Consider the following 92965-nt stretch of genomic DNA (forward strand, 5'->3'; position numbering starts at 1 on the left):
TGTGAAACTGGGCGATCGACGGCATCGGGTAGCGCCGTCCTCACCGCCCTGGTCGCCCGGGCTCACCGCCCTGGTCGCCCGGGCCGATGCCGCAGGGCGACCTGGGCTGGGCGCTAACGCCGATGCCTCGACCGCCTCCCACCCGGAACAATCCGCGGCGTGTTGTACCCGCGCGCTGGGTGGAGAATCCCCTCATGGACCCGATCGACGCCGCGCACGCCGTTGTCGAAGAACACCACCCCGACGCACGAGCCGCCTTCCTCGGCGGCAGCGTCGTCACGGACCGCCGTACGGTGACCTCCGACTTGGACGTCGTGATACTGCTGCACGGCACCCCGGCGCCCTACCGGCTGAACGTCCACGCGCATGGCTGGCCGGCGGAACTGCTGGTGCACACTGAGGAGTCCTGGCACGCCTTCGTCGAGCGCGAGGTACCCAACCGCAGCTCACCGCTCATGTGGATGTGCGCCAACGGCGTCCTGCTCGTCGATCGGGACGGCGTCGGCGCACGCATCAGCGCCCACGCGAAGTCGCTGGCCGCAGCGGGGCCTCCCCCAACCCCTGCCGAGGAGATCGACGACCGCCGCTACGCCCTCACCGACCTCCTCGACGACCTCACAGGCAGCACCGACCCGGGCGAACGCCTCTTCATCTGCACCGAACTCGCCCGCCGCACCGCCGAACTCGCCCTGGCCCTCAACACCGCCTGGAACGGCGGCGGCAAGTGGCTGGCCCGCCGCCTCGACGCCACAGCCCCAGGCCTGAGCGGGCGCCTGCACAACGGCGTCCAACAGGCCCTCGCAGGCCAGACGTCGCCCCTGGTCGCTGTCGTCGACGAGGTCCTGGACCAGGCCGGAGGCCGGCTCTGGGTCGGGTACCGGCGCAGCGGCACACCGTAAACGGCCGAACGCCCCCTCGCAGCGCGTGGTGCGAGGGGGCGTTCGGTCTCAGGCGGTGAGCAGCGTCAGTACGGCGGAGATCCTTCCGCCGCCGACGGTGATGACGTCGACGCCCCGCGCCCGGGGATCGCCTCCGGGGCCGAACGCCCAGGCGGGCGCCCCGCGGTCGGGGCCGGCGTAGGGCGGGCCGTCCTCGGTGAAGGGCGAGCCGGGCGGGGCCTTGTCGAGCAGCGCGCGCCCTGGCCTGGATCGCGTCCCAGCCTGTGGTGACGCCTTCCGGGTCGGTGAACGCCCGCGTGGCGCTGGCCGAGCCGACCGCCTACGCGGCCGCCGAGGGCGGCCTGCCCGCGGGCACCGACCCGGTCGCCCTGGCCCGGTACGTCATGGTCGTCGTCGGCCCGGGCTTCACAGGTAAGCACCTGGACGGGGCACCGGCGGGCTCGCGCACCAGCGGATCACGGGTGCGGCAGGCTGCCTGCCGTGGGGCGGCCTCGGCTCGGCAAGCCGAGTGGGCAACGCTCAGACCGGCAGCGGGGAGCTGAAACCGCCGCGCCGCCAGCAGAGTGCCGGTTCGGCCTGTGGCGGCGTTGCGTTGCGGACGTACGACCTGGCCCACCGGCACGCCACTGCTCGAGTGACGACGTGGTCAGGCAGGCTGCCACAGCTCGACCCGATTGCCCTCGGGATCGGTGACCCAGCCGAACCGACCGACACCCTCCATGTCTTGCGCTTCTTCGGCCACGTCCGCTCCCTTGGCGCGCAGTTGCGCGAGCATCGCGTCGAGGTCGCGGACCCGGAAGTTGAGCATGCTCTGCTGTGCGCGGGACCCGAAGTAGTCGGTCCCGGACTCGAACGTCGCCAACACCGTCGGCCCGGCTTCCTGATGCCACAGCCCGTTCGCATCGGCGTCCAGGCCCAGGCAATCGCGATACCACGCGCTCAGGGCCGCCGGGTCCGCAGCCCGCATGAAGTAACCACCGATTCCCAGCACGCGTTCCATGCCGACATCCTGCCAGGACGGCTATCGGGTCGGCCGGCACCGCACCATCGCCCGCTCCGCCCCGTCTCGATCGCGGTGGACCTCGTTGGTTTCCCGCGCGGCGAACGTCACGGCTGCGCGTCTTGGCGGAGTCCGCCACTACGGCAGGTTCCGTCTCATCGAACCGCAGCTCCTCGGGGGCCGTTCCAATCGCCCCGCGGCAACCGGGGTTTCCAGGCCTGCTCGCCGAGGAGATGCCTTCGCGTCTCGGCGCGGCGGAACCTTACGGTTTGTGGGTTACCCAGAGCAGTTCCGCGGGCCAGCGGTGCGCCCAGTCGGGTGGGTCGGTTTCGTTGTAGCCGTTGGGTGTTCGGGGATCGGGCCGCGGCTCGATGAGGTCGTCGATGACGAGACCCGCGCCGCGCAGGACCTTGACCCAGTCGCCGTAGGTGAGTTGATAGCTGGTCGCGCCGTCGTCCTCGGCGATGGTGTTCAGCCCGAAGTAGTCCTTCTGCAGCGTCGTGGTCACGCGGCCGGCGGCTTCGTCGTAGCAGGCTTCGAACCATGGGCTGGCGACGTTGAACACCAGGCGCCCGCCTCGACCCAAGACGCGTGCGGCCTGCGGGACGGCCAGGTGCGGGGGCGCCCAGCTGAGCCCACCGAAGTCGCAGAACACCAGGTCGAAGCTGTCGGCGGCGAAGGGGAGCTGTTCGGCGGCGCCTTGCACCAGCGGGTAGCGGGCCGCTCCCATCGCGCGGCGCGCTGCGGTGAGTTGGGCCTCGGACAGGTCGAGCCCGACCACGATGGCGCCCTCGGCGGCGAGCGCCCTGGACCACTGGCCGGCGCCGCAGCCGAGTTCGAGGACGCGCTTGCCGGTGACGTCGCCCAGGGCGTGCAGGTGGGCGTCGGGGATGGAGTACATGCCCCACAGCCGGGGTGTGGCGCCGATCTGCGGGTCGTGCTCGTGCTGGTAGGCGCTGCTGATCTGGTTCCAGAGCCGCCGGTTGGCGGGGATGCTGTCCACGTGCCGACTCCAGCACTGCCTGCCGGGGGCGGTCAACACGAATAGGGCACTGACCGGCCCTCGCCTCGGTCCGGCCCTGGCTCGGCCCATGATCCGCCGGACGAGCCCTGGCCGGGCGGCAAGCGGAACGATCCCGCTCCGGGCGGGCGTCGTTCCACCATGGTGACCATGTTGAAGCGAGTAGCCGTCCTTTCTGACATCCACGGAGTCCTGCCCGCCCTGGAGGCTGTGCTCGACGAACCGGAGGTGCGCGCTGCGGACCGCATCGTGCTCACCGGCGACATCACAGCAGGCCCGCAACCGGCGCAGGTACTGGACCTGCTGGCCGCCCTCGGAGACCGTGTCGCCTGGGTCAGTGGGAACGCCGACCGCGAGCTCCTCGAATACCGCCGCGGCATGCGCGACACGATCCCCGACCCGATCGCGCCCTGGGCTGCCGAACAACTGCGCACGGACCACCTCGAACTCCTCGCCCGCCTGCCGCAATCGCTCTCCCTGCTTCTGCAAGGCCTGGGGAGGGTCCTGTTCTGCCACGCCACCCCCCGGGACGACGAGGAAGTCGTCCTGGTCGACTCCCGTCTCGACCGCTGGCAAGAGGTCTTCAGCGAACTCGACCGCGACATCCGCACGGTGGTCCTCGGCCACACCCACATGCCGTTCGTCCGCCTCGCACACGGCCGGCTCGTCATCAACCCCGGCAGCGTCGGCATGCCCTACGGGCGAGTTGGAGCCCACTGGGCGCTCCTGGGTCCCGGCGTCGAACTGCGGACCACGGACTTCGATATCGAAGCCGCGATCACCCAAGTGACCAGGGAATCCTCCTACCCCGAAATCGACCAGTGGGCCGACTACTTCCTCCGAGGCCAGGCGACAGACGCCGATGCTCTCGCAGCCTTCGGCCCGCGAGACGGACGCGGTGCGGCCACGTGACCGACGTCCGCAGAGGACGGTGATCGGCCGGCCTTCCGAGGCCGCCGGTAGGTGGGCGAGGGCCTGGCCGGCTGCCGCCTCCCACTGCGGGCTCCGTGACCACCAGTGGTTCAGCCCCAACCGTGAGCTCCACACGGCGAGGATCGGCGCGTACGTACCGCGTGCCGCCGCCTCGTCCGGATCGATCTCCTACCACGTCCGCCACGGCGGCCCCCAGGGCTCCGGGTCCACGGCGAACGTGCCCGACGGCATGAGCACGGGAAGCCAGGCCCCCCGCCGCAAGGGCGTGAAACTCAGCTCTGCCGGACACACCCCCTGCTCGTGCTCCTGGCGTTCCCCCTGAGTGGCCTCTTCTTTGATGCTCAACTCTCAGCCCGCCGGCCTCCCACCCGGTTAGCGTGTGGACGTGCACATCCTCGATGACCCCTCCGTGTCGAGCCGCGTTCGGGCACTCCTGGCAGGAGCGCGTCGTTACCCGGCGATGTCCGCCGAACAGATACGGGAATCGGCCCGCGCGGAAACCCAGGACGGACGCGAGGTGCCTCTGCCTGCTGGGGCCGTTGACGCCATGATCCGATTCGAGGAGCGCTACGGGGGCCTCTGCTATCAGCTCCTCAGCACCAACGGCATGGAGCACGGGTTGGACGGCGACGCCAGTGTCATCCGGAGCGACGACGGCTGGATCGTTGCGAGCATCATCGACGGTGACCAGACATGGCCGGTGAACGTCCTTCTCGACGGCCGCACCGTCATGACGCTTGCCGGCCGGCCGAGGATCATCAACAGCAGCCTCGACCAACGTCTCGCATCGCACGCCCAATTGGCACGGGTGCGGCGCCGGCCCCATGTGGCCCTGGGTCTCGTGACCCCTCCCGGTCAGGAACCGGCCATCGACGGAACAGGGCTGCCCGCAATCGATGCTGCGGCGACCGGACCGGCCGACAGGTGGTGGGGCGACGACGAGGCGGCTGTGCACCTGGAAGCCTGCAAGTGGTGGGGCAGCGAGGACTTCTGGGTCGTGCGCTGCTTCACTCACCGGGCCGAGGACCTGCCGGCACTCGTCGAAGCTTCGCGTCGTGCCCTCCCCGGAGCAGCATGGCGGGACGAGAAATGGTGCACGCTGTGCTCCCAGGCCAGGCGTCCGGAACAGCCCTGCCTCCCCGAGACGGATTCGACCACGCACATCTGATCGCCGTTGCAGCCGAGGCACATCGATCCCGCGGGCGGAGCCCGGACCCCGACACCAACTCCCGTACGCCTGCCGGCCCTGGGCGCGGCCTGGGACGCCTGACCTCGGACGGCCACCGGACGCGGTCCGTGGACGTCAGCCGCCGGCTGCCGGTGGCGGAAGCGGGACGATCTCGCGCTCGAAGAAGTCGGTGAACGGCTCACCCCGGGCGTAGAGCGCCTCGAAGCCGGCTGTGGTCTCCGCGATCAGCGCGGGGTCGCCGTACCGCTTGGCCCCGTCCGCGTTCCCGTCGTCGTCGTACTGCACTTCGTACATCACCTCGTCGCCGAGGATGACGACCTCCGGCACGGGCTGCTTCCGCTCGATGTCCGCGATCGTCCGCGCGTCGAGGATCCTGATCCGGTCGCCGACGTCCACCCGCAGGCGCAGAACGTGCAGCTCCCACTGGACGTAGGGCGTCACCGGGAATTCCACGACCCTGAGCCGTCGCTGCGTGACGCCGAGGTCTTCCGCTTCTGCGAACTGCTGAGCGTAGGCCGTACGCTTTTCCTCGACGAGTTCGAGCGCCTCTTCCCACCGGCCCGCGGCGAAGGCCTCCCAGCTCGGAAAGCCGCGCTCCTTGAAATGCTGGCCGCGTTCGAGTTTGCGCTGATGCTCGACACCGCTCTTGAGGACGCGATAGAAGTCCTCATGATAGGCGGGACGCGCAAGGCGTTCGAATAATCCGTCGGAGAAAGAGTCAAACACTGGGGATATCCGGCTTCGCCGCGATCAGCATGTTCCTGGGGATGACGACGAGCCGTTCGTCGGAACCGACGGATACGCCGTCCGGCAGCTTCTGCCCGAGAGACGCCGTCAAGTCCCTGCCGATGACGGCGATGTCGCCGTTCTCCAGCTCCCAGATGTCCGGGCAGTCCGGGCTGTCGGTGGTGTTTCCGAGTTCCTGCGGGGACTTTCCGAGGCGCTTGCGAAAAGTGGTCGTCTGATCAGCTTCCCATGGCCTTACCACAGTCGTCCCCCCTGCATCAGTGGCTACGGATGTGCCGCGGCAGAACTTTACCCGAACCCGCGCAATCGCACACGGAACCTATCGGGAACCAGCCTCCTGGCATATGCCGGAGTGGATGCTATGCCCTGCGGCCGCCTGTCGCAATCCGAGCCCTCGCTACCATAATGACCATGCCGAGGCGGCTCGAACAGCATATAAAATTACAGTCATGATGATCGGATTATTACGCGGTAGGGGAGAGCTGTGGATCCGGAACTCGCGTCGCCGACCCAGAACGCCGGCACCACGGTGGTCGCCCTGATGGCGACCGACGCGTGGCAGGCCGGACGCGACCAGCACACCACCGAGCGATGAGCGGCACAGGCAGCGGCCGTACCGGCGGAGACCCGATCAGCGGCAGCGGCAGCGGTTACGGCGGAGGCAGCGGCTACGGCGGAGGCGCGACGAACGCCGGCGGCACCGGCCGCACCGGCGGCAGCGCCATGGAGGGCCGCGCCCAGGACGACGGCCGCGTCTACCAGTCCTCGGGCGACCAGCACATCAGCGAGCACCACCACTACGGCGACGCCCCGGCGGCTCCCGCCGGCCCCGACTCCGTACGCCGGCCGGCTGTCGGCCGCCCGCCCGTGGTCCTGCGCGACCGGACCGACGTCCTCGAACGACTCCACAGGACGGTCGCCGCGGGGCGGGGCGGCGAGATCTACGTGCTGCACGGCATGGGAGGTTGCGGCAAGACCGCGGTCGCCCACGCCTTCTTCCAGACCGCCACCACCGAATGCGGCCGGGTGGGGCTGTGGGTGAACGCCGCCGACCGCGCGAGCCTGCGCTCCGGAATGCTCGCGGTGGCCGCCGACCGGGGCGCGGGCGACGGCGAGTTGCTCGCCGCGCGCAACGGCTACCGCCCCGCCGCGGATCTCGTGTGGCAGTACCTCGACAGCTCGTCCGAGCCCTGGCTGCTGGTGCTCGACAACGCGGACGACCCCGCGATCCTCGGCGACGGCAGCTGGCTGCGCACCAGCCCCCGCGGCACGGTCCTGGTGACCACACGCCGTGCCGCACCCCGGTGGTGGCCCGGCGCGGAACTGCAGCACATGGGCGTCCTGCCGCGCGAGGACGCCGCGCGCGTCCTGCACGACCTCGCCCCGCACACCGGCACGCTCGCCCAGGCCGCTGAGATCGCCGACCGCCTGGGACGGCTGCCGCTCGCGCTCACCCTCGCCGGCGGATTCCTCTCCCACCAGGTCCTGGACCCCTGGACGATGGACGAGTACGGACGCCATCTGGAGGAAGACCACCATGTACATCTGATCGACCGAGGAGCCGATGTCTTGAGCGACCCGGGCCCCCGCCATCTGGTGGGCCGGACATGGCAGTTGACACTCGACGCGTTCGCGGAGCACGGACTGCCTGAAGCGGTCGACCTGTTACGCCTCATCGCCCGCCTGGCCCCCGAGCCGCTGCCGCTCTCCTTCCTGAACGACGACGGCATCAGCGCCGTACTGCCCCGCGCCCGCGCCGAGTCCGCGCTGCGGGGCCTGCTCGACCACTCGCTCACCGAACTGGTCGACGCCGGCGACGACGGGAGCCTGCGCTGCGTCCGCAGTCACGGGGTGCTTCTCGACAGCGTCAGGGCCGCCACCCCCGCGTCACAGACCGCGCTGCTCGACACCACCGCCGGCCGGCTGCTCGACGCCGCGCTGCCGGACGTCCCCGACGCGGGGCCGTACGACCCGCGGCTCCGGCTGCTCGCTCCGCACGTGCTCGCACTGCTCCGGCGGACGACCGACGCCGCCACCGTGGCGCAGGTGGTCGGGATCGCCACCCGGCTGGCCTCCGCCATGCACCGCACCGGCGACTACCCGTCGGCCTGGGAGACCGCAGGCAGGGCAACGGACCTCGCGACGCGGATCCTCGGCGACGAACACCGGGCCGTACTGGCCGCGCGCTCGCGCACGGGGCGGGCACTCTTCCGGCTGGGCCGCTACCCCGAGGCCGAGGAGACGCTGCGGCGCACCCTCGCCGTGCAGCGACTGCGCTCCGGCCCTGACGACCCGGACAGCCTGGACACCGCCCACGGACTCCAGCTCGTCCTGGAGAACACGGGCCGCCACGAGGAGTCGCTCGCCCTCCTGTACGCGACGGCCGCCGGCCGCAAAGCGGCGCTCGGTCCGTGGCATCCGCTGACCCTGCGCTCCCGCTCCAGCCTCCTGGCCTCGCTCGGCGCCGCCGAACTCGCCGCCGAGGACGAGCGCACGCAGCTGCTCTCGCTGCCGCAGCAGTGCGCCGAGCACCTGGGCGCCGGCCACACCGTCTCCCTGGGAGCCCGCCACAACCACGCCTGGGCGTCGTACCAGTTGGGCCGCTTCGAAACCGCCGACGCCGAGATCCGCGAGGTCACGGAGACCTACCTGCAGCGGTTCGGGCCTGACTACCCCATCGCGCTGGCCGCCCGCCAGCTCCAGGCGCGTACCCGCGCCGCTCTCGGCCGCACCGAGGAGGCCGTGGCGCTGATGACCGACGTCGTGACCCGCCGCGCCCGAAGCCTCGGCCAGGAGCACCATTTCACCGCCGTGAGCCGCGACCTCCTCGACGCCCTCCGCTCGGGGCGCTGGGAGCCCCCGCGGCCTCAGCACTGACGGCAACCTCGGGGAGTACGAAGAGCTCTCCCGGCGTGACCGGTGGCTGAGGCCGGCAGGCCGTCCGCAGCGCGGGAGTTCCACGATCGCCGTCAACCAGAGCCGCCTGAAGCGAGCCGCTGTGGGGTCGAACTGGACGGGGTCCCCTTCTCTCCGGTGCGGCGCGCACCCTACTGTGAGGGCCTGGGGCGAGGGGGAACAGCTGTGATCAGTGAGCCGGAGATGTCGGATGAAGCAGGCGGCGGCCTGCCCAGCGATCTGCTGAGCAGCTCAGGCGATCCTGACACCGGGACCGTGGCGGTCCGCAGACCGCGGCCGTGGCTGTGGGCGGTCGGCGGAGTCGTGGCGGCTTCCGCGGTGTGGGCGGCGGTCCTGCACGGGACCGGCAGCACGGCTCCGGACCTGCACGGCTACCACCTGTTCGGCAACCCGTGCAGCGGCGACGCTCTCAACCCTCTCAAGGACGCCGTGGGTACGCGGCAGTTCGCCGCGTCAAGTGCGACAGTGAGCAAGGGTCCCGCACTGGACAAAGTGTCGTGCGACCTGACCACCGCGTCGTCGGCCGACGAAGAATGGGCGACCACCTACAGCATCAGCCTCAGCATCGAACTCCACAAGAAGACCGACCCCCGCGCCGAGTTCGAGAACATCCGCCACGCCCAGGTCTCCGACCTCCCCGGCAGCACGGACGGCAGCGCACTGATCTCCGTTGTCGACAGCGGCTTCACCTCCGCGGCCGACGTCCATCCCGTCACGGGCGTCGGCGACGAGGGATACCTCCTGTCGGCCCACGCCCCCGCCCAGACCCTGGAAGTGCTCCACGGCGGCGCCGTCCTCACCCTCCAGATCACCGGCTCCACCCAGTGGACCAGCTCCAGCGAGTCCGGCGCGGACCCCGGCGACCCGCCGAAAGACCCCGACCTCACCCGCCTCCGCCCGGCCATGACCACGGCGATGCGCCACCTGATGGCGTCCTTGGCCTCCTGACCCGCCCCCGCGCAGCCGTTGGTGACCTGTGCGCGGTGAGAGGTCGGTCGGGGTTCGACGGTCGCCCTCATTCCGGGGGAAGGTCCCAGACCACCACTTCCAGGGTCATGTGCGAGCCGCGCATCGTGCGCATCCTGAAGTACGCGATCCTCATGTCGGCGGTGCCCACGCAGCCCATCGCACCCGGTTCGACCTCCAACTGCCGGGTGCCGACTTCGGTGTTGAGCCGGTCCCGGCACTGCTCGCGGCTGGGCGGCGAAGCGCTGGACCAGCCGGCGAGTGCGTTGCCCCATATCTGGTCGGCCTCGCAGACCAGCTGGCAGCTGAGCCCGATGTCGCCGGTCAGCGCCCGGGACGGCGGCACCGCGTCGAGCGCCCACCCCGTCTGCATGTTCTCGCCGTCCAACGTCAGCGTGCCGTGCCAGCGCACGCCGACGGACACGGGCTCAGGTGCGGCCGACTGAGTGGTGGACCCTGTGGGCGACGGCGGAGTGGGCTCGTCGGAGGGCGGGGTGGTGGACGGGGTGGTGAACGGAGCGGAGGAGAGCGTCGTACTCGGTCCGCCCGGACCAGCGGGACCGGCGTCGTCCCCGGAACCCTCACCGCCCTGGAGGAAGGCCATCATGCCGAGCAGCAGAGCCAGGACCCCGACCACCGCGACCGCAGCGCGGACTTCCTTCTTCTTCAGCGCCGGGAGCTTGAGGCTGCCCGCCTCGACGCTCTCCCCCATGATCGCGGCAAGAAGGCAGACAAGGCCGAACATCCACAGCGACACGACCTCCACGAGCATGTCCGGCCCCTCCCCGCCCGTCCCGGAGCCTCCCCCGAGAACCCGGCACCAACGTAGCGAACCGTCACCACCGGCATCAGGTGTTCACCCCACCCACTGCGGGCGCACGGCACTCTGCCGGATGACCGATGACTTTTGACCGGCCGGGGAGTCGGCACTTCCAGAAGGCACCCGCAAAGGCACCCGCAATCGCGCCCGACCGCTCGGAGGCACCATGTCCACCACCAGCAACGCCCTACCGCCCGTCGTCGACCCCTCCACCTGGGAGGAACAGCTGGCCGCCCTGCGCGTACGGGAGAAGGCCGCCACCCGCGAGCTCGACGCCATCGCGGCCGAGCGCCGACGGCTGCCGATGGTGGAGATGCCCGGCTACGTACTGGAGGGCGAGGACGGCCCCGTCCCCCTCGCGGAGGTCTTCGGCGACCACCCGCAGCTGATCGTCTACAGCCACATGTGGCACGAGGGCGCGCAGTGGCAGTGCCCGGGCTGCACCGGCTTCACCTCACAGTTCACCCGCCTCGCGGGCCTGGAGAAGTTCGACGCCCGTTTCGTGATCGTCACCCAGGGACCGATCGACGAGGCCCTTGCCTACAAGCGCAAGGTCGGCAACGCCATGACCTGGTACTCGACGGCGAACAGCCCCTTCGGCACCGACATCGGCGCCCCGCCGAACGGCGGCTTCGCGGTCAACGTCTTCCTGCGCGACGGCGCCAAGGTCTACCGCACCTGGCACACCGACGGCCGCGGCACCGAGCAGCTGAGCCACCTGTTCGGCCTGGTCGACCTCCTCCCCTACGGCCGCCAGGAGGAGTGGCAGGACTCCCCCGAAGGCTGGCCCCAGTCGCCGACCTACAGCCGCTGGGCGACGTCGAAGGAGATCGCGGCCGCTTACGGCGAAGGCGTCTGAGGCGCCGGGCGGTCCCGCACAGGCCGACACCGCCGCGCCGCAGATTGCGAAGGCCCCCACGGCTCCCGAGACCGCCCGGACCGCCCGAACCAACCGAACCGCCGCGCAGCTTCTACAGTGTCCCGGGGTGAGGGGACCGGGTGGGGTAGGACGATCGGAAGGGGCGGCACACAGACGTGTTGCAGATCGAGCGGTTGGCCGAACTGAGGCCCGTTCACCAGCGTCAAGCTGCCGGTCTGGCCCTGCGGCGATGGCGGGCGCCGGCACTCGCGTTCGCATGGGATGCCGAATGGGGCGTCGACACGAGCGTGCTGGAGTCGCTGTTCCGGCTGGCAGCAGAACCTGCCGGCGAACAGCTGGACACCGCATACGGCCAGGCACTCGCCGAGCTGTGCGCGGCCCCGCTTTTCACGTCCGAGGCCGACCCGGACACGGTCCAGCTCGTCCAACTGGAGGCCGTCGGGGGCTTGCTGGCCTTCGGGCAGGTACTGGAGCAGCCGGACCTGGACGGAGTCGAGCGAATAGTCGGGTTCTCGTCCGGCCTGGCGACCTACCTCGACGCTCTCGTCGACGCTTCGTTCTACTCCCACCCCTCGGAGGAAGCACATCGCGAATTCCTCGCGAACCTGGCGGACCGGACGAGCGGCAGGGGCTATTTCGCCGCACGCAACCTCGTTGTCGAGTCCGCCTGCCACAGCGCCCTCCGCGCGATCCCCGATTCCGAAGGGCTGCTCGCAACGGCCACCCACTGCCAACTGTTGTCGCGGTGCGACGACTTCGGCGAGGAGCTCGTCGCAACGCTGCGGTGGCTGCGCGTGACCGGCCATTGATGAGCTGAACTTCGCCCGACGGCCCGCCGCGTGCAGGCCCGCCCGGCAGGGTCAGGGAGCGGTGGTGAACACCGCGACCGTGCCGGCGCCGGCGGTCAGGGAGTGGCCGCCGGTGAAGTCGGCGGTCAGCTTGCCGACCGGTACCGGGAAGCCGTCGGCGTCGACCGTCGGCGTCGAGCCGTCGGTGTAGGCGTACTTGTTCAGGGTGATCGTCCCGGTCGGCTCGGTCAGCGGCACGCTCTGCGGGGCGGACGTGCGGTTGACCAGGACGAACGTCCAACCGCCCGAGGGCAGTCGGCCGGCCAGGACCCGCACTCCCGGCGGCTCGGCCGGCGCGTGGAGGACGGAGCCGGCGGGCAGGTAGCGGCACAGCAGGCTCCACGTGTAGAACCACGGGCGCAGCGCGGTCGAGTGCGGCGCGACCGTCCCGGGGTCGTCGCTGCCGCGGCCCCACATGCCGCAGTACGTGGTGGAGGCGTACCCGTCGAGGCACCACGCGGCCGCGCCGTCGACGCCGCTGCGGGCCTCCTGCACGGCCAGGTCGGCCATCCGCAGCGGCTGCGTGGTGTCCAGGGCGAACCCGTAGTCCTTGCCGTCGCCGTCCTGCGACGCCTTCATACCGGTCTCACCCAGCAGGACGGGGGCGGCGGGCGCCGCGGCCCGCAGTTGCGGCACCGCCTGGCCCATCACCGGCTCCACGTACTCCGGCGCGGCGCCCCACAGCTCCTGGCTGTAGAAGTGCGCCTCGCTCGCCCCGACCAGGCCGCTGCTCGCGGCGTTCAGCCACCAGTCGGTGCTCTTCCAGGTCCCGGTGTCCAGGGCCGTCTGCGTCCGCGTCAGGTCGTCGAGCGGGTCGAGCAGGGTCGTCGTGGCGTTCGAGACGCTCATCGAGCCGACCGTGTGCTCGTACGGCGACGCGGCCACGGACAGGCGCAGGTACTTCGCGCCGGCCGAGCTGGAAGCGGTGTAGGTGGAGAGCCACTTGCCGCCCTCGTTCTTGCCGGTGACCATGGCGACCGGGGTCGGCGCGGGCACCGCGACGTCCCGCCAGGCCGTGCCGTCGGCCGACCCCTGGAAGGTGACGGCCGTGTCGGTGGCGGTGTCGGAGTACACCTGGGCGGTGAACGAGTTGAGACCGGCAAGCTTCCACACCAGGGCGGCCGGGCACTGGCCGGTGCACGACACGGTCTGGTGCCCGAGGTCGCCCGCGTAGGAGGAGATGCCCGCCTCCGCGGTGTCCGGTCCTGACAGCGTCGTCCTGCCGGTGTCGACGCCCGCCGTGCCGAACGCGGCGGCCAGGTCGCCGGTCGCGGTCACCCAGTCCGCGTAGCGGTTGGCGGGGGTGTCCACGTTGGGCTCGTTGATGCCGATCCAGTAGCGGGGCGCGGCGCCGTCGTCCTGCAGGTGCTTGACGAGCGCGGCCTGGACGGCGGCGGTGTTCGGCGCGGTGTACGTCAGGGTGCCGATGCCGAACAGCCCGCTGACGACGGGCACGCCCTCGTCGACGTAGTGCTTGACCACCTTCTCGGCGTTCAGGTACGCGTCCGTGGTGAAGTCGTAGGCGCCACCGGAGTCCGTGCCCGTCCAGTACCACGGGAGGTTGAACATGACCCGGACGATCCCCGGCTTGATGTAGTCGGTGCGGGAGGTCATCAGGTTCCAGTCCGCGGCGTTCCACGTGGTGCCGTTCGGAGGCTGCGGGTTCTGGTTGTAGCCGAGGCCGAGCCACCGGCTGCTGACGACGTCGTTCGCGGCGGTGGCGGAACTCGGGGCCGGGGTGGACAGGACCGCGGCCAGTAGGGCCGCCGCGGTGGCGAGCGCCGTGTGCAGGAACCGTGGCCGCCGGGGGCGGCGAGCAGTCGGCCGGGGACGCATGCGAACGCTCCAAGGACGGGGGGAGGGTTGAGCGGGGCAACAGCGTGGCGGAGGCCCGATCGTCCGCGTGAGTCCGGATTTGGCCACACCGCCACGGCACTTCCGCAGCTGCCGCGCGGGTGCGCCTCGCCTGCCGCTCTTTTGTCCACAGGGCTGTGGACAACGACACGTCCGCGGCTACGCCCTCGGCGAAGGCACCGCTCGCCGGCACGCTCTCCGTGCTTGGCTGAAGAAATGGATCTCTTGGTACTGGGCGGGACAGCGTGGGTGGGCCGTGAGGTGTCGCGGCAGGCCGTGGAGCGCGGGGACCGGGTGACGTGCCTGGCCCGCGGCGAGAGCGGTGACGTGGCCGAGGGCGCGGAGCTGGTCGTCGGGGACCGGCGCGACCCGGCGGCGTACGAGAGCCTGGCGGGGCGGGAGTGGGACGCCGTGGTCGAGGTGTCGTGGCAGCCGGCGTTCGTCCGCGGGGCGCTGGCGGCCCTCGGGGAGCGGGCGGGGCACTGGTCGTACGTGTCCTCGGTCAGCGCGTACGCCTCGCACGGGCAGCCGGGTGCGGACGAGTCGGCGGAGCTGCTTGCAGCGACCGGGCGGGACGAGGTCGACAGCGCGGAGTACGGGGAGGCCAAGGTGGCCAGCGAGGAGGCCTCGGCGGCCGCGGTGGGCGACCGGCTCCTCATCGCGCGGGCCGGGCTCATCGGCGGTCCCGGTGACCGCACCGGCCGCACCGGGTACTGGGTCGCGCGCGCGGCGCGCGAGCCGCTGGCGCCGATGCTGGTGCCGGCCTCCGACGGCGTCACGACGCAGGCGGTCGACGCGCGGGACCTCGCGGCGTGGCTGCTCGACTGCGCGGATCGGGGGACGACCGGGACGTACAACGCGGTCGGCCCGATCGTGCCGTTCGGCGAGTGGGTCGCCCTGTCGCGGGAGGTCGGCGGTCACACCGGGCCGGTGGTGGAGGCCGGCGCCGACTGGCTGCTCGGGCAGAAGGCGGAGCAGTTCATGGGTCCCGAGTCGCTGTCGATGTGGATGGTCGACCCGGACTGGGCCGGTTTCAGCGCCCGCGACGGCTCCGCTGCGCTCGCTGCCGGCCTGCGGCACCGGCCCCGTGCGGAGCTGCTGGCGGACACCTTGCGCTGGGAGCGGGAGCAGGGTCTCGACCGGCCCCGCCTGGCCGGCCTCAGCCGCGAGCGCGAGCGCGAACTGCTGGACGCGGTGGCGAAGGCCTGAGCGCGGCCGTCCCGTACCGGGCGATCGGCGGGCCACGTCGTGCCGCGGTGCGCGGCCCGTTCCGGGAAGAGCGCCTCGGCGTCGAGCGGGCGCGGCGGTGCCGTCCTCGTCATGGCGGCGACCCCGGACACCCGGCGCAGGCACAGGGCGAAGAGACCCGGGCTGGTTACCCTTGCCGCATGCCCGCCCTCTCCCTCACCCCGCCCCGGTTCACCGCCGAGGAGATCGGCGAGGTCGTCGGGCTCTACGCGGGCAACCCGGCGTACTGCCGGGCCGCCGGCGAGTACGACCCCGAGGACATCCGGGCCGACCGCGTCGAGGCCGATCTGCGGGAGGAGGCCGGGGGCGAGGGCAGCGAGGTCCTGCTCGCCCGGGACGAGCGGGGGCGGCTCGTCGGGCTCCTGTGCCTGCTCGACCGCCACCCCGTGGACGCACTGCCCTGGATCGGGCTGCTGATGGTGCACGGCAGCCTGCACGGCAAGGGTGTCGGCCGCCGGCTGGCGGAACTCGTCGAGGAGCGGTTCCGCCGCGAGGGGCGGACCGGCCTGCGCCTCGCCGTCCTGGAGAACAACCCCGCCGCCCTCGCCTTCTGGGGCGCGCTGGGCTGGCAGGAGATCGACCGCCGCGCCGACACGCGCCTCGGCCGCGGCTGCGTCGTCATGCACAAGCAACTGGCCTGACCCGCTGGGGGGGCGGCCAACGGGTTCGGGGGCAGGCGGCGTTCACCCGGCCGTGAGCTCTCATCCCTGGGCCGGGAGGGTCGGCTCGCGGTCGTTCTGCAGGACCCACAGGTCGTGGAAGAGGCCCGGGGCGTCGCGGAGTTGGGTGAAGGTGCCGTACTGGACGATGCGCCCGCGGTCGAGGACGGCGATCTTGTCGGCGACGGCGACGTTGGTCAGGCGGTGGGTGACCAGGACGACGGCGTGGTCGGCGGCGACGCGGCGCAGGCCGGTGAAGATGCGGTGTTCGGCTCTCGGGTCGAGGGCCGCGGTGGGTTCGTCCAGGACGAGCAGGCCGGCGTCGCGGTGGAAGGCGCGGGCCAGGGCGATGCGCTGCCACTGGCCGCCGGACAGTTCCTGGCCGCCCCACCATTCGCGGGCCAGCAGCGTGTCCAGGCCCGAGCGCAGGGCGGTGACCACCTCGTCGGCGCCGGAGGCGAGCGCCGCCGCCTCGACCGGGACGTCGGCGCCCGGCAGCGGCTGGCCGAGGGTGATGTTGTCGCGGGCGGTCAGCGGCCACTTCGCGTAGTCCTGCGGGACGACTGCGACGCGCGCCCAGGCCGCGTGCGCGTCCAGCGTGCCGATGTCGGCGCCGTCCCAGGTGACGGTGCCGCCGGTGGGGAGGTAGAGGGCGGAAAGGATCTTGCTCAGCGTCGTCTTGCCCGAGCCGTTCTCGCCGACCAGGGCGAGGACTTCACCGCGCCGCACCTCCAACGTAATGTCGGTCAGGGCGGGTTGGTCGGCGTTGGGGTAGGTGTACGACAGCTGCTCGGCGCGTACGGTCTCCGGTCCCGTGGGGACGGCGTCGCCGCGGGTGATGCGGTGGCCGCCGGCCTCGTCGAGGAAGTCCGACCAGTCGTCGAGGTACATGCCCGTACGGAAGATGATCGCGCCGTAGCCGATGATGCCGTGCAGGCCCGTGGCGACCGAGCGCAGGGCGAAGGTGGCGGTGCCCGCCGAGGCGACGGATATCCGGCCGGTGCCGATGAGGAAGAGCAGCGCCGCCCAGACCGTACCGGCGGCAAGTCCCCCGGCGAGGCTGCCCAGCAGGGACATCTTCGCCGCCTGCCAGGCGGCGCGGTCAGTGGCGGCGTCGACCCTGGCGCCGGCGGCTCGGTAGCGGCCGAGCAGGAAGTCGGCCATCGTGCCGGAGCGGATCTGGTCGGCGTGCTGCTTGTCGACCAGGTTCCAGCGCAGGATTCCCAGCAGGCGGCGGTCCTTCATCGTGTCCAGCGACGCCAGATACGTCAGGCGTGCCCCCTTCACCCCGGCCACCGCCTGCGGCAGCGCGGCCAGCACGAGCAGCGGCAGCAGCACCGGGTGGACGCTGGTCAGCACCGCGGCCGCGGCGATGAGCGAGGCGGCCGAAGCCAGGATGTTCTGCGACTGGTTGAGCATGTCCTGCGAGACCTCGACACCCCGGTCGGCCGCGTCCCAGCGGTCGTTGAAGCCCGGGTGGTCGTACGCGGCCAGCTCCGCGTGGGTCGCCGCGTCCAGCAGGCGCATTTCCGCCTCGCGGGAGATCCGCGGGGACAGGCGGGTCGAGAGCCCGCCGACCGCGATGCCGAGCACCGCCCGTACGCCGGCCGCCGAGGCGAGCAGCACCAGGGAGGGGGCGGCCTGGTGGAGGCGCTCGACGATGTGGCCGGACGCGATGACCGCGGTGATCGTGCCGGTCATGGCCAGCAGCCCGAGCGCTTCCAGTACGCCGGACAGCACCTGGCAGACCAGCAGCGCGACCACCGCGTTGCGGTCGACGTGCCAGGCCATGCCCAGTGCGCGGCCCACCAGTTGGGGCAGCCGGCGGGCCATCGCCCGCAACGTGATCGCGTGGCCGGCCTCCAGCCGGCGGTCCCCGGGGAACTCCAGCCGCATCTCCTCCGGCACCGGGGTCCGGGCCTCGCCGGGGTCGCCTTTCGGGCCGGGCTCGCCCTCCGTGCCGCCGGGGGCTCGTTCCGGGCCGGGCTCTCGTTCCGGGCCGGGGTCGCCTTCCTTGCCGCCGGGCTCGCCCTCCTTGCCCTGCTGCCGCTGGGGGCCTAAGTGCGCCTTGTCGGTGTCCGCCATGACGTGTCCGCCTTCCGCCGTTCGCCCGCCGGTCGTCAGCTGGAGCGGCTGTCCCTCGGCCTCGTCGGGTCTGTCCGACGGCCGCTCCGACGGCCGGTACGACAGCTGATCACACCTGTCCGGCCCGGCGAGGCGCACTCACGCACCTGCGGGTGCACTCCGGCGCGAGCCGGTCATCCGAAGCCGCCGCCGCCCGAGTCGCCGAAGCCACCGCCGCCCCCGTCGCCTCCGCCGCCGCCGAAGTCTCCCGGGTCGAAGTCGGAGCCCGAGTAGTCGCCGCCCTCCGGGGCCGCGCCCCCGCTGCCGTCGCCCGGGTAGACGTCGCCGTAGCCGTAGCCGGGGCCGAAGAGCGAGCCGCCCAGCAGGGTGCCGACGAGCAGGCCGGGCAGCAGGCCGCCGCCGAAGTAGCCGCCCGCGTAGGGGGCGTACGCCCCGCCGGCGTTCCAGTACGGCTGCGGGCCTCGGGCGGTGTCGACGGTGCGGGTCAGCGGGTCCTCGCCGTCGTCGACCCGGGTGGCGTCCGCGGCGCAGGCGGGCACGTCGCGCGGGCTTCCGCCGGGCGGCGCCCAGGACACGTCGCGCACCGAGGGGCCGTGCCGGGGGTCGAAGAAGCACGGCGGGCGGCGTTCGGGGAGCGGCTTGCCGCCGCGGCGGGCGTCCAGCGTCGCCAGGGCGAACCGGCCCTCCTCCAGGGCGCGGGTGACGGGCTGCACGTCCTCCGGGGTGCGGGCCGACCCCATCAGCGACTTGGCGCGCTCGTACGCGTCGAGGGCCTGCGTGTAGTCGCCGCGCATGGCGTCGTCCGCCGCGGGGTCGGCGGGCCGGAAGTCCAGCCGGTCCACTTCCTCACCGAAGGCCGTGATGTCCTCGTCGACGACCGTTCGCAGCTGCCGCAGCTGCTCGCGCTGCTGGGCCTCGCGCGCCTTGCGCCGCCGGTGGAACACCAGGAACCCGCCGGCGATCAGGGCGACCACGATCGCGCCCGTCACGATGAAGCCGGTCGCGCCGACGCCCCCGCTGCGGCTCTTCCAGGAGTCGGGTGCCTGGCCGCCGGCCTGGGGCAGGGCGCCGTCCACGAAGCTGTTCAGCTCGGTGGCGGTGCTGCCGCCCGACCGCTGGACCTGGCCGACCAGGTTGTCGACCGCGGCCGGCGACATGACCTGCGGGTCGGCGCCCGCGTTGAAGCGGGCGCCGAGGTGGATGGCGTAGAGGCCGGTGATGCCGACCGCCGAGCGCAGGTCCTGCAGGACGGTGTCCGCGGGGAACTGCGGCACGGCCGGCAGCACCGCCACGAAGACCGGCTTGTTCGCCGACTTGATCCGGTCCGCCAGCGACTTCGCCTGGCTCGGCGTCAGCTGGTCCGACACGCGCGGATCGACGTAGACCGGCCCCTTCTTGAGCTGGTCGGCGACGGTGTCGATGGCGGTCGCCGACCGCGCGGGGGACGCGAGCACGGCGCCCATGGCCGCCAGGACGCCGGTGACCGCCATCGCGACGGCCAGCAGCAGGGCGCACCGTCGGAGTAGCCGTCCAGGACCGTTGCGCATGATGGCATCTCTCCTCGCTGCTGTCCCGCTCGCGCTCGCATCGCCCGATATCAGAACATTACCGGACGAATTGGACAGTAAGCCGCTGGCAGGTACCGCGGCTGACGCGTCATCGCCAGCGCCCCGCCGCCGCCCCCGCCGCTCGCTCACCCGAACGGCGGGTACCCGCCCACCGGCTGCCGCCCGCGGGCCGGCGGGCGCTCACGGCCCGAAATGCGTGAGCTTTTCGCGGCGCCGCCCTGCACGATGTCCGCATGTCCAGGACTTCCGTGCCGCAGCCCTCCGTTCTCCCGGCGTTCGAGGCCGCGCTGACCCGTGAGGCAGCCGACCCCCGCGAGGCCGACGACGACCTCGTCGCCGCGGTGCGCGCCATGGACGACGCCGGGGAGTCCGCCACCGCGCTGGACCTCCTGGCCGCGCGCCCGCACATGGTGCTGCGGCTCGACGGGGCCGTACGGCGGACGGCCCTCCATCGTCACGCGTACGCCGGCCGGAGCGGCCGGACGGCGGCGGAGCAGCCGGTGATCGACGCCGCAGGCCCGCTCGGGCTCGCACTGGCCGCAGCACTGCCCCCTGGACGGCCTGGTGGCGCGGCCTGACCCGGCAGCAGCGCGACACCGAGTTCAGAACGGACGCGGTCGCCGACTGGCGGCTGCTGGACTGGATCGGCCTCTTCGATCCCGACGGGGCGGCCGGCAGCCGCAGCTGGCGCTGGTGGGACGGCGGCGCCGGAGGACGCAGCACCGGCTGGGTCCGTTTCGGCACCGACGGGCACCCCTACGGAGGCCGGGCGCGCTGCTCTGGCTGATCGAGGCCGCGGGCGGCTGCGACGTCGACCTGCCGTGAACCGCGGGCCGGGGGATGTCGGTGGTGGGGGCTAGCGTGGAAGGCATGGGGATGGGGATGGGGACCGGGATCGCGTACGTACGCGGGGATGCGACGACGCCGCTGGGGAAGGGGCCGAAGGTCATCGCGCATGTCTGCAATGACCTGGGGGGCTGGGGGAAGGGGTTCGTGCTGGCGGTCTCCAGGCGGTGGGGCGAACCGGAGGCCGCGTACCGGCGGTGGCACCGGGAGCGGGCGAAGAACGACTTCGGGCTGGGGGCCGTCCAGGTCGTGCAGGTGGACCGGCTGCTGTGGGTCGCCAACATGATCGGGCAGCACGGGATGCGCACCGGCAGCAAGGGCGTCCCCGTGCGGTACGAGGCGATCGACACCGCTCTCGGGACCGTCGCCGCACGGGCCGCGGAGCTGGAGGCGTCGGTTCACATGCCGCGGATCGGCTGCGGGCTCGCGGGCGGGAAGTGGGAGCGGGTCGAGCCGCTGATCGTCGCGCGTCTCGTCGGCGCTGACGTGCCCGTCACCGTCTACGACCACGACTGACGGCGCCGCCGCCGGTATGAGGCGTACCTCACGAAAGTCCGACAAAAGGAACTTGCGGTTCCGCTTACCCGTCTGACCCCAGGAGGTCGATCGGAGAGGCGGGCAGGTCCAGCATGGGCGAGGCACGGGGCGGTGACGGGCACCCGGCGGAGACGGGGCGCACGGAGCACGTGCAGCCGCCGCACGGCGGGTGGACGGCGCCGGAGAAGCAGGCCGCCGCAGGGCGCCGCGAGGGCAGGCTCGACCTGAACGTGCCGCAGGTGGCGGGGAGCGCGGTCGCCGCGGTCGTGGCCGCCAAGCTCGCCTCGAACCTCGGCGTCTACGGCACCATCGTGGGTGCGGGCGTGGTCAGCGTCCTGGGCACCTGCGGCGGCTCGATCCTCCAGCACTTCTTCCGGCGCACCGGCCGGCAGGTCCAGGAGGTCGCGGTGCAGGCCCGCCCCGGCGTCCGCCGGATACGGGAGCAGGCGTGGTCGCGGACGGACGCGGCGCGAGCGGCGGACCGCACCGACCGCACGGACGGCACGGACCGCACGGACCGCACCCGAGTGCTCCCGGAGCCGGAGCCGGAGCCCGCCGGGACGGCTCCGCCCGCCGGCTTCGGTGACGGCTACGGCGAGGCCACCTCCTACCGTGCCCGGCGGCGCAACTGGAAGCGGCCGGCCGTCGCCGTCGCGCTCGCCTTCGGCCTGACCATGGGCGGGATCACCGCCTACGAGGCCGTCGCCGGGGAGAACATCAGCGGGAACGGGCACGGCACGACCATCGGCAACGCCGTCACCGGCCACGACTCGCCGCACTCCGGCGGCACCGAGCCCACCCCCAGCCCCGCCCCGGGCACCGGCGGCCCGCAGGAGCGCGACAGCGGCGGGCGCCCCGACCCGGCCACCACGCCCTCGCACCCCCGCTCCACGCCGACCCCGTCCACCGGCGCCACCCGCCCCACCCCGACTCCGACCCCGACCCGGACCACCCCCGAGCCGACGCCCACCACTCCGACGCCGACTCCCACCCCGAGCGACGGCGGCACCGGCGACGCGACGCCGACGGCACCGGCCGGGTGACCCCGGGAGCCGTCGGTCACGGCCGGAAGTGGATCACCGCGTAGCTGCCGGTGGTCCGCCAGGGCTCGCCGGTGTTCTCCAGGGCCGCGAGCGTCGGGGGTGCCAGGCCCACGGCGACGTCGCACTTCAGAGTGCGCAGGGCCAGCAGCGGGCTGGGGAAGTACGACGTGAGGCCGCCGAAGGGGGTGGTGGGCGGCCGGCGCCTGTCGCCCACCAGGCGGCGGTAGTTGAGGTCGCCCTTGACGACGGCGACGGTCGCGTGGGCGAGGTCGGCGCGCAGGTCGCCGGGCATGTCGGCGTAGGGCAGCGGGGCGCAGGAGAAGGGGTGGGCGCGTACGGCCAGGCGGCCGGCGGTGAGGGCGGACCACAGGCGGTGGGCGATCTCGCGTGCGCGGCCCGGGGCCTGGGCCATGCGGCGCAGGCAGTCGACGACGTCGGCGGTCGTGGCGTCGGAGACGTAGTAGGGGTACGGCTTGACGTGCAGGACGGCCCGGTCGGCGCGGCCGGTGCACAGCAGGTGGTCCAGGAGGACCAGGTCGGGGATCAGCTCGCGGCCCGCGTTGTCGGCGACCAGGTACACCGTCGCGGCGGCGGAGTCCGCCAGGTGCCGCCAGAACGGGGCGCTGTCGTCGGCGATGACGTGGGACTCCGCCGTGCCGGACGTGCCGGACGTACCGGACTCGCCCGACTCGCCGGCGGAGATGCGGAACCCCAGGTCGGCCCGGTTGCCCCACAACGAGCCCGCGAGCAGCGCCTGGTCCTGCGCTTCGCGCGGCAGCCCCGCCACCTCGTCCAGGGCCGCCAACTCGCCCTCCACCTCCGGGCCGTTGAGCTCGGCGCGCTTGAAGGGAGCGAAGGGGTCGACCCCTTGCCAGGGGCCGGGGCCGAAGTAGCCGACCGCTTCGAGGAGTCGGCGGTAGAAGTAGCTCTCCGCCCACAGGAACGGCACCTCGAACCACGACCGGCCGACGTGGCCCCTGCCCCACTCCGCCCACTGGCCGCCGCCGACGGCTCCGGCCGGCAGGGGTTCGACCACGCCGTGCGCGGTCTCCTCCTGGAGCGCGTCCAGGGCGAGTTGCCGCTCGGGCGGATAGGGGAAGGCGTCGCGGACCTGCCGGATCAGGGCGGGGTGCCGCTCGGCCAGTACGGTCCACGCGAACGAGCCGGGCTCGCTGACGATCACAGGTACGCCGGATGCTTCGGCCATCTCCACGGAATCCTTCGTCTTGCCCGACCCGGCCACCGATCGCCCGGCCACCGGTTACCCGGTCACGATTGCCCGGTCACCGATCGTACGGGCGGGGCCGCGCGCTGACCCGCCGAAGCGCCGCCTGCCGGGAGCGCCGTTCCGGCGGCGGGCAGTGCCCGCCGCCGGAACGGACCCGGTCGGCCTCAGTCGGAGAAGGGGACGGCGTCCGCGGCGTCCGTGTGCCAGTCGGTGACGATCGGGTGGTCGACGACGTACGAACCGACCTTCACGGACACCGGGTCGGGGTCGTCGTCGGCGACGGAGAGGATGAGGCTGTCCAGTTCCTTGCCGCCGTTGTCGCTGGTGGTCTTGGGGTTCACGCCCGCGTAGACGGTGACGCCCGCGCGCAGGGTGATGGGCTGCCCGGCGGACTGCTCCGCGGGCTTGGCCTCGGTTCCGTCGGAGCCGAAGGCGACGACCGGCACCCCGATGGGCAGGACGCAGGTGATGCCGGGGTTGGCCTTGGCCTTGATCAGGAAGTAACCGCCCGCCTGGGACTGGGAGCTGACGCTCCAGGTGATGTCGTCGGTGCCGCAGCTCTGGCCCCAGCCGGACTTGTCCGTGCTGCCGCCGGCCGTACCGGACGTGCCCGCGCTCTTGTCGCTGCTGCCCGTATCGCTTCCCGTGGTGCCGCCGCCGGAGGACTTCGGCGCGGTGGTGGCGCTGCCGGGCGTCGCCGGAGTGCTCGCCGGCGTGGATGCCGCAGGGGCGGCCGGCGCGGCAGACGTGGCCGTCGCGGTGGGCGAGGAGCCCGCCGACGCCGCCGGCTTGTCGCTGCTGCCGCACGCCGTCATCAGCAGGCCCGCGCAGGAGGCGGCGGTGACGGCAAGGGCGGTACGCAGCTGACGACGGTTCATGACGGGTTCCCCTCCAGGTGGCGGACGCGGCTGCCGGACTCCTCCGTGCCACCGCGTTGACGATCATCACCACGCTCGCGGCGAACCCGCCGGTTCGTGCCGTCTCACGAACAGGACGGTGCTGTCACGCGCCTGAGACAGAGCCACAACGGCCGCGGAAGGGACCGGGGGAGGTGCCCGCCCTCACCGCTCACACAGCAGGCGGGACGAATACCGCCAGGTCGGTGAAGGGGACGAGCCCCTCCAGGGTGTTCAGGGTGAAGACCTTGCCCCGCGTCACCGTCAGCAGGTCCCGCATGTCCTGCTTGCGGACCCCGAAGCCGCGGCCGTCGATGCAGGCGACCAACTGCCAGGGCCTTCTGCCCTCCTGTGCCGCGCTGTCCCGCATCTGCCCGAGGCGCAGGATCCGGGAGACCTTGTCGCGGGCGGTGCCGTCGTCGCCGGTGATCTTGGCCTCTATGACGACCCGCGGGGATATCTCGTCCGGGACGAAGAAGTCGGGGGCCTGCTCGAACCCGGGGACGCGTTCGGCCCGCCCGGTCTTCCTGAACGGGATGCGGTGCTGCCTCAGGAGGGCCTCGATCGCGCTCTCCATGACGTCCCCGACGCTCTCCGAGACGGCGTCGCGGTGTCCGGCGAAGGGGCGCCCGAGGAACCGCTCGTAGAGGAGCACCGCGTAGGGGACGTGGTTCTCGGCGGCGTAGGAGATGCTCGGGACGCCCTGACGGGTGTCGAACTTGTCGAGGCGGTTGACCGCCCCCTCGGGCACCTCCTCGACACCGCCCAGCAGGACGTCGCAGGCGGCGTCGAGCATGGCGCGGACGCGGGAGGCGACCAGCGGCGTGCAGCGCGCGAAGTAGCCGGGGTCCTTCTTGGCGGCACCGTCGTAGGTGCGGGCCGAGCCGTTGGGGATCGTCGCGCCGGTGCGCTCCCGGGTGAGGTCGCCCCACTCCGGCGGCGTCACCCCGAGGATCGCCCGCAGGGCCAGGAAGGCGCGCGCGTCGTCGACCAGGGCGGCCCAGCAGGTGTCGGCGTCGAAGGCCGCGAAACCGCCGGTGGCCATCCGCAGCGCCTCGTAGCCGGAGCGGAACGCGTCGTACTCCACGAAGGACGAGCCCCGCGGCATGTTCATGAACTGGCTGGTGAGATCGCCGAAGGTGACCGCGACGAGCGCGTCGAGATCAGCGCCCGCGGGCAGCCGGCCGAACTGGAAAGGTCGCGTCGTGTTCAATCCGGCCCCCACGGTCACGGTTCACGGTGGAATCCCTCCACGAGCGAGTCGACGGTCGCCCGGACCGCCGTCATCCGCGTCTCCACGGGTGCGTGGGGATTCCATTCCCCGGCCGCGAGTCTACGGACGGCCTCCCCGGCCACGTGGCCGGCCTCCAGGCACGCGATGTCGCCGGCCGTGCACTCGTACCCGGCCGTCTTCATGCTCGCGACGTCCCGCCGCACCGCGGCGGCGATCGACCCCCGGGGATGCGGAACAGAAGGCGCAGAAGGGGCGGATGTGGCGGAAGCGACGAATTCCCTCTTCCTGCACACGAAGACCGAGTCGAGGATCGAGGAGTTCGTCCCCGCGATGTGCAGGGACGCGGCCATCTCCGCGGGCGCGGGCAGAACGGCCGTGCAGGTGAATCCGGCGTCCAGCATCGCCACCACCAGCGGCACGTACGCTGCGGCGTCGTTGTGGTGGTAGGTGAAGGCGAAGGGGGCGCCGCGCTTCATCGCCCCCGACATCCGGACGAAGACCTCGCTCAGCCCGCGGGTGAAGGTGTCGAGCCCGCGCCCCAGCGTGCGGTTCCCGGTCAGCTCGAACGCGGTCCGCGTCGACTCCCGGCGGAACGGCTCGACCTCGTCGGCCAGTATTCTGCGCAGCCAGACGAAGCAGAAGTCCATCAGCTCCGCGTACTGGACGTTGTCGAAATACGGCGGGTCGGTGAAGACCGCGTCCAGGCTCTCCGCGCGCAGGTCCAGGGCGTGGGAGGGGGAGCAGTTCAGCCAGGCCGCCCGGTCGGCGGGACGCGGTTCCGCCGACACGACGGCCGCCTCGATGGACTCCCCCGGCGTCGGCACGAGCTTCTTGGCCCCGCGGTTGTGCGTCGTCTCGTACGGTGCCTGCGCGTATTTCTTCGCCTTGGCGAACTTCTCCACGAAGTGGATGAAGGAGCCCGACCCGACCCGCGGAATGCCGGGAAGGTTGTTCTCGCACGCGACCAGGCCGACCGGATAGCCGTGCACCGAGAAGATGTCCTGGCACTTCAGCGCGTAGGTGTCGTAGCGGCACAGGAGGTTCTGGTAGCGCAGGAAGTCGCTGAAGACCGTGGCCAGCGCGTGCCGCATGCGCCGGTCCCCGACGTTCCTGATGATGTCGGCCAGGATGCCGAGGCCGAACTGCTGGCGGCTGCTGAACAGCTCCCGGTAGTGCGAGTACCCCCACCGGTGCAGGCGGTTGGTCTCGTCGCCCTCGGGGATGGACTCGTCGGGGATCAGATCGGAGACCGGGGAGGCCGCCCGCAGTTCGTCGGCCTGCCGGAGCCTGCGGTGGTCGTCGCCGTCCGGGCTCTTGAACTGGCGGCCCGGCGTGCTCGCGTAGCAGTGGGAGCACTGGTACTCGATCGCGAAAAGCCGGTGCTGCGGCGGTCCGCCCATTTCCTTCAGGTGGGCGAACTCGGTCCCGCAGTCGAGGCAGACCGTCTTGCCGCGCCGGGTGTTCCCCTGCGACAGGTCGAGCCCGCACGAGGCGCAGGCCTTCTTGTCGCCCTTCGCGAATTCCTGCAGGACGTCGCAGGCGGGGCAGGTGAAGACCTCTTTCGGGTGCCGGACGGACTCGGCCACCCGGTAACCGGGGAAGAGCGACGTCAGGCCGCCGCATCCCGGGCACGCGCACGTCTTGACCCAGAGGAAGTACTTGACGTCCGCTTCCCTGTCACAGGATGTGCAGGCGGTTTTGTAGAGTTCGCCGACCCGGGAATTCAGCTCGTCGAAGACCTGGCGGCCCGCCGCACGGAATGCGTCGAGGTCGATCGGGTCCACGGCCTGCCGCACCAGCCAGTAGGCCATGGGGTTGATGTCGCAGCCCACCGCGCTGGCGCCGACCCGCAGGGACTCGAAAATCGTCGTCCCGCCGCCCATGAACGGATCGGCGACCACCCCGTCGAAGCGGTTTCCCTCCCAGTACGCCTCCTGGAGTTCCTTTTCCGCGAATTCGGAGAGGATCAGGCTGCGGAAAACACTTCCCGGGCGCCGGGCGAACCACTTGTGAATGCTGATGATGGGGCGGTACGACTGCTGGACCTGCTTCTCGCGCATTGCGAGTGCCGCCACGAAAGGGGCGTCGAATCGGCGCTCCAGACGGAAAGCCCCTTCGCCGTCCCCAGGTGCAGGCTCGGGGGTCTGAGCATCGGCGAAGGAGAGTTGCATCCCACCAGCATGTCATGCGGGGCGCTACGGCCAGGTTCCGTGCCCCTGGCCGTACGCCGCGCTTTCCGGGACCGGGCTCAGACGGTGCGCTCCAGGCGGGTGGCCATCAGTTTGACGAAACGCGCCGGGTCGGGGAGTTCGCCGCCCTCGGCCAGCAGCGCCAGGCTGTGCAGGAGCTCCGCGGACTCGGCCAGCTCGGGAGCCGCCGGGTCCGCCGCGTGGCCGCGGTTGAGCGCGGTCACCAGGGGGTGGGCCGGGTTGAGTTCGAGGATGCGCTTGGGGTGCGGGATCTCCTGGCCCATCGCGCGGTAGAGGTTCTCCAGCGCCGGGGTCACGTCGTAGGTGTCGGAGACGATGCAGGCGGGCGAGACGGTCAGCCGGGAGGAGAGGCGCACCTCCTTGACGTGCTCGGTCAGCCGCTCCGCCATCCAGGTCAGCAGGCCCGCGTACTCCTCCTGCTGCTTCTCGCGCTCGGTCCCCGCCTGCTCCTTCTCCTCCTCGCTGCCGAGGTCGACGTCGCCCTTGGCGACCGAGCGGAACTCCCGGCCGTCGAACTGCGGGGCGGTGTCGACCCACACCTCGTCGACGGGGTCGGTGAGCAGCAGCACCTCGATGCCGCGGGCCTGGAAGGCCTCCATGTGCGGGGAGTTCTCGATGGCCTGGCGCGACTCGCCGGTCAGGTAGTAGATGTGCTCCTGGCCCTCCTTCATCCGCTCCACGTACTGCGCCAGCCCCGTCGGCTGATCCTTGTCGTGGGTGGTGGCGAAGGAGGACACCCCGAGGATGGCGTCGCGGTTCTCGGTGTCGCCGAGCAGGCCCTCCTTCAGGACGCGGCCGAACTCCCGCCAGAAGGTGGCGTAGCGCTCGGGGTGCGCGGACCTCATGTCCTTCACCGTCGAGAGCACCTTCTTGGCCAGCCTGCGGTGCATGAGCTGGATCTGCCGGTCCTGCTGCAGGATCTCCCGGGACACGTTCAGCGACAGGTCCTGCGCGTCCACCACGCCCTTGACGAAGCGCAGGTACGACGGCATCAGCGCTTCGCAGTCGTCCATGATGAACACCCGCTTCACGTACAGCTGCACGCCGCGCTTGTAACCCTGGACGAAGAGGTCCTGGGGCGCGTGGGCGGGGATGAACAGCAGCGCCTGGTACTCGAAGGTGCCTTCCGCGTGCAGCCGGATGGTCTCCAGCGGGTCGGTCCAGTCGTGGCTGATGTGCTTGTACAGCTCGTGGTACTCGTCCTCGCCGACCTCGTCGCGGGAGCGCGCCCACAGGGCCTTCATCGAGTTGAGGGTCTCGGGGCCGGCGGGCTCGGCGTCGTCCGCGCCGGCGTCGTCGGCCTCCGCGGTCGGCGCCGCGGCCATCCGGATCGGCCAGGTGATGAAGTCCGAGTAGCGCTTGACGATCTCCCTGAGCTTCCACGGCGAGGTGTAGTCGTGCAGCCGGTCCTCGGTGTCCTCCGGCTTGAGCCGCAGCGTGATCGCGGTGCCCTGCGGGGCGTCGTCCACGGTCTCCACCGTGTACGTGCCCTCGCCGCTCGACGTCCAGCGGGTGCCCTGGCTCTCGCCCGCCCGCCGGGTCAGCAGCGTCACCTCGTCGGCGACCATGAAGCTGGAGTAGAACCCGACGCCGAACTGGCCGATCAGGCCCTGCGCCGGGGCCGCCGCGTCGCCGGACTCCTTCAGCTCCCGCAGGAAGGCCGCCGTACCCGAGTTCGCGATCGTCCCGATCAGCTCGACGACCTCGTCGCGCGACATGCCGACGCCGTTGTCCCGCACGGTCAGCGTGCGGGCCTGCGGGTCGGCGTCCAGGGCGATGTGGAGGTCGGACACGTCCGCGCCGAGCGCGTCGTCGCGGAGCGCTTCGAGCCGCAGCTTGTCCAGCGCGTCGGAGGAGTTGGAGATCAACTCGCGCAGGAACACGTCCTTGTTGGAGTAGATCGAGTGGATCATCATCTGCAGAAGCTGGCGGGCTTCCACCTGGAACTCGAACGTCTCGGTCGCCATGGTCCGTTGGTCCTTCTGGTCCTTCTCCGGGTCACGAGGCCGCCGGGTCACGGGGGGTGACGTGGCGACGGTGTGACGGGTGACAGTTACTGACCGCAGCACTTTAGATCACCCCCGTGCTCAGCGGCGGGGCCTTCGCAGGGTGACCAGCTCGGCGAGCTCCCCGTCGCTCAGGTCGCACAGCGCCGCCTCGCCGTCCCCCGCGCCCAGCACGGCGTCGGCGAGTTCGCGCTTGCCGCGCAGCATCTCCGCGACCCGGTCCTCCACCGTCCCCTCGGCGATCAGCCGGTGCACCTGCACGGGACGGGTCTGGCCGATCCGGTACGCCCGGTCGGTGGCCTGGTCCTCGACCGCCGGATTCCACCAGCGGTCGTAGTGGATGACGTGCCCGGCGCGGGTCAGGTTCAGGCCCGTGCCGGCCGCCTTCAGCGACAGCAGGAACACCCGCGGGCCGCCCGCCTGGAAGTCGTCGACCAGCCGCTCGCGGCGCCCGACCGGGGTGCCGCCGTGCAGGAAGGCGGTGCCGACGCCCCGGGCGGCCAGGTGGCGTTCGATCAGCCGTCCCATCGACACGTACTGGGTGAAGACCAGGGCCGAGTCGTCCTCGGCGAGGACGGTGTCCAGCAGGTCGTCCAGCAGCGCCAGCTTGCCCGAGCGGCCCGGCAGTTTCGCGCCCGCGGGCTCTTTGAGGAACTGCGCCGGGTGGTTGCAGACCTGCTTCAGGCCGGTGAGCAGCCTCATCACCAGGCCGCGCCGGGCCATGCCCTCGCTGCCCTCGATCTCGGCCATCTGCTCGCGGACCAGGGCCTCGTAGAGGGCGACCTGCTCCCTGGTGAGGGAGACCGGCCGGTCGGTCTCGGTCTTGGGCGGCAGCTCCGGCGCGATGCCCGGGTCGGACTTGCGGCGGCGCAGCATGAAGGGGCGTACGAGGGCGGCCAGTTGCGCGGCCGCGCGGGTGTCCCGGTCGCCCTCGACGGCCCGTGCGTAGCGGTCGCGGAAGGACGGGAGGCTGCCGAGCAGGCCCGGGGTGGTCCAGTCGAGGACGGCCCACAGCTCGGTGAGGTTGTTCTCGACCGGGGTGCCGGTCAGCGCGACGCGGCCGCCTGAGGGGATCGCGCGCAGCGCCTGCGCGGTGCGGGAGTGCGGGTTCTTGGCGTGCTGGGCCTCGTCGGCGACCAGCAGGCCCCAGGGGTGGGCCGCGGCCAGGAGGTCGGCGTCGCGGCGCATCGTCCCGTACGTGGTCAGGACGAAGCCGCCGCCGTCCGTCCCTGCCAGGTCGCGGCCCGGGCCGTGGAAGCGGTGCACGGGGGCGGCGGGGGCGAAACGGCGGATCTCGCGCTCCCAGTTGCCCAGCAGCGAGGCCGGGCAGACCACCAGGGCCGGGCCCGCGGTGGCCGCGTGCTCCTGGCGGCGCAGGTGCAGCGCGATGAGGGTGACCGTCTTGCCGAGGCCCATGTCGTCGGCCAGGCAGCCGCCGAGGCCCAGGGAGGTCATCCGGTGCAGCCAGTCCAGGCCGCGGAGCTGGTAGTCCCGCAGGGTTCCGGCGAGTGCCTGCGGCGGGCCTTGGCGGGAGCCGGGCTCGCCACCCGGCTCGGTGATACGTGCCCGCAGCTCGGCCAGCACGCCGCCGGCCGTGACCGGCACCCGCTCGCCGCCGTCCAGCTCGACGCCGCCGGTCAGCGCCGCACGCAGGGCGTCGATCGCGGTCAGCGGCGGCCGGCGGCGGCGCAGGCGGCGTACCAGCTCGTGGTCCACGACCACCCAATGGTCCCGCAGCCGCACCAGCGGCTGGTGCGTGTGCACCAGGCGCTCCAGCTCCCCCGCGGTGAGTTCCTGCTCGCCGAGCGCGACCCGCCAGCGGAAGCCCAGCACGCTGCCGGAGGACAGGAAGGTCTCGGCGGAGGACCGCGGTGCCTCGCGCACCGGCTCGACCACTCCCGTGGCGGTCAGGCCACGCACCAGGTCCCTGGGCCAGTGCACGGCGATCCCGGCGGCGGCCAGGCGCGTCGCCGCCAGGCCCAGCAGGGCGGTCGCCTCGTCGCCGGACAGCTCCAGCTCGGCCGGGTCCTGCGCGCTCAGCAGCCGGCCGGCCGGCGGCCATACGCGGGCGGCGCGGCGCAGCGCGGTCGCGACGTCGGTACGGGCGTGCGGGCCGAACAGTTCCGGCGCCGCGGCGGTGCCCGCCCACAGGCGGGCGGCGTCGGTGAGGGCCGCGGGGTCGGCCACGCTCGCCAGCTGGACGACCGCGCGGAAGGTCTGCTCCTCCGTGGGCTCGACGCGCAGGGAGATCGTCACGCCGGGGGCGGGCGGGGGCGGTGGGGCTTGCGGGGCGGGCGCGGGCCTCGCCGGCACCGCCGACCGCGCCGGCCGCGCCGGTTGCCGGGTGGGCGCCGTACGGGTGAGCGCGTCCGCCACCGCGTCCAGGAAGGCCCGCAGCAGCGGTTCCGGCTCGGCCGGTACCGTCGTTCGCGCCTCGGGCGGCATGGCTGCGGCGAGCGCGTCAAGCCGGTCGCGGTCGGCGCCCTCCAGCGGACCGGCCCGCCAGCCGCCCGCCTCCGCACCCGCGGGTTGCACCTGCCCGCGGGCGAGCAGGCTCAGCCCCATCGTGGCCGCGGCGCCCCAGAAGGCCGTACCGGCCGACGCGCGCCCCGCGGTGCCGAGGGATCGGCAGCGGGTCAGCACTTGGAGCGCGTGCTCGACGGGAAGCAGGACGGCCCGCACGGGCCGTACGGAGCCGGCGACCTCCAGGTCCTCCGGCGCCACCCCGACATCGGGCGGCTCCCCGCCCGGCGTCCAGAACGCGATGCGCCCCTGGCGGGGCGGGTCGGCGGGCAGGAACCCCGCTTCTCCCGCGGCGAGCACGGGCAGCGCGGCGATCACCCGCGCCCGGTCGACCGGGGTGCCGGCCTGGCCGCCTGCCCCCTCCCACGACCGCACCGCCACCTGCCCGCACCCTCTCCCGGCCGTTCGCCCACTCCTCCCCGCAGGCTATCCGCCTGCACGGACACCCTCCTTCCCCGCTCGCGGAAGCCCCGCGCACCCACCACCGGCCGGTGGCCGGAAGACGACAGCGATTGCCCCTCCGGGGCCGGTGACGACGTGCAGCCCGTCGACTGCCGGCCGCGCAGTTCCCCGCGCCCCTCACAGGCACCCCCGCGCCAGGGGAGCCCACCCGACCACCGCCCCCGGCCGAAGGCGCCCAGGAGGGCGACCGCCAGGGGCGCGGGGGACGCCACCGGCGGCTGAGGATCGGCTCGGCCAGTTCTGCCGGAACGCAGACCTCGGCAGCACCACCACGGACCGAGCGGCCGCTCCATCACGTGCAGGATGGTGTCCGGAAGGGCGCACTGGCAGTACTGAGCACGACCGGGCGGCGAGCCGGGCGGCGGCGTACGAGCGTCAGCCCGCCGCGGGGGAGGTGCGCAGCCGCGGGTCGGTGATGCCGCCGGGGCACTCGCGGGTGCGCTCCCAGTGGGTCAGCTCGGCTCCCGCACGGTAGGCGCTGTCGAGGAAGCGGAGCGTGGTGTCCCAGGGGTCGGCGGCGGCGCGGGCGTCGTCGTACATCAGCAGCGCGATGTGGCTGCCGCGGGCCTCGGACCACCGGGCGGCGTCCGGGTACAGCGGGCGGTCGGCCAGGCCGGGCGGTTCGGGGGCGGTGTAGGAGTAGAAGGCGGGCGCGGGCACGGTGTCGTCGCCGAACCAGAAGCCCGCGCTGATCACCTCGCGCGAGTACGCCTCCCGGGTGACCGGGTCGGCGCCGGCGGGCGGGGTGATCTCGCGCTCGGAGAAGCGGGTCACCGCGATGTCGAAGGTGTGCCAGAAGTGGTGGACCGGGCTGGTCTTGCCGGAGAAGCCGGCCGCGTACCGCTCCAGCAGCAGGTCGACCTGGCTGAGGATGTGCCAGTAGCGGGTGACCGCGGCGGTGTCGTAGCTGCGGTGCTCGTGGTCCTCGGCGAAGGGCCGGCGCGCGTCGGGAAGGTCGTACGGGTACGGGTGCTCCGGTTCCGCGTCGATGTCGAGCGCGACCAGGGCGGTGACGGTGTCCCGGTAGAAGTCGGCGACCGACCGGCCGGCCAGCGGGAAGGACACCTGCCGGCCGGCCAGCGTCCGCACCACGAGCCGGTGGGCGACGAAGTCGAAGTCGATGCAGAAGGAGTCCCCGCCGCGGACGGGTCCCATCGGGCGGGTCGTGACGCCCTGCCCGGTGAGATGGAACGGGACGTTCCACCAGTGGTTGCTGCGGGGGCTACCGGCCAGCCGGATCTTGCCGACGATCTGCAGGAAGCGGTGCAGCGTCTCCTTGGTGTCCCGCCAGTCCTCCAGCGGCAGCGGGGGGAAGACGTCCACGTCGCTCTCGCTCTCCAGGGTCGTCCGTCGGCCTGTGCTCTGCGGCCCATCGTGCGTGCCCCGCGGACCGCCCGCCAGCGGTGGCCGCCGTACGGGGTACCCGCCGCCCGCGGGGTGCCTGAAATACCCAGGCGCCGGGGCCTGGGCGCGGGCTATCGTCGGGGCATGGTCCTGCACCTCCCGGTGCGCAGGCCGCGGATACTTCTTTGGCGAATCGCCCTCGGGCGAGCGGGGGTCGATCCCCGCGGGCCGCAGCCGACCTGATCTCGGGAGGCACAGCCGTCGTCCGCCCCGCGCCCGCGGGGCGGACGACCCGGGCTGCGCTCTCCCTTCACGCCATGTGCGGCTTGCCGCGAGGGGGAGATTTCGCATGGCCCGTTTCAACATCCGCCGCGTCCGCGCGGCCGCCGCGTCGCCGGTGCGGACCACCGGGGAGCGGGTGGCGACCGCGGAGGGGGCGGCCGGCTACCGGCGCGACGCCAGGTCGGAGCTGTTCCTGCTGGCCGTCGCCAACCTCGTCGGGACCGACACCTTCTACGAGAAGGGCGGCGACCGCGACGACCGTTTCACCACCCTCGTACGGCAGTTGGCCGTCGAGGACCCGGAGTGGACGGCCGGGCTGCTGGGCTGGCTGCGCGGGGAGGGCAACCTGCGGACCGCGGCGATCGTCGGCGCCGCCGAGTTCGTGCACGCGCGGCTGGCGGCGGACGAGCCGCCGGCGGACGGCGGCCGGGTCGGCAACCGGGCGGTCGTCGCCTCGGTGCTGCTCCGGGCCGACGAGCCGGGCGAGCTGCTGGCGTACTGGATGTCGCGCTACGGGCGGGCTGTGCCCAAGCCGGTCAAGCGCGGTGTCGCCGACGCGGTCCGCGCGCTCTACACGGAGAAGGCACTGCTCAAGTACGACTCCGCCGCGTCGGCCTTCCGCTTCGGCGACGTCCTGGAACTGGTGCACGCGGCGCCGAAGGCGCCCTGGCAGGGCGAGCTGTTCCGGCACGCCATCGACCGCCGGCACGGCCGGGACGGCGAGATCCCCGAGCAGCTCGGCGTGCTCAGGGAGCGGGCCACGCTGCTGGCGGAACCGGTCGAGCGGCGGCGGGAGTTGGTGCGCTCAGGCGCCACCGGGCGGGACCGGCTCGCGGCCGCCGGGATGACCTGGGAGTCGCTGGCCGGCTGGCTCCAGGGGCCGATGGACGCGGCGGCCTGGGAGGCGGCGATCCCCTCGATGGGCGTCTTCGCGCTGGCCCGCAACCTGCGCAACTTCGACCGCGCGGGCGTGGGCGACGACGTCGCCGAGGAGGTGGCGCGGCGGCTGTCCGACCCGCAGGAGATCGCCCGCTCCCGGATGCTGCCCTTCCGCCTCTGGGCCGCGTACAAGCACACCGACTCGCTGCGCTGGGCGCACGCGCTGGACAGGGCGCTGAATCTGACGCTGTCCAACGTGCCTGCGCTGAGCGGCCGTTCGCTGATCCTGGTGGACCGATCGCCGTCGATGTTCCCCGGCTACGCCTTCTCGACGCCGAACGGCTCGGACATCCCGCTGGCCGAGCAGGCGGCGGTGTTCGGCGCGGCACTCGCGGTACGGGCGCAGGCGCCGACGCTGGTCGAGTTCGGCATACGCAACAAGGTCGTCCGGGTGCCCAAGGGCGGCAGCGTGCTCCGGCTGGTCGAGGCGTTCGGGCGGCACGACGGCACGGACATCCCGTCGGCGATCACGGCGCACTTCGACGGCCACGACCGGGTGATCGTGGTCACCGACGAGCAGACCAGGCCGGGTTGGTTCCCGTCCAACGCCGCGGCGCACGGCGGCATGCCGGCGACCGAGGTCGACGCGCTCGTACCGAAGGACGTACCGGTCTACATGTGGAACATGGCCGGCTACGTCGCCGGCGCGGCCCCCTCGGGCCACGACCGCCGGCACACCTTCGGCGGGCTCACCGACCACGCGTTCCGGATGATCCCGCTGCTGGAGTCCGGCCGCAGTGCCGACTGGCCCTGGCTGCAGGCCCGTTCCTGAGGGCTGCCACACTGCGGCCATGGGGTGGAGACGGCCGGTGGAGTACGGGTACGTGGGGACGGTCGCGGTTCTCGCGGCCACGGGCGCGGTGCGCCAGGACGGGCACTACTACCTGGCCGCGATCGTCCTGGCACTGCCGTGCGGCATCGCCGCTGTGGTGGCGGTCTACGGCGGTTACGCGCTGCTGTCCGGCGTCGGCGGGCTGTTCGCCTCCCGCACGGTCGCCGACGGCAGTGACGCCGGGTGGCTGACGGCGGGCAGCGGAACGCTGAACGTGGCGGTGCTGACCGCCGCCGCGATCGGCAACGTCGTCCTTCTCGGGCGGCGTCGCAGGAGCTGAACGTGCGACCGCTCCGGCACGCGGGTGCGTACCGGAGCGGCCGGAACGGCGGGCCTGCGCGGGATCAGGTGCCGTAGACCTGGAACTCCCACAGCGAGTAGCCGTACTGCGTGGTGCGGGCGGTGCCGTTCATCCGGACGTAGCGGCCGGTGCCGGTGACCGGGATGGTCTGGTTGCCGCCGGTGCTGGTCGTGGTGCTGTAGACGGTGGTCCAGTTGGTGCCGTCGGGCGAGGTCTGGATCTGGTAGGACTTGCCCGCCGCGGTCTCCCAGTTGAGGACGACCTGGCTGACGGTGTGGCTCGCGCCGAGGTCGACCTGCAGCCACTGCGGGTCGGTGAAGGCGCTCGACCAGCGGGTGCCGGCGTTGCCGTCCACCGCCATCGGGGCGGTGAAGCTCGCGTTCTCCGAGGACGACGCGGTCGCGGTCCTCCCCTGCGAGAGCAGGGTCGCCGGGCCGCCGCCGGGGTCGCCGCCGGACGACGGGCTGCCGTACAGGGCGAGTTCGTACAGCGAGTCGCCGTACTGCGAGGATCTGGCCGTGGCGTAGACCCTGACGTAGCGGGCCGTCGCCGACAGGTTGGTGTCCTGGATGTCGGCCGGGCTGTTGTTGTTGCTGTAGACGGTGGTCCAGTTGGTGCCGTCGGTGGACGTCTGCAACTGGTAGGCGGACGCCGCCGCCTCCCAGGTCAAGGTGGCGTGGTTGAGGTTGTAGTTCTGGCCGAGGTCGACCTGCAGCCACTGCGGGTCGGAGAAGCCGCTGGACCAGCGGGTGGTGATGTCGCCGTCGGTGGCGTTGGACGCCGGGAAGGTCGCGCTCTCGTTGGACGAGGACGTGGTCGGCTTGCCCTTGGCGATGTCGGCGCCGTGGTCGGGCGACTTGTTGTAGACGGCCACGTAGTCGATGTTCATCTGGCCGCCGGAGACGGTGGCGGCGTTGGGGCCGCCGCCGAAGGCCGCGGGGAAGCCGCCGCCGATCGCCAGGTCGAAGATGATGTAGAAGCTGTGGTCGACCGCGTTGGCCCAGGCCGCCGCGTCCACCTGGTTGGAGCTGAGCGTGAAGTAGTTGGCGCCGTCCAGGTACCAGCGGATCTGCTCGGGCGAGGTCGAGCGGTCGACCTCCACCGCGTAGGTGTGGTAGCCGGTCTGGCAGCCGGAGCAGGCGCGCTCGCCGCTGCCGACGCCGCTGGTCTCGTTGCAGGGGCCGCCGGAGCCGACACCGCAGTGCAGGGTGCCGAAGACGGAGCTGCGGCCGTTGATGTCCTCCAGGATGTCGACCTCGCCGGACCCGGGCCACGGCACCCCGACCCGCAGCGGTGAGCCGAGCATCCAGAACGCCGGCCAGTAGCCGGCGCCGTTGGCGGTGGTCACGTCGGGCTGCTGGATCGACGCCTGCATCCGCACGACGCCGCCCGGCTGGGCGCCGAAGCCGTCGGCCTGCGTCTCGACCCGGCCCGAGGTCCAGTTGGCGGCCGGGTCGGTGCCGGTGTGCAGGGCCTTGAGCACCAGGTGGCCGCTGCCGTCCTGGTAGACGTTGGACGTGCTGTTGGTCATCGTCTCGATCTCGCCGGTCCCGAAGGTCCAGCCGGCGCCGGCGTCGTAGCGCCACGTGTCCGTGTTCAGCCCGGTGTTGGCGGCACCGCTGAAGTCGTCGCTCCAGGTGGTGGTGAAGCCGGCCGGCGCGGCGGGCACCGCCGCGGGCTGGACGGCGGCGGGTTGCGCGGCAGCCGGGGCCGCGCCTGCGGAACCGGCGGACACCGAGGCCGTCGCCTGGCCGGAACCGGCCAGTGTGACGGCCGCCACAGCCGTCGCGGCCAGCAGCCCGACCCCGAACCGCCTGAGCGGCCCGCGGCCCGGCGGCCTCAATCGCTTGCCTCTGATCGACATGCGGTCGTACTCCTTCTCCTGTGGGGGGCGGTACCGCAACTGGCCTTGCCGCGGTACCGGGTTGGGGAGGTGAGAGCGCTCTCAGGAGAGTCTTCCCCTGCCGTCCGCACTGTCAAGGGACCCGGCAACGTTTACGGAACTTAGACGCGGCCCTGGACATCGGGCGGGCGCGAAGGCGCCCGGGAGCGGCGCCGCGGGCGGTCCTGCGGGGGCGCGAGGGGGCTCCCAGGTGGTCGGGGGAGGACCGCCAAAGGCACCCCGGGTGAACGGCGCCGGGGAACGTGACGTATCAGTCATGTAATAGCCGCAACCGCGGACCCCGGATGCGCTCTCCTAGAGTGCGACCTTTGCGGAAATGGGGAGACACGAGTGATGACGGAGCAGACGGCGGCCGACACCGCCACCTGGGCGGGGCGCCGGGGCGTACGGGGGGCACGCGGCAGGAGGGGGCTCATGGCGCTCGCCCTGGGCGCCGTCCTGCTCGGCGCCGCGGCGTGCGGGGGCAACGCGGACGCGCATTCCAGCGCGCAGGACGGTAAGAACGGGGCCTCGTCGAGCGGCGCGGCCACGGCCGACGGCTCGCAGGCGACGGTCAGCGTGCTGCCCAAGGACGGTGCCACCGGCGTGGACACCTCGGGCGCGCTGAAGGTGTCGGCCGCCAAGGGCAAGCTGACCAAGGTCGCCGTGACGGCCAAGGACGGCACCCCGGTCGACGGCGCGATATCCGCCGACGGGTCCAGCTGGACGCCGAAGGGCGCGCTGCGCACCCACACCACCTACGCGGTCACCGCCACCGCCACGGACGCCGACGGCAAGGCGGCGAGCGAGCAGTCGTCGTTCACCACGCTGACGCCGGCGTCGACGGCCACCAACTACGGGATCTTCAACGTCGACCAGGGTGCGACGTACGGCGTGGGCATGGAGGTGTCGATCCGCTTCAACAAGGCGGTCACCAACCAGGCCGACGTCCGCCACGCGATCACCGTCACCGCCGAGCCCAGCGTCCCGGTCGAGGGCCACTGGTTCAGCTCGCAGCGCATCGACTTCCGGCCCGCTAACTACTGGAAGCCCGGGACGAAGGTCACGCTGCACCTCAAGCTCGACGGCGTGAAGACGTCCAAGACGTCCTACGGCGCCCAGTACAAGGACGTGACCTTCACCATCGGCCGCTCGCAGACGTCTGTCGCCGACAACAAGACGAAGATGCTGACGATCTACCGTGACGGCGCGGTCTACAAGACCTTCCCCACCAGCCTCGGTGACGCCCAGCACACCACCTACAACGGCAAGATGGTCATCGAGAGCAAGGAACCGGTCGTGGACATGGACTCCCAGTCCGTGGGACTGGGCAACGCCTACCGCATCAAGGACGTCCCGCACGGCATGCGGCTGTCGGACTCCGGCACCTACACCCACGGCAACTACTGGCGCCCCGTGTCCACCTTCGGCCACGAGAACACCAGCCACGGCTGCGTCGGCCTGCACGACGTCAAGGGCGGCGGCGACCCGAACACCCCAGCCGCCTGGTTCTACAACCACTCGATGATCGGCGACGTCGTCCAGGTCGTGAACTCCCCGGACAAGGTGATCCAGCCCGACAACGGCATCAACGGCTGGAACATGGACTGGTCCCAGTGGGTCGAGCACTGATCCGCACGCTCTGACCTCTCCCACACCGTGCACGCCGCAGGCCCCGACCGCTTCCACCGCGGTCGGGGCCTGCGGCTTCCCGCCGGACCCTCCCGGTGATCGCGGCCGGACTCGCCCTCGGGCAGGCAGTGGGTGGGGGTGAAATGCTGTCGTCGTCCCGGTAGGATTCCTTGTGCGGCCGGGCCAAGCCCGGCGCAATCCACAAGAGGTGCACGTGCCCCCTGAACCCCCGCCGCGGGCCGCCGACCGGCTGGACGACGACGACTACCCGGCGTACACGATGGGCCGCGCCGCGGAGATGATCGGCGCCACCCCGAGCTTCCTGCGTGCCATCGGCGAGGCGCGGCTGATCACCCCGCTGCGGTCCGAGGGCGGTCACCGCCGCTACTCCCGCTACCAGCTGCGGATCGCCGCCCGCGCCCGTGAGCTGGTCGACTCCGGTACCCCGGTCGAGGCCGCGTGCCGGATCGTCATCCTGGAGGACCAGCTGGAGGAGGCCCGGCGGCTCAACGAGGAGATGCGCGGCCGGCTGCCGGCCGGCGACGACTCGGCGGACCCCGACGCCTGAGGATTTCTGTCCCCGCCACGGCAGAAATCATCGGAACCCCCGCAGAGGGTTTATGGAGCGGCGGGCTCAGCGAAATTCGTTCCCGTGCCCGCCCGGTTGCGCCGTGCTACGGTGGAACCAGTTGCAGTCGTGGTTCCCAAAGCTTTGACTCCGGTGCTTTTCTCCGGACGGGGTAATCATCTCGGCGACACCGGGTTTGCGCAGTGCGAGCCCGGCGGCATTGCCCCAAGGAGAATTAAGTAACATGGCTACTGGCACCGTGAAGTGGTTCAACTCGGAAAAGGGCTTCGGCTTCATCGAGCAGGACGGCGGCGGCGCCGACGTCTTCGCCCACTACTCCAACATCGCTGCCTCCGGCTTCCGTGAGCTGCAGGAAGGCCAGAAGGTGACCTTCGACGTCACCCAGGGCCAGAAGGGTCCGCAGGCCGAGAACATCGTTCCCGCCTGACGCACCCCGCATCAGCACAACCGGGTCCGCACCTTCGGGTGCGGACCCGGGTTCGTGTTCCGGCCCGTTCCTGCAATTCCCCGCGCACGGCCAGAACACGGCCGGCGGCACCCGGGAATTCCTCGATACGCGCCGCATCGAGGAAAGGCTTGTATGACTCGCCAGGCTCGCGACAGCGAACGATATTCCAGGACATCGCGCGGCACGCGCGGATCGGCCGGCTCCGGCGGCGGAAGCCGTACGCCGGGCCGCGGCGGCGGTGGCGGTGGCGGCCGCAGCGGTGGGCCGCAGCGGCAGGGCACCCGTCCCGGTGCCGCCCGGCAGGGTGAATTCGCCATGCCGGTCACGATCACTCCGGCACTGCCCGCGGTCGCGGGCTTCGCCGAGCTGCCGATACCCCAGCCGGTACTGAACGCGCTCACCGCCCAGGGCGTGACCGAGCCGTTCCCGATCCAGGCCGCCACGCTCCCCAACACCCTCGTCGGGCGCGACGTGCTCGGCAGGGGACGTACCGGCTCGGGCAAGACGCTGGCCTTCGGGCTCGCGCTGCTGATCCGCACCGCGCAGGTCGGCCGGCGCGCGGAGCCGCGCCGCCCGCTCGGCCTGGTCCTGGTCCCGACCAGGGAACTGGCCCAGCAGGTCACCGACGCCCTCACCCCGTACGCCCGCCCGCTGCAGCTGCGGCTCACCACCGTGGTCGGCGGCATGTCCATCGGCCGGCAGGCGATGGCGCTGCGGCGCGGCGCCGAGATCGTGGTCGCCACGCCCGGGCGGCTGGCCGACCTGATCGAACGCGGCGACTGCCGGCTCGACGAGGTCGGCATCACGGTGCTCGACGAGGCCGACCAGATGGCCGACATGGGCTTCATGCCGCAGGTCACCAAGCTGCTGGACCAGGTGCGCCCGCAGGGGCAGCGGATGCTGTTCTCCGCCACCCTGGACCGCAACGTCGACCTGCTGGTCAGGCGCTATCTGAACGACCCGGTCGTGCACTCGGTCGATCCGGCGGCCGGCGCGGTCACCACCATGACGCACCACGTGCTGCACGTGCACGACGCCGACAAGTACGCCACCACCACCGAGATCGCCGCGCGCGACGGGCGGGTGCTGCTCTTCCTGGACACCAAGCACGCGGTGGACCGGCTCACCACGCACCTGCTCAACAGCGGGGTGCGGGCCGCGGCCCTGCACGGCGGCAAGTCCCAGCCGCAGCGCACCAGGACGCTGGCCCGCTTCAAGACCGGTGACGTCACCGCGCTGGTCGCCACGAACGTCGCGGCCCGCGGTATCCACATCGACGACCTCGACCTGGTCGTCAACATCGATCCGCCCAGCGACCACAAGGACTACCTGCACCGGGGCGGCCGGACCGCCCGCGCGGGCGAGTCGGGCAGCGTGGTCACGCTGGTGCTGCCGCACCAGCGGCGGGAGATGGCGCGGCTCATGGCCGCGGCGGGCATCACCCCCGAGGTCACCCAGGTGCGCTCCGGTGAGGCCGAGCTGTCGCGCATCACCGGTGCGCAGGCGCCGTCCGGCATCCCGGTGCCCGTGACGCCGGCGCCCTCCTCCCCCGGGTCCGCCGGGTCCCCCCGGTCGCGGTACGGGCGCCGGCCCGCACGCCGCAGGTCCTGAACGTCCCCCTTCTCGCACACTGCGGAGGCATCATGCGCTGCGTCATCGCCCACTTCTCCTTCGACCTCGTCAAGGAGGAGGTCGAGAAGTCCATGAGCGGCATCAAGCCCGAGCCGGTCACCGACGCCTCGGTGACCATCGGCCGCAAGCAGTACCCCGTCAAGCAGGTCGGGGCGATCATCACCCGTCAGGACCGGCGCGACTTCACGACCACGGAGATCGTCCGCGCCCTGACCCGGCTGGGCTTCACCTGCCACCCGGCGCCTGCGCCGACGCTCTGACGAGTTCGCGCAGGTCGGTGAAGAAGCGGGTGTGGGCCGCGGCGGCGGACTCGTCCGTGAGGTCCATGCCCTGGATGAAGCCGTGCGGGAGCCCGGCTTCGCGGCGCAGGCGTACGGGGACGCCTGCGGCCGCGAGCCGCTCGGCGTAGGCCTCGCCCTCGTCGCGCAGCGCGTCGTGCTCCGCGGTGACGACCAGCGCGGGCGGCAGGCCCGCCAGGTCGGGGGCGTGCAGCGGGCTCGCGGCGGCGCGGGCGGCGGGGTCGGGGACGTAGGAGGCGGCGAAGAAGGCCAGCGTGTCGGCGTCCAGGCCGTATCCGGTGCCCTTCTCGGTGATCGAGGGCCGGCTGAGGGTGAGGTCGGTGTTGGGGCAGATCAGGGCCTGGAGGCCGGGCAGCGGGCCGCCCGCGTCCCGGAGCGCCAGGCAGGCCGCCGCGGCGAGGAAGCCGCCGGCGCTGTCCCCGGCGACCGCGTCCGGCCGCGCCCAGGCCAGGACGGCGACGGCGTCGTCCAGCGCGGCGGGGTGCGGGTGCTCGGGGGCGAGGCGGTAGTCGACGGCCAGCACGTCGACGTCGCAGGCGCGGGCGATACGGCGGCAGGTGCGGTCGTGGGTGTCCAGGTCGCAGAAGACGAAGCCGCCGCCGTGCAGGAAGACCAGCAGCGGCAGACCCGGGCCGCCGGGCCGGTAGCGCCGCAGCGGCACCCCGCCGGGCCCGGCGAGGTCCTCGACGGACGCCAGCTCCGGCCCCTTGGGACGGGTCAGGCGCCGCTCGCGCGCACCGTCGCGCAACTGGGTCAGCAGGTCGGGCTGCGGCATGTGCGTCAACTCTCCGACGGGGCCGGTCAGGGGGCTGTCAGGGTACGACACCGGGCACCGGCCTCCGCAGGCCCCGGCAACAGCTGGTCCTCGCCCTAGCATCCGTAGCAGCACGGATTCCGCACTTACGAGGAGTGGACGCACGATGAGTGGCGAGCTGCAGGGCAGGACCGCCGTGGTCACCGGGGCGAGCAAGGGGATCGGGCTGGCCGTGGTGGCGGCGCTCGCGGGGGCGGGCGCGCGGGTGCTCGCGGGGTCGCGGGGGACCTCGGCGGAGCTGGACGCGCTGGTCGCGGGCGGCGGCGTCGAGTGGGTACGGGCCGACCTGGCGGATCCGGCGGCGGCCGGGCGGCTGGTGGACGCGGCCGGCGGGCGGGTCGACGTGCTGGTCAACAACGTGGGCACCGCCCCGGTCCGCACCGGCGGCTTCCTGTCGGTCACCGACGAGGAGTGGCAGCGGACGGTCGACCTGAACCTGCTGGCCGCGGTGCGGGTCACCCGGGCCGCGCTGCCGCTGATGCTGGAGGCCGGCAGCGGCTCCGTGGTGACGGTCGCGTCGGTCAACGCGACGCTGCCCGACCCGATGGTCATCGACTACAGCGCGGGCAAGGCGGCGCTGGTCGCCTTCTCCAAGGCGCTGTCGAAGGAGGTCGGGCCGAAGGGCGTGCGGCTCAACACGGTGAGCCCCGGGCCGGTGGAGACCGACCTGTGGCTGGGCAGCGGGGGTGTGGCGGCGACGGTGTCGGCGGCCTCGGGCGGCGCGGCCAAGGACGTCATCGAGCAGACCTCGCAGGGGATGCCGACCGGCCGCTTCTCCCGCCCCGCGGAGGTCGCGGACCTGGTGCTCTTCCTGGCCGGCGACCGCGCCGCCAACATCACCGGCAGCGACTTCACGATCGACGGCGGCTTCATCCCGACCTGGTGAGCTCCTGCCTGGTGATCCCCGGCCTGGTGAGCGGCGTCCCGGTGAGCGGCGTCCCGGCCTGCTGAGATCCGTTCCGGCCCGGTCAGCGGCGGCGACGTGCACAGGGCCGCCGGGTGCCCATGCACCCGGCGGCCCTGGCGTTCAGCGGGCGGCGCGTGTCAGGTGTTCCACACCTGGACCTCGGAGAGCTGGCCCGCGGGCCAGCCGTCGTTGGCGGTGACCGTCACCCGCACGTACCGCTCGGTCGCCGCGGTGAAGGTGATCGTGACGGTGTTGTTCGCGCCCGGGGTGAAGGCGTAGGACGCGGAGGACTTCAGGGTGCTGAAGCTGCTGCCGTCGGTGCTTCCGCCGATCGACAGCGTCTCGTTGCGCGAGCCCCAGCCGGCCGGCAGCTGCAGGACGACCCTGCTGACGCTCTGCGCGGAGCCGAGGTCGACCTGCGCCCACTGCGGGAAGGCGCTGTTGGCGCTCTCCCAGTAGCTGGCCTGGTTGCCGTCGGTGAGGTTGGACGACGGGTAGACGTCGGTGTGGCTGGACTCGCTGGTCGGCCGGCCGGCCGCCAGGTTCGTGCTGACCGTGCCGGTTCCGGTGCCGGTCAGGGCCACGGTGGTGGGGTTGTTGGTCGCGTTGCTGGTGATCGTCAGGGTGCCGGTGCGGGTGCCGGACGCGGTCGGGGCGAACTTCACCGCGACCGTGCAGGCGGCGCCCGCGGCGAGCGAGCTGCCGCAGGTGTTGGTCTGCGTGAAGTCGCCGGAGGCGGAGACCGAGCTGATCGAGGCCGCGGCCGAACCGGTGTTGGTCACCGTCACGTTCTGGGCGCCGCTGGTGGTGCCGGGCGCCTGGGCGGCGAAGGTGAGCGAGGACGGGGTGACCGCCAGGGTCGCGGACGACGGGTTGGTGCCGCCGCCGGGGTAGACCGAGAGCCCGGACAGCTGGGCCGCGCTCCAGCCGGAGTTGGCGGTGACGTTGATCCGTACGTAGCGGGCGGTGGCCGCGGTGAAGGTGACGGTCACCGTGTTGTTGTCGGTGTTGGGGTCGAAGGTCCGCACCGCGGAGGGCGACAGGGTGCTGAAGGAGGTGCCGTCCGTGGAGCCCTGGACGGACAGCGTCTGCGTACGCGTCGCCCACGCGGTGGACGGCGGCAGCCGCAGCGTCACCTTGCCGACGCTGTAGTTCTGGCCGAGGTCGACCTGCACCCACTGCGGGAAGGCGCCGTTGGCGCTCTCCCAGTAGGTGGAGGCGTCCGCGTCGGTGACGTTGCCCGGCGCGAAGGTGCCGTTGGTGGAGCTCGCGGTGGCCGGGCGGCCGGCGGCGACGTCGGTGGCGCTGTCGATGCCGGCGCCGCTCAGCGCGACCGTGGTCGGGCTGTTGTTGGCGTTGCTGGTCAGCGTCAGCGTGCCGTTGCGGGTGCCGCCGGCGGTCGGCTTGAAGGTCACGGTCACCGCGCAGGACGCGCCGACCGCGAGCGAGGAGCAGTTGTTGGTCTGGGTGAAGTCACCGGTGGCGGCGACGGCCGAGACGGTGGCGGCCGTGGTGCCGGAGTTGGTGACGGTCACCGTCTGCGGGGCGGCGGTCGAACCGACGACCGTGCCGCCGAACGACAGGTTCGCCGGGTTGGTGTTGAGCACCGGGCCGGGCGCGGTGCCGGTGCCGCTCAGCGTGACGGTGGAGGTGTTGCCGCCCGCGGTGACGGTCAGCGTGCCGGTACGGGTGCCGGCCGCGGTCGGCTTGAAGGTGACGCTGACGGTGCACGAGCCGTTGGCAGGCACCGAACTGCCGCAGGTGTTGGTCTGCGCGAAGTCGCCGGAGGCGGACAGCGCGGAGACGGCGGCGGCGGAGCCGGTCGGGTTGGACACGGTCACGGTCTGCGCGGCGCTGGTCGAACCGGTCGCGACAGCACCGAAGTCGAGCGCGCCCGGGGTGGCGGTGACGCCGCTGGCCGGGTAGGGCGGGAAGACCGGGGCGGGGAAGCCGCCGCAGAAGGGCGTCCCCGTGATGCCGGAGTTGCCGCCGCCGTCGGTGACGACGAAGTTGCCGCCCTCGCAGCTGTAGACCGGCGAGGAGGCGCCGACGCCGGTCGCGGTGACGTTGGTGAACTTCGCGGCGCCGCCGGTCTGTTCCTGCAGCGCGAAGGTGCCGGTGCCGGCGATGGTCACGTTGTTGAGGTTGACCCCGCTCACCGTGCCCTCGACCCACTGCACGGCCTCGTAGGGGCTCTGCTGGATCAGCGCGTTGGTGACGTTGATCGGGCCGGTGATGGCGCCCTGGCTGCCGTCGAACCACAGCGCGCCGACGCCGAACTGCCAGTTCGGGTCGAGGCTGCCGGCACGGATCATGGTGTTGTCGGTGATGTTGGTGGTGCCGACCGGCGTGGAGGTGAAGCGCTGGCCGACGTGGATGCCGCCGCCCTGCGCGAGGCCGGTGTCCATCACCAGGTTGCCGCTGACGGTGTTGTCGTGGCCGCCGTAGATCGCGATGGCGTTGGCGAGGATCTGCGTCTCGACGGTGTTGTTGGAGATCGTGTCGTTGGCGTCGGCGCCGAGGGCGGAGTCCGCCCAGGTGGCGATGCCGTCGTCACCGGTGTTGCGGATCTCGCTGTTGGTGACCGTCGAGTTGGTCACGCCGCCGTGGAAGTTGATGCCGTCGGCCGTGGTGTCGCGGATGCGCATCCCGGTGAAGGTCAGCTTGTCCATCGGCCCGTCCATCCAGGCGCCGACCTTGAGGTGGTCGATCCACACGCTGGAGACCGTGGAGTTGCTGAGCGCGCCGCCGATGCCGTTGACCTGCGCGCCGTCGTTGCGCTCCTGCACGTCGCCGAAGACGGCGAAGTTCTGCAGGTGCACGTTGCTGCTCGGGTTCGGCTGGTAGTTGCCGTAGAAGCCGGGGGCCGAGCCCTTGACCGTCGAGTACCACATGCCGGCGCCCGCCACCGTCACGTTGTTGACGATGATGTGCCCGGGGATGTTGTACGTGCCCGGCGGTATCCACACGGTGCCGCCGGAACCGGCAGCGGCGATGGCCGCGTTGAAGGCCGCCGTCGCGTCGGCGCCGCCGGTCGCGTCGGCGCCCTTGCTGGTGACCGACACCGAGCCGGACGGCTGCGGGAGGGCCGCGCCGACCTGCTCGAAGTCGGCGAAGTCGATGGTGGTGACGGCGCTGCCGCCGCCGGTCTGCAACGTGAAGGTGGTGCCGGCCGGATAGGTCTGCGGCAGCAGCCGGTGGACCTCGTCGTAGAAGTGGTGCGGGTTGCTGCCCGGCTGGTTGGTGAACGGGTAGCTGCCGTAGTACCAGCTGTAGGCGTTGGTCAGGGTGAAGTCGGGCTGCGCGGTGCCGTTGATGGCGAAGGACAGCGGGGCGGTGTAGACCGAGCCGCCCGAGCCGTCGGGGATGCTGTAGCGGAAGTCGATCGAGTTGGTCGCCACCGGGGTGGTGAAGGTGACGAACTTCCCGCTGCCCGACAGGGTCACCGCCTTGCGGTACGACGCCTCGTCCGCGAGCTGGCCCGCAGCCCAACTCGGGCCGATCTGGCTGCCGTTGGTGGCGGAGCTCTCGGCCTGCACCTCGACGTAGGGCAGGTTCGCGCCGCTGCCGCCGGTGGCGGCGGCGTAGGCGGGGGCGGCGGCGCTCAGCGCGAGCACGCCGCCGGTGGTCAGCAGCGCGGTGCTGCCGACGACGGCGACCGCTCGTCTCAGCCGGCCTCGGGGGTGGGGGGGTTCACGGAACATCACGGGCTCCTTTCGACACAGAATGCCGGGTCTGCACCGGTGGGGGTGGAGCGTCAACGCAAGGGGCACCGTAATGTCGCGGACACCGGTCCGCAATATCCACGCTCATCATTGCGAGAAAGTAACTTTCTTGCGCAAGATCCTGCGCTCAGTGGCGTGGAGCCGATTTCCGCCGCAACAGGTCAACTCCTGGGCGAAGCCTGGTCTTTCATCACATTCCGCATCGCCTCGACCAGGGCGGGTTCGAAACGTCCGATGTCCGAGGCGACATGGCGCGGTCCGCCGTGCAGCGCGCCGAGCGTGTCGTCGGAGACGTAGTCGGTGGTGTAGCCGGTGAGCGTGAGGGTGAACACCGCGCCGCCGTGCAGGACTTTGAGCTCCTCGCTGAGCCGGCTGAGCGTCTGCGCGACCGCCTCGTCGCCGAGCCCGGTGACCTTGCGCACGGACTTCACCGGCGTCAGGTCCGAGCCGTCGATCTGCGCCTGGTCCTCGAACTCCGCCCGCGGGTCGGTCCGTTTGTGCAGGTCGATGGTCACGAAGACGTCGTAGGAGGCCGTACCGCCGGCGCCGTCGGGTGCGCCCACCGACAGGGAGCAGCGGATCTGGTCGAGGACAGGGCCGAGCCGGGCCGCCGCCGGCGTCACCGCCGTGCTGTACGAGGCGTGCAGCGCCCGGGTCAGCGGGGCCAGCGTGCTGCCCGCGCAGGGGCTGTCACCGAGGACGTAGCCGTGCAGGTCGGGCGGCCCGCCGTGCTCGGCCGACCACGCCCGCAGCCCGCCCGCCCACACCGCGGACGCCAGCAGCACCCCGCCGACGCCCCACACCCACGGGCGCCGCGCCCCGCCCCACCGCGGCGCCCGGTCCGCGTCGCTGATCACCTCGGCCCCGCCCTCGTCGGGACCTCCCGTCAGCTCCGGCTCCGATATCACCGCCGGCTCCTCTCACATCCGTTCGCCGTGGTGGGCGACCAGCACGGTCAGCAGCCGAACCAGCTCGTCGCGCTCGTCGGCGGTGAGCGGGGCGAGCAACTCGCCCTGGAAGGTGTCGATCAGGCCGTCGAGCTGGTCCAGACGGCGTCGGCCCCGATCGGTGAGGGTGATGACGTTGCGCCGCCTGTCGGCGCGGTCGGGGGTGCGCTCGACGTAGCCGTCGTCGGCCAGTTCGTTGAGCACCGCGACCAGGTCGCTGCGGTAGATCCTGGCCCGCCGGCTCAACTCGGCCTGGCTGGCGGGGCCGTACTCCTGGAGCGCGGCGAGCACCGGGTAGTGCCACTTGCGGGCGCCGACCGCCGCCAGGCCCTCGCTCACCAGCCGGTCGCCGTGCAGGGCGGCGAAGCCGAGCAGCCGGCTCGGCAGGGCGCGCAGCCGGTCGGGGGTGGGGCGGGGGGAGTCGGTCATGGCGGCATCGTAGTCCGTTGCGTTAGTCCCACTAACGATGTACGTTCGTTAGTGCCGTAAACGTTAGTGCGACTAACACTTAGCGCCTCCGGAGGCTCCCCATGCCCACCATCGACGTCCTCGACTCGACGATCCACTACGAGGAGACCGGCACCGGCACGCCGCTGGTGCTGCTGCACGGCAACCCCGGCTCGTCCCGGGCGTGGCGCAACGTCGCCCCCGCCCTCGGCGCCGGCCGCGTCCTCGCCCCCGACCTGATCGGCATGGGCCGCTCGGGCAAGCCCGACATCCCCTACTCCTTCGCCGACCACGCCCGCTACCTCGACGCCTGGTTCGACGCGCTCGGCCTGGACCGGGTGGTGCTGGTCGGCCACGACTGGGGCGGCGCCCTGGCCCTGGACCGGGCCGCCCGGCACCCGGACCGGGTCGCGGGCGTCGCCTTCTTCGAGACCTTCGTCAAGCCGCTGTCCGGCGCCGAACTCTCACCGCAGTCCCGCGAGCGCACCCGGATGCTGCGCACCCCGGGCCTGGGCGAGGAGATGATCAGCGGCGAGAACCGGCTGGTCCGCACCGCCTTCACCGGCGGCGTCCTGACCCCGCTCGCCGACTCCGAACTCGCCGCCTACCTGGCCCCCTACCCCACCGTCGAGAGCCGCCGCCCGCTGCTCGCCTGGGCACGCCAGATCCCCGTCGACGGCGAGCCCGCCGAGCTGATCCCGCGCATCGAGGCGTACGGCAAGTGGCTGGCCGCCTCGCCCGAGACCCCCAAGCTGCTGCTCACCTTCACCGGCTCCCCCACCCTCGGGATCACCCCGGACCTCGCGCCCTGGTGCGCCGACCACATCGCCGCACTCACCACCGTCCCCTGCGGCGCGGCCGGCCACCACGCCTCCGAGGACCGCCCCGCCGAGATCGCGGCGGCGATCGCCGCGTGGGCCGACGCGCACGGGCTGCGCTGAAGCCCACGGGTCTACGCTGCGGCGCATGGGGAGCGCACTGGCGGGGATTCTGGAGGCGGCGGCCGGCGGGGACTTCCCGCCCGCGGACGGCGGGGTGACCGTCCTCGGGCAGGACGGGGTGCGGGACGCGGGGGTGATCGCGTTCACCGCGCACTCGGTCGTCTTCACCGACGAGGACCCGGCGTGGGTGCGGGCGGAGCTGGCCGCGGCCGGATGCGACGCGCTGGCCGCGGCCATGAACCCGCGGTTCCTGGCCGCGCTGCTCGAACGGTCGGGCCGCACGACCGACACCATCGACCTCCTGACGGTCGCGGGACCGCTGCCGGGCGAGCCCCCCGTGGCGCTGCGGGAGATCGACGACCCCGGCCATCCGCGGGTCGTACGCGCACGCACACGGCGGGACGGCGTACGGGTATGGGCGGCCGACGGCGGCGTGCTGGTCCTCGGCCGCGGCGTCGCCGGCCGCTGGGAGGCCGCCGTCGAGGTCGAGGAGTCCGCCCGCCACCGCGGCCTCGGCCGCACCCTGGCCACCGCCGCCCGCCACCTGACCCCCACCCCCGTCTGGGCCCAGATCGCCGCCGGCAACGCCCGCAGCGTCCGCGCCTTCCAGTCGGCGGGCTTCCGCCCGGTGGGATCGGAATCCCTGCACGTCCTGCCCTGAGGCCCGCTCCCTCGTGTGACGCAGGTCACATTCGCCGGGTGAAATATCCGGGGACTCTCTCCCCGTTACATGCACGTGAATGAAAAACCGGGGATGCGGTCCCCGGTTACCGTGCCGGACGTGGAGAGGAGTGATCGCTGTGACCACTGTCGCTGAGCTCGCCGGCGTGGCCGACGACGTGCGGGAGGGGAGCGGGGGTGCATCCGCGGTTCGGGTGCCTCGGGTGCGGGCGGACGCGCTGCGCAACCGGGAGCGGATCGTCGCGGCGGCACGGGACATGTTCGTCGAGTACGGGCCCGACGCCCCGCTCGACGAGATCGCCCGCCGCGCGGGCATCGGCAACGCCACGCTCTACCGGCACTTCGCCGACCGCCGCGCCCTGGTGCACGCCGTCCTGCTGGCGGTCGTGTCCCGCAGCGCGGACCGCGCCGAGGCGGAGGCCGCGGTGGCCGCCGCGGGCGGCGACTCCTGCGCCGCGCTCGGCCGCTTCGCGCACGCCGCCGTCGACGACAACGTCGGCGCCATGTGCGGACTGCTCGTCAACGGTGACGACACCCACTCCGGCGAGATCGGCACGCAGATCGCCAGGCTGGAGACCGCGCTGGAAGAGCTGATGGAACGGGCGAGGACCGACGGCCGGCTGCGGCCCGACGTGACGCTCAACGACCTGATGGTCGCCATCTCCCGGCTCACCCGCCCGCTCCCCGGCATCGACTGCACCGGCTCCGACCTCCACCGCCACCTGCAGCTCTTCCTCGACGGACTGAAGACCCCCTACTCGTACCCGCACCAGGAAGCGGGCGACGCGACGACGCGGACCCCGTAAAGCACCAGGCAAAGCACCAGGCGCAGCAGTCGCCTGCTCCACCGCTCCACGCGTACCGAACTGGATACCTCCATGTCTGAAACCGCCCGAACGGCGCTCCCCGATCCCCGGCGCTGGAAAGCGCTGGCCTTCATCTCCATCGCCCAGCTGATGGTCGTGCTCGACGCGACCATCGTGAACATCGCCCTGCCGAGCGCCCAGCGCGACCTCGGCATCTCCGACGCCAACAAGCAGTGGGTCATCACGGCCTACGCCCTCGCCTTCGGCGGACTGCTGCTCTTCGGCGGCCGCATCGCCGACAAGTGGGGCCGCAAGCGCGCCTTCGTCACCGGACTGACCGGCTTCGCCCTCGCCTCGGCGATCGGCGGCTTCGCCGGCAACGAGGCCATGCTGCTCGCCTCGCGCGCCGCACAGGGCGCCTTCGGCGCGCTGCTCGCACCGGCGGCCCTCTCGCTGCTCGCGGTGACCTTCACCGACGTCAAGGAGCGCGCCAAGGCGTTCGGCATCTTCGGCGCCATCGCCGGCGGCGGCGGCGCGGTCGGGCTGCTGCTCGGCGGCGTGCTGACCGAGTACCTGAACTGGCGCTGGACCTTCTTCGCCAACATCCCCTTCGCGGTCATCGCCGCCCTGGGCGCGTACTTCGTCATCCGTGAGCCGGAGGGCGGCCGCAACCGCGCACCGCTGGACATCCCCGGCGTGCTGCTCTCCACGACCGGCCTGATCTCGCTGGTCTACGGCTTCACCCGCGCCGAGACCGCCGGCTGGTCGTCCGTCTCCACCATCGGCCTGTTCGTCGCCGCCGTCGTGCTGCTCGCCACCTTCGCGGTGGTCGAGTCCAAGGTCCGCACCCCGCTGCTGCCGATGCGCGTGGTCACCGACCGCAACCGCGGCGGCGCGTACCTCTCGCTGGGCCTGGCCATCATCGGCATGTTCGGCGTGTTCCTCTTCCTGACCTACTACCTGCAGGTCGTCCAGGGGTACTCCGCGATCAGGACCGGCTTCGGCTTCCTGCCGATGGTCATGGGCTTCGTCGTCGGCTCCACGCAGATCGGCGCCCGGCTGGTCAACCGGCTGCCGGCCCGCGCGCTGATGGCCCCCGGATTCACGGTGGCCGCCATCGCGATGCTGCTGCTGACCCGCCTGGAGGTCGGCTCGTCCTACCCGGGCGTCATCCTGCCGGGCCTGGTCCTGCTGGGCCTGGGCATGGGTACGGCCTTCATGCCGGCGATGTCGCTGGCCACCACCGGGGTGCAGCCGCGTGACGCGGGTGTCGCCTCCGCGATGGTCAACACCTCGCAGCAGGTGGGCGGTGCGATCGGCACGGCGCTGCTGAACACGATCGCCGCGTCCGCGACCACCGGCTACCTGGCCTCGCACGCGGCGGGCGCCGGCGGCGCGAAGCTGCTGCAGGCGCAGGGTCTGGTGCACGGCTACACCCACGCGATCTGGTGGGCCGTCGGCATCGAGGCGGTCGCCGCGCTGATCGCCCTGACCCTCATCAACGCCGGCCGGCCCGGCACCGTGAAGGTCGCCTCCAGCGACGGCGCGGACGCCACGTCCGCGTCCGAGCAGGAGTCGGTGCCGGTCGTCCTGCACTGACCGCACCGACCGCCACCGCGCACAGCGAGGCCCCGCCCCACCCGGGCGGGGCCTCGCGGCGTACCCGGCGCGGACACCGGGCGGCGGCGTTGGTAGAAAAGCCTGCTACCGAGCCGTCCGCGTCAGGAGACCACGACATGTCCGCCGTAGAGCACTTGGACGAACTGCACGGCCTGCCCGTCTTCGACTTCCCCGCCGCCGGGAAGGACGACGCGCTGCCGGAGACCGGGGCGGTGGCCTGGCGGCTGAGCGTCGACCCGGACGCGGAGGACGAGGCCGCGCAGGAGCCGTACGGGAAGCTGTGGCAGCGCTTCCTGGCCGCGGTGGACCCGGCCGGGGTACGGGCGCTGGTCGTCGGCGAGTGGGGCGACGTCTGCGCGGAGGACTCGAGCGAGGCCGTCGGGCTGCTGGTCGGCGCGCGCGAGCAGCTGACCGGGCTGCTCGCGGTCTTCCTCGGCGACGTGGTGCCGGAGGAGGCGGAGATCTCCTGGATCGCGCAGAGCGACGTGACGCCGGTGCTCACCGCGTACCCGCGGCTGCAGGAGCTGGGCGTCAGGGGCGGCGCGGACCTGGTGCTCGGCCCGGTGCGGCACGAGCACCTGCGGACGCTGGCCGTCGAGTCCGGCGGCCTGCCCGCCGGCGTGGTGCGGGCGGTCGCCGCCAGCGACCTGCCGGCGCTGGAGTACCTGGAGCTGTGGCTCGGCGTGCCCGAATGCGGCGGTAACGCGGCCGTCGCCGACCTCGCGCCGCTGCTGGCCGGCGAGCGGCTGCCCGCGCTGCGGCACCTGGGCCTGCGCAACAGCGCCCTCCAGGACGGGATAGCCGGCGCGGTCGCCACCGCGCCGGTCGTCGCCCGGCTCGCCTCGCTCGACCTGTCGCTGGGGGCGCTCGGCGACGAGGGCGCGGCGGCCCTGCTGGCCGGGCAGCCGCTGACCCACCTGTCCTGGCTCGACCTGCACCACCACTTCATCGGCGCGGCGACCGCCCGGCAACTGCGGGACGCGCTGGAGCCGGCCGGCGTCGAGGTCGACCTCGACGAGCCCGTGCGGGAGGAGGAGGACGAGCACGGGGTCCTGCAGCGCTACACCGCAGTGGACGAGTGACCCGTCCCGTGCCCGGCGCCGCCCGTTCTCAGGTGCTGATGTCCGGGTAGGGCAGCGTCATATGGGCCAGCCGCTCGGCGTACTCCCGCTGGAAGCCGAGCGGTTCGCCGTGGTCGCGCTCGAACATCGCGATGAAGAGCGTCAGTGTCAGGAACGGGTGGGCGCCCAGCTCGAAGAGCGTCGGGTAGTCGTGGGCGGCCAGTGCCGCCCGCTCGGTGTCGTCGAAGGCGAGCCAGGTGGTGGCCTCCCCCGCGACGCAGTTGAGCAGCCGGGGCGCGTACTCGGCCTCCCAGTCCGCGACGGTGGCGACCGGGTCCTCGCGGTAGCGCTCGACCAGGGCCGGGTCGCGGTCGACGGTGTAGAGGAACTTGTTCAGCAGGTACTTGCTCACGCCGGCTCTCCGTTCGGGTACCAGGTGAAGTACGCCTCCATCGTGTGGAAGAGGTCGAGGGTGTCGACGTAGTCCGCCTTCCTGCCCTCGCCCGCGACGCCCATCATCAGCATGAAGTCCATGAAGCCGTGGGTGGCGTTGCCCGGTGCGTGCAGGCTCTCCAGGCTGACCTCGGCGAGGCACTCCTCGATGTCGCCGCCGGCTATCCAGCCGACCGCCCTGCGGTCGAAGTCCGGGTCAGGTCCGTGCGGCCCGAACTGCCGCGGCCCGCCCAGCTCCAGCGACAGGTGGCCGGTGCCGATCACCGCGACCCGCTGGTCCGACGGCCAGGACTCGATGATCTCCCGCAGGGCGGTGCCCAGCTGCACGAAGCGCTTGGGCTGCGGAAGCGGCGGCGCGAAGATGTTGGTGTAGACGGGCACGATCGGCAGGTCCGCCTCGGGCCGCAGCGTGATGATCGGGCAGGTGATCGAGTGGTCGATCCGCAGCTCGTTGGAGAAGGCCAGGTCGAAGCCGGCGTCCAGGCCCGCCCGCAGCACGTGGGCCGACAGCTCCTCATGGCCCTTGAGCAGCATCTTCGGCAGCCCGAACTCGCGTTCCTCGTTGTGGAAGTTGGCGTCGTAGAAGGGCGCCTTGCCGACCAGGAACTGCGGCATGTTGTCCAGCCACAGCTGGTGGAAGTGGTCGGAGCCGACCATCACCAGCACGTCGGGCCTGGCCTTGGTGAGCGTGGCCCTGAACGCCTCGATCTTGCGCACCCACTCGTCGGCGAAGGGCGGCCGCTCGGGTCCCGTGGCGGTGCTGGCGCGGTAGTAGAACGGATGGTGGGTGGATGCGATCACCGCGACCAGCTCGGCCATCTCAACCCTCCTCGTCGATCGTGGGGAACAGCGGCGGGGTGTACGGATCGGGCGGCACCGGGCGGTTGTTGAGGTCCACCGACAGGTGGATGTCCCGGGCGACCGGGTGCCGCAGCTCCTCGGCGAGCTGGCCGATGAGCCCGGCGGTACGGGCCAGCAGCGCGAAGCCGCGCAGCAGTTCCAGCGGCAGCCCGAGGTCGGCGAGTGCGGCGCCGCAGACCCCGGCGCCGTTCAGCGGCAGCGTCCTGCCGAGGACCTGCGGGTGGACCCGGCCGATCGCGGCGAACAGGGCCAGGTGCGGGCCGAGGACGTCCTCCTCCGCCGCGATCTGCATCAGCCGCGGGGTGCGCGGGTCGCCCTCCTTGTGGACGTGGTGGCCGAGGCCCGGCACGAACAGGCCCGCCTCCCGCCGCTGTTCGAGCGTACGCAGGGCGAGCGCGTCCCAGCCGGCGTCGTCGGCGGGCAGCGGCCCCTGCACCGAGACCAGCACCTCGTGCAGGAACTGCCCGCAGTCCTCGGTGACGCCGAGGAAGCGCGAGCCGCCGCCGAGCAGCCCGGCGGCCAGCGCGCCCTGCACCGAGTCGGGCGCGGACAGGTACGTCAGCCGGGTGACCAGGGCGGTCGGGGTGTAGCCGTGGTCGGCGAGCGCGGCGAGCACCGCCTCGAAGACCCGGGTCTGGCCGGGCGTCGGGCGGCGCTGGGCGGCCAGCCAGAAGGCCAGTTCGCCGAAGCCGACCTCGCCCATCACGTCGGCGGCGAGGTCCTGGCCGAGCAGCGTGATGTGGTGCAGCGAGGACGCGCCGAGGGCGGTGTCGTAGACGGGCCGGTCAGCCACGGTCGTCTCCCTTCCGCACGGCGGGCTCGCCCGGGCCGCTCAGCCAGGCGCGCAACTCCGCCCCGTGCTCGTCGAGTTCGGGCGGCGGCAGGCGGTAGCCGACCGGGGTGGCCGAGAAGCGGATCGGGTTGCGGGTGGTGGGCACCGCGCGGTCGCCCTCGCCGACCTCGACGATCGGGTCGAGCCCGAAGCGCTCCGCCATCGCGAAGCCGCCGTCGATGGTGTTGATCGGCCCGCACGGCACGCCGGCCGCGGTCAGCGCCTCGAACCACTCCACCGCCCCCCGGGTGGCGAGCCGTTCGGCCAGCAGCGGCCGCAACTCCTCGCGGTGGGCGGTGCGGTCGGCGTTGTGCGCGAAGCGCGGGTCGGCGGGGAGGTCCGGCAGCCCGAGGACGTCGCAGAGCCTGCGGAACTGCCCGTCGTTGGCGGCGGCCACGATCAGGTCGCTGTCGGCGGTGGGCAGCGGCTCGTACGGGAAGACGCTGGGGTGGGCGTTGCCCATCCGGAACGGGACGACGCCGCCCGCCGCGTAGGCCGAGCTGTGGTTGACCAGGCCGGTCAGCGCGGAGGACAGCAGGTTGACCTCGACGTGCTGGCCCTGCCCGGTCCGGTCGCGGTGCCGCAGCGCGGCGAGGATGCCGATCACGGCGTGGTTGCCGGCCATCACGTCGAAGACGGAGATCCCGGCGCGGAAGGGCGGCCCTTCGGGGTCGCCGGTCAGGCTCATCAGCCCGGAGATGGCCTGCACCATCAGGTCGTAGCCGGGCACGTGCCGCCCGGGACCCGTGCCGAAACCGCTGATCGAGGCGTAGACGGCGCCCGGGTTGGCGGCGGCGACGGAGTCGTAGTCCAGGCCGTACCCGGCCAGGCCGCCGGGCTTGAAGTTCTCGATGACGACGTCGGCGCGGCGGGCCAGCTCGCGGGCCGCCGCGGCGTCGGCGGCGTCGTGCAGGTCGAGCGCGACGGAGCGCTTGCCGCGGTTGACGCCCAGGTAGTACGTGGAGGCGTCGCCCCTGACCGGGGGCCGCCAGCCGCGGGTCTCGTCGCCCTGCGGCCCCTCGACCTTGACGACCTCGGCGCCCATATCGGCGAGCAGCATCGTGGCGTAGGGGCCGGCGAGCACCCGGGAGAAGTCCGCGACGAGGATGCCGGCCAGCGGCCCCGCACCGGGTTCCGGCGCGGGCGGCGGGTGGCCCCCCTCGCCGGCCGTCGAGCCGGACCCGGGGTCGTCCACCATGCGCCTCGCCTCTCATCTGTCCGCACAGCGGACCAGTGTCCGCTGGGATGAGTCTGCGCCGGACCGCACGCCCGGTCAAGGGTCCCGGGCGCCGCGCTACGACACCGCCCGCGCCCCGACGTGCGGGACGTCCTGCACCCGCGCGAAGTCCGCGCTGATGTCGCCGGCCGCCTGGAGCAGCAGCGGCAGGTGGTGCTCGACCAGATGCTCCACCGTCGTCTCGGCGGCGTGGCAGTTGACGTTGACCCCGGCGATCACCCGGCCCGAGCCGTCCCGCAGCGGCGCCGCGACCGACCGGATGCCGAGCGTCAACTGCTCGTCGGTCAGCGCCCAGCCGCGCGCCCGCACGTCCCGCAGCTCGGCGTCCCGCTCGGCCCTGGTCGGCTGCCAGCGGGCGGTGAGGCCGGACCGGGTCGGCTCGGCCAGCACCGCGTCCGCCTCGTCCGGCGGCAGCGCGGCCAGCTGCACCTTGCCCAGCGAGGTGGCAAGCGCCGGGAAGCGCGTCCCGACGTGCACGGCGAGGGAGACGATCTTCGGCACCGACACCCGGGCGACGTAGACGATGTCGGAGCCGTCGAGCTGCGCGATCGAGCAGGACTCGCCGGTGCGCTCCACCAGCCGCTCCAGATGCGGCCGCGCCACGTCCCACAGGCCCATCGACTGGACATAGGCGACGCCCAGTTCGAGCACCCGCGGGGTCAGCCGGAAGCCGCGCTCGGCGGCCCGTACGTACCCCAGCTCCTCCAGCGTGAGCAGGATGCGGCGGGCGGTGGGGCGGGCCAGGCCCGTCGCGGCGGCGACCTCGGTGAGCGACATGGCGGGGCGGCCGGGGCGGAAGGCGGCGATGACCTCAAGGCCGCGCGCCAGCGCCTCGATGAAGTCGGGACCGGTTCCCGTACGCGCCATGACACGGCCTCCTCGCGAGCGGCCCCGGCTGTCGGCGACCCGGGCTCACCCGAAGCGTAACCCCCGCTGTCCGCGGGACGGACAGCCTTGCCGCAACCCGGGCCGGAGGGTGCATTGACAGCGGTGGGCGGCTGCGCGAAGGTGGCGACACCGAGGCTCTGTCCGCACAGCGGACGAGTGTACGCAAAACGCGAAGGAGCGTGAGGCGATGAGCCGGCCCACCACAGGCGGCACGGGGAGCAGCGGCACCGGGGGCGCGGGCGGCCGTCCCGTCGTCCTGCGCGGCGGCACCGTCCTGACCGTCGACGCCACCCGGCAGGTCCTCACCGGCCACGACGTCCTGGTCGTCGGCGACCGCATCGCCGCCATCGGCCCGGGCCTCGCCGTCCCCGACGGCGCCGTCGAGATCGACGCGGCCGGCGGCATCGTCATGCCCGGCATGATCGACACCCACCGCCACCTGTGGCAGACCGCGATGCGCGGCTACGGCGCCGACTGGACGCTCACGCAGTACTTCGTCTGGTACTACCTGGAGTGGGGCCGGATCTTCCGCCCGCAGGACATCCACGCGGGCAACCTGCTCGGTGCCCTCGAAGCGCTCGACGCCGGCGTGACCACCACCGTCGACTGGTCGCACGGGCTGCGCACCACCGAGCACGCCGACGCCGCCGCCGACGCGCTCGTATCCGTACCCGGCCGCTTCGTGCTCGCCTACGGCAACATCCAGGCAGCGCCCGCCGACTGGACCGGCACGGCCGAATTCCGCGACTTCATGCGGCGCCGCGCCACCGGCGGCGACCTGCTCGGCTTCCAGCTCGCCTTCGACGTCACCGGCGACCCGGCCTTCCCCGAGAAGCCCGCCTTCGAAGCCGCCCGCGAGCTGGGCCTGGCCGTCACCACCCACGCCGGCGTCTGGGGCGCCACCGGCGACGACGGCATCCGGCTGATGCACCAGCACGGCTTCATGACGCCGGAGACGGTGTACGTGCACGGCGCCTCGCTGTCCGCGGACTCCTACCACCGCATCGCCGCCACCGGCGGTTCGGTCTCGGTGTCCACCGAGAGCGAGCAGAGCGCGGGCCAGGGCTACCCGCCCAGCTGGGCGCTGCGCTCGTACGGCATACCGGTGTCGCTGTCGATGGACACCTCGGTGTGGTGGAGCGGCGACCTGTTCTCCGCGATGCGCGCCACCCTGGGCGCCGACCGCTCCCGCGAGCACCTGGAGGCGCACGCGCTCGGCGAGACCGTCACGCACGCGGCGCTGCGCGCCGACCAGGTCGTGGAGTGGGCCACCCGCGGCGGCGCCCGCGCACTGGGCCGCGAGGCCGACCTCGGCAGCGTCGAGGTCGGCAAGAAGGCGGACCTCGTCCTGATCAGGAACGACCACTCGCCGGTGTCCTTCCCGCTGCTCAACCCGCACGGCCACGTGGCCTTCCAGGCCCAGCGCGCCGACGTGCACACCGTCCTGGTCGACGGCCGCATCGTGAAGCGCGACGGCCGCCTGGTGGACACCGACCTGGCCGCCGTCCGCCGGACGGTCGAGGCCACCGTCGACCACCTGCGCGGCGAGCTGGGCGAGGAGGCCTGGGCGCGCGGCATGAACCCGGACGTGCCGGCGACGAAGATCCTCGACAACCCGTACACGTACACCGACTACCGCAGCGGCGGCACGCACGGCGGCTGAGCGGCCGCCGGGTCCCGTACGCCGCGGGCCGCGGTGACGGCACCGCCCCCGCGGTCCGGCGTGGGGGCCGGCCGCGGGGGCGGGTTCGTCAGGTCGGCTCCGGCTACGGCGCCCCGGCCGGCTGGAGTCTCCTGGCCAGACGGGCCAGCGACCAGGCGCCGGGTCCCATCACGGTGATCAGCAGCAGGCTCCAGCAGAACATCGCCGACGGCTCGCCGCCGTTCTGGATCGGCCACAGCGCGTGCTTCTGATGCACCGTGAAGTAGGCATAGGCCATCGACCCCGAGCCGAGCAGCGCGGCGACACGGGTGCCGGCCTCGCCGATACCGGCGAAGACGAGGACTCCGCAGCCCAGTTGGATGAGCCCGGCCCACCATCCCGGCCAGTGGCCGACGGCGGGCCGTCCGCCGTCAGGCCCGCCGAAGGCCCCGAGCACGCTCGATGCTCCGTGCGAGGCGAAGAGCAGGCCGACGACCATGCGGTACAGGGATAAGACGTAGGGGCGCGCGGCATCGAGCCGCATGTCGGTGTCCATGACGACACTCCTTGTGTGGGGGGAAGGACGTCGGCAGAGGCGCCCCCGACCCGGCCCCGCACCGGCGACCGGTTCTCCGGGGAACGTCTGCCGGCCAGTGGTACGTAACCCCCGGGGAATCTGTTCACCGCCTCGTGTCCTCATCCACCCCTTTCCCCGGACCTCTTCCACCCGCCGCCGCACCGGGCGTCCCGGCCGCCCGGTCAGTCGGTCAGTCGGTCAGTCGGTGGAAGTGGTGGCGGGGTGCTTGCGTTCGAGGACGACCAGGGGGCAGTTCAGCGCCGCGGCGATCTTGATGAGGTTGGCCGGGGTGGCGCTGCGCCAGCCGGACTCGATCTCCCCCATCAGCTGCTCCGAGATGCCGACCCGGTCGGCGAGCGCGCGCTTGGTGAGGCCCGCTTTCTGCCGCGCCCAGGTGACCGCCTCGGGCTCCTGGTGGAGCCTGCTGGGACGGGTACGGGTGCGGCGCGCCATGAGGAGAACGTAGCGCGTAGTAGCGCGTGGCACAAGTAGTACGCGCGCGCTACGCGGAATATGCCGCGCACTCATGCGTAGATGCGCAGGTGGGACCGCAATTGCCGGGTCCGATACCCCCGAAGTGGTGGACGCAAGATGCGTAGTTGTGCGAAGCTCGCCGCATGACTGAGCGCCCGGAAGCGCCACCCGAGGGAGCGCTGCTCAAGCGCGCCCTGGTCGCCATGCGGATCTCCCAGCGGGAGGCGGCACGGCGGTCGGGGATCAGCGAGACGCGGTGGCGTCAGCTGGTCTCCGGCTACCAGGTGGTGAGCCGCGAGAAGGTCCCGGTCCGCAGCCCCGACGACACGCTGGCGCGGATGGCGCGGGCGGTCGGCGTCACGGCCGAGCAGCTGGAGGAGGCCGGGCGCGGCGGAGCGGCCACCGCCCTGCGCGACGCCGAGGCCGGCGCGGCCGCCGCACCCGCCGGGCCGGGCGCCGACGCGGGCGCCGGCCCCGGCAGCCGGGTGGACGAGCGGTGGCACCTGGTGCAGGCCGTCCTGCGGCAGGCGCGGCTCGGGCTGACCACGTCCGAGTACGACACCCTCGCCGGCCGGATCACCGCGTACGTGGCCAGGCCCGCCGCGGACGAGAGCGCCGAGCCGACGCCGTAGGCAGCGCAGGCCCGCGGCTCGGCGCCCGGGCGGGCCGGAGAACCCCGCACGCCCGGACGCCGAGCCGCACTCCTGCTGCGGCGTCCCATCGTCCACGCCCTCCCGGCCGGGCGCGCGGCGTCACGCCCGCGGGCGCAGGCCTGCGAAGACCGTCGTCGGGGACAGGAGGAACGCGTCCGGGCGGTGGAGGATCCCGGCGGGGGACGGGGAGAGAAGGGTGTCGAGGGTGGTGAGGTCCTCCGGGGGGAGGGAGTCGCCCGCCGTCTCGCGCAGGCGGGTCAGGAAGGCGTGGACGTAGGCGCGGGCCGGGGCCGGCAGGGGGGCGGGGACGTCGAGGACGTCGGTGAAGGACGTGGCCTCGGTCAGGCCCGCCGCGGTGAGCATCGCGGGCCAGTCGTCGGCCGCGGCGACGTAGCCGGGCAGCTCGGCGCGCATGATCGCGAACCACTCCTCCTGCACGGCGTCCAGCCGCGCCTGCAGCCCCGGCCTGCCGATGCCGATGTCGCGCGGCAGGAAGCGCGTCGGCAGGACGCCCTCGGCCACGGCCAGCAGGCCGCCCGGCCGCAGGACGCCGGCGAGCGCGTCCATCGCGCCCTGCTGGTCGCCGAGGTGGTGCACCGCCATGCTGCTCCACACCAGGTCGGCCGGGCCGAGCCCGCCGTCCAGGCCGTCGGGCAGCTCCGCGAGCCGGACGCTCACCCTGCCGCCGAGGCCGAGCCGTTCCGCCCGGGCCAGGGTGCGGTCGAGCAGCGCCTGCGTACCGTCGACGGCGACCACCTCGGCGGAGCCGAACTCCTCGGCCAGGACGCAGGTCATCACGCCGGGACCGCTGCCGACGTCGAGGATCCGGCGGACCTCGTGCCCGGGTCCCAGCAGCTCCCGCAGCCGGGCGGCGGTCGCCCGCAGGACCGGGAGCCGCAGCTCGCCGGCGTTCTCCAGGGTGTCGGCCATCGCCTCCCAGTCGATGTCCGTCCGGGTTCCGTGCCCGTGCCCGTGGTGCCCGTGGCCGTGCCCGTGTCCGTCGTGCCCGTGAGGGGATTCGTCAGCGCTCATGCCGGGCAGCGTGCACCGCCCTGCGAACCGGCGGCAACTCTTGTTGCCGTTCCTGGGACAGCCGTGTGGAATGCCCCCATGGACACCCCGGCGCCCCACCAGGCCGTGCTCGACGAGGTAGGCCCGCGGCTCAGGCGGCTGCGCGCGCAGCGCAGGCTCACGCTGGCCGCGCTCTCCGAGACCACCGGCATCTCCAAGAGCACCCTGTCCCGGCTGGAGTCCGGCCGGCGCCGCCCCAGCCTGGAGCTGCTGCTGCCGCTCGCCGCCGCCTACCGCGTGCCGCTGGACGACCTGGTCGGAGCGCCCGAGGTCGGCGACCCCCGGGTACGGCTCGCGCCCCGCAGCATGGCGAACGGCGGCGTCGCCGTACCGCTGTCGCGCGGGCCGGGGCCGCTGCAGGCGTACAAGATGATCGTCCCGGACCGCGGCACCGAGCCCGAGCTGCGCACCCACGAGGGCTACGAGTGGCTGTACGTGCTGGACGGCCGGCTGCGGCTGGTGCTCGCCGACCACGACCTGACCCTGGGGCCGGGGGAGGCCGCCGAGTTCGACACCCGGCTGCCGCACTGGTTCAGCGCCACCGGCGGCCAACCGGCCGAGGTCATCAGCCTCTTCGGCCGGCAGGGCGAGCGCATGCACGTACGGGCCAGGCCCCGCGGTGACCATGGGTGACCGCGAGCGGGCGCGCATGCCCCGGACGGCGCTCCCGTGTGGCCGCGGAGCGGGCCTCGGCGTGTAGTGGGGGTGGTGCGGCCCCGACGAGGCGGGCCGTCCTCCGCCCGCCACGGGCGCCCCCAGCCGAGGATCCGAGGAGTAGCCGTGAGGCCCCACGTCCGAGTCATCGCCGCCGTCGCGAGTACGGCCTTCGCCGCCGTCGCGGCGACCGCCTGCTCCGGGAGCAGCAGCCCCAACTCGTCCGCCGACGGCACGGCGTCGCCTTCGGCGTCCCTCACGCTGCAGGAGGCGGCGAAGGCCGCACCCCCCACGGTCACCACCAAGCAGGTGTCGCTGGGCAAGGTCCTCGTCAACGACAAGAACCTCACCCTCTACTTCTTCGGGAACGACAAGTCCTCGAAGTCGACCTGCACCGGCGCCTGCGCCGCCGCCTGGCCGCCGCTGGTCACGAAGAACAAGCCGACCGCCGGCGGCGGCGTCCAGAGCAAGCTGCTGTCCACCAGCGAGCGCTCCCAGGGCGTCAACCAGGTGACATACAACGGCCACCCGCTCTACCGCTTCGCCGGCGACCGGAGCCCCGGCGACACCAACGGGCAGGGCCTGAACAACTTCGGCGCCAAGTGGTACGTGGTCGGCACCGACGGCAAGACGATCACCACGACGTCCTCGACGAACCCGGGCGGCGGGTACTGATCCGCCCGGCCGGGCGCGGACGCACCGCGGCCCCGCAGCCCGGTGTGGGCTGCGGGGCCGCGCGCGGGACTCAGACCAGGTCGAAGCGGTCCAGCTCCATGACCTTGACCCACGCGGCGACGAAGTCGCCGACGAACTTGTCCTTCGCGTCGTCGCTCGCGTAGACCTCGGCGACGGCGCGCAGCTCGGAGTTGGAGCCGAAGACCAGGTCGGCGCGGGTGCCGGTCCAGACGGCCTTGCCCGAGGCGTCGCGGGCCTCGAAGACGGCCGCGTCCTGCGACGTCGGCGCCCAGGTCGTGCCCAGGTCCAGCAGGTTGACGAAGAAGTCGTTCGTCAGGGTGCCGGGGTTGGCGGTCAGGACGCCGTGCGCGGACTGCCCGTGGTTCGCACCGAGCACCCGCAGGCCGCCGACCAGGACGGTCATCTCGGGGGCGCTCAGCGTGAGCAGGTTCGCCCGGTCGAGCAGCAGGTACTCGGCCGGCAGCCGGCTGCCCTTGCCTGCGTAGTTGCGGAAGCCGTCGGAGGCCGGCTCCAGCGCGGCGAAGGACTCCACGTCGGTCTGGTCCTGCGTGGCGTCGGTGCGGCCGGGTGTGAAGGGCACCTCGACCTCGAACCCGGCGGCCTTGGCGGCCTGCTCGACGCCCACGCCGCCGGCCAGCACGATCAGGTCGGCGAGCGAGACCTGCTTGCCGCCGGTCTGCGCGGCGTCGAAGGCGTCCTTGACGCCCTCCAGGGTGCGCAGCACCGAGGCCAGGTCGTCGGGGCCGTTGACCTCCCAGCCGCGCTGCGGCTCCAGGCGGATGCGGGCGCCGTTGGCGCCGCCGCGCTTGTCGCTGCCGCGGAAGGACGAGGCCGACGCCCAGGCGGTGGACACCAGCTGGGGCACGGTCAGGCCGGCGGCCAGCACGCGGTCCTTGAGCACGGCGACGTCGGCGGCGTCGATCAGCGCGGTGGTCACCGCGGGCAGCGGGTCCTGCCAGACCAGCGTCTCGGTCGGGACCTCGGAGCCGAGGTAGCGCACGACCGGGCCCATGTCGCGGTGGGTCAGCTTGAACCAGGCCCGGGCGAAGGCGTCGGCGAACTCCGCCGGGTTCTCCAGGAAGCGGCGGGAGATCTGCTCGTAGGCCGGGTCGATGCGCAGCGCCAGGTCGGTGGTCAGCATCGTCGGCGCGTGGCTCTTGGCCGGGTCGTGCGCGTCGGGAACGGTACCGGCGCCGGCGCCCTCCTTCGGCTTCCACTGGTTGGCGCCCGCGGGGCTCTTGGTCAGCTCCCACTCGTAGCCGAAGAGGATCTCGAAGAAGCGGTTGCTCCAGGTGGTCGGGGTGTCGGTCCAGGCACCCTCAAGACCGCTGGTGATCGTGTCGCCGCCCTTGCCGGTGCCGTACGCGTTGCGCCAGCCGAGGCCCTGCTGCTCCAGCGGGGCGGCCTCGGGGTCGTCGCCGACGTTGTCGGCGGGGCCGGCGCCGTGGGTCTTGCCGAAGGTGTGGCCGCCGGCGATCAGCGCGACGGTCTCCTCGTCGTTCATCGCCATCCGGCGGAAGGTCTCACGGATGTCGCGGGCCGACGCCAGCGGGTCCGGGTTGCCGTTGGGGCCCTCGGGGTTGACGTAGATCAGGCCCATCTGGACCGCGCCGAGCGGGTTCTCCAGCTCGCGGTCGCCGGTGTAGCGCTCGTCGCCGAGCCAGGTGGTCTCGGGACCCCAGTACACGTCCTCCTCGGGCTCCCAGACGTCCGCGCGGCCGCCGCCGAAGCCGAAGGTCTCGAAGCCCATCGTCTCCAGCGCGACGTTGCCGGCCAGCACCAGCAGGTCGGCCCAGGACAGCGACTGGCCGTACTTCTTCTTGACCGGCCACAGCAGGCGGCGGGCCTTGTCGAGGTTGGCGTTGTCCGGCCAGCTGTTGAGCGGCGCGAAGCGCTGCTGCCCGGCGCCCGCGCCACCGCGGCCGTCGCTGATGCGGTACGTGCCCGCGCTGTGCCAGGCCATCCGGATGATGAACGGGCCGTAGTGGCCGTAGTCGGCGGGCCACCAGTCCTGCGAGGTCGTCAGCGTCTCGGCGATGTCGCGCTTCACGGCCGGCAGGTCGAGGCTCTTGAAGGCCGCGGCGTAGTCGAAGCCCTCGCCGAGCGGGTTGGACACGGCGGGGTTCTTGGCGAGGATCTTGACGTTGAGGCGCTCGGGCCACCACCCGCGGTTGCCGCCGCCCTGCGTCGGATGCGCTGCGCGCGCCGCGTGCGGAACCGGGCAGCCCCCCGCGCTCTCCGTCTCCTTGGGGTCGGTGACGATTGCGTCGTTGTTCTCAGTCATGGAAATCCTTCCGGACCTGGCGGATGACGCGCTCAGGAACTGCGGGGTGGCCGACGGACCCGATCCTACGATGGACACAGTCCAAGTCAAGAAGCGCCCCAAACACATACACCATCGACATTCGGATATCCGCTGGTAAAGTCCAGGTGTCCCCCGCGAGTACGAACAGGTGACGGTGAGCGATATGAGTGACCTGCTGGAGAGACTGCGAGGGCGCGGCTGGCGGATGACCTCCCAGCGGCGTGTCGTCGCACAGGTCCTCGACGGTGACCATGTCCACCTCACCGCGGACGAGGTGCACGCCCGCGCGGCCCAGCTGCTGCCGGAGATCTCCCGGGCGACGGTCTACAACACGCTCGGCGAGCTGGTCTCGCTCGGCGAGGTCATAGAGGTGGCCACCGACGGCCGCGCCCGGCGCTACGACCCCAACGCCCACCACCCGCACCACCACCTGGTCTGCTCCACCTGCGGCACCGTCCGCGACGTCCACCCCAGCCGCGACCCGCTGGCCGACCTCCCCGCGGAGGAGCGCTTCGGCTTCACCGTCGCCGCGGCCGAGGTCACCTACCGGGGGCTGTGCCCGTCCTGCACGCAGGCGGGGGCGTAGCCGGTCCCCATCCCGTCCTGCGCGAGCACGGGAGGCGTGGCCGGTCCGTATTCGGACGGGCGTGCGCCGGGTGAATCCGCCCGAAAACCCGGGATGCCGGGACCTCCCGCGCGGGACCCTGCTCACCAGGGGCGCCGACACCGGCCGCCCCGGGGAGGGGGACCGTGTCGGCAGCGTCGTCCCGTACGGAGCCGGGCCGCCCGGCGGCCGCGGGCGGGCAGCGTGAGGTGCCGCGCCATGTCGCGTGCGTGATGGACGGCAACGGCCGCTGGGCGCAGTCGCGTTCGCTGCCCCGCACGTCCGGCCACCGGGCCGCGGAGGCACCGGTGATCGACGTCATCGAGGCCGCCCGCACCGCAGGCGTCGGCTGGCTGAGCCTGTACGCCTTCTCCACCGAGAACTGGCAGCGCCCCACCGCCGAGGTCGACTTCCTCATGCACCTGGTACGCCGGGTGGTACGCAAGCACGCCCCGCTGCTGCTCGCCCGCGGCATCCGCTGCCGCTTCCTCGGCGTCACCGACCCCCGCATCCCGGCGCCGCTGGCCCGGGACTTCGCCGACCTGATGACCCTCACCGACGCCAACCGCGGCATGACGCTGACCGTGGCCTTCGACCACGGCGGGCGGCGCGACATCGTCGAGGCGGCCCGCTCCCTCATCCGCAGCGGGGTCCCGGCCGACGCCGTGGACGAGCGGCAGTTCGCCGCCCATCTGCCCTTCCCCGACACCCCCGACGTGGACCTGGTCATCAGGACCTCGGGCGAGCAGCGCATCTCCAACTTCATGCTCTGGCAGGTGGCCTACGCCGAGTGGGTCTTCCCGCCGGTGCTCTGGCCCGACTTCCGCGCGCCGCACTTCCTGGAGTGCCTGCGCACGTACCGGCAGCGCGACCGCCGCTTCGGCGGTGTGCCGCCGCACCCGAACGGAGACTCCCCCGCGTGACGGACCCCGGCAGCCCCTCAACCGCCCCCGGCCCCCGGCAGGGCTCCCCCTCCGACCTGTTCGGCCCCGACTCGCAGTTCCACCGCTTCTTCAACGACCCGCGCTGGGCGCTGGCCATGGTGCGGGCCACCGTCCTGGAGGCCGCGCACCCGCAGATCGGGGCGGCCCTGATCGACAACTCCACCTTCGTGACGCACCCGTGGCGCCGGCTGCGCAACACCCTGGTCAGCCTCCAGCGGATGTTCGGCCCCGACGAGGCCACCCGGCAGCGCGAGGCGGCCCGGCTCAACCGGATGCACACACGCTTCACCGGCACCGACGAGCAGCAGCGGCCGTACGACGCGATGGACCCCGAGGTCCGCGCGTGGGTGGTCGCGACGCTCTTCGAGAGCTCCGTCACCATGTGCAGGCTGAGCGGACAGCCCCTGGACCCGGCCACGATGGACCGGCTCTACGCCGAATTCCGGGGGTTCCTGGCCGCCTTGGACGGTGGCGCCGGCCATCTGCCGCCCACGCTGCAGGACTTCTGGCCGTACTACGACCGGATGGTGAACGAGGAGCTGGAGGGCACCGAGGCGCTGCGGATCATCCTCTACCGGCTCTTCGACCACCTGCCCGCGCCGCCGCTGCTCGGCGGGATGCCCACGGTGTGGGCGGCCGGGCGCGCGCTCGCAGGACCCGCCATCGGCACGATCACGGTGGCGTCGCTGCCCGAGCCCTTCCGCCGGCGGGCCGGCCTGCCCGAGATCCCCGGCGCCCAGACGCTGATGCACAGCGCCTACGTCGCCGCGGGCCTGGCCCGCTTCCTGCCGGAGAACCTGCTGCAGACCGACTACCTCACCGGCCTGCTCGCGCTGTCCCCGGACAGCGACGACCCCCGGCTCACCGCGCTGCGCGCCCGGATGAAACGGGCCGGGGCGCTGGTCCGGCTGGTCGCACCGGTCCCGGCGCAGCGCACCCCGGACGAGGCCGCCGAACCCCGGCGCAGCGCGGCGGAGTTCTTCACCGAAGTCCTCGACCAGACCGGCGACGGCTTCGTCGGCTGGCCCGATCTCGCCGCCATGGCACGGGAGATCTCCTCCCGCCTCGACCTCGACGAGCCCGCCGAGACCCGCATCTACTCCGCGTTCGCCGACTGGTGGCGGGAGTTGCAGACGGCCCTGGACACCGACGGCGACGGGCGCATCAGCAGCGCCGAGTACGCGGCCGCGGTCCCCTCCCTGGCAGGCCCCGCGCTGATCCGGGTCGCCGAGGTGCTCTTCGACGCCACCGACGCGAACGGCGACCAGTCCATCGACGCGGCCGAATACCGCGCCCTGTTCAGGACCGGCTTCCACCGCAGCGTCCCCGCCGCGGAAGCCCGCTACTCCCGCAGCGCCTTCGTCGCCGACTTCCTGTCCTTCATGTCGGGCCGCCGCCGCTCCACCGCCTACGACCCCCTGCTGACCGGCACCTAAGGGCTGTCTCGCAATCCCCGGCGGGCGCGCGACGACAGCTGGCGACCCTCCACGCCCGGGTCCTCACCCTCACCAGCGACCCCAACAACAAGATCAAGACGACGTGTTAATGATCTGCAAGCCCTGAGGCCACCCTCCAGGGGCGGAGCTTCTCGGGGTTGCGAATGGCCCAGATGCGCTTGATGCGGGGGCCGGTGAGCTGGAAGGCGTAGACGGTGACCGTGGTGCCGTCGCGTTGGGCGGTCAGTCCCGGCTGGCCGTTGACCGTGCGTTCGGTGAAGGTCAGGTCGGGGGTCGCGCGGGCGATGTCGAGGTGGGCCTTGGCGACCCGGGGGCCGCCCCTGAGGGGGTGCAGGAAGGACGCGGCCAGGCCGCCGCTGTCGGCGGTCATCGTGGCGTCGGGGTCGAGGAGGCCGACCAGGGCCTCGATGTCCTTGGCCTCCCAGGCCTGCTTGAAGTCCCGTACGACCGCGGCCTGCTGGGCGGCGGGCGCGGCGGAGGCCTGCTCCACGCTGATGCGGCGGCGGGCCGAGGAGGCCAGCTGGCGGCACGCGCCCGGCGTACGGCCGGTGATCCCGGCGATCTCCGCGAAGGGGTAGCGGAAGACGTCGTGGAGGACGAACGCCACGCGCTCGGCGGGCGTCATCGAGTCGAGGACGACGAGGAAGGCCATGCTGACCGACTCGTCGAGGGTGACCCGGTCGGCCGGGTCGGCGGTGGCGTCGCCCGGCCGACCGGTGACCCACTCCGTGTGCGCGGGCAGCGGCTCGGGAATCCACTCGCCGACGTAGCTCTCCCGCCGCGCCCGCGCCGAGCCGAGCAAGTCCAGGCAGATGCGGCTGGCGACCGTCGTCAGCCACGCGCCGGGGGAATCGACCGCCTCCTGCCGGCGGCGGGACATGGCGTACCAGCGGGTGTACGCCTCCTGAACGGCGTCCTCCGCCTCGGCCAGTGAACCGAGCAGCCGGTAGGCCAGGTTGATCAGGTGGGGCCGCTCTCTCGTGATCGCGTCGAGGCCGGGGTCGGCCCCGTCTGCTCCGGGCCGGCCGTACTCCACCTCGGATCGGGTGCTCACGGTGACGACTGCTCCCTCGGTAGCGGCGGGCCTCACCCCCCTACGACAACAGCGCCCGCGAAAACGTGACGGCAGACCTCACATTCCGCGGGGCTGCCTTGTCGGACTGGGTGAGAGGAAACCGCCGCCCGCGACCAGGAAGCCCCGCAGCCCGATGACCAGTTCACTCGCCCAGCGAACGCACCTGCCCTGCGCCTGTGCCTGTACCTGCGCCACCGGCTGCTCCCGCCTCCCGACCGCGCCCGGCACCGAAGGGCCGCCGACCGGCGGCCGGGGCACGCGTGGGTGACGCCGTTCACCGCGACGCTCTTCCTCCCCGCGCCGGACGGCGCCACGCGTGCCCCCACGACTCACCCCCCACGACGACAAGTCCAGGAGACACATCGTGACTTCGCAGGTTCCCGCCACCCTCTTCGCCGACCCCGTGTCGGAGGAGCGCCTGGAGCGGACGGCGGCCGCGCTGGCGGAGCACGGCTTCGCCGTCGAGATCCTCGACGACGCCGCCGCCGCGCGCGAGCGCGTGAAGGAGCTCGTCCCCGAGGGCGCCACCGTGTTCACCTCGGCCAGTGAGACCACCCGGCTGTCCGGCATCGAGGAGGACATCAACACCAGCGGGCGGTACGAGGCGCTCAAGCCGATCGTCCTCGGCATGGACCGCGCGACCCAGGCGCACGACATCCGCCGGCTACTGGCGAGCCCCGACGTGGTCATCGGCAGCGTCGCCGCGGTGACCGAGACCGGCTCGATGGTCGTCGCGTCGGCCAGCGGCAGCCAGTTGCCGCCGTACTCCGGCGGCGCCGGGCGCGCGATATGGATCGTCGGGGCGCAGAAGGTCGTCCCCGACCTCGACACCGCGATGCGGCGCCTTGAGGAGCACACGCTCCCGCTGGAGAACGTGCGGGCGCAGGCCGCCTACGGCAAGCCCAGCCACATCAACCGGCTGCTCATCATGAACGCGGAGCCCTTCCCGGGCCGCGCCACGGTCATCCTGCTGCGTGAGGCCATCGGCTTCTGACCTGCCGCCCGCCCCGGCCGGCGCCCGTTCGGGGGACGCGAGGCCGGGGCGGGCGCCCCCGCAGGTCCGCTCTCAGGACCCGGGTTCCGCCCCGTCCGCCCCGTCCTCCACGCGGACGGACTCCACGCGGACGGACTCCCACACGTGCCCGGCCCAGGCCAGGTCGGCCCGGTCGTCCACCGTGCAGACGACCGCGAGCGCGGCGCCCGGGACGGCGTCGTGGCCGTGGAACTCGTACCGCTCCCGGCCACCGCGGACCACCGGGGTCCAGCGGGTGTGCCGTACGCGGCCCGGCGAACGCTCGGTCGTCCAGTGCCCCGACGGCACGTCGGGGGAGGCGAGCGGGGTGGCGGCGACGCTGCGCCCGTGCCCTGCGAACCGCCGGGTGGGGCCGTCGCCGGCCTCGGCGGCGAGTCCGGCGGACCGCTCGATCGACCAGCGCGCGCCGACCCGGGTGCGGACGGCCACGGGCAGCGGCTCGCGGCAGTGGCTGAGGACGTGGTCGCGGTCCCAGACCGTCGCCAGCACGCAGGCCACGCCCGGCCGCTCCGAGCCGGTGACGTACGGGAGTTCGTCCCGGTCCCGCACCCCGACGGTGACCGGCGCATGGAGCAGCTCGTCCTCGAAGGGCGGCACCGCGTTGGCGAGCGTCCCTGCGAGGACCATCCCCTCGTACCCGAAGGACTCCCAACTGCGCTGCGCCGCACCGAAGTCGGCCTCGCCGACCCGCAGCCACGTCCCGACGACCAGCGATGTGCCCCCGGTCAGGGCGAGCGGCAGCAGGACCCGCACGAAGCAGCCCACCCCCTCGGCCTCCAGCAGCGCCCGCAGGCCGCCGGCGTACCGCAGCGACGCCTCCCCGGCGGCGCCGACGCCGTCCGGCATCCCGAAGCGCGCGTCGATCCGCATGTGCGGAAGCCTAGTTCCGGGCTCCGACATCCAGCCGACCCGCGCACGCCGGCGGCGGGCTCACCCGCCCGCGGCACCGAAAACGGGATGCGCCCCCCGACGCGGCCGCGCGACCATGAACTCCGGCCCATCCCCGCCGAGTCGGGGCATTCCGGGCCTGTGTCGCCGTCTTCGTGGACGGCCCCCGTCCCAGGACAACAGGAGCTGATCCGCCCGTGCAGGCTGTCGTGACCGTGAGCCCGGCCCAGGTGCCCGAGGTGCTGCTCGGGCTCGCGACCGTGCGGCCGGTCTTCCTCTGGGGGCCGCCCGGCATCGGGAAGTCCTCGCTGGTACGGGAGTTCGCCGAGTCGCTCGGCCTGGAGTGCGTGAGCCTGCTGGGCACCCAGCTGGCGCCGGAGGACCTCATCGGCGTCCCGCAGATCCGCGACGGGCGCTCGGTGTTCTGCCCGCCCGAGGCGATCGCCAGGGACGAGCCGTACTGCCTGTTCCTCGACGAGCTGAACGCCGCGACACCCGACGTGCAGAAGGCGTTCTACTCGCTGATCCTCGACCGGCGGATCGGGAACTACGAACTGCCCGCCGGCAGCATCGTCATCGGGGCGGGCAACCGCGCCACCGACAACGCGCTCGCCCGCCCGCTGGCGTCCGCGCTGGTCAACCGGCTGACCCATGTGCATCTTGAGGCGTCGGCCCGGGACTGGCTGGCCTGGGCCGGGCAGTCCGGCATCCACCCGTGGGTGACGGACTACCTCACCGACCGGCCGCACCACCTGTGGTCCAAGCCGCCCAAGACCGAGGAGCCCTTCTCCACCCCGCGGTCCTGGCACATGCTCTCCGACGCGATCCGGTCGTTCGGGCCGGCGCTGGACGAGACGACGCTCAAGGTGCTGGCCCACGGCACCCTTTCGCCCACCCACGCCTCGGCCTTCTGCGGCTACGTCAGGATCGTCCGCAGCGAGTTCGGCATCGACGCGATCCTCAAGGGCGACGCCCGCTGGCCCAACCGGGTCCAGGACCGCGACCTGCTCTACTACCTGGCCGAGTCCTTCCGCGGCCGGCTCGTCAAGGAGCTGCCCGCGAGCAAGGAGCACGCCTCGCCGTCGCTGCGGCAGACCGCGTACCGGGCGCAGGCCCTGCTGGTGCAGCTCGCCGAGATATCGGTCGAGGTCGCGCAGACGGTGATCGCGGACGACGAGGACGGCAACGCGGTGCTGCCCGCCTGGTTCCTGCTGGAGGCCGCCCGCGACATGCCCCGGCTGGTGGAGGCCCGCCGGTGAGCGGGCCGCGGCGAGGCGGCAGCGGGCACCGGCGGCCCGCGCCGCCCGACCCCCGCATCGAGCACAACTACCAGCTCGGGCTGTCCCTCGTGCGGGCCGACCGCGCGATGGGCGCGCTCGACGTGCACTTCTGCCGCACGTCCTGCACGCGCGTGCCGAAGGACGGCTGGGCACTGGCGGAGTCGGACGGCTGCGTCCACGTGAACCCGCTGCGGCTGGCCGAACCCGGGCAGTGGGCCTGGGTGTTGGCGCACTGCCTGCTCCACCTGGGCTTCGGGCACCTGCCCGCGGCCCGGGGCGCCCGTACGCAGCCGGACCGCTACGACGTGGCCGCCCGCTGCCTGGTGGTGAACCGCTTCCAGCAGTCGTTCCCGCTGGGCACAGCGCCGTTCGAGCTGCCGGAGTCCTTCCCCGGCGGCGACGAGGAGCAACTGGCCGCGCGCTTCCGGCGCGACGGCGTACCCGAGCAGTTCGCGCGCTGCGGCACCGGCGGCGCCGAGCCCGACCAGCGGCTCGAACCCTGGCCGTACGACCGGGACCCCGAGGACTGGCGGGAGGCCCTCGCCCGCGCGCTGACGCGTACGGTCTCCGCCTCGATGGCCGCCGCGGGCGGCGATCCGACCGGTGTCCGCAAAGGCCCCTGGACCAGAGCGCTCGACTGGTTCGTGTCGTCCTACCCGCTGCTCGGCGGGATCGCCGCCGGCATGACGGTGGTCGCCGACGCGGACATCGCCCGTACGCACCGGATCGCGGTGGCCGCGGTGAACTCCGCCGCCGGGGAGATCTACGTCAACCCGCTGCGGACGCACACCGAGGACGAGTGGCGGTTCATCCTGGCGCACGAGATGCTGCACGCCGCCCTGCGGCACGGCGACCGCTGCGGCCCCCGCGACCCGTACCTGTTCAACGTCGCCTGCGACTACGTCATCAACGCCTGGCTGCTGGAGATGGGCGTCGGTTCGATGCCGGCCGGCCTGCTGCACGACCCGGAACTCGCCGGCCTGTCCGCCGAGGAGGTCTACGACCGGATCACCACCGACCTGCGCCGCATGCGCCGGCTGGCGACGCTGCGCGGCAAGGGCCTGGGCGACATCCTCGGCGAGCCGCTCGCGCACCCGGCGGCGCCGGCGGAGCACGTCGACCTCGACGAGTTCTACCGCCGCGGCCTGCTCCAGGGCTTCGACCTGCACGACCGCGTCCGCGGCACGCTGCCGGCCGGCCTGGTGGAGGAGATCGCGGCGCTGGCCCACCCCCCGCTGCCCTGGGACGTCCGGCTGGCCCGCTGGTTCGACGAGTACGTCCCGCGCCCGCAGGCCCTGCGCAGCTTCGCCCGGCCCGCCCGGCGCCAGGCCTCGACACCCGACATCCCGCGTGCGGGGCGCTACTTCCCGCCGGAGGAGCAGGACCGCTGCACCTTCGGCGTCGTCCTGGACACCTCGGGCTCCATGGACCGGCGGCTGCTCGGCAAGGCCCTGGGCGCCATCGCCTCCTACGCCGAGTCCCGCGACGTCCCCGCGGCCCGGGTCGTCTTCTGCGACGCGGCGCCCTACGACGCGGGCTTCATGCCCCCGACCGAGATCGCCGCCCGGGTACGGATACGCGGCCGCGGCGGCACCGTCCTGCAACCCGGCGTCGAACTCCTGCTCTCCGCCGAGGACTTCCCCGCGACCGCGCCGATCCTGGTGATCACCGACGGCGAGTGCGACCCGCTGCGCGTCCGCCGCGAGCACGCGTTCCTGCTGCCGCGCGGCGCCCGGCTGCCCTTCGCCCCGCGGGGGCCGGTCTTCGAGATGCACTAGCGCTACGCGCACAGCCCGTCGCCCAGGGCGCTGCGGGCGTAGAGGACCACGCGGCCGTGCCGGGCGCGGTTGAGCAGGCGGGCGTCGTGCAGGACCCGCAGGTGCTGGCTCACCGCGCCCGGGGTGACGCCGAGGCGGCGGGCCAGCTCCGTGGTGGACGACGGCTCGTCCAGGAGCAGCAGCAGCCGGGCGCGCGGTGCGCCGAGCAGGCGGGTGAGGGCGGGACCCGGGGGCGGCGGCCGCAGGTTCTCCGCCATCGTGGCGCGGCCGCGCGCCGGGTAGGTGATGACCGGCGTCTGGCCCGGGTCGATGAACGTGCTGGCGCCGCGCGCGAAGCAGGTGGGCACCAGCACCAACCCCCTCCCGTCGACGTCGACTTGGTCGCGGGGCAGCACCAGCGGCTGGTCCCAGTGGATCGACAGCTCCCCGCCCTGCCAGCGCAACCGGTGGGCGAGGTCGGCGAACAGCGCGTCGGCGCCGCCCTCCGCCAGCATCCGCGCCCGGTAGACCAGGTCCGCCTGGAGTACGGACCTGGCGCGCGGCCACCACGCCGGCGCCAGGCACCGCTCCCAGTACTCGGCCAGCGCCCCGGCGATCCGGTCGAGCAGTCCCGCCGGGTCGGCGAACCCGTACGCCAGCGGCGCCGGGACGACGCGGTCGTGCGGCAGGAACGCCCGCTCCAGATCGGGCCGTACGACCTCCGGCGGGGTGGCCCGCAGCGCCGCCAGCTCGTCGTGGATGTCCGGCCAGACGGTGGTGGGCCGGGGGGTGAGGAAGTCCGGGGTGAAGCGGTTGGACGCGACCAGGGACAGCAGCAGGTCGCGGCCCTCCAGAGCCTCGAAGTCCGGGCGCATCCGGTGGAACCACGGTGTCTGCTCGACGTAGTGGCCCGGGTGCTCCCACATCCGCAGGCTCAGCACCGCCTCCAGCAGCGCCGAGCAGGCGAAGGAGGTCGAGGCGAGGTCGGCGAGTCCGAGCCGGAAGCGGATCATTGAGCGCCAGGCTAAATCAGTTCCCGGCGGCGCGGCGAGCGACTGTGATCGGTGCATGACCTCAGCCGCCGTCAAGGCCAGCCCGCCCGCAGCGCCCCGGCGCGGCCTCCACCCCGACCCCGTCGTCCGCCGGCTGTCCTGGATGGTGCTGGTCAACACCTTCGGCACCGGCCTGTTCATGACGGTCAGCGTCCTGTACTTCACCCGCGTCGCGGGACTGGCCGTCGGCCAGGTCGGCTTGGGCCTGACCGCCGCGGGCCTGTGCGGTGTCGCGGCGAGCGTCCCCGCGGGCCGGGCCGCGGACCGCTGGGGCAGCCGCCGGGTGCTGTTCGTGCTGTGGGTCGCGCAGGCCGCGGGCATGGCGGCGTACACCCTGGTGCACAGCTTCACGGTCTTCCTGGTCGTGGTGTGCGCGGAGACCGCCCTGGACCGCGCCGCGTCCGCGGTGCGCAACGCGCTGTACGCCGACGCCCTCCCCAAGGCCACCCGGGTCCCCGGCCGCGCCTACCTGCGCGCCGTCACGAACGTCGGCGTCGGCGCGGGCGCGACGCTTGCGGCGCTGGCGCTCCAGGCCGACAGCCGCGCCGCCTACATCGCGGTGATCCTCACCAACGCGGCGTCCTTCGCCGCGGTGGCGGCGATGCTGCCCCGCATCCCGCTGGCGGGCCGCGACCAGGAGGCGGGAGCAGAAGCCGAGGCGGGGTCGAAGACAGCGCGGCGCAATGCGCTGGTCGACGTGCCGTACCTCGCCGTCACCGCGCTCAACGCCCTGCTCACCGTGCAGTTCGCCGTCCTCAACGTCGGCATCCCGCTGTGGGTCGTCCGCGAGACCGACGCCCCGCGGGCGGTCGTCGCCGCCGCGATGATCCTCAACACCGTGCTGGTCGTGGCCTTCCAGGTGCGTGCCACCCGCGCGACGCGGGACCTGCACTCGGCGGCCCGCGCCTGCCGCACCTCCGGGCTGCTGCTGGCCGGCTCGTGCGCGGTCATCGCCGCCGGCCACGGCCTGCCCGCGGCGGCGGCCGCGGTGGTGCTGCTCGCGGCCGTCGCCCTGGAGACGGCCGGCGAGGTGCTCTCCCAGGCCGGCGGCTGGCTGCTCAGCTACGACCTCGCCGACCCGGCCGCCACCGGTGCCTACCAGGGCGTCTTCAACGCGGGGGCGTCCGCGGGCCTGATGGTCGGCCCCGCCGTCGTCACCGCCACGGCCATCGCCCACGGCCCGGCGGGCTGGGCGGTGCCCGCCGCGCTCTTCGCCGTCGGCGGCGCCGCGATGGTCCCCGCGGTGCGCTGGGCCGAGCGGCGGCGCTGAGCGCCGCCGGCGCTCAGGCCCGCGCCGCGCGCCAGCACAGCGAGCGGAACGGCAGGTCGAACTCCTCGTCGCCGACGAGCCCCAGCCTGTCCCGCAGCTTCTCCTCGGCCTTGGCGAGCAGTTCGCGCCGCTCCTCCTCGGGCAGCAGGATGACGCGGCTGTAGGTGCCCAGCAGCGCGGCCGCGTCCCCCGCCGTACTGCGCCGGGTGCAGGTGAAGGCGTGTTCCTCGACCTCGCCGAAGGGCGAGCCGGGAGCGTTCAGGTCGGTCCGCAGCTGCACGCCGCGCGACGCCAGGCGCTGCGCGGGCTCCCTCGGCGCGGCGGCGGCGTGGACGGGCCGCAGCAGGGCGTACCACTCGGCGACCCACGGCACGGCGACGTCCAGGCTGTTCCAGACCACGCCGAGCTGCCCGCCGGGCCGCAGCACCCGCCCGATCTCGGGCACCGCCCGCACCGGGTCGAACCAGTGCCAGGCCGACGCCACGACCACCGCGTCGAACCGCCCGTCGGGCAGCGGCAGCGCCTCCGCGGTGCCCTCCAGGACGGTCGCGCCGGGGCAGCGGGCGGCGAGCACGAGCCGCATCCGGCCGTCCGGCTCGACCGCGGTCACCTCGGGCACCGCCTCGGTGAGCAGCCGGGTCAGGGTGCCGGCGCCGGCCGCCAGGTCCAGCGCCCGGCGGGAGCCGTCCGGCAGCAGCCACCGCACGGCCTCCTCGCAGGGCGCGGGCCGCAGCCGGGCGTAGTCCTCCGCGACGGAGCCGAACACCCCCGCCCGTCGGTCCCGTTCCTCGTCCTGGCCGGCCATAGCGTCGTCTCCCGCAGCTTTGAGGGTGAACGTTCCACAGCGGAGCTTAGGAGCACCGGCGGGCGACGCCGGGGAAGGCCCGGCGTGCCACCGTCGATATAGGACGGAACCTGACCGCTTTGGCTTCTACCGTGGTCTTCGACGGCGGCCCCCGGACGGGAACCCCCTGGCGGGCGCCCGGACCGAACCCGTAACGACCCACCCGAGCGAGAGGCGCCGACCATGAGCGACCGGACGATCGACCACGCCGCAGCCGCCACCGGCAACGCGGCGGAGCTGAGCGGCGAGCGCACCGACCTGCTGGAGATGCTGGCCAAGCACCGCCACTTCCTGCGCTTCACCACCCGCGACCTCACCGACGAGCAGGCCGGCCTGCGGACCACCGCGAGCGCGCTGTGCCTGGGCGGCCTGATCAAGCACGTGACGTCCGTCGAGCGCAACTGGGCGAACTTCGTCGTGGACGGCCCGTCGGCGATGCGCGACGCGAACGACATGACCGAGGCGGACTTCCAGGCCCGGCTCGACGAGTTCCGCATGCTGCCCGGCGACACGCTGGCCGACGTGCTCGCCGCGTACGCCGAACAGGCCTACAGGACGGACGAGTTGGTCCGCACCCTGCCCAGCCTCGACGAAGCACAGCCGCTGCCGCAGGCCCCGTGGTTCGAGCCCGGCGCCAGCTGGTCGGCCCGCCGGGTGATGCTGCACATCATCGCGGAGACCGCCCAGCACGCCGGCCACGCCGACATCATCCGCGAGTCCCTGGACGGCGCGAAGACCATGGGCTGACCGGGCGGTTCGGGCTCCGGGTCAGGCCTGCAGCAGCCGGTCGAAGGCGGCGTACGCGGTGTCGTCGAAGAGCACGAACCGCACGTCCGCCACCGCGGTGTCCGCAGCCTGGACGGTCTCCAGGGCAATGCGGGCGCCGTCGTCCATCGGCCAGCCGTAGACGCCGGTGGACACCGCGGGGAAGGCGACCGACTCGGCCCCCAACTCGTCGGCCACGCGCAGCGATTCGCTGTAGCAGGAGGCGAGCTGGGCCGAGCGGTCCTCGCTCGCCGACCACAGCGGACCCACGGTGTGGATGACCCAGCGCACCCCGAGCCGCCCGGCGGGAGTGGCGACGGCCTTCCCCACCGGCAGCCCCCAGCCGTAGTGGGAGGCCCGCAACTTCCGGCAGGCCTCCAGGATTTCCGGTCCGCCCCGGCGGTGGATCGCCCCGTCGACCCCACCACCGCCGAGAAGCGACGAGTTCGCCGCATTGACGATCGCGTCGACATGCTGATCGGTGATGTCGCCCTGGACGAGCGAGATTTTGGTGGCCATGCCCCCATGGTCGCGCAGTCCGGGGGGATCGGGCGCGGTCAGTCCCGGACGAAGTAGTGCCCGGCCGCCAGGTCCTCGACGAGTCCGGGGTGCGCCGGCTCCCACCCGAGCAGCTTGCGGGTCACCTCGCTGGACACCGGGTTGTCCACGCCGACGAAGGCGCCGAGGAAGGCGAAGCGCTCGCCGGCGTCCGCCGCGGAGATGGCGGCCGTCGGTACGCCGGCCCCGCGCCCGATGGCGGCCGCGATGTCGCGGAAGGGGACGCCCTCGTCCGCGACCGCGTGCAGCCGGCTGCCGGCCGGTACGTCCTCCAGGGCCAGCCGGTAGACCCGTGCGGCGTCCAGCGTGTGCACCGAGGGCCAGCGGTTGGCGCCGTCCTCGACGTAGCCGGACACGCCGGCCTGCCGGGCGATGCCGGTCAGGACGTGGACGAAGCCGTGGTGGTCGAGCGGGCTGTGCACGATCGGCGGCAGCCGGACGACGCAGGACCGTACGCCCTTGTCCGCGAGCGCGACCACGTAGTTCTCCGCGTCGACCCGCGGTCCTGCGGGGGCGGCGTCGGACTCGGTGCCCGGCCGTCCCGTGATGCCCGCGAAGGTCAGCATGAGGGTGCCGGAGGTGGTGACGAACGGCTTGCCGGTGCCTTCCAGCGCCGAGCCGAGCGCCTCGATGGCGGCGAGGTCGGCGGCGACCGCGGCGGGGAAGTCGCCGGTCGCCATCAGGTCGTGCTTGAAGGCGAGATGGATGACGCCGTCGGCGGCCGCGGCGGCCTCGCGCAGCCCGTCGAGGTCGTCCAGGTCGCCGCGCCTGACCTCGGCGCCGGCGGCCGCGAGCGCCTCGGCCGAGCTGTCGGAACGCGCCAGCCCCACGACCTGGTGCCCGGCCCCGAGCAGTTCGGGTACGACCGCGGAGCCGATGTGTCCGGACGCGCCGGTCACGAATACACGCATGGGAAAACCTCCTGGAAAGGGTGATGTCACCTGGTGTCATCAGACTACACCCTGATGACACCAGGTGACATCAGCTAGTCTTGCCGCATGGGCAGATGGCAGCCGGACGCGCGGGCACGGCTGCAGGAGGCGGCCCTCGCCCTCTACGGCGAGCGCGGCTACGACGAGACGACCGTCGCGGAGATCGCGGAACGCGCCGGGCTCACCAAGCGGACGTTCTTCCGGTACTTCGCGGACAAGCGCGAGGTGCTCTTCTGGGGCTCGGAACTGCTCGAACAGCAGATGGTCGCCGCCATCGAGGCGGCCCCCGCGGGCGCCTCACCGCTCGGCATGATCGGCGCCGCACTGGACGCCGCCGCCCAGCGGTTCGAGGAGGTCCGCGACTTCACCGGGCCGCGGCACCGGATCATCGCCTCCAGCCGCGAGCTGCAGGAGCGCGAGCTGATCAAGGCCGCGTCGCTGTCCGCCGCGATGGCGCAGGCGCTGCGCGCGCGGGGCGTCGCCGACAACGCCGCCACCCTCACCGCCCTCACCGGGACGACGCTCATGCACGTCGCGTTCGAGCAGTGGGTCGACGACCCGCAGCGGCGGCCGTTCGCACTGTTCGCCGGGGACGCGCTGGCGCAGCTGCGCGACATAGCCGCCACGGGATAGCCCGGGCGCGGCCCGCGCTTTTCAGTGGTCGTCGACGACCCGGGAGAGCAGGCCGGTCACGGCTGTCGACTCGGCCGGCGAGAGCGTGCGCAGCAGTTCGCCCTGGGCCTGGTCCAGCAGCACGGCGAGCTCCTCCAGATGCTCCCTGCCCGCGGCGGTGATCGTCACGATGTTGCGCCGCCCGTCGGCCGGATCGGGACCGCGCCGGGCGAAGCCCCGCTCCACGATCAGGTTGACCGCGGCCGCGACGTCGCTGCGGTCGATGGCCGTACACCTGCCCAGAGCGGCCTGGCTCGACGGGCCGTACTCGTCGAGGGCGGCCAGCATCGCGAAGTGGTAGCGGCGCGAGCCCGTACCGGCCAGCGCCCGGTCGGTCAGCCGGTTGGCCGTGATCGCCGCATGGTTGATCAGCCAGCTGGGCATGGCGCGCAGCCGGGCCGGCGGGATGCTCGCGACATCGTCCATCGGCGCAGGCTAACAGATTGTTGGCGCGACCCTCGATTAACGGTGTATCGTTGGCCACACCAACGTTGGCCCCACCAATCATCTCGCCGCAAGGAGATCGCAGATGACCGCCACCTCCGAGACCCACACCGCCACCCCGCGCCCCAGCTTCGGCCAGGCACTCGGCCAGGCCGCACGCCAGGTCGGCAAGCTGCACCACCGCGCCCTGACCGACTTCGACACGGACTTCCCGACCTGGATGCTGATGACCCTGCTCAAGGAGAAGGGCGCCCTCCCGGTCGGGGACGTGGTGCGGGAACTGGGCCTGCGCATGGACCTGGCCGAGCCCGACACCCTCCGCGTCCTCGAAGCGGCGGCGGCGTCCGGCCAGATCACGTACCGGCCCGAGGACCGCCCCGCCACCGCGGAGTTGACCGCCGCCGGCGCCACCCGCTTCGCGAGCCTGTACGCGCACGCCCGCGAGACCACCGACGCCGCCTACGCCGGCATCGACCCGGCCATGCTCGACACCGCCGTCACCGTGCTGCTCGCGGTCACCGAGGGCGCGGCCGCCCAGGCCGGCTGACCTGCCCGCGGCGCACCGGCGCGGACGGCGGTCAGGAGGCCGCGCGCGCCGGTGCGGCGACGAGGCCGGGCAGCAGCCCGCGGGGGTCCTCGATCACCAGGCCGAGGCCCTCCGCCGCCTCCGCGCCCAGCAGTCCGGACAGCACCGCGCCGATGAGCATCGAGGTGCCGGCGAGGGTGACGTCCGCGGCCCGAGCGGCCCCGCGGCGGATCTCGAAGTCGCCGGCCGGGCGCAGGACGACGCACAGCGTCTCGCCCTCCGACGCGATCCCCACGACGACCTCGGCGTCGGGGGAGGGGCGGCCGGGCAGCAGCACCCACGCGAGCGCCGACCAGTGCGGCTGGACGGCGTCCTGCGCATCCGGTCCCGACGGCATGCTCGCCATGCCCCACCGGGCCAGCGCCTGCACCACACCCTGGAGTTCGCGGCCGCGGCCGGTGAGCCGGAAGAGGGTGGTGCCGACCGGCGGCGGCGCGTCGTACCGCTCGATCAGCCCGTCGGCCTCCATGGCCTTGAGGCGGTCGGCGAGCAGGTTGGTCGCGATCCCCGGCAGGCCGCGCCTGAGGTCGGTGTAGCGGCTCGGCCCCAGCGCGAGCAGCTCGCGCACGATGAGCAGCACCCAGCGGTCGCCGACGACGTCCAGGGCGCGGGCGACGGAGCAGTACTGCCGGTAACTCTTCATGACCCGAGACTACCCCTTCCAGCTCGAATTTCTCAAGTGGCCGCTTTATTTTTGCAACCACAGCACCACCCGCCCGGCCCAGGAGGCAGCGCCGATGACCTACACCGAGTCCGACATCGTCCCCACCGTCGAGCGGCTGGCCGGGCAGGACGTGGCAGCGCTCACCCAGGAGCAGCTCGACGGCATCGACCAGTTCCACGCCGGCGGGCCGCAGGCGGTCGACCGGCTGCTCCCCGGGCTGCGGCTCGGCCGCGGGATGACCGCGCTCGACGTCGGCTCGGGCCTGGGCGGCCCCGCCCGCCAGATCGCCCGCACCACCGGCTGCGACGTCGTCGGCGTCGACATCACCGCCTCGTACGTGGCCGCCGCGGTCGAACTGACCCGCGGCGCTGGCCTGGCGGACCGGGTCACCTTCCTCCACACCCCGCTGACCGGCCTCCCCCGGGCGGACTTCGACGCCGCCCTCACGATGCACGTCCAGATGAACGTGCGGGACAAGCGGGCCTTCTACGCCGGCATCGCCGCCCGCCTGCGCCCGGGCGGCCGGCTCGCGGTCTTTGAGGTCTGCCGCACCGGCAGCACGCCCCCGCCGCTCCCCCTGCCGTGGTCCCTCGACGGCACCGACAGCTTCCTGCCCACCGCCGGCGAGCTGCGCCGCAGCATCCAGGCCGCCGGCTTCGACCTCGTCGAGTGGTCGGACGACACTGCCTGGACCACCGCCTGGTTCGCAGACCTCGGCCGCCGCCTGGCCACCGCCCCACCCCCCGTCTCCCTCCCCGCCCTCCTGACCGACGGCCCCACCCGCATGCTCAACTACGCCATCGCCCTGACCTCCGGCACCCTGACCGTCCACCGCGGCACCTTCACGGCACCCGGCACGCCGTGACGTGACACCGACGGGCGATTTCCCCGTTGCGGATGTTTCGATTATTTCGGATACTACATCTACAGGACGTAGCATCTTCCGGAGTGGCAAGGGGTGCGCGATGACCAAGACAGACATCAGGCCCGTGACGATCCCTCCCGAGCAGGCCGCCTCCGTGAACCACGCGCTCAGGCAGGTCCGCAGCTACCTGGAGGCCCACCAGGACCTTCGCGAGATCACGGTCACCGTGGCCGACGGCACACCGGAGCAGCTGACCCTGCCTCGCGAGGCCGTCGAACTCCTGGCGGGCATGCTCGCGCACCTGGGAGCCGGCCGAGGGGTCTCCGTCGTCCCGGCGAACGCGGAGCTGACCACCCAGCAGGCCGCGGATGTGCTCAACGTCTCCAGGCCTTTCCTCATCGGCCTCCTCAATGCCGGCGAGATCGAATACCGCAACGTCGGCACCCACCGCAGGATCAAGGCGTCCTCGCTCATCGAGTACAAGCAGCAGGACGACCGTCGGCGGCGTGCGGCGGCCGACGAGCTGACACAGCTCGGCCAGGAGATGGGACTGATGTGATCCATGGCCTTTGTCGCCGTCTATGACGCCAACGTGCTCTACCCGAGCGTCCTGCGTGACGTCCTGATCCGCGTCGCCGCAGCGGGTCTGGTGCAGGCCAAAAGGACCGAGACGATCCTTGACGAGACGTTCAGGAACCTCAGGGCCAACCGCCCCGACCTCGACGCGGGCAGGCTGGAGCGGACGCGGGACGCGATGAAAGGGGCCGTCAGGGACTGAATGGTCCTCGGGTATGAGCCCCTCATCGACGCGGTACAACTGCCCGACCCCGACGACCGTCACGTACTGGCAGCGGCGATACGCGCCAAGGCCCAGGTGATCGTCACGTTCAACTTGAAAGACTTCCCGCGGGAAGCACTGACGCCCTGGGACGTCGAGGCCGTTCACCCCGACGCGTTCCTCGAAGCGCAGATCGACCTCAACCCGCAGATCGTGTACGCGGTCCTCCAGCGCATCGCCGACAGTTGCAAGAAGCCGCCGTTGACCGTCGCGGACCTCCTGGTGCGGCTGGAGCGGACCGGCCTGGTGGCCTCGGTCGCTGCATTACGCGCCCTGAACTGACGTCGGGAAGACCGGATCCCACACCCCCGGAACGAGGCGGGCCGACAGAGCGCACCCGGTCGCGCGGGCGAAAGGTCGGGCGTGTGTGATCCCTTGACGCGGGAGGGGGGCGATGGCTTCATGGGAGCGCTCCCACTTTCCCCCCACGCCGCACGTCGGTCGGCGCTCACTCCCTGGAGTCGCAGTGAGAACAGAACGACGCACGACACGAATACGTCCGATCATCCGCCTGGTGACCGCGCTGGCCGCCCTCATCGGGGCCGTCGTCCTCGGCGCCCTCTCCCCGGTGAGCGCGCAGGCCGGCACGAAGGCGCCGAGCGCGGCCGCGGCCGCCGCCGCCACGGGCCTGCACATCAGCAACGGCCGCCTGGTCGAGGGCAACGGCAACGACTTCGTCATGCGCGGCGTCAACCACGCGTACACCTGGTACACCGGCCAGACGCAGTCGCTCGCCGACATCAAGGCGCTGGGCGCCAACTCCGTCCGCATCGTGCTGTCCGACGGGCACCGCTGGACGAAGACCAGCCCCGCCGAGGTCGCCTCCCTCATCTCACAGTGCAAGTCCCTGCGGCTCATCTGCGTGCTGGAGGTGCACGACACCACCGGCTACGGCGAGGACTCCGCGGCCGGCACGCTCGACGAGGCGGCCGACTACTGGATCACCCTCAAGGACGTGCTCGCCGGCCAGGAGAACTACGTCATCATCAACATCGGCAACGAGCCCTGGGGCAACACCGACCCCGCCGGCTGGACCGCCCCCACCATCGCCGCCGTCCAGAAGCTGCGCGCCGCCGGGTTCCAGCACACGATCATGGTGGACGCGCCCAACTGGGGCCAGGACTGGCAGGGCGTCATGCGCGCCAACGCGCAGTCCGTCTACAACGCGGACACCACCGGCAACCTGATCTTCTCGATCCACATGTACAGCGTGTTCGACACCGCCCAGGAGATCACCGACTACCTGAACGCCTTCGTCACCGCCAAACTCCCCATCCTCATCGGTGAGTTCGGCGGCCCCGCCGACCAGTACGGCGACCCCGACGAGGACACCATGATGGCCGACGCGCAGTCGCTCAAGCTCGGCTACCTGGCCTGGTCCTGGAGCGGCAACACCGACCCGATCCTCGACCTGGCGATCAACTTCGACCGGAACCAGCTCAGCGCCTGGGGGCAGCGCATCTTCAACGGCGTCAACGGCATCGCCCAGACCGCCAAGGAGGCCACCGTCTACGGCGGCGGCAGCACGGGTGACACCCAGGCGCCGACCACCCCCGGCACCCCGGCCGCCTCCGCCGTGACGGCCACGTCCGCCACCCTCGGCTGGACCGCCGCCACCGACAACGTCGGCGTCACCGGCTACGACGTCGTCCGCGTCGACGGCACCACCGAGACCGCAGCCGGCGCCTCGGCCACCACCACCGCCGCCATCACCGGCCTGACCCCGAACACGGCGTACACCTTCGCCGTCTACGCGCGCGACGCCGCGGGCAACCGCTCGTCGCGCTCGGCCACGGTCAGCGTCACCACCGCCAAGGCGCCCGCCGTGGGCTGCTCCGTCGCCTACCGCGTCACCGGCAGCTGGCCCGGCGGCTTCCAGGGCGACATCACGATCCGCAACACCGGCGCCACCGCCATCAGCGGCTGGACGCTGGGCTTCTCGTTCGCCGACGGCCAGACCGTCGCCAACATGTGGGGCGCCACCGCCGCCCAGACCGGCACCACGGTGAGCGTCGCGCCCGCCCCGTACACCTCCGTGATCCCCGCCGCCGGCTCGGTCTCCCTCGGCTTCATCGGCACCTCGGGCTCCGCCAACTCCGTCCCGACCGCCTTCACCCTCAACGGCAGCGCCTGCACCCTGGGCTGAGCCCGACACCGGGGTGTGGACGCCGCGGCCTGCGAAGCCCGGCGTCCACACCCCGGTGCGGACGGCCGACCGGATCACCGCCCGCCTGACGCCGGTCGACGGCCTGCTGCCGCAGCCGCACCCGCTCTTCCGGCGGCTCCAGGAGACGCCACGGCCGGCGTGACCGGACGGGTCAGAGCAGCAGGCGGGCCAGCAGGGACGTGGGCGTCGAGCCCATGCGTGCCCACAGGTCGGCGTCGGTCGCGGTGTGGGCCGCGAGGATCACCTCGCGCAGGGCGGTTCTGCGGCGTGCCGCGTACGCGGAGTCGGACTCGTCGCCCTGCGCCCAGACGCCGCCGGTCAGGGTGATGGTCACGCCGTCCCGCTGCAGGACGTACCCGACGGCGTCCTGCGGTGTGCCGCGGAACCACAGGCCGGGTGCCTCGTGGACGCACGGCGGGGACACCGAGCGGGTCGTGTCGCCGTCGGCCTCCAGCAGCGGGCCGCAGGGGTCCGTCGTGCCGGGGGTGACCACCTCGGCGCCCATCCAGGCGTCCATCGGGCCCGCGGGGAAGTCGAAGAGGGCGGTGAGCCGCCGACCGTCCCAGGTGTAGGGCTCCTGCGTCATCCCCGGGAGGGTGACCACCTGGGCGAGGGTGCGGGACGGGACGGCGTGGGACCGCAGCCACTGCTCGGCGGCGACATGCTGCTGCAGGCCCCGCACCGGCACCGCGACGGCGTACACGGCGAACAGGCCGACGACGGCCGCCAGCACCGCCGTCCGCGACCGCACGATCGACGCCCATGCCACGCACAGCGCGGGCAGGCAGTAGACCAGGCAGCTCAGCACCCCCCAGTGGAAGGGGAGAAGCCGGACGAGCAGCAGCATCACCAGGGCGTCGGCGAGCAGGACGCGGCCCAGCAGCGGCTTCATGTCCGTGCCCCAGGTGCGCTGGACGCCGCGGAAGGCCAGCAGCATCGGCGGGACGCCCACCAGCAGTCCCAGCAGGACGACGACCGCGGCACCGAGCAGCCCGAACGGCACGCCGGAGCCCTCCAGCCACGACTGCGCCCCGACGACCGGGATCACCGAGACGACGGCTCCGGTGAGCCCCAGTCCGAGCAGGCCGGCCCACCGGGCGGTACGCGGCCGCCCGGCGCTCTCGGCACGCGACTCAGCCTGCTCCACATGAGCAGTCATGTCCCCCCCAGGATCACCACACCGGTGTCGAACCGTTCAGGGACCATCAAACCAGTGCGGGCGCGACACCTCACCAGTCAGGAGCCCGAGCGGGGGCGCAGGCGGCGTCGAATATCCTGCCTCGTTCCGGACAAGCCAGGAGGTCTGCACCATGAGCGGCACCACGTCGCCCTTTCCCGAGCGCATCGAGCTGGCGGGGGAGGGCCTCGTCCTGCGCGACTGGACGGAGGCGGACCTGCCGGCGATGCACGACCTGTTCGACCACCCCGACATCGCGTACTGGACGCCGATCGTCTCCCCCTTCGACGACGCGGCCGCCCGCACCCGGCTGGACCGCGCCCGGCAGCTGCGGGCGGAGGGCACGGCGATCCTGCTGGCCATCACCGTCGACGGCAGCGCGCCCCTCGGCGAGGTGATGCTCCGGCGCGCCCCCGAGGGCACGGAACTCGGTTACGCGGTCGGCCCGGCCCACCGCGGCCAGGCGCTCGCCGCCCGCTCGGTGCGGGTGATGGCCGGGTACGCCTTCGAGCAGCTGGGCGCCGACCGCGTGATCCTGGAGCTGGAGGCCGAGAACGCCGCCAGCCTCGCCGTGGCCGCCCGGGTGGGCTTCACCCTCCTCGACGTGCCGCTGATCGAGGGCGAGGAGAAGGGCCGCCCCTACGCCCTGCAGACCTGGGGCCTGGACCGCCCCTGACCTGGGATTCCGCTCCCTCGGGGCACGGATCGCGACGACGATGGGTTGCCTGCGGCAGGCCGGGTACGCGACATGGATGCCTCGTGACGACGGACCGGAGGGGTGAGGGATGGAAGGCGCGTTGCGACCGGTACTCGTGGTGGGGACGGCCCTCGCCGTCACCCTTGCCGTGGGCTACCTCGTCGACAGAACGCTGCGGGCGGCCGACGCGCGGCACCCCGAGACGCCGCTGTGGCACCTGCTGCGGCGCTGCCGGGTGCCGCTGCAGGTGGTCATCTGCGCGGCGATACTGCGCGGCGGGTACCGCGCCGCCCACGTCGTGCACCGCAACGCCTCGGGGGCGGGCGAGGTGCTCACCCTGGTGCTGATAGCCGCCACGGCGTGGCTGACGGTACGGGTGGCCACCGCCGTCACCGACTCCGCGTACGCCCGCTACGCGGCCGTCTCCCGGGACGTGCCGAAGATCCGCCGGCTGCGGACCCAGTCGAACCTGATCCAGCGGGTGTTCACCGCGATCGTGGGCGTGATCGCGGTCGCCTCGATGCTGTTCACCTTCCCCGGGATGCGCACCCTGGGGGCCTCGATGCTGGCCTCCGCGGGCATCATCGGCGTGGTCGCCGGCGTGGCGGCCCAGTCCACGCTGGGCAACCTCTTCGCCGGGCTGCAGATCGCCTTCGGCGACATGGTGCGGATCGGCGACACCGTGGTGGTCGACGGCGAGTGGGGCACGGTCGAGGAGATCACCCTGACGTATCTGAGCGTGCGCACCTGGGACGAGCGGCGGATCACCATGCCGGTGTCGTACTTCACCAGCAAGCCCTTCGAGAACTGGACCCGCGGCGACCCGCAGATCACCGGGACCGTCTACTTCCACCTGGACCACACCACCCCCGTCGACGCCATGCGCAAGCGGCTGCACGAGATCCTGGAGCACGCGCAGGAGTGGGACCGCAGGGCGTGGAACCTGGTGGTGATCGACAGCACCCCGACCACCATCCAGCTGCGCGCCCTGGTCACGGCCAAGGACGCCGACGACCTGTTCAACCTGCGCTGCATCGTCCGCGAACGCCTCATCGAATGGCTCCGCGACGAATACCCCCACGCCCTCCCCCGCATCACCACCGCAGGAGCCCCGACCGCCCCGGCCACGGACTGAACGCTGCTATGCTCCGGGCGAATTCGAACGTGGGGGGCTACCGGAGGATTCCTCGGCCCGGTGGACGGGTCAGGTTCGAATCGCCCTTCCCGCGCTTGCCGTCCCGTCGCGTGAGACGGGCTCGCCCAGGGGGAAAAGTGGCGCTGAACGGTCCTGCCCGGCGACTCCTCGCCGGCACCGTGGCTCTTGTGCTGGCGTCCGGTGTCGGACCGCTGGCGGTGACCGCGACCGCTGAATCCACGCCGGGCGCGGCCACGCCGTCGACCGGCAGCGCCGCCCTTGCCATCCCCCCGGGTTCTGAGATCCTCAGCGCCGGCCCGACCGGATTCCTGACGAACGACCGGGACGGCGGTCTGCTGTGGACCCGGTACGCGGACGGGGCGGCCACGGCGCTGGGTTCGGACCGGTACCGGCCGATCCCGACGCACGGTTACGCCTCCGACGTCGTGGCCCTGGAACGCGGAACCGAGGACGCCGCCGACCACCGTGTCGAGTTGCACGACATGGCTGCGGGAACGACCTCGTCCGTCGCGTTGGGCACCACGCGCCACTTCCTGGCGGCGGTCGGCACGACGGTGGCGGCCTGCCGCTACTCCGGCCTGATCCCCGGCGTGTGCAAGGAGTTGCACCTTCTGGACGTCACCGACGGCGTACAGACCGACCGCACGGTCACAGGGCTGCCGGCCGACACGACGTCGGTCGCGGTGACCGCTGCGGGGCCCGGCTCGCTGGCGCTGCGGTACGAGACGGCGGCGGACGGGGCCTCGACGTACCACTACGCGGTCGTCGACGTACTGTCCGGCGCCGTCGCCCTGTCCCACGTGGCCACGCCATCGGTGCTGACCGCCGTTACACCGACGCACATGGCCTCAATAGCGTTTTCCGACCCGTCGGTGCTGGCCGTGGAGGACAGGGCCACGGGGCAGGTGACGCGGTTCGACACGAACGAGGGTCAGTGGCCGGTCAGGAGCGTGGTGGGCCTGACCGGGGACTGGGCGGTGTTCGGCGCGGCCGTGCAGGCCGACGACGGATCTCCCGAGAACGACATGTCGTTGAAGGCCGTCCCCCTGGCCGGGGGCGCCGACCGCAGGCTGCTGGACCACGCCACGTCCCTCACGTCCGCTCAGGACGGCGCTCTGCTGGTCATGGGCGGCACCGTGGCCCAGGGCGAGGGCCTCTACCGGATCTCAGCGGGGTCCGACGGTGCACCAGCCGTCGACATGGTCGCCCGCACCGGCCTGCCCACGGCGATCGGTGTGGTCAGCTCCAGCGTTCCTGCCGTGACGACGCTCGATACGGCTCCGTGGAAGGCGCGGTGGCAGTTGTCCCGCGGCAACGCCGACGTGTTCATCACCCTGCGCCACACCGCCACGGGCGCCGTCGACCGGCTCTATCTGAGTCCCACGGACGACACCACCCGGCCGGTGCGGATGGATTTCTCGGGGCGGATCTTCGTGACCTGGGACGGCCTGGTCGACAAGGGCTCGGCCCCCAACGGTGACTACACGTGGCAGCTCACCGCGACACCGTCCAACGGACTCGGGCCGGCGCTGAACGCGAGCGGCACCTTCAAGGTCTCGCGCAAGCCGGCTCCCCATGACTACACGGACAACGGCTCGCCGGACCTGCTGGCCCGCGACAGCGCCGGTGTGCTGTGGCGGGAGGACACCATCCCGGTTCCGGGGAGCGTGCAACTGACGAGCAACACCCGGGTGAGGATCGGCGGCGGCTGGAACGCCTACAACCGCGTCGTCGCGGTCGGCGATGTCGGCGGGATCTCCGCCGGCGACCTGGTGGCCCGCGACAGTGCCGGAGTGCTGTGGCTCTACCTCGGCACGGGCACCGGCACCTTCACCGCGCGCACCCGCATCGGCGGCGGCTGGAACATCTACAACCGGATCACCGGCATGGGGGACTTCTCCGGCGACGGACGGTCCGACCTCGTGGCGCGCGACAGTGCCGGCGTGCTCTGGCTCTACAGGGGCACCGGGAACTGGAGGGCTCCCTACCTGTCGCGGACCAGAGTCGGCGGAGGCTGGAACCTCTACGACCAGATCGTCGCGGTCGGCAACGTCGGCGGGATCTCCGCCGGCGACCTGGTGGCCCGCGACAGTGCCGGAGTGCTGTGGCTCTACCTCGGCACGGGCACCGGCACCTTCACCGCGCGCACC

The 92965-nt window shown here is 72.7% G+C and carries 86 protein-coding genes and 1 pseudogene; 48 read left to right on the forward strand and 39 right to left on the reverse strand.

Going from position 1 to position 92965, the window contains the following annotated elements:
* The first annotated feature begins 194 nt into the window (after positions 1–194).
* Positions 195–899, forward strand: a complete 705-nt coding sequence (locus tag NFU81_RS19710; protein WP_251491700.1) for a nucleotidyltransferase domain-containing protein — start codon at positions 195–197, stop codon at positions 897–899.
* Between the two features lie 284 nt (positions 900–1183).
* Positions 1184–1441: a hypothetical protein gene (locus tag NFU81_RS19715; protein WP_251491702.1), complete on the forward strand. Its 258-nt coding sequence runs from the start codon at positions 1184–1186 to the stop codon at positions 1439–1441.
* A 104-nt stretch (positions 1442–1545) separates the two neighbouring features.
* Here NFU81_RS19715 and NFU81_RS19720 read toward each other — a convergent pair whose 3' ends face one another.
* A complete protein-coding gene (locus NFU81_RS19720) occupies positions 1546–1899 on the reverse strand; it encodes a VOC family protein (RefSeq protein WP_251491704.1) in 354 nt (117 codons plus the stop codon).
* A gap of 262 nt (positions 1900–2161) precedes the next feature.
* Positions 2162–2902 carry a class I SAM-dependent methyltransferase gene (locus NFU81_RS19725; RefSeq protein ID WP_251492170.1) on the reverse strand — a complete coding sequence of 247 codons (741 nt, stop codon included), beginning with the start codon at positions 2900–2902 and terminating at the stop codon, positions 2162–2164.
* 168 nt (positions 2903–3070) lie between these two features.
* On the opposite strand from NFU81_RS19725, the gene NFU81_RS19730 reads away from it, so the two are divergent.
* Positions 3071–3832 carry a metallophosphoesterase family protein gene (locus NFU81_RS19730; protein WP_251492172.1) on the forward strand — a complete coding sequence of 254 codons (762 nt, stop codon included), beginning with the start codon at positions 3071–3073 and terminating at the stop codon, positions 3830–3832.
* A gap of 15 nt (positions 3833–3847) precedes the next feature.
* Here the strand turns inward: NFU81_RS19730 and NFU81_RS19735 are convergent.
* A pseudogene (locus tag NFU81_RS19735) lies at positions 3848–4144 on the reverse strand (hypothetical protein); the annotation flags it as partial.
* A 94-nt stretch (positions 4145–4238) separates the two neighbouring features.
* Here NFU81_RS19735 and NFU81_RS19740 point away from each other — a divergent pair.
* Positions 4239–5021 carry a hypothetical protein gene (locus NFU81_RS19740; RefSeq protein WP_251491706.1) on the forward strand — a complete coding sequence of 261 codons (783 nt, stop codon included), beginning with the start codon at positions 4239–4241 and terminating at the stop codon, positions 5019–5021.
* Between the two features lie 135 nt (positions 5022–5156).
* On the opposite strand, the gene NFU81_RS19745 is transcribed toward NFU81_RS19740, so the two are convergent.
* A complete protein-coding gene (locus NFU81_RS19745) occupies positions 5157–5768 on the reverse strand; it encodes a DUF6879 family protein (RefSeq protein ID WP_251491708.1) in 612 nt (203 codons plus the stop codon).
* Positions 5761–6030: a hypothetical protein gene (locus tag NFU81_RS19750; RefSeq protein WP_251491710.1), complete on the reverse strand. Its 270-nt coding sequence runs from the start codon at positions 6028–6030 to the stop codon at positions 5761–5763. The genes NFU81_RS19745 and NFU81_RS19750 overlap by 8 nt, the downstream gene beginning before the upstream one ends.
* Positions 6031–6512: 482 nt before the next feature.
* Between NFU81_RS19750 and NFU81_RS19755 the strand changes: the two genes are divergently transcribed.
* Positions 6513–8666 carry a tetratricopeptide repeat protein gene (locus tag NFU81_RS19755; RefSeq protein ID WP_251492174.1) on the forward strand — a complete coding sequence of 718 codons (2154 nt, stop codon included), beginning with the start codon at positions 6513–6515 and terminating at the stop codon, positions 8664–8666.
* Positions 8667–8888: 222 nt separating this feature from the next.
* A complete protein-coding gene (locus NFU81_RS19760; RefSeq protein WP_251491712.1) occupies positions 8889–9653 on the forward strand; it encodes a hypothetical protein in 765 nt (254 codons plus the stop codon).
* 67 nt (positions 9654–9720) lie between these two features.
* Here the strand turns inward: NFU81_RS19760 and NFU81_RS19765 are convergent, their stop codons facing one another.
* Positions 9721–10443: a hypothetical protein gene (locus NFU81_RS19765; protein ID WP_251491714.1), complete on the reverse strand. Its 723-nt coding sequence runs from the start codon at positions 10441–10443 to the stop codon at positions 9721–9723.
* A 214-nt stretch (positions 10444–10657) separates the two neighbouring features.
* Between NFU81_RS19765 and NFU81_RS19770 the strand changes: the two genes are divergently transcribed.
* Together NFU81_RS19770 and NFU81_RS19775 are read left to right on the forward strand one after the other, a co-directional pair.
* Complete coding sequence (locus tag NFU81_RS19770) at positions 10658–11350, forward strand: DUF899 family protein (RefSeq protein ID WP_251491716.1); 693 nt, start codon at positions 10658–10660, stop codon at positions 11348–11350.
* 176 nt (positions 11351–11526) lie between these two features.
* The gene (locus tag NFU81_RS19775; protein ID WP_251491718.1) at positions 11527–12180 is read left to right on the forward strand and encodes a hypothetical protein; all 654 of its coding nucleotides are present in this window, start codon (positions 11527–11529) and stop codon (positions 12178–12180) included.
* 51 nt (positions 12181–12231) lie between these two features.
* Here NFU81_RS19775 and NFU81_RS19780 read toward each other — a convergent pair whose 3' ends face one another.
* Positions 12232–14055 carry a hypothetical protein gene (locus NFU81_RS19780; protein ID WP_251491720.1) on the reverse strand — a complete coding sequence of 608 codons (1824 nt, stop codon included), beginning with the start codon at positions 14053–14055 and terminating at the stop codon, positions 12232–12234.
* 234 nt (positions 14056–14289) lie between these two features.
* Here NFU81_RS19780 and NFU81_RS19785 point away from each other — a divergent pair, with 234 nt between their 5' ends.
* Both NFU81_RS19785 and NFU81_RS19790 read left to right on the forward strand, forming a co-directional pair.
* Positions 14290–15282, forward strand: a complete 993-nt coding sequence (locus NFU81_RS19785; protein WP_251491722.1) for an NAD-dependent epimerase/dehydratase family protein — start codon at positions 14290–14292, stop codon at positions 15280–15282.
* A 179-nt stretch (positions 15283–15461) separates the two neighbouring features.
* Positions 15462–15962 (forward strand): GNAT family N-acetyltransferase, encoded by a 501-nt coding sequence (locus NFU81_RS19790; RefSeq protein ID WP_251491724.1) that lies wholly within the window; start codon positions 15462–15464, stop codon positions 15960–15962.
* 60 nt (positions 15963–16022) lie between these two features.
* Here NFU81_RS19790 and NFU81_RS19795 read toward each other — a convergent pair whose 3' ends face one another.
* Positions 16023–17876, reverse strand: coding sequence for an ABC transporter ATP-binding protein (locus tag NFU81_RS19795; RefSeq protein ID WP_422665239.1), 1854 nt, complete (start codon positions 17874–17876; stop codon positions 16023–16025).
* A 362-nt stretch (positions 17877–18238) separates the two neighbouring features.
* A complete protein-coding gene (locus NFU81_RS19800) occupies positions 18239–19612 on the reverse strand; it encodes a hypothetical protein (RefSeq protein ID WP_422665232.1) in 1374 nt (457 codons plus the stop codon).
* A 254-nt stretch (positions 19613–19866) separates the two neighbouring features.
* On the opposite strand from NFU81_RS19800, the gene NFU81_RS19805 reads away from it, so the two are divergent.
* The 3 genes from NFU81_RS19805 to NFU81_RS19815 all read left to right on the forward strand — a co-directional run bounded on the left by NFU81_RS19805 (position 19867) and on the right by NFU81_RS19815 (position 22059).
* Positions 19867–20211, forward strand: a complete 345-nt coding sequence (locus NFU81_RS19805) for a hypothetical protein (RefSeq protein WP_251491728.1) — start codon at positions 19867–19869, stop codon at positions 20209–20211.
* Positions 20212–20509: 298 nt separating this feature from the next.
* Positions 20510–20995: a macro domain-containing protein gene (locus NFU81_RS19810; RefSeq protein WP_422665240.1), complete on the forward strand. Its 486-nt coding sequence runs from the start codon at positions 20510–20512 to the stop codon at positions 20993–20995.
* Between the two features lie 113 nt (positions 20996–21108).
* The gene (locus NFU81_RS19815; protein ID WP_251491732.1) at positions 21109–22059 is read left to right on the forward strand and encodes a hypothetical protein; all 951 of its coding nucleotides are present in this window, start codon (positions 21109–21111) and stop codon (positions 22057–22059) included.
* Positions 22060–22075: 16 nt separating this feature from the next.
* Here the strand turns inward: NFU81_RS19815 and NFU81_RS19820 are convergent, their stop codons facing one another.
* The 7 genes from NFU81_RS19820 to NFU81_RS19850 all read right to left on the reverse strand — a co-directional run bounded on the left by NFU81_RS19820 (position 22076) and on the right by NFU81_RS19850 (position 33941).
* The gene (locus NFU81_RS19820; protein ID WP_251491735.1) at positions 22076–23266 is read right to left on the reverse strand and encodes a damage-control phosphatase ARMT1 family protein; all 1191 of its coding nucleotides are present in this window, start codon (positions 23264–23266) and stop codon (positions 22076–22078) included.
* A 185-nt stretch (positions 23267–23451) separates the two neighbouring features.
* Positions 23452–24165: a DUF4232 domain-containing protein gene (locus NFU81_RS19825; RefSeq protein WP_251491737.1), complete on the reverse strand. Its 714-nt coding sequence runs from the start codon at positions 24163–24165 to the stop codon at positions 23452–23454.
* Positions 24166–24355: 190 nt separating this feature from the next.
* Complete coding sequence (locus NFU81_RS19830) at positions 24356–25396, reverse strand: hypothetical protein (protein ID WP_251491739.1); 1041 nt, start codon at positions 25394–25396, stop codon at positions 24356–24358.
* Positions 25397–25410: 14 nt separating this feature from the next.
* Positions 25411–27492 carry a hypothetical protein gene (locus NFU81_RS19835; protein ID WP_251491741.1) on the reverse strand — a complete coding sequence of 694 codons (2082 nt, stop codon included), beginning with the start codon at positions 27490–27492 and terminating at the stop codon, positions 25411–25413.
* 173 nt (positions 27493–27665) lie between these two features.
* Positions 27666–29594, reverse strand: a complete 1929-nt coding sequence (gene htpG / locus NFU81_RS19840; protein ID WP_251491742.1) for a molecular chaperone HtpG — start codon at positions 29592–29594, stop codon at positions 27666–27668.
* A 120-nt stretch (positions 29595–29714) separates the two neighbouring features.
* The gene (locus tag NFU81_RS19845) at positions 29715–32537 is read right to left on the reverse strand and encodes a DEAD/DEAH box helicase (protein WP_422665233.1); all 2823 of its coding nucleotides are present in this window, start codon (positions 32535–32537) and stop codon (positions 29715–29717) included.
* Positions 32538–32993: 456 nt separating this feature from the next.
* Positions 32994–33941, reverse strand: a complete 948-nt coding sequence (locus tag NFU81_RS19850) for a DUF5996 family protein (protein ID WP_251491743.1) — start codon at positions 33939–33941, stop codon at positions 32994–32996.
* A 370-nt stretch (positions 33942–34311) separates the two neighbouring features.
* Between NFU81_RS19850 and NFU81_RS19855 the strand changes: the two genes are divergently transcribed.
* Together NFU81_RS19855 and NFU81_RS19860 are read left to right on the forward strand one after the other, a co-directional pair.
* On the forward strand, positions 34312–35955 hold the full coding sequence (locus tag NFU81_RS19855) for a TROVE domain-containing protein (protein ID WP_251491744.1): 1644 nt from the start codon (positions 34312–34314) through the stop codon (positions 35953–35955).
* A gap of 19 nt (positions 35956–35974) precedes the next feature.
* Positions 35975–36295 carry a hypothetical protein gene (locus tag NFU81_RS19860; protein WP_251491745.1) on the forward strand — a complete coding sequence of 107 codons (321 nt, stop codon included), beginning with the start codon at positions 35975–35977 and terminating at the stop codon, positions 36293–36295.
* Positions 36296–36359: 64 nt separating this feature from the next.
* On the opposite strand, the gene NFU81_RS19865 is transcribed toward NFU81_RS19860, so the two are convergent.
* The gene (locus NFU81_RS19865; protein ID WP_251491746.1) at positions 36360–38180 is read right to left on the reverse strand and encodes a galactose-binding domain-containing protein; all 1821 of its coding nucleotides are present in this window, start codon (positions 38178–38180) and stop codon (positions 36360–36362) included.
* A gap of 372 nt (positions 38181–38552) precedes the next feature.
* On the opposite strand from NFU81_RS19865, the gene NFU81_RS19870 reads away from it, so the two are divergent.
* The 5 genes from NFU81_RS19870 to NFU81_RS19890 all read left to right on the forward strand — a co-directional run bounded on the left by NFU81_RS19870 (position 38553) and on the right by NFU81_RS19890 (position 42759).
* A complete protein-coding gene (locus NFU81_RS19870) occupies positions 38553–39830 on the forward strand; it encodes a L,D-transpeptidase (RefSeq protein WP_422665234.1) in 1278 nt (425 codons plus the stop codon).
* Positions 39831–40044: 214 nt separating this feature from the next.
* On the forward strand, positions 40045–40398 hold the full coding sequence (locus NFU81_RS19875; RefSeq protein WP_251491750.1) for a MerR family transcriptional regulator: 354 nt from the start codon (positions 40045–40047) through the stop codon (positions 40396–40398).
* Positions 40399–40642: 244 nt separating this feature from the next.
* Positions 40643–40846: a cold-shock protein gene (locus tag NFU81_RS19880; RefSeq protein WP_010063087.1), complete on the forward strand. Its 204-nt coding sequence runs from the start codon at positions 40643–40645 to the stop codon at positions 40844–40846.
* Between the two features lie 153 nt (positions 40847–40999).
* Positions 41000–42478 carry a DEAD/DEAH box helicase gene (locus NFU81_RS19885; RefSeq protein WP_251491752.1) on the forward strand — a complete coding sequence of 493 codons (1479 nt, stop codon included), beginning with the start codon at positions 41000–41002 and terminating at the stop codon, positions 42476–42478.
* Between the two features lie 32 nt (positions 42479–42510).
* Positions 42511–42759 carry an SCO5918 family protein gene (locus NFU81_RS19890; RefSeq protein WP_251491754.1) on the forward strand — a complete coding sequence of 83 codons (249 nt, stop codon included), beginning with the start codon at positions 42511–42513 and terminating at the stop codon, positions 42757–42759.
* On the opposite strand, the gene NFU81_RS19895 is transcribed toward NFU81_RS19890, so the two are convergent.
* Positions 42725–43573, reverse strand: a complete 849-nt coding sequence (locus NFU81_RS19895; protein WP_251491756.1) for an alpha/beta hydrolase — start codon at positions 43571–43573, stop codon at positions 42725–42727. The genes NFU81_RS19890 and NFU81_RS19895 overlap by 35 nt on opposite strands.
* A gap of 145 nt (positions 43574–43718) precedes the next feature.
* On the opposite strand from NFU81_RS19895, the gene NFU81_RS19900 reads away from it, so the two are divergent.
* Positions 43719–44498 (forward strand): oxidoreductase, encoded by a 780-nt coding sequence (locus NFU81_RS19900; protein WP_251491758.1) that lies wholly within the window; start codon positions 43719–43721, stop codon positions 44496–44498.
* 158 nt (positions 44499–44656) lie between these two features.
* Here NFU81_RS19900 and NFU81_RS19905 read toward each other — a convergent pair whose 3' ends face one another.
* From NFU81_RS19905 to NFU81_RS19915, 3 genes are all read right to left on the reverse strand, one after another.
* The gene (locus tag NFU81_RS19905) at positions 44657–48223 is read right to left on the reverse strand and encodes a choice-of-anchor D domain-containing protein (protein WP_251491760.1); all 3567 of its coding nucleotides are present in this window, start codon (positions 48221–48223) and stop codon (positions 44657–44659) included.
* 182 nt (positions 48224–48405) lie between these two features.
* Entirely contained in the window at positions 48406–49152 is a 747-nt protein-coding gene (locus tag NFU81_RS19910) for a hypothetical protein (protein ID WP_251491762.1), read from the reverse strand.
* Between the two features lie 12 nt (positions 49153–49164).
* Positions 49165–49620 carry a MarR family winged helix-turn-helix transcriptional regulator gene (locus NFU81_RS19915; protein ID WP_251491764.1) on the reverse strand — a complete coding sequence of 152 codons (456 nt, stop codon included), beginning with the start codon at positions 49618–49620 and terminating at the stop codon, positions 49165–49167.
* A gap of 101 nt (positions 49621–49721) precedes the next feature.
* Here NFU81_RS19915 and NFU81_RS19920 point away from each other — a divergent pair, with 101 nt between their 5' ends.
* The 5 genes from NFU81_RS19920 (at position 49722) to NFU81_RS19940 (ending at position 54768) form a co-directional block, all read left to right on the forward strand.
* Positions 49722–50579: a haloalkane dehalogenase gene (locus NFU81_RS19920; RefSeq protein ID WP_251491766.1), complete on the forward strand. Its 858-nt coding sequence runs from the start codon at positions 49722–49724 to the stop codon at positions 50577–50579.
* A gap of 25 nt (positions 50580–50604) precedes the next feature.
* A complete protein-coding gene (locus NFU81_RS19925) occupies positions 50605–51240 on the forward strand; it encodes a GNAT family N-acetyltransferase (protein ID WP_251491768.1) in 636 nt (211 codons plus the stop codon).
* A gap of 139 nt (positions 51241–51379) precedes the next feature.
* The gene (locus NFU81_RS19930) at positions 51380–52066 is read left to right on the forward strand and encodes a TetR/AcrR family transcriptional regulator (RefSeq protein ID WP_251491770.1); all 687 of its coding nucleotides are present in this window, start codon (positions 51380–51382) and stop codon (positions 52064–52066) included.
* A gap of 72 nt (positions 52067–52138) precedes the next feature.
* Positions 52139–53665, forward strand: coding sequence for an MFS transporter (locus tag NFU81_RS19935; protein WP_251491772.1), 1527 nt, complete (start codon positions 52139–52141; stop codon positions 53663–53665).
* Positions 53666–53802: 137 nt separating this feature from the next.
* The gene (locus NFU81_RS19940) at positions 53803–54768 is read left to right on the forward strand and encodes an STM4015 family protein (protein WP_251491773.1); all 966 of its coding nucleotides are present in this window, start codon (positions 53803–53805) and stop codon (positions 54766–54768) included.
* A gap of 28 nt (positions 54769–54796) precedes the next feature.
* On the opposite strand, the gene NFU81_RS19945 is transcribed toward NFU81_RS19940, so the two are convergent.
* The 5 genes from NFU81_RS19945 to NFU81_RS19965 all read right to left on the reverse strand — a co-directional run bounded on the left by NFU81_RS19945 (position 54797) and on the right by NFU81_RS19965 (position 58997).
* A complete protein-coding gene (locus NFU81_RS19945) occupies positions 54797–55159 on the reverse strand; it encodes a hypothetical protein (protein WP_251491775.1) in 363 nt (120 codons plus the stop codon).
* Positions 55156–56019: a DODA-type extradiol aromatic ring-opening family dioxygenase gene (locus tag NFU81_RS19950; RefSeq protein ID WP_251491776.1), complete on the reverse strand. Its 864-nt coding sequence runs from the start codon at positions 56017–56019 to the stop codon at positions 55156–55158. Before NFU81_RS19950 ends, NFU81_RS19945 begins: the two co-directional genes overlap by 4 nt.
* A gap of 1 nt (position 56020) precedes the next feature.
* Positions 56021–56854, reverse strand: a complete 834-nt coding sequence (locus NFU81_RS19955; RefSeq protein ID WP_251491778.1) for a citryl-CoA lyase — start codon at positions 56852–56854, stop codon at positions 56021–56023.
* Complete coding sequence (locus NFU81_RS19960; protein WP_251491780.1) at positions 56847–58091, reverse strand: CaiB/BaiF CoA transferase family protein; 1245 nt, start codon at positions 58089–58091, stop codon at positions 56847–56849. The genes NFU81_RS19955 and NFU81_RS19960 overlap by 8 nt, the downstream gene beginning before the upstream one ends.
* 96 nt (positions 58092–58187) lie before the next feature.
* Positions 58188–58997, reverse strand: a complete 810-nt coding sequence (locus NFU81_RS19965; protein WP_251491782.1) for an IclR family transcriptional regulator domain-containing protein — start codon at positions 58995–58997, stop codon at positions 58188–58190.
* Positions 58998–59205: 208 nt separating this feature from the next.
* Between NFU81_RS19965 and NFU81_RS19970 the strand changes: the two genes are divergently transcribed.
* Positions 59206–60681: an amidohydrolase family protein gene (locus NFU81_RS19970; RefSeq protein ID WP_251491784.1), complete on the forward strand. Its 1476-nt coding sequence runs from the start codon at positions 59206–59208 to the stop codon at positions 60679–60681.
* Between the two features lie 103 nt (positions 60682–60784).
* On the opposite strand, the gene NFU81_RS19975 is transcribed toward NFU81_RS19970, so the two are convergent.
* Both NFU81_RS19975 and NFU81_RS19980 read right to left on the reverse strand, forming a co-directional pair.
* Positions 60785–61216: a DoxX family protein gene (locus NFU81_RS19975; protein WP_251491786.1), complete on the reverse strand. Its 432-nt coding sequence runs from the start codon at positions 61214–61216 to the stop codon at positions 60785–60787.
* 219 nt (positions 61217–61435) lie between these two features.
* Positions 61436–61690, reverse strand: a complete 255-nt coding sequence (locus tag NFU81_RS19980; protein WP_251491788.1) for a helix-turn-helix domain-containing protein — start codon at positions 61688–61690, stop codon at positions 61436–61438.
* 164 nt (positions 61691–61854) lie between these two features.
* On the opposite strand from NFU81_RS19980, the gene NFU81_RS19985 reads away from it, so the two are divergent.
* Positions 61855–62343, forward strand: coding sequence for a helix-turn-helix domain-containing protein (locus tag NFU81_RS19985; protein ID WP_251491790.1), 489 nt, complete (start codon positions 61855–61857; stop codon positions 62341–62343).
* Between the two features lie 120 nt (positions 62344–62463).
* Here the strand turns inward: NFU81_RS19985 and NFU81_RS19990 are convergent, their stop codons facing one another.
* Positions 62464–63396, reverse strand: coding sequence for an SAM-dependent methyltransferase (locus NFU81_RS19990; protein WP_251491792.1), 933 nt, complete (start codon positions 63394–63396; stop codon positions 62464–62466).
* Between the two features lie 78 nt (positions 63397–63474).
* Here NFU81_RS19990 and NFU81_RS19995 point away from each other — a divergent pair, with 78 nt between their 5' ends.
* On the forward strand, positions 63475–64068 hold the full coding sequence (locus NFU81_RS19995) for a helix-turn-helix domain-containing protein (protein WP_251491794.1): 594 nt from the start codon (positions 63475–63477) through the stop codon (positions 64066–64068).
* Positions 64069–64215: 147 nt separating this feature from the next.
* Entirely contained in the window at positions 64216–64764 is a 549-nt protein-coding gene (locus NFU81_RS20000) for a COG4315 family predicted lipoprotein (RefSeq protein ID WP_251491796.1), read from the forward strand.
* Between the two features lie 70 nt (positions 64765–64834).
* On the opposite strand, the gene katG is transcribed toward NFU81_RS20000, so the two are convergent.
* Entirely contained in the window at positions 64835–67069 is a 2235-nt protein-coding gene (gene katG, locus NFU81_RS20005) for a catalase/peroxidase HPI (RefSeq protein WP_251491798.1), read from the reverse strand.
* Between the two features lie 184 nt (positions 67070–67253).
* Between katG and NFU81_RS20010 the strand changes: the two genes are divergently transcribed.
* From NFU81_RS20010 to NFU81_RS20020, 3 genes are all read left to right on the forward strand, one after another.
* The gene (locus NFU81_RS20010; RefSeq protein WP_251491800.1) at positions 67254–67676 is read left to right on the forward strand and encodes a Fur family transcriptional regulator; all 423 of its coding nucleotides are present in this window, start codon (positions 67254–67256) and stop codon (positions 67674–67676) included.
* A gap of 251 nt (positions 67677–67927) precedes the next feature.
* Positions 67928–68617, forward strand: coding sequence for a polyprenyl diphosphate synthase (gene uppS / locus NFU81_RS20015; RefSeq protein WP_251492180.1), 690 nt, complete (start codon positions 67928–67930; stop codon positions 68615–68617).
* Positions 68614–70074, forward strand: a complete 1461-nt coding sequence (locus NFU81_RS20020; RefSeq protein WP_251491802.1) for an oxygenase MpaB family protein — start codon at positions 68614–68616, stop codon at positions 70072–70074. Before uppS ends, NFU81_RS20020 begins: the two co-directional genes overlap by 4 nt.
* Before the next feature lie 106 nt (positions 70075–70180).
* Here NFU81_RS20020 and sigJ read toward each other — a convergent pair whose 3' ends face one another.
* The gene (gene sigJ, locus NFU81_RS20025; RefSeq protein ID WP_251491804.1) at positions 70181–71149 is read right to left on the reverse strand and encodes an RNA polymerase sigma factor SigJ; all 969 of its coding nucleotides are present in this window, start codon (positions 71147–71149) and stop codon (positions 70181–70183) included.
* Between the two features lie 385 nt (positions 71150–71534).
* On the opposite strand from sigJ, the gene NFU81_RS20030 reads away from it, so the two are divergent.
* Positions 71535–72164 (forward strand): LUD domain-containing protein, encoded by a 630-nt coding sequence (locus NFU81_RS20030; protein ID WP_251491806.1) that lies wholly within the window; start codon positions 71535–71537, stop codon positions 72162–72164.
* 72 nt (positions 72165–72236) lie between these two features.
* On the opposite strand, the gene NFU81_RS20035 is transcribed toward NFU81_RS20030, so the two are convergent.
* Positions 72237–73073, reverse strand: a complete 837-nt coding sequence (locus NFU81_RS20035; protein ID WP_251491807.1) for a DUF2199 domain-containing protein — start codon at positions 73071–73073, stop codon at positions 72237–72239.
* Between the two features lie 215 nt (positions 73074–73288).
* Here NFU81_RS20035 and NFU81_RS20040 point away from each other — a divergent pair, with 215 nt between their 5' ends.
* Together NFU81_RS20040 and NFU81_RS20045 are read left to right on the forward strand one after the other, a co-directional pair.
* Positions 73289–74350 carry an ATP-binding protein gene (locus NFU81_RS20040; RefSeq protein WP_251491809.1) on the forward strand — a complete coding sequence of 354 codons (1062 nt, stop codon included), beginning with the start codon at positions 73289–73291 and terminating at the stop codon, positions 74348–74350.
* The gene (locus NFU81_RS20045; RefSeq protein ID WP_422665235.1) at positions 74347–76149 is read left to right on the forward strand and encodes a vWA domain-containing protein; all 1803 of its coding nucleotides are present in this window, start codon (positions 74347–74349) and stop codon (positions 76147–76149) included. Before NFU81_RS20040 ends, NFU81_RS20045 begins: the two co-directional genes overlap by 4 nt.
* Before the next feature lie 2 nt (positions 76150–76151).
* On the opposite strand, the gene NFU81_RS20050 is transcribed toward NFU81_RS20045, so the two are convergent.
* Positions 76152–77141, reverse strand: a complete 990-nt coding sequence (locus tag NFU81_RS20050) for an ArsR/SmtB family transcription factor (RefSeq protein ID WP_251491811.1) — start codon at positions 77139–77141, stop codon at positions 76152–76154.
* Positions 77142–77196: 55 nt separating this feature from the next.
* On the opposite strand from NFU81_RS20050, the gene NFU81_RS20055 reads away from it, so the two are divergent.
* The gene (locus NFU81_RS20055) at positions 77197–78450 is read left to right on the forward strand and encodes an MFS transporter (RefSeq protein ID WP_251491813.1); all 1254 of its coding nucleotides are present in this window, start codon (positions 77197–77199) and stop codon (positions 78448–78450) included.
* 13 nt (positions 78451–78463) lie between these two features.
* Here NFU81_RS20055 and NFU81_RS20060 read toward each other — a convergent pair whose 3' ends face one another.
* Positions 78464–79255 carry a class I SAM-dependent methyltransferase gene (locus NFU81_RS20060; protein WP_251491814.1) on the reverse strand — a complete coding sequence of 264 codons (792 nt, stop codon included), beginning with the start codon at positions 79253–79255 and terminating at the stop codon, positions 78464–78466.
* Positions 79256–79477: 222 nt separating this feature from the next.
* Between NFU81_RS20060 and NFU81_RS20065 the strand changes: the two genes are divergently transcribed.
* Positions 79478–80041, forward strand: coding sequence for a DinB family protein (locus NFU81_RS20065; protein ID WP_251491816.1), 564 nt, complete (start codon positions 79478–79480; stop codon positions 80039–80041).
* A gap of 21 nt (positions 80042–80062) precedes the next feature.
* Here NFU81_RS20065 and NFU81_RS20070 read toward each other — a convergent pair whose 3' ends face one another.
* Together NFU81_RS20070 and NFU81_RS20075 are read right to left on the reverse strand one after the other, a co-directional pair.
* A complete protein-coding gene (locus NFU81_RS20070) occupies positions 80063–80578 on the reverse strand; it encodes an O-acetyl-ADP-ribose deacetylase (protein ID WP_251491817.1) in 516 nt (171 codons plus the stop codon).
* A gap of 38 nt (positions 80579–80616) precedes the next feature.
* A complete protein-coding gene (locus NFU81_RS20075) occupies positions 80617–81528 on the reverse strand; it encodes an SDR family oxidoreductase (RefSeq protein WP_251491819.1) in 912 nt (303 codons plus the stop codon).
* Between the two features lie 87 nt (positions 81529–81615).
* Between NFU81_RS20075 and NFU81_RS20080 the strand changes: the two genes are divergently transcribed.
* Positions 81616–82182 carry a TetR family transcriptional regulator gene (locus NFU81_RS20080; RefSeq protein ID WP_251491821.1) on the forward strand — a complete coding sequence of 189 codons (567 nt, stop codon included), beginning with the start codon at positions 81616–81618 and terminating at the stop codon, positions 82180–82182.
* Between the two features lie 21 nt (positions 82183–82203).
* On the opposite strand, the gene NFU81_RS20085 is transcribed toward NFU81_RS20080, so the two are convergent.
* Complete coding sequence (locus NFU81_RS20085; protein ID WP_251491823.1) at positions 82204–82647, reverse strand: MarR family winged helix-turn-helix transcriptional regulator; 444 nt, start codon at positions 82645–82647, stop codon at positions 82204–82206.
* Between the two features lie 103 nt (positions 82648–82750).
* Between NFU81_RS20085 and NFU81_RS20090 the strand changes: the two genes are divergently transcribed.
* Positions 82751–83212, forward strand: coding sequence for a hypothetical protein (locus NFU81_RS20090; RefSeq protein ID WP_251491825.1), 462 nt, complete (start codon positions 82751–82753; stop codon positions 83210–83212).
* Between the two features lie 31 nt (positions 83213–83243).
* Here the strand turns inward: NFU81_RS20090 and NFU81_RS20095 are convergent, their stop codons facing one another.
* Positions 83244–83894, reverse strand: coding sequence for a winged helix-turn-helix transcriptional regulator (locus NFU81_RS20095; RefSeq protein ID WP_251491827.1), 651 nt, complete (start codon positions 83892–83894; stop codon positions 83244–83246).
* Between the two features lie 94 nt (positions 83895–83988).
* On the opposite strand from NFU81_RS20095, the gene NFU81_RS20100 reads away from it, so the two are divergent.
* From NFU81_RS20100 to NFU81_RS20120, 5 genes are all read left to right on the forward strand, one after another.
* Entirely contained in the window at positions 83989–84780 is a 792-nt protein-coding gene (locus NFU81_RS20100; RefSeq protein ID WP_251491829.1) for an SAM-dependent methyltransferase, read from the forward strand.
* A gap of 100 nt (positions 84781–84880) precedes the next feature.
* Entirely contained in the window at positions 84881–85339 is a 459-nt protein-coding gene (locus tag NFU81_RS20105) for a helix-turn-helix domain-containing protein (RefSeq protein WP_251491831.1), read from the forward strand.
* Positions 85340–85342: 3 nt separating this feature from the next.
* Positions 85343–85558, forward strand: a complete 216-nt coding sequence (locus tag NFU81_RS20110) for a hypothetical protein (protein ID WP_251491832.1) — start codon at positions 85343–85345, stop codon at positions 85556–85558.
* Positions 85559–85900: a VapC50 family PIN domain-containing toxin gene (locus NFU81_RS20115; RefSeq protein WP_251491834.1), complete on the forward strand. Its 342-nt coding sequence runs from the start codon at positions 85559–85561 to the stop codon at positions 85898–85900.
* Between the two features lie 184 nt (positions 85901–86084).
* Entirely contained in the window at positions 86085–87764 is a 1680-nt protein-coding gene (locus tag NFU81_RS20120) for a cellulase family glycosylhydrolase (RefSeq protein ID WP_251491836.1), read from the forward strand.
* Between the two features lie 172 nt (positions 87765–87936).
* Here NFU81_RS20120 and NFU81_RS20125 read toward each other — a convergent pair whose 3' ends face one another.
* Positions 87937–88944 (reverse strand): hypothetical protein, encoded by a 1008-nt coding sequence (locus tag NFU81_RS20125; protein WP_251491838.1) that lies wholly within the window; start codon positions 88942–88944, stop codon positions 87937–87939.
* 151 nt (positions 88945–89095) lie between these two features.
* On the opposite strand from NFU81_RS20125, the gene NFU81_RS20130 reads away from it, so the two are divergent.
* The 3 genes from NFU81_RS20130 to NFU81_RS20140 form a co-directional block, all read left to right on the forward strand.
* A complete protein-coding gene (locus NFU81_RS20130) occupies positions 89096–89638 on the forward strand; it encodes a GNAT family N-acetyltransferase (RefSeq protein ID WP_251491840.1) in 543 nt (180 codons plus the stop codon).
* Positions 89639–89747: 109 nt separating this feature from the next.
* Complete coding sequence (locus NFU81_RS20135; RefSeq protein WP_251491842.1) at positions 89748–90794, forward strand: mechanosensitive ion channel family protein; 1047 nt, start codon at positions 89748–89750, stop codon at positions 90792–90794.
* 137 nt (positions 90795–90931) lie between these two features.
* On the forward strand, positions 90932–92965 hold a 2034-nt coding region (locus NFU81_RS20140; RefSeq protein ID WP_251491844.1), incomplete at its 3' end, for an FG-GAP repeat domain-containing protein.

This window comes from Actinacidiphila cocklensis, assembly GCF_907177275.1.
Classification (GTDB): Bacteria; Actinomycetota; Actinomycetes; order Streptomycetales; family Streptomycetaceae; genus Actinacidiphila; species Actinacidiphila cocklensis.

What these genes read in the sequence shown, in the direction of transcription:
- NFU81_RS20115 (WP_251491834.1), top strand. Translation starts at nt 85,559, where the DNA reads ATGGTCCTCGGGTATGAGCCCCTCATCGACGCGGTACAACTGCCCGAC.
- NFU81_RS20075 (WP_251491819.1), bottom strand. Translation starts at nt 81,528, where the DNA reads ATGCGTGTATTCGTGACCGGCGCGTCCGGACACATCGGCTCCGCGGTC.
- NFU81_RS19820 (WP_251491735.1), bottom strand. Translation starts at nt 23,266, where the DNA reads ATGGCCGAAGCATCCGGCGTACCTGTGATCGTCAGCGAGCCCGGCTCG.
- NFU81_RS19985 (WP_251491790.1), top strand. Translation starts at nt 61,855, where the DNA reads ATGACTGAGCGCCCGGAAGCGCCACCCGAGGGAGCGCTGCTCAAGCGC.
- NFU81_RS20090 (WP_251491825.1), top strand. Translation starts at nt 82,751, where the DNA reads ATGACCGCCACCTCCGAGACCCACACCGCCACCCCGCGCCCCAGCTTC.
- htpG (WP_251491742.1), bottom strand. Translation starts at nt 29,594, where the DNA reads ATGGCGACCGAGACGTTCGAGTTCCAGGTGGAAGCCCGCCAGCTTCTG.
- NFU81_RS19975 (WP_251491786.1), bottom strand. Translation starts at nt 61,216, where the DNA reads ATGGACACCGACATGCGGCTCGATGCCGCGCGCCCCTACGTCTTATCC.
- NFU81_RS20065 (WP_251491816.1), top strand. Translation starts at nt 79,478, where the DNA reads ATGAGCGACCGGACGATCGACCACGCCGCAGCCGCCACCGGCAACGCG.
- NFU81_RS19810 (WP_422665240.1), top strand. Translation starts at nt 20,510, where the DNA reads ATGGGGATGGGGACCGGGATCGCGTACGTACGCGGGGATGCGACGACG.
- NFU81_RS19900 (WP_251491758.1), top strand. Translation starts at nt 43,719, where the DNA reads ATGAGTGGCGAGCTGCAGGGCAGGACCGCCGTGGTCACCGGGGCGAGC.
- NFU81_RS19720 (WP_251491704.1), bottom strand. Translation starts at nt 1,899, where the DNA reads ATGGAACGCGTGCTGGGAATCGGTGGTTACTTCATGCGGGCTGCGGAC.
- NFU81_RS20085 (WP_251491823.1), bottom strand. Translation starts at nt 82,647, where the DNA reads ATGGACGATGTCGCGAGCATCCCGCCGGCCCGGCTGCGCGCCATGCCC.
- NFU81_RS19765 (WP_251491714.1), bottom strand. Translation starts at nt 10,443, where the DNA reads ATGCTCGTGGAGGTCGTGTCGCTGTGGATGTTCGGCCTTGTCTGCCTT.
- NFU81_RS20055 (WP_251491813.1), top strand. Translation starts at nt 77,197, where the DNA reads ATGACCTCAGCCGCCGTCAAGGCCAGCCCGCCCGCAGCGCCCCGGCGC.
- NFU81_RS19885 (WP_251491752.1), top strand. Translation starts at nt 41,000, where the DNA reads ATGACTCGCCAGGCTCGCGACAGCGAACGATATTCCAGGACATCGCGC.
- NFU81_RS20080 (WP_251491821.1), top strand. Translation starts at nt 81,616, where the DNA reads ATGGGCAGATGGCAGCCGGACGCGCGGGCACGGCTGCAGGAGGCGGCC.
- NFU81_RS19770 (WP_251491716.1), top strand. Translation starts at nt 10,658, where the DNA reads ATGTCCACCACCAGCAACGCCCTACCGCCCGTCGTCGACCCCTCCACC.
- NFU81_RS19925 (WP_251491768.1), top strand. Translation starts at nt 50,605, where the DNA reads ATGGGGAGCGCACTGGCGGGGATTCTGGAGGCGGCGGCCGGCGGGGAC.
- NFU81_RS19805 (WP_251491728.1), top strand. Translation starts at nt 19,867, where the DNA reads ATGTCCAGGACTTCCGTGCCGCAGCCCTCCGTTCTCCCGGCGTTCGAG.
- NFU81_RS19790 (WP_251491724.1), top strand. Translation starts at nt 15,462, where the DNA reads ATGCCCGCCCTCTCCCTCACCCCGCCCCGGTTCACCGCCGAGGAGATC.
- NFU81_RS19995 (WP_251491794.1), top strand. Translation starts at nt 63,475, where the DNA reads ATGGACACCCCGGCGCCCCACCAGGCCGTGCTCGACGAGGTAGGCCCG.
- NFU81_RS20095 (WP_251491827.1), bottom strand. Translation starts at nt 83,894, where the DNA reads ATGAAGAGTTACCGGCAGTACTGCTCCGTCGCCCGCGCCCTGGACGTC.
- NFU81_RS20010 (WP_251491800.1), top strand. Translation starts at nt 67,254, where the DNA reads ATGAGTGACCTGCTGGAGAGACTGCGAGGGCGCGGCTGGCGGATGACC.
- NFU81_RS19920 (WP_251491766.1), top strand. Translation starts at nt 49,722, where the DNA reads ATGCCCACCATCGACGTCCTCGACTCGACGATCCACTACGAGGAGACC.
- NFU81_RS20110 (WP_251491832.1), top strand. Translation starts at nt 85,343, where the DNA reads ATGGCCTTTGTCGCCGTCTATGACGCCAACGTGCTCTACCCGAGCGTC.
- NFU81_RS19935 (WP_251491772.1), top strand. Translation starts at nt 52,139, where the DNA reads ATGTCTGAAACCGCCCGAACGGCGCTCCCCGATCCCCGGCGCTGGAAA.
- NFU81_RS19785 (WP_251491722.1), top strand. Translation starts at nt 14,290, where the DNA reads ATGGATCTCTTGGTACTGGGCGGGACAGCGTGGGTGGGCCGTGAGGTG.
- NFU81_RS19960 (WP_251491780.1), bottom strand. Translation starts at nt 58,091, where the DNA reads ATGGTGGACGACCCCGGGTCCGGCTCGACGGCCGGCGAGGGGGGCCAC.
- NFU81_RS19865 (WP_251491746.1), bottom strand. Translation starts at nt 38,180, where the DNA reads ATGTCGATCAGAGGCAAGCGATTGAGGCCGCCGGGCCGCGGGCCGCTC.
- NFU81_RS20130 (WP_251491840.1), top strand. Translation starts at nt 89,096, where the DNA reads ATGAGCGGCACCACGTCGCCCTTTCCCGAGCGCATCGAGCTGGCGGGG.
- NFU81_RS19755 (WP_251492174.1), top strand. Translation starts at nt 6,513, where the DNA reads ATGGAGGGCCGCGCCCAGGACGACGGCCGCGTCTACCAGTCCTCGGGC.
- NFU81_RS19970 (WP_251491784.1), top strand. Translation starts at nt 59,206, where the DNA reads ATGAGCCGGCCCACCACAGGCGGCACGGGGAGCAGCGGCACCGGGGGC.
- katG (WP_251491798.1), bottom strand. Translation starts at nt 67,069, where the DNA reads ATGACTGAGAACAACGACGCAATCGTCACCGACCCCAAGGAGACGGAG.
- NFU81_RS19990 (WP_251491792.1), bottom strand. Translation starts at nt 63,396, where the DNA reads ATGAGCGCTGACGAATCCCCTCACGGGCACGACGGACACGGGCACGGC.
- NFU81_RS19760 (WP_251491712.1), top strand. Translation starts at nt 8,889, where the DNA reads ATGTCGGATGAAGCAGGCGGCGGCCTGCCCAGCGATCTGCTGAGCAGC.
- NFU81_RS19940 (WP_251491773.1), top strand. Translation starts at nt 53,803, where the DNA reads ATGTCCGCCGTAGAGCACTTGGACGAACTGCACGGCCTGCCCGTCTTC.
- NFU81_RS19710 (WP_251491700.1), top strand. Translation starts at nt 195, where the DNA reads ATGGACCCGATCGACGCCGCGCACGCCGTTGTCGAAGAACACCACCCC.
- NFU81_RS19825 (WP_251491737.1), bottom strand. Translation starts at nt 24,165, where the DNA reads ATGAACCGTCGTCAGCTGCGTACCGCCCTTGCCGTCACCGCCGCCTCC.
- NFU81_RS19815 (WP_251491732.1), top strand. Translation starts at nt 21,109, where the DNA reads ATGGGCGAGGCACGGGGCGGTGACGGGCACCCGGCGGAGACGGGGCGC.
- NFU81_RS19860 (WP_251491745.1), top strand. Translation starts at nt 35,975, where the DNA reads ATGGGGTGGAGACGGCCGGTGGAGTACGGGTACGTGGGGACGGTCGCG.
- NFU81_RS19980 (WP_251491788.1), bottom strand. Translation starts at nt 61,690, where the DNA reads ATGGCGCGCCGCACCCGTACCCGTCCCAGCAGGCTCCACCAGGAGCCC.
- NFU81_RS20035 (WP_251491807.1), bottom strand. Translation starts at nt 73,073, where the DNA reads ATGCGGATCGACGCGCGCTTCGGGATGCCGGACGGCGTCGGCGCCGCC.
- NFU81_RS20105 (WP_251491831.1), top strand. Translation starts at nt 84,881, where the DNA reads ATGACCAAGACAGACATCAGGCCCGTGACGATCCCTCCCGAGCAGGCC.
- NFU81_RS19915 (WP_251491764.1), bottom strand. Translation starts at nt 49,620, where the DNA reads ATGACCGACTCCCCCCGCCCCACCCCCGACCGGCTGCGCGCCCTGCCG.
- NFU81_RS19870 (WP_422665234.1), top strand. Translation starts at nt 38,553, where the DNA reads ATGACGGAGCAGACGGCGGCCGACACCGCCACCTGGGCGGGGCGCCGG.
- NFU81_RS19780 (WP_251491720.1), bottom strand. Translation starts at nt 14,055, where the DNA reads ATGCGTCCCCGGCCGACTGCTCGCCGCCCCCGGCGGCCACGGTTCCTG.
- NFU81_RS19905 (WP_251491760.1), bottom strand. Translation starts at nt 48,223, where the DNA reads ATGTTCCGTGAACCCCCCCACCCCCGAGGCCGGCTGAGACGAGCGGTC.
- NFU81_RS20135 (WP_251491842.1), top strand. Translation starts at nt 89,748, where the DNA reads ATGGAAGGCGCGTTGCGACCGGTACTCGTGGTGGGGACGGCCCTCGCC.
- NFU81_RS19855 (WP_251491744.1), top strand. Translation starts at nt 34,312, where the DNA reads ATGGCCCGTTTCAACATCCGCCGCGTCCGCGCGGCCGCCGCGTCGCCG.
- NFU81_RS19880 (WP_010063087.1), top strand. Translation starts at nt 40,643, where the DNA reads ATGGCTACTGGCACCGTGAAGTGGTTCAACTCGGAAAAGGGCTTCGGC.
- NFU81_RS20100 (WP_251491829.1), top strand. Translation starts at nt 83,989, where the DNA reads ATGACCTACACCGAGTCCGACATCGTCCCCACCGTCGAGCGGCTGGCC.
- NFU81_RS19895 (WP_251491756.1), bottom strand. Translation starts at nt 43,573, where the DNA reads ATGCCGCAGCCCGACCTGCTGACCCAGTTGCGCGACGGTGCGCGCGAG.
- NFU81_RS20050 (WP_251491811.1), bottom strand. Translation starts at nt 77,141, where the DNA reads ATGATCCGCTTCCGGCTCGGACTCGCCGACCTCGCCTCGACCTCCTTC.
- uppS (WP_251492180.1), top strand. Translation starts at nt 67,928, where the DNA reads ATGGACGGCAACGGCCGCTGGGCGCAGTCGCGTTCGCTGCCCCGCACG.
- NFU81_RS19890 (WP_251491754.1), top strand. Translation starts at nt 42,511, where the DNA reads ATGCGCTGCGTCATCGCCCACTTCTCCTTCGACCTCGTCAAGGAGGAG.
- NFU81_RS19800 (WP_422665232.1), bottom strand. Translation starts at nt 19,612, where the DNA reads ATGCGCAACGGTCCTGGACGGCTACTCCGACGGTGCGCCCTGCTGCTG.
- NFU81_RS19795 (WP_422665239.1), bottom strand. Translation starts at nt 17,876, where the DNA reads ATGCGGCTGGAGTTCCCCGGGGACCGCCGGCTGGAGGCCGGCCACGCG.
- NFU81_RS19965 (WP_251491782.1), bottom strand. Translation starts at nt 58,997, where the DNA reads ATGGCGCGTACGGGAACCGGTCCCGACTTCATCGAGGCGCTGGCGCGC.
- NFU81_RS19950 (WP_251491776.1), bottom strand. Translation starts at nt 56,019, where the DNA reads ATGGCCGAGCTGGTCGCGGTGATCGCATCCACCCACCATCCGTTCTAC.
- NFU81_RS20125 (WP_251491838.1), bottom strand. Translation starts at nt 88,944, where the DNA reads ATGACTGCTCATGTGGAGCAGGCTGAGTCGCGTGCCGAGAGCGCCGGG.
- NFU81_RS20060 (WP_251491814.1), bottom strand. Translation starts at nt 79,255, where the DNA reads ATGGCCGGCCAGGACGAGGAACGGGACCGACGGGCGGGGGTGTTCGGC.
- NFU81_RS20070 (WP_251491817.1), bottom strand. Translation starts at nt 80,578, where the DNA reads ATGGCCACCAAAATCTCGCTCGTCCAGGGCGACATCACCGATCAGCAT.
- NFU81_RS19730 (WP_251492172.1), top strand. Translation starts at nt 3,071, where the DNA reads ATGTTGAAGCGAGTAGCCGTCCTTTCTGACATCCACGGAGTCCTGCCC.